This window comes from Ruegeria sp. ABV3_008 (assembly GCF_056161185.1).
Genome location: NZ_JBSWYP010000006.1, coordinates 1 through 111,504, shown reverse-complemented (window position 1 = coordinate 111,504; position 111,504 = coordinate 1). Strand labels below are relative to the sequence as shown.

Genomic DNA, 111,504 nt, shown 5'->3' with positions numbered 1-111,504 from the left:
TACGCCCTGCCGGGATTTTGGTGCCTGAGGTGACTGGACAAGGGCGTTTTATCGCGGCTTTTGGTCAGATTTCTGCCAGCGTACTAAAGCCGGGTATGCTGGTGGAAATTACCTGCGCGTCTAAACCGTTGACCATAGTCCCGATGGTTGTGGATGACGTGCAGGGGGCGATTGCTGCGGGACAGTTCCGACCGGGTGATGCGCTTCTGGATCAGCAGGATCGAGCGCGACCCGGTACAGTTACAGCGTTCCTAGCACCTATTTTTCCAGAGCATCTTGATAGCATCCCGCCCGGAAGTGCGTGCGTGGGCGTTGCGTATACGAGCCGAGCAAAGGAAATAGACGCTGGTGAGATCACGGGCCTGCCGGCCTTCGTTGCAAGGATTGTGGATGGTATGGGTATAGCAAATGCAATTGTCTTGCGTGCTCAGGCCATTCTGCTTCCTGTTAAGACATTGGTATTCAACTAGGCCCCCAAATGGCAGTGAGGTAGAGTTTCGCTATGGGTTGCGACGCCAGCTACATTTGCACGTTTCTATCAGTTTTCCTTTGGGACCTGATCTACCTGTCACCGATACTTCTTTTCCTGTCGGTTTTGGTTTGCATGCTGGGGGTATCAATTGGTCGGATCGAAGGCTGGTCGACCGGGGTGAGCCTTTACCATGCTTTCATAAACGCAACTACGGTTGGCTACGGAGACATTAAGCCGGAGAAACCCGCGAGCCGGGCTTTGGCGGTTATTAACGCATTTGTTGGGCTTATCTTTGCAGGCATTGTCGTAGGTATAGGTGTACATGCAGTCGAGGCTGCGATGGTTGCCGAGTTCTAGTTGTCTCTCTCACTCGTTTGCAGCTGTGCTGTGGGTCTACCAGTTTATGCTTTGTTGTGTACTCAGGATGTGTCACGGTACAGAGTTTGGAGCGGTCTAAACGCGATAGTATCGCCTATCCTGACTAGCAGATGAATTCGCTCCGTTGTAAACCTTTGCACGTAGGCAGTGTATTGCCTTAGCCGTATGAAGAAGTTTAGTCTTTTGCGCGTGCCCGTTATGTCGCTTGAGCAGTGTTAGTGAGACAACAATACCAAACTAAACCGTTAAACTTATGATGATCTACCCATTGGGAGAACTCTCGCTATCGAATACGATAGATACTGGCTCGGTAAAGTTCGCCAAAGTTTCTAGGTAAATTCGGTCAGCACAGCGGACATTGACGCGATATGAAGCGAATGACCCTCCTGAGCCCGAAACGGTCAGTTCCCAAGAGCATTGGTTTCAACGGAGTCGCTTCAAATAAAAATTTTTAATCGCGATGAAGCGCGAGCCAGATCAAAAAACCAATGTATAAAAAAACAGATATGTTCAAAACCGTATCGACGATCGAACCTGTCATTTGGCGACCTCTTTTGAAAGCGACTTGAGGAGACAGACCACAAGAATTGGTACGATGAATACAAACGCAATGGCCGAGAGTGCGATAATAGATCTGACAAGTGAAACATCGTTTACGAGGATCATGGCTAGCCCTAATGCGCCGAGCACCCCCCCCCAGACGGTTCGAACGCTCGGCGAGGGGTTTTCGTCTCCGCCTGTTCCAATCATTGCAAGTGTGAAGCCTGCGCTCACGACGCTCGTTACAACAAAGAGGAAAGCGGCAGTTATCGTCGCTATCTGCGTGATAAACTTTAAAGGAAACTGTTGCAGGAGCGCGAATGTCGTCGCATCAAGACTCTTTTCGTTGACCTCAAGAAGTTGACCGCTGCCATCCAAAACATCAAAGAAACCTACACCGCCGAGCACTCCAAACCAGAAGATCGAAAAAAGAGTGGGAGCAATTATGACCCCGGCCAGAAACTCGCGTATTGTGCGACCCCGCGAAATGCGTGCAATGAAAATGCCGACAAATGGAGACCATGCAAGCCACCAGATCATGTAATTAAGCGTCCAGTCCTGAAACCAGGTGGAAATGCTCTGATCAAAAAATTCTGTTGTCGAAAAACCGGCAGGTATGACGTTGTAAACATAACGTCCAAAACCCGAGACGATCGAATTCATCACAAAAGACGTGGGACCGGCAACAAGCAAAAAAACCAAAAGACCGATCGCAATCGCCATGGCCAAATTTGACAGTTTTGACATTCCTTCTCCTAGATCACGTCTCAGAGGAATAAGGAAAGCAACGCACATGGCGGCAAAAATAATTGCTGTCAGATAAGGAGAATTTGGTATTCCAAGAACCCCTGCCAGCCCTGTTTGAATTTGAAACACACCCATGGCCAACGAACCCGCTAGGCCGACGGCTATGGCGACGACAGATAAGAAATCGAACAACCAAGCCAATCCGCGGGTCCATGTTTTCTCGCCGTACACGTCCAGCAAAGGAGCGCTTAGCAGCAATGAGCGCTCACGTCGAAACGCAAAATAGGCAACTATGAGTGCAACGACGCCATAGATGGCCCAGGCGTGGAACCCCCAGTTCAAATAGGTGACGAACATGGCGAGCCTTGCGGCTTCTGGATCGGAAGAAAAATCGCGTATTACCGAAAAGTGAGTAAGTGGCTCTGATACGCCAAAAAACAGCAGGCCCACTCCCATACCAGCCGCGAAAAGCATTGCAATCCAAGCTGTAGTCGAAAACTCGGGCTCTGAACCTTCCGGTCCAATTCGGATAGAGCCGTACTTGGAAACTGCGAGATAAATTGCCAGTAACAAAAGTGCGCTGGCTTCCAGCATAATGAACCAGCCTCGGCTTTCGAACTGGATTGTGACAATTCTTGAGGAGACAGAACCCAAGCCGTGCGGGTCGACAACACCCCATAATGCAATACAGCTGCTGACGAAGAGAGCCGAAATCAAAAGCGCATTAACTTTCATAAACTACCCAATCGAAGAAGAATGGCTTCGCTCAATCGTATCAGCGATTATCCAGCTCTAATAGCTGGAAACTTTTCTTTCCGGATTGGAACAGATAGTCGTTTTGTCCCGCCTTACAGTCGTTCGATTCGTATAGACCAGCCAATTCCATCAGATGCCTAGTTTGAGCTCAAGGGCAACACAGGCATAGATGTTGATCGCCGCGCTCGTCGCTCAGGGCGAAATCTAACTTTCGCTGCAATCGCAAATATGCGTTTTGATTTTGACTGGTTTCGGGTTTCGAGCGGAATTGGAAACAGCTTACAGGGCTATGGGGAGCTTAAGGGTAATGCTCGCGCCTCTTTCGACTTGGTTTATTTCGACCATTCCTCCGTGGCGCTGCGCCACTGCCGAGACGATTGACAACCCCAATCCGCTGCCCTCGGAATACTCTATCTGGGAAAACCTGCCGAATGCTGCTTCGCTTTGGTCGGGCGACAGGCCAGCACCATCATCGGCCACCGTTAGCTTGACGTATTTGCCGTCACTCCGCAGCACAACTGAGATTTGGCTCAACTTTGAGCCACCGTGTTTGACTGCGTTGTCCAACAGGTTCTTTAGAGCCTCAATCAGAAAGATACGGTCGCCGAATACCGTGACTGCTGTCTCATGCATTGTGACATCAAACTCGATACCCTTTGCGAGGATGTGAACGCCCATCTCCGCGCAGGCCTCTTCCACGACCGAGCGGAAGTCAATTTTATCCATTTGGTCTTGGTGCGTCGGCTGCCTAAGCCTCTCAAGTGACAACAGCTGTTCAGCAACTGTTGCCGAGTTTTTTGCTGCCGCAACAAGTTCTGAGATGCGTTTTTCTCGGTCGTCATCCGTTTTTGCGTCCTGCAGCGCTTCGGCCATCGATTGCACGGCGGCCGCTGGATTCCGCAGCTGATGTGCAGCTTCGGAAATAAACACTTGATGGGCGTTGATACTGTTTTGCACCTGTCCAAAAAGCCGGTTCAAGGTTCTGACAACACCTTGCACTTCGATCGGGACGGGGCGCTTGATCTCACTGAGGTCATCTGGAGAACGCAAGTCAATAGCGTCCTGCAAATCCAACAAGGGCCTCAGACCACGCGCGACTCCGAACCATACCACAATTGCGAGAGTGGCCAGCAGAATTCCCATAAGAATTCCTGCGCGGATTGACAGTTCATTCGCGAAAGCGTTGCGATCCGCCGTACGTTGCCAAACCGTAACTGTCGCATCTCCGATTAGATTTTCTATGGTCACGCGTTCCGTCATCTTGAGAACGCGAACTGGTTCTTGGCGGTAGAGCGCTTCGAAAAACTGCGGCTTGTACACCTCTTGAGCAGACGGGTTGGTGGCTGCCGGCGGATAGGCATAACCAGTCACATAGATGCCGCCGGGGCCCGTTACGTGGTAAAAAATCTCTCCGCCCGACGCGTCCCGGATCATGCTGCGTGTCGTTGGTGACAGCGCGTCACCCCCCGAAATGGCAACATCTCGCGATATTGCGAGGCCAGCAGATAACAGGCTGTCGTCGAACAATTCCTGAGCCGTTTTCTGCGCAATCATAAAACGCCAAAGACCAAGCAGAGCGGCAATTAGCACCAAGGGGGTTAGGATAAGAATGAAAAGTCTTAACCTGAGCGAGCCGTGATTGATCACTTCTGCACCTCAAGCAGATATCCCAGACCACGAGCTGTCTTAATTCTAATACCGAGATCTTGAAGACGTTTTCTCAGCCGAGACACATGAGGCTCAACGGCCGAGGCCTCGACATCGGCACCCACGCCATAGACGTAATCTGTAAGTTGGCTTTTGGGAACAATTCTACCCCTGCGCTCTAACAGGCATTCAAGCACCGCGATTTCCCGCCGCGGAATATCCATAACTTCGCCCTGCACACTCACCTGACGGGCAGCGCGGTCGAATTCCATACCACCAATGCTCTCCTTTGCGCCGTAGTCGAGATCTTTGCGTCGAGAAAGCGCCCGGATGCGTGCTTCCAACTCGTCCATCTCGAACGGCTTAACCAGGTAATCATCGGCGCCCATATCCAACCCCGAAACCCGGTCGCTTGTTTCGGCACGTGCCGTAAGCAAGATCACTGGTACGCCGTCACCACGATTGCGAAGAGATTTCAGGATCTCCAGTCCTGACTGCCCGGGCAAATTGATATCCAGAACAACCAAGTCGGCACCCTCTTGCGCAAGATACAAGTTAGCCTCGTCGCCATCCGTAAGCACTTCTGCCGCATGACCGCGGTCACGCAGACGATAAGCAACAGCGTTGGCGAGGGTCTCGTTGTCTTCTACGATGACGATCCGCATCGAGTCTCCTGCAAGTTTCGCGCAAGGTTGGCGCTCCATGATTGCCAGATGGGAGGGGGAATCAACCCCACAGTTCTATTTGCGATCACGGTGGCGCAGAGGGCGCTAGCGTGGTTGTCTGGTCAACAGGGAGGAACCAATGACCATTTCCAACTTCACCCGTCGCGCCGTCGTGGGGCTGATCGCCGCCGCCGGTATCGCCGCACCTGCCGCTGCCGAGGTTGATTTCTCGGGCAAGACAGTTGAATGGGTTATCCCGTTCTCGGAAACAGGCGGGTCTGCCAAATGGGCCAACTTCTTTGCGCCGCTTCTTTCCGAAGCACTGCCAGGTCAGCCGACTGTTGTTGTGAAATTCATGCCCGGTGCCGGATCGACCAAAGGCGCAAACTGGTTCCAAGAGCAGAGCCATGATGACGGAACGCTGCTGTTTGGCACCTCCGGTTCAACTCAATTCCCCTATCTGCTGAGCGATCCACGCGTGCGCTATGAATACAACGACTGGATCCCGGTTATGGCGTCGGGCACTGGTGGTGTTGCCTATCTGAACGCCGAGGATGGCGCCAAGTTTGATGGCTCCGCTAATGCGCTGAAAGACACCAACTTCATCTACGGTTCGCAGGGCGCGACACGTCTTGACCTTGTGCCGCTGCTGGCATGGCAAATGCTGGGTATGAATGTCGAGCCTGTCTTTGGCATCAAAGGCCGTGGCGATGGTCGTCTGATGTTCGAGCGCGGCGAAGCCAACATCGATTATCAGACCTCGTCCGGTTACCTGGGTGGTTCGGCCCCGCTGGTTGAATCCGGTCAGGCTGTGCCGATGATGACCTGGGGTGCTCTGGATGCAGATGGCAATATCGTCCGTGACCCGACCTTCCCGGACATCCCGACATTCAAGGAAGTATGCGAAGCCACCGATGGCTGTGAAACCAGCGGTGAAGCGTGGGATGCGTGGAAAGCGTTCTTTGTAGCCGGTTTCCCGGTGCAGAAGCTAGCCTTCCTGCCGGGTGATACACCTCAGGAAGTGGTTGACGCATACACCGCCGCATTCCAGGCAGTAACCGAGCGCGGCGACTTTGCCGAAATCTCCTCGAAGCGCGTGGGCAAGTATCCGGTGTTCGTAGGTGACGGTTCCAAGTCGGCGCTGCAAACCGCGACAAATGTCGACGACAACGCCAAAGCCTACGTTTTGAACTGGCTCAAAGAAGCCTATGGTGTCGAGCTGAACTAAGCCAAACACCACCGCGCGTGCCCCAATGTCTGGCGCGCGCTTTTCCAAACACAAGACAATTTATGAAAGGCGGCCGCTATGGAGGTTTTCGCCACCGCTCTTCCTGCGCTCAATGACGCGTGGGGTCTGATCCTGCAACCTATTGTTCTGGGATATCTTATTCTCGGTGTCGTTATGGGACTGGCCGTAGGCGTCTTTCCTGGGCTTGGCGGTATCGCTGGTCTGTCTTTGTTGCTGCCTTTCATGTTCGGCATGGACCCCATCCTTGGGTTGGCGCTGATGATCGGGATGGTTGCTGTTGTTCCTACCTCTGACACATTCGCGTCAGTTCTTATGGGCATTCCCGGCAGTTCCGCCTCGCAGGCAACTGTGTTGGATGGCTTCCCGATGGCGAAAAAGGGCGAGGCCGCGCGTGCATTGTCAGCAGCCTTTGCGTCATCACTGTTTGGCGGTTTGGTCGGCGCAACTTTTCTGACCATGTTCATCCTGATCGCGCGGCCGATCGTTCTGGCATTCGGCTTGCCCGAGATGCTGATGATCACCATTCTTGGCTTGTCGATGGTCGCCATTCTCGCCGGGCGTATCCCGCTAAAAGGCGTTGCCGCCGCTGGGCTGGGCCTGATGGTCGGCACGATTGGCGAAGCGGACGCGGGTGGCTCACTTCGTATGGCCACTTATGACATTCCTTACCTGACCGACGGTCTGAAATTGGTCATCGTTGGCTTGGGTATCTTTGCGGTGCCGGAAATCGTCTCGCTGCTGCGTCAAGACCGATCCATTGCCAAGGGCGCTTCGCTCGGAGCTGGTTGGTTTGATGGCGTCAAAGACTGGGCTGCGAACATTTGGTTGTCGGTCCGCTGTTCGATCATTGGTGTAGTTGTCGGTGTCATTCCCGGCCTTGGTGGTTCGGTCGTTGACTGGATCGCTTATGGCCACTCTGTTCAATCGACCAAAGACAAAAGCAACTTCGGCAAGGGTGAAGTGCGTGGTGTCATCGGGCCGGAAAGCTCGAACAACGCCAAAGAGGGCGGAGGGCTGGTCCCGACGCTTCTGTTTGGCATCCCCGGTTCGGGTTCGATGGCGATCTTTATCGGCGCAGTTGCACTGTTGGGATCCGGCGATATCGAGGTCGGCCCGAGCATGCTCAAGGACAATCTCGACATCACCTATTCGATTGTCTGGCTGCTGGCTCTCGCCAACGTGGTAGGCACCATCCTGTGTATCGCCGCCTCGGGTGGCATCGCCAAACTAACGACGATCCGCTTCACCTATCTGGCGCCGTTTCTGTTCATGCTGATCAGCTTTGCGGCATTCCAATCCGGTCAGAATTTCGAAGACCTTCTGGCCCTTTTCGTCATCGGCCTGATCGGCATCTTCCTGCGCCGTTTCGACTGGTCGCGCCCGGCCTTCCTGATTGGATTCGTGTTGTCCAACCCGGTTGAGAAGTTCACCAACCAGGCGTTCCAGATCGCGTCTTTCCGCTTCCGCAAAAGCTTTGGCGAGGGGATGGAGTATGTCTTCAGCCCGATCGTTATCGTCCTGATCGTGGTCACCGTGGTTTCGGTTATTCTTGGCATTCGTCAAGCCAAGATGATCATGGCCGAAGGTGAGGTCAAATCCGGTAGCAAGCGCGCGCCTCTGATCTTCCTGCTGGTGATCATGGCCTATCTGATCGTGGCGTTGATTAATGCCAACATGATCCCTGACTACAACATGACCGACAAGATCATCCCGCTGGTGATCGGCAGCGTGTCGCTGTTCTGCTGCATCATTCTTTTGATCCAGATGATGCGGCGACCCGAAGGGGATGCGATCTTTGCTGACAAGGAACTCGCCGGTGAGGATGCGAACGCGCCGCATGGGCTTTGGTCAACGCTTGCGTGGTTTGCATGTCTGATCGCGGCCACTTGGGTTGTGGGGTTCATCCTGGCGTTGATCGGGTTCCTGATCGCATTCTTCCGCATTCGCGCCGGGTCCAGCTGGCAGATGACGCTGCTCCTTACGGCATGCGGCATCGGTTTCATGTGCTTCATGGCTGGCGCTCTGAACCGGGATTTCCCGCCAGGTCTGCTGCAAGACATGGTGAACCTGCCATGGCCGCTCAAGTAGGCGCTCCATGTTTGTCCGGCCTGCCAATCTGGCGGCCGGGCAGCACAGAAATCAGAAATTTCAACGGTTTGTAAAGGAGGGTTCGCAATGACCCAGACAGCAATCCCATATGTTTTCATGCGCGGCGGCACATCCCGAGGGCCTTATTTTCGACGCTCTGATCTGCCTGAAGATAGGGATAAGTTGGCTGATGTTCTGGTCGCTGCCCTCGGGGCTGGACAAGCGCTCAATATCGACGGGATCGGTGGCGGTAACGCGGTGACGACCAAAGTGGCGATGCTGTCTGTCAGCGAGGACGACTGGGCCGATATCGACTATTTCTTCGCGCAAGTTTCTGTTGAAGAAAAGCTGGTCGATTTCAAACCCACCTGCGGAAACATCCTCTCAGGAGTTGGTCCCGCTGCGATCGAAATGGGATTGTTTCAGCCCAATGGCGATGAGACCGAAATCCGCATTCGCGCCGTCAATACAGGCGCCCGCGTCGTTGCCAAAGTGCAGACCCCGGGCGGCGAGTTGGTCTATGAGGGTGACGCGGAAATCGCCGGAGTTCCCGGCCATTCTGCACCGGTGAAACTGAGTTTCATGGGCGTTGTGGGCTCAGCAACAGGTGCATTTCTGCCCACTGGAAATTTGCGCGATACTGTGCAGGGGATCGAGCTGACGTGCATGGATGTCGCTATGCCGATGTCTATAGCCCGAGCGGAGGATTTCGGACTAACGGGATATGAAAGCGCCGAAGAGCTGGATGCCAATCGTGCTTTCTTTGATCGTATGGAGGCCGTGCGGATCGAAGCCGGGGAACTGATGGGCATGGGGGACGTATCGAAATCGGTAACTCCCAAATTCGGCCTGATGGCGCCCGCCAGAGAGGGTGGAACCCTTGCGGTTCGGTATTTCATGCCATGGAAAACCCACCCAAGTATGGCCGTTACGGGAGCGCAATGCATGGCGTCTTGCGCTTTGACGCCCGGAACCGTCGTAGACGGGTTGCTTGATCGCCCGGATTCAAGCCCGGCTGAAGTTGTGTTGGAACATGCTTCAGGCAAGATCGACGTGCTGGTGGACTTCTCGAACGGCCAGGAATTCAACGTGAATGCCGCCGGTCTGGTGAGAACAGCGCGCAAATTGGCGGATGGGCACGTTTATGTACCGGAATCTGTGTGGAACAACAGTTGAAAAGGCGGATCTCAAAAGGTATACTATGGTATACATAAAGAGGATGTTCCGATGGATGACTATTCTGAATGCCTTGGTATCGCGCGTCAGGAACTCAGACTGGCGCAGTCGGCTCTGCGGAGGGACATTGCGGACTACCCGACACCGATTGCCGGGTGTGATGAGCAATTCAACCATTTGCTGGATCAGCGCGAACGTGTTCGCAACGCGCTAGAAGCGCTCGACACACGTCATTTTGTGCCGACGCCAAGAAAACTGAGCACCGAGTAGGGTATAGAGAGTCGATGAAAGTTCACATTCTGGATGATTGGTTTGATACTCTGCAGGGCCTGCCCTGTTTTGAGAAGCTATCTCTCCATGACGTGAAGGTCTGGACAGACCATGTCGAAGATACCAGCGAATTGGCTGAACGCTTGCAGGAGGCTGAGGCGCTGGTGTTGTTTCGCGAGCGCACCAAGATCACCCGCGATTTGGTTGAAAAACTCCCAAACCTGAAATTGATCAGTCAGCGCAGCGTGTATCCGCATGTTGATGTGCAGTCATGCTCGGATAACGGTGTGCTGCTTTGTTCGAACATGCATGGCGGAACGCCCTCATATGCAGCAGCTGAACTTACATGGGCGCTGATCATGGCCGGGATGCGCGATTTGCCAGCGCAGATGGCCTCGGTCAAAGCTGGGCGTTGGCAGGCCGGAGTTGGCAAGACCCTGAGGGGGCGGCAACTGGGACTGTATGGATATGGTCGCATCGCCCGCGCTGTTGCTGGCTACGCCGAGGCATTTGGGATGAATGTGGTCTGGTGGTCCTCGGATGAAGGCCGGGCACGCGCGCAAGCAGATGGTGTTCAGGTCGCTGCAAGCCGCGAAGCGTTCTTTGCCGATAGCGATGTTGTCTCGGTGCATGTTCGCCTGAAGCCAAACACACACGCCATCATCACAGCGTCGGATTTCTCGCAGATGCACCCGGGAGCGTTGTTTGTGAACACTTCCCGGGCCGGGCTAATCGCTGCGGGTGCTTTGTTGGACGCGTTGAACGCCGTTCGCCCGGGCAAGGCCGCAATTGATGTCTTTGATACCGAGCCGCTCACCGACCCGAATGACCCTTTGCTATCGCACCCAAACCTGATCGCGACCCCGCATATCGGCTTTGTGACCGAGGACGAATTCGACCTGCAATTCGCAGATATTTTCGATCAGGTGAACGCCTATGCTGAGGGCGCTCCCATTCACATGATCAACCCCGAGGTTTGGACCAGCGCAGGATAAGATTGGCCGCTATTGGCGCGCCGATGATTACCAGCACGATCCTTGTCAGATGGTGGGTGATTACAAAGCCCAGATCCGCGCCCGAAACGATAGCTAGCACTGTCATCTCAGCCTGCCCGCCGGGGGCAAAGGCCAAGAAAGCCTCGACCGGTTGGCCGAAGCCCAATGTGGTGACAACGGCGGTGAAAGCGGCGGCAAGGATGGCAAGGACGATGACATAGGCGAAGCCCGCTGCAACCACCCGGCGGAGTTCGACCCAAGTGACGCCCACGAACTTCACGCCGATCCCGCAACCGATAAAGAACTGCGCTGCAAGGATGGCCTCGCGCGGTGGTCGGGTATGAATGAAATCCCCCAGTGACAGGGCTGCTGTCAGGATCATCGGGCCGAGGATGGATGCTCCGAACAGGCCGATCCGCTCACCGCCTTTCCAGCCTATAAGGGCGGCCAGCACCATCAGCGCCAACTCATGTATTGGCAGGTCGCGCGCAGGCTCTCCGATCGGATTGGTGAGTTGGGCATCGTAGAACACTGTCAGAAACAGCGGGGCCAGCGTCACGATGATCAGCACGCGCGTACCGTGGATCAGGGATAGCGTTCGCGGGTTGGCGCCTGCTTCGGCTCCAAAGATGATCATGTCCTGCAATCCGCCCGGCATGGCGGCGTAGAAGGCGGTCGTGGAGTCAAACCCCCAGATCTTGCGAAAGAAGGGCACGCCGACCAGTGCGATCAGCAGGATGAAGAACGGGACTAGTGCAATAGACGCGGCCATCTTCGGCAGCTCTGCGAACATGGCAGGGGTAATCGAAGCCCCAACCGCAACGCCAAGTATCGTGCGCGCTGCAACCGAGACCTGACCAAAACCTTCCATAGGGGCATGCGCCAGGGCAGCGATCAGACACGCGCTCATCGGGCCGAAAAGAAAGGGCAGCGGCAGGTTCAACGACCAAAATACTCCGGTGCCCAGTAGTGCAAGGACCAGTGTTACGGCCCGCTTTGTCAGGAGAGAAGGTGTTTTGTTTTGGGCGGGCAAGGCGCGGCTTCCGACAATATTGACTCGCTATGTATCCAAATGTATACAACTGGACGCAAGAAGACAAGAGAGCGTTCGATGACCATTCAAGACGACCCCTTACAGCCTGGTCCACAAGGCAATTCAGCGTATCAACGCCTGCTGGATGAGGTTCGGGATGGCACACTTCTGCCTGGCGAACGCCTGCGCGAGATTGAGTTGTCGGAACGACTAGGCGTCAGCCGTACTCCCGTGCGCGAGGCTATCCGGCAGTTAGAGGCCGACGGGCTAGTCACTCATGTGCCAAGGCAGGGCGCAACTGTACGCAGCCTTGATTACGCCGAAGTAATGGAGCTCTATGAGATGCGCGCGGTGCTCGAGGGAACTGCGGCCCGTTTAGCCGCGCGTGCTGCGTCGGATGTCGAGTTGGACGAGCTGGGCGTCTTGAATGATCGCTTGGCTGAGGCTGGCACCGGTTCGGAAACGGCTCGGATCAACCGGATTTTCCACGCCACACTTTTGGACGCAGCAAAGAACCGGTTTCTTGCCAAGTCTATGTTGTCTTTGCAAAAAGCGCTGTTGATCCTTGGGCCGTCGCAATTGCTGGACGGTGATCGGGCCGAGACAGCAGTGGCAGAGCATAAGCGCGTCATGGCTGCCTTAAAGGCCCGCGATGGCGCAGCGGCTGAAACAGAAATGCGTGCGCATATTCAGGCCGCACAACGGATGCGTATTCGGGCGTTGCAAGAGCGCGACCGGACAACCGACGAAAATCAATAGGTAGACAGGATATGGCCACCCAAAAGGAAGCTTATGATATCGCTGTGATCGGCGGTGGGAACGCAGCCCTCTGCGCCGCGATGACCGCTGCCGAGGCAGGCGCCCGTGTTCTGATCCTTGAGACGGCACCAAAACCCTATCGTGGTGGAAACTCCCGCCATACGCGCAATTTTCGTTGTATGCATGGCGCTCCTCTGGGCCCGCTGGTCGAAGAATACAGTGAGGATGAGTATCTTGAAGATCTGCTCAAGGTCACTGGCGGCAAAACCGACGAACATCTTGCTCGCCTCGCGATCCGAACCTCCGAGGAATGCCTGCCGTGGATGGAAGAACACGGGGTGCGGTTCCAACCCTCTCTGTCCGGGACATTGTCACTGGCGCGGACCAACGCCTTCTTCATGGGGGGCGGGAAGTCTTTGGTAAACGCATATTACCGAACTGCTACTGGTTTGGGTGTCGATGTTCTGTACGAAGCTGCTGTCACGCATCTGGAGTTGAAAGGTGATCGGATCGAGTGGGTCGACTACACCTATGAGGGCCAGTCTCATCGCATCACGCCCAAGGCAGTCATCGTTGCCTCGGGTGGGTTTCAGGCCGACACCGATTGGCTGACCCGTGCATGGGGTGAACCTGCCAAGAATTTCTTGATCCGGGGCACACCCTATAACCGTGGCGTGGTTCTGTCCGATCTGTTGGATCAAGGTGTCGACAGCGTCGGCGATCCGACCCAGTGCCACGCCGTCGCCATTGACGGGCGCGCGCCGAAGTTTGACGGCGGTATCGTCACCCGCCTGGACTGCGTGCCGTTTTCAATTGTCGTGAATAAGAATGCAGAGCGGTTTTATGACGAGGGCGAAGAAGTATGGCCCAAGCGCTATGCGATTTGGGGGCGTCTTGTCGCGGCCCAGCCGGATCAAGTTGGCTATGTGATCATCGATGCGAAGTCGCTGAACCTGTTTATGCCCTCGGTCTTTCCACCGCTGAAGGCGGACACCTTGGAAGAACTGGCCGGAATGATGGATCTGCCCGCCGACAAGCTGAAGGCGACCGTTGCTGAATTCAACGAAGCATGCGGTGATACCAGTGGGTTTCATCCGACCGAGTTGGACGGGGTCACGACCTCGGGTCTGACACCGCCCAAGACGAACTGGGCGCGTCCGATCACCGAGCCGCCCTTTTATGGCTACTCACTGCGCACCGGCGTGACCTTCACCTATCTGGGTCTGAAGGTCGACGATACCGCCCAATGTTCGACCGCCAACGGCAAGATCAAGAACCTTTGGGCCGCCGGCGAGACGATGGCCGGGTCAATCTTGGGGCAAGGCTACTTGGCCGGGTTCGGCATGACCATCGGAACCGTTTTTGGACGCATCGCAGGACGTGAGGCTGCAGCCTATGCAAACTGAACTTATTCAAGAAGCCCGGCGTCAGGCCGAGATTTGCAACGCCTGTCGGTATTGCGAGGGCTACTGCTCAGTCTTTCCATCCCTGCATGCGGAACGTGCGTTTTCCGATGGAGATATCACGCAACTCGCCAACCTCTGCCACAACTGCCGAGGTTGCTACTACGCCTGTCAGTACACAGCTCCGCACGAGTTTGACCTGAATCTACCGAAAGCTCTGGCCGAAGTGCGGCGGGACAGCTGGGAAAGCTTCGCCTGGCCGCAGCCTCTGGCGCGCCGGTTTCACACTCACGGCGGGGCTATTGCCTTGGCACTGGCAATTGGATTTGCCCTGTTGTTCTGGGCAATTCGCGCCATTGGATCAAGCGGAGGAGAGGGGTTCTATGCCGTCCTGTCCCACAATGCGATGGTGGCAATCTTTGCGCCGGCATTCTTGTTGCCGCTCGTTAGCGTGGCTATCAGCCTAAGGCGCTATTGGGCGGAAGTCGGTGGCAAACCCCTCCAATTGTCCGATTTAATGTCCGCCTTCAAACGCGCTGGCAAGATGCAGGACCTGGCTGCCGGGCATGGTGAGGGATGTAACTTTGAAGATGAAGATCGGTTCAGCCAGGGGCGCCGTCACATTCACCACGCTATCATGTACGGCTTCTTGCTGTGTTTCGCGTCGACTTCGGTGGCAACGGTTATGCACTACGGGTTCGGGTTGCACGCGCCTTACGGGTTCTGGTCCCTGCCAAAACTCTTCGGCGTTTCCGGAGGTATCCTGCTGACAGTGGGATGCGGAGCTATGGTTCTGCTCAAGCAAAAATCTGATCGAAAGCTTGGCGACCCGTCTGCTTGGGGAGGTGACATCGGTTTCATCCTGCTGCTCGGTTTTGTCGGCCTGAGCGGGCTGGTCCTTTACGCCCTTGGTTCCACGTCTCTGATGCCTGCGCTGCTTGCTATCCACCTTGGATCAGTTCTGACCTTCTTCCTGCTAATGCCCTACACCAAGATGGCTCATGGCTTCTATCGGCTCGCGGCTTTGATCAGAGACGCGCAGCGGAAGAGAGAAATGTCAGTTGGTTCCTGGTAAATAACCAAAGCTAGGCGCGTTTCTTCATCTTCCTTCAGCCGGAAGTTGTAGTATGCGGCATTGATTTGTTGATCTGATCTGAGGTCAGTTCAGTTCAAGCTTCCTGTCCTTGGGCTTTGAGCAAACATAGGTGGCGTCATATTGTTGGTCGACCTCAACGGCAGCGAAACGGACCTTCCGAATAGCATCGGCGTTTTCCTTCGTCCTCAAAGAGAACGTTTCTTCGGTCTTCGGGTAGGTCGCCGCGATGTCTGCAGAGACGTTTGCGCGGTGATAGTAGAAGTCGCCATGTCGATAGAGTCGGGGGTGTCGAGGCATCTTCTCAAGCGTCCTCACTGTAACACCTCACTTCAACAGAATCGTTTTTAAACTCTTGTAAATAAGTGGGATAAACTCAAATCAACAGCATATGAAGATTTGGTGGAGCCTAGGGGAGTCGAACCCCTGACCTCTTGCATGCCATGCAAGCGCTCTCCCAACTGAGCTAAGGCCCCTTCCAGGTACTGCCGAAGCAGTGGGCGGACGTTTATGAGACAGCGCGCACGAGTGCAAGAGCAAAATTCGAAATCTGCGAAAAACTCTGTGCGGTTTTGCACAACGAAAAAGGGCGGCCACTGGCCGCCCCCGTATCGGATCAGTTTTCGTCTTCCGACGACATGTCCTTGATGTCGTCGAGCGAAACATCATCATTGCCGTCGTCATCATCGTCCAGCAGATCGTCATCCAGATCGACGTCGACATTGTCGTCATCATCCAGAACCAGATCATCCTCGGATGCGTTTTCGCGCGCTTTCTTGGTTGCCGCATCTTCGGCATCGGCGGCGATCATCCGGCTCTTGCCGGTTTCAAGTTCCACGATCTCGCCCGTGTAGGGGCTGACGATCGGGTCTTTGTTCAGGTCATAAAACCGCTTACCGGTGGTCGGACAAACGCGCTTTACGCCCCATTCTTCCTTGGGCATGTCAAATCCCCTTGATATCAGGTGAGTCGTCTAAAAGATTCAGTTCACCTGCCACAGGCGGCGGGTGCTGTCAAAGCCTTTGCGCGGAAGAGGACGGGATATGGGGGAACACGCTTTGCCGGGCAGGCCGCCAGTGCCGCTGACGCTGCGCAAATCCGCGCGGGCGCGGCGGATCAGTCTGCGGATTTCCCAATTGGACGGGCGGGTTACCCTGACATATCCAAACGGCGTGCCCGAGGTCGAGGCGTTGAACTTCGCGCGCAGCAAGGAAGATTGGATCCGTAAGAATCTGGCGGGTCAGCCCGAGAGGGAGGACGTTCGCGTCGGCGGCCTGATCCCTGTCGAAGGCGTCGAACGCCGAATCGTCTCGGCAACTGGTCGGCGCGTTCAGTTGGGCGCGGACACGGTGGCCGTCCCGGCAGGGGTTGAGGGGCGTCGATTGGCCCGTTTTCTCAAGGAACTTGCTCGGGATCGTCTGAGCGAGGCCTGTGATGACTACGCCGCCATTCTGGGCCGGTCCTACACGACCCTGTCGCTGCGGGACACGCGGTCGCGTTGGGGGTCGTGCAGTTCCCACGGCGGGTTGATGTTCTCATGGCGATTGATTCTCGCCCCGCCCGAGGTTCTGCACTATGTCGCTGCGCATGAGGTGGCGCATCTGGCGGAGATGAACCACTCGCCGGCTTTCTGGGCGCAGGTGGAGCGCATATTCGGCCCCTACGATGCCCCGCGTCGCTGGCTGAGAGACAACGGAGCCGTGTTGCATCGTTTCCGATTTGATTCACCAGCGAGTTGACGTCACCGAATTTTGTGATCACATGAGGGCATGATAACGACAAGGCCCACGGACTCGAGAATCGCAACGCATGATCGGGTCTATCGCACCCTGAGATCGCGCATCCTGCACGGAGAGATTGCGCCGGGCGAGGCTTTGACCCTCAGGGGAATCGGCAAGGAATTCGGCGTCTCGATGACGCCGGCGCGCGAAGCGGTGCGCCGACTGGCGGCTGAAGGGGCTTTATTTTTGTCGTCATCGGGGCGCGTCTCGACGCCCGAGCTGACAAATGACCGGATAGAAGAGCTGGCAGCCCTAAGGGCGCTGCTGGAGGTTGAGTTGGCCAGCCGTGCTTTGCCTCGCGCGCATATGGCGCTGATCGACCGGTTGCAGAGCATAAATATGAATGTCGCTGAGATGGTGACCAAGCGCGATGCGGTGGGCTATATCCGAACGAACCTGGAATTTCATCGAACGCTGTACCTGCGTGCGCAGGCGCCTGCGATGCTGGCCATGGCGGAAACTGTTTGGCTGCAGCTTGGCCCGACCATGCGCGCGCTTTATGGTCGTTTGCGGCGAACAGAACCGCCCCACTACCATAAGCTGATCATTGCTGCGCTGAAGGCGGGGGACGAGCCTGGCCTGCGCCTTGCGGTCCGGTCGGATGTGACGCAGGGCTTGCGGTTGCTGGTCAGTTAGATCGCTTTGCGTTGATTTGAATCGAAATACGTTGCGTCGCCCTAGGGTCGACGCGCATTTCGATGGTCCTCCCCAAAGTGAAACGCAAAATGCTTTAGGCGGCCAATTGCCGACTTGCCCAGTCGGCTACCGAAGGGGTCAGTCGTTCTGGTTTGCGGGCGCGGACTACGCTACGCTGGGGCAAATCACAAACCAGAGCAGATTTCAGTCATGATCAATAGACGCAGTTTTTCACTCGGCCTCGGTGCGGCGTTTTTGGCGGCGTGCAGTGATGCGACCATTCCGGCGCGCGCGCCTGCATCCCGAATGCAGCCTGTTTCCAATGCGGGTTACGATGCCTGGGTGGCGGGTTTCAAATCCCGCGCTTCCTCACAGGGCATCTCACAATCCACGCTGAACCGCGCTTTTCAGGGGGCAGGCTATCTGCCCGGCGTGATCGAACGGGACCGCAATCAGGTCGAGTTCAAACGCTCGCTTGAGGACTATTTGGCCATCGCTGCCTCGGATGAGCGGATCAGTACCGGTAAAAAGATGCTGCAACGCCATAACGGTGTTCTGTCGCAGATCGAGGCGCAATATGGCGTCGACAAAGAGGTCGTCGTGGCCGTATGGGGGCTGGAAAGCCGCTATGGCGCGCGCCGCGGTGATGTGCCGGTGATCTCGGCAACCTCGACCTTGGCCTATGACGGGCGGCGCGGTGCGTTTTTCGAAAAGCAATTGATCGCGGCCTTACAGATTATTCAGGCGGGCGACACCTCGGCGGACAACATGACCGGCAGCTGGGCGGGCGCGATGGGGCATACGCAGTTCATTCCGACCTCGTATCTGGCTTATGCGGTCGATTTCACCGGTGATGGGCGACGCGATATCTGGTCCGAGGATCCGTCGGACTCACTGGCTTCAACCGCTGCCTATCTGGCCCGCGCGGGTTGGGTGCGTGGTCAGCCCTGGGGCGGAGAGGTCGGCACCGTTTCCGGCACGCCCGTCGCGGTCTTGCAGCCGCAGGTTCCCGGCCCAAAGATCGCCGTGTTCCGCAATTTCAACGTGATCAAACGCTATAACAACTCGGACAGCTATGCGATCGGTGTGGGCCATCTTTCCGACAGAATCGCCGGAGGTGGCCCGTTCAAGGCGTCGTTCGGACCGGATGAAACAGGGCTCACGCTGGAAGACCGCAAAGAGCTGCAACGCCGCCTGACCTCGGCCGGGTTCGATACCGAAGGCGCGGACGGGGTGATTGGCAAGAAATCCGAAGCCGCGATCAGCGGCTATCAGCGCGCCAATGGTCTGCCGGTCACCGGCAAGCCTTCGGTTGAACTGTTTCGCCGGTTGGGCGGCTGACGGTTTACGCCGCCAGCCCTTTTGAACCTATATCCAGGAACTTCTGACGGCGGTCCTTGATCAGGGCTGCAGCATCCTTACCGTCCAATTCTTTCAACATGGCGGCGATGGCGGCGCGGACCGATTCAATCGCGGCAGGGCGATCCCGATGGGCCCCGCCTTTGGGCTCGGTGATGATGCGGTCGCAGACACCCAGCTTGTAAAGGTCCTGCGCGGTCAGGCGCAGCGCCTCGGCAGCCTCGCGCATCTTTTCGGCGTCCTTCCAAAGGATCGAGGCGCAGCCTTCGGGTGAAATCACCGAATAGACCGAATGCTCCAGCATCGCGACGCGGTTCGCGGTGGCAAAGGCCACAGCCCCGCCAGAGCCACCTTCGCCGATGATGACCGAAACCAGAGGCACTCCGATTTTCAGGCACATCTCGGTCGAACGTGCAATCGCCTCGGACTGGCCACGCTCTTCCGCGCCCTTGCCGGGATAGGCCCCTGCGGTGTCGATCAGGGTCACGACCGGCAGACCAAAGCGCCCGGCCATCTCCATCAGGCGGACGGCTTTGCGGTAGCCTTCAGGGCGGGCCATGCCGAAATTCCGCTCGATCCGCGACTTGGTATCCGAACCTTTTTCATGGCCGATCACCATCACCGGCTGGTCGTAGAACCGGGCCAGCCCGCCGATCACAGCCAGATCGTCGGCAAAGTTACGATCCCCGGCCAGTGGAGTGAATTCGGTAAAAAGCTCTTTGACATAATCCTGACAATGAGGCCGCTCGGGGTGACGTGCGACCTGACATTTCCGCCAGGGGGTCAGATCGGCATACAGCTCATCCAGCAGCTTGGCGGCTTTGGCGTCCAGAGCTGAGGCTTCCTCGGCCACATCCATCTCTTCATTTGCGCGGGCCAGGGCGCGCAGCTCTTCTGCTTTGCCTTCGATCTCGGCCAGCGGTTTTTCGAAATCCAGATACTGGGTCATGACGCCTCTCAACGCGGAAGTTCCCTGCTATATGACGCGTGGTCGCTTGGGATGCAACTCAGCAAGATTTGTGAGAGCCGATTATGCGACCACGATTGGGCAGAGAGAAGGAAGGGATGCCACATGGCAACCAGTTACGAGGACCGCATCCTGCGGGTGCTGACCTATATCCACGAACACCCCGATGGGGATTTGTCACTGGATGCGCTGGCTGATGTCGCCGCGATGTCGCGGTTCCACTGGCATCGCGTATTCCGCGCGTTGACAGGCGAGACCTGCGCCCAGGCGGTGCGTCGGATACGGCTTCACCGTGCTGCGGTCCAGCTGGTCCGGTCAGACAGCTCGGTTTCGCAGGTTGCGCATTCCGTTGGCTACCCCAACCCGAACTCTTTCATCCGGGCCTTTACCGAGGCCTATGGCAGCAGCCCTGCCGCTTTTCGCAAAGCCGGTCAGTTTCTGCCAGCCCATCCAAACTTCAAAACCGGAGGATATCCGATGCATCCCGTGACCACCCGAACCGAACCCGCCCGCCGCGTGATCGCCCTTCCGCACAAAGGCGCATATTCCGAAATTGGCAAAAGCTTTGAAGCGTTCGGCGCGCTGTGCGAATCCCGTCAGCTTTGGCCGCAAGTTGGCCCTGTCGTGGGTATCTACTTTGACAGCCCAGATGAGGTGTCAGAGGATCAGTTGCGCAGCTATGCCGGGGCCGAATTCCGTGGGAAAGGTACTCCCGATGGGATGGAGGACGTGCAGATCGCCGGGGGAAAGACAGCGGTGCTAACCTACAAAGGGCCCTATTCTGGCCTAGAGGCTGCCTACCACAGTCTGTTCGGGAATTGGTTGCCTGAGTCAGGGGAAGAGCCAGCAGATCAACCCTGTTACGAGATCTACCTCAACGATCCGCGCGATACTGCGCCAGAAGATCTAGTAACCGAGATCTGCCTGCCGCTGAAGTGATCAGCTCGGCCACAACACCGGATAGAGCGAGGCCACAAGCAGGGCTGCCATTGTCCAGTTGAACACCACCAACCGGCGCGGATTCGTCAGGACCCGCGCCATTTGCTGCCCCAGAACCGTCCAGGTGCTGACTGAGGGTAAGTTGACCGCTCCGAACACAAGCGCAACGATGATGATGACATTGAAGGTCTGCCCTGGCGCATAGGCCGTCGTCGCGGTCAGCGCCATCGCCCAGGCCTTTGGGTTGACCCATTGAAAGGCGGCGGCCTGTAAAAAGCTCATCGGCGTGCCCACCTCAGCGCCTTTCTCGGCCGGAGCGGCATGCGCGATTTTCCACGCCAGATACAACAGATACGCGACCGAGGCTGCCTTCAGCACCGTGTAGCTGACCGGGTATTGGTTGAACACCTGCACCAGACCCGCGCCCACCAGAAGCACCATGAAGGTAAAACCAAGCCCGATTCCCAGCATATGAGGAATCGTGCGCCGAAAGCCGAAATTGGCGCCAGATGCCATCAGCATCAAGTTGTTCGGTCCCGGCGTAATGGACGAGACGAAGGCAAACGCGATCAGGGCCAGAAGGATGTCGTAGGTCATGCGAGGGATGTTTACCGCAAATGGCACAAATGAAATTGCGTTATTGTGCGTAAATGACCTAGTTTGGCAACTAATGACTAAGATGGATCGTATAAACCGCGAAATATTGCGCGAACTCTCGACGGACGGGCGCATCAGCAATCTTGAGCTGGCAGATCGTGTCGGGCTATCTCCCTCGGCCTGTTTGCGTCGCGTGCAAGAGTTGGAGAAGGCCGGAGTCATCACCGGTTACCGCGCTATTCTGGACCCGACCGCGCTTGGCAAGGGGTTTGTCGCCTATATCGGCGTTGGTCTGGGAGAGCATACAAAAGCCGCTCAGGAAGGGTTTGAACGGGCCTTGCAGCGCGCGCCCGAAGTGGTTGAATGCCACAATATCACCGGCACGATCGAATACCTTTTGCGCGTGGAATGCGCGGACCTTCCGTCGTACAAGATTTTTCACACCGATGTGCTGGGAACACTTCCCCATGTCACTTCGATCACGTCATATGTGGTCATGGGTTCGCCGAAGGATTTGAGAGCGTAGCTTGCCTTTCGCGCTGGCATCACACCCTTGCGAGGTAAAAGCTCAGGTCTTAGGGTCTTTGGCAAAGACGCCCAAGGCAAAATGGGCGCGTATACTGGGAGACCACTATGAACCATCTTCAAATTGGGTTGATCGCGTCCGCGCTAACCATTCTTGCTGGACACGTCGGGGCGGCGCCGCTCAAGCTGGAACCGGCTAACCCGCAACCTGGCAATGTGCAATCCGGCCTCAATGTGAAATATGCATGGAACGGAACGCAGCGCAAAATTCGCGATCTGAGCCACGCCAAGTCCTTACTGCCTAATGCCGAAGTCGGCACACCTCTGCTTGGATTAGACTACCGAGACACTAACAAGGGTGACCCTGTTCTGACTTTCGGGGAATCCGTCAACGTCGTGGCTGATATCAACGGCTACATTCGCTTTGATTCCCCTGGCATTTATGAGCTTGAAACATGGTCCAATGATGGGCTCGAGGCATTTGTCGGAGGGCAACAAATCGGGTTTGTTAGGGGCATTCAGGGTTGCGAGGCCAACCAAAGAACCGAAGTCGAGGTTCCGAAAGCCGGATGGTACCCACTTCACATCGTCTACTTTCAGAAGCTCGGCACTTCTTGTTTGATGATGAAATGGGGCAAGCAGGGCGAAGACTTTACTTGGACACCTGACAGCGCGTTCGGCCGCTGAAAGCAGTACCTGCAGTAGGAAGAGCGCCAAATTGGCGCTCTTTCATTTTTAGTTTAACCGTTCGCTGCGATCAGCTCGGATTGCGCCACGATGACCTCGGCCTGTTTTATCGACGCGATGTCGACCAGACGGCCTTTGTAGACAGTGGCCCCTTCACCGTTGGCCTTGGCCTGTTCCATCGCGGCCAGGATTTCGCGGGCCTCGGAGACCGCCTCGTCCGACGGGGTGAAGACCTGATTGGCCAGTGCTATCTGCTTGGGGTGGATCGCCCATTTGCCGACCATACCCAAAGTGGCCGAGCGTTTGGCCTGTGCGATATAGCCATCATCGTCGCTGAAATCACCAAAGGGTCCGTCGACCGGTAGAACGCCATGGGTGCGGCACGCGGCGACGATGGCTGCCTGTGCCCAATGCCATGGGTCTGACCAATGCTTTTCACCTTCGCGAAGCATGTAGTAGTTCTCTTGCGTGCCACCGATCCCTGTGGTCTGCATGCCCATGGAAGCGGCGAAATCCGCAGCACCCAAGCTCATCGCCTGCATCCGGGGCGATGAGGCTGCAATTTCCTCGACATGGGCAATGCCGGCCGCGGATTCGATGATCACCTCGAACGAGATCGGCTTGCTCCGACCCTTGGCGCGCTCAATTGCGGTGACCAGAGCGTCGACGGCGTAGACATCCGCCGCGCAGCCGACCTTGGGGATCATGATCTGGTCAAGGCGGTCTCCGGCCTGTTCCAGAACGTCCACCACATCGCGGTACCAATAGGGCGTATCCAGCCCGTTGATCCGCACGGACATGTATTTGTTGCCCCAATCGACGGAGTTCAGCGCTTCGATGACATTGGCGCGGGCGACGTCCTTGTCAGAGGGTGCAACCGAATCCTCAAGATCCAGGTTGATCACATCCGCAGCAGAGGCCGCCATCTTCGGGAACAGCTTGGTGTTCGAGCCGGGGCCGAACAACTGGCAACGGTTTGGCCGCGCCGGAGCGGCGGGTTGGATGCGGAAACTCATCGGGACCTCGCAAGAGTAATGAAGTTACGTTTTGGTTCTCGTTCGGGATATTAAATTGCGCAATGCGGCGCAAGGGTCATTGTGCAGATGCGGCAATGCGCGCGCAGCATTTCTTGCGCAAGGCGCAGTTCGCGGGCGCTTAAAGTTTGTTCAGTTTAAAAACTTCGAAGAATTTTGCGACCAGACGTCAAAGCGCGCGAAAAAATATTGGTAAGGGGACGTATGTGGTGAAAATTCGCGAAACGCTCGTTCACGTGGTTCTTTAGTTTGGCGCGGAATCAAAGGAGTGCGATGCAATGATCGAGACACCGTATCTGTTGTTTTTGGGCGATGCGCCCGACCAGTTGGCCGCCAAAGTTGCCATCGGCATCCGTGACTGGCGTCCGGAAAACGCCGTAGGCCAGTACCGTATGGAGGGCTGCAAGGCCGATCTGGGTATGACCGACATGACTTTGGCCGAGGCGAAAGAGGCCGGCGCGAAGACGTTGGTGATCGGTGTTGCCAACCGCGGCGGCGTGATCAGCGAGGCCTGGAAAACCGTTCTGATCGAGGCGTTGGAAATGGGCTACGACATCGCGTCGGGCCTGCACAACCTGTTGCGGGACGAAGGCGATCTGGTTGCGGCCGCTCAGACCCACGGCTGCACCCTGCACGATGTGCGCGTGCCGACCGTTGGATACCCAATCGCAAACGGCAAGAAACGCAGCGGCAAGCGTTGCCTGGCTGTTGGCACCGATTGCTCGGCGGGCAAGATGTATACGGCGATGTCGATGGATGCCGAGATGCGCAAGCGCGGCTTGAAGTCCACTTTCCGCGCCACCGGTCAGACCGGTATTCTGATCACCGGCCAAGGTGTTCCGCTCGACGCGGTTGTTGCGGATTTCATGGCGGGTGCGGTCGAGTACTTGACGCCTGACAATGACGATGATCACTGGGATCACATTGAGGGGCAGGGCTCTTTGTATCACGTGTCCTATTCGGGCGTCACCATGGCGCTGGTCCATGGCGGTCAGCCTGATGCGTTGATCCTGTGCCATGAGCCGACCCGGACCCATATGCGCGGCCTGCCCGAGTATTCGCTGCCGACGCTGCAGCAGCTGCGCGACACCGCACTACCACTGGCGCGGGTTGGCAATCCAGCTTGCCAAGTTGCTGGCATCTCGGTCAACACTCAGCACCTTAGCGAGGACGAGGCCAAGGCCTATCTGGCCAAGGTCGAGGAAGAGATGGGCCTGCCCACCACCGACCCTTACCGCTTTGGTGCGGGAAAACTGGTGGATGCTCTGTCCGCTCTGTGATCAAAGAAACCCGCCGGAGGATCGCCTCCGGCGGGGATATTTTTGAAAAGATGAAGGAGCAGGCGCGTGCAGGTTGAGGTCGCTCGTGATGTGTTTCGGCTGGCGCAGGTGTTTACCATCTCGCGCGGGTCGCGGACCGAAGCAAAGGTTCTGACGGTTCGAATTTCGGACGGAACCCATCAGGGCTGGGGCGAATGCGTGCCTTATGCGCGCTATGACGAAACGCTCGAGTCGGTCGAAGCTGAAATCGTGGCGCTGCCTGCCGAGTTCACGCGGCAATCGCTGACGGACCTGCTGCCCGCCGGGGCCGCGCGGAACGCTGTGGACTGCGCTCTTTGGGATCTGGAGTGCAAGCGTGCGGGCAAGCGCGCTTGGGACTTGGCCGGTCTGCCAGCTCCGGGTCCTGAAATCACGGCCTATACCCTGTCTCTGGCGACGCCCGAGGCGATGCAAAAGCAGGCAGCAGAAAACGCGCATCGGCCGCTTTTGAAGATCAAGCTGGGCACACCGGACGATATGCCCCGGTTGGAGGCCGTGCGTGCGGGTGCGCCGAAATCCAAGATCATTGTTGATGCCAACGAAGGTTGGTCGGCTGAGGTTTATGCGGATCTGGCACCTCATCTAGTTCGGCTGGGCGTGGAATTGGTCGAACAACCGCTGCCCGCAGGCGAGGATGACGCGCTGGTCGGAATGGAACGTCCGGTGCCTGTCTGTGCTGACGAATCCTGCCATGACCGGACCAGCCTGCCCAAACTAAAGGGCAAGTATGATGTGGTGAACATCAAGCTCGACAAGACCGGTGGTCTGACTGAGGCCTTGCTGCTGCGTGAGGCGGCGTTGGCTGAGGGCTACAAGGTTATGGTCGGATGCATGGTGGGCAGCTCTCTGGCCATGGCCCCTGCGACATTGCTGGCGCAGGGTGCGATGGTGACAGACCTTGACGGCCCGCTTCTGTTGGCCGAAGACCGCACCAACCCGCTGATTTTTGACGACGCCGGAGTGCATCCGCCTAGCGTGGACCTCTGGGGCTGAGGAGAGTGACATGACCCGCACCGTTTACGTGAATGGCGAATACCTGCCCGAAACCGAGGCCAAGGTCTCCATTTTTGACCGTGGTTTCCTGATGGCAGATGCCGTCTATGAGGTGACCAGCGTTCTGGATGGCAAGCTGATCGACTTTGAGGGCCACGCGGTGCGCCTGAAACGTTCTTTGGACGAGCTGCAGATGGCCGAGCCCTGTACCAAGGATGAACTGCTGGAGATCCACCGCAAGCTAGTCGAGTTGAACGAGATTGACGAAGGTCTGGTCTATCTGCAGGTCTCACGCGGCAGCGATGGTGACCGGGATTTTGTGTTCCCCTCCGCCGACACCAAACCGACGCTGGTTCTGTTCACGCAAAACAAGCCGGGTCTGGCGGATAGCCCTGCAGCGCAAAAGGGCGCCAAGATCATCTCGATCGAGGATATCCGTTGGGGACGTCGTGACATCAAAACCGTGCAGCTGCTCTACCCGTCGATGGGCAAGATGATGGCCAAGGCGGCCGGGTGTGATGATGCGTGGATGATCGAAGACGGTCATGTCACCGAGGGCACCAGCAACAACGCCTATTTTGTGAAGAACGGCAAGATCGTCACCCGTCCGCTGTCGAATGACATCCTGCACGGTATCACTCGCAAGGCCGTTCTGCGCATGGCTGCCGAAGCGCAGATGGAGGTCGAGGAACGCCTATTCACTATCGACGAAGCAAAAGAGGCGGACGAGGCCTTCACCACCTCGGCCAGCGCCTTTGTCATGCCGGTGGTTGAGATTGATGGCGTGGCGCTGGGCAATGGCACCCCGGGCCCTATCGCCAAACGCCTGCGCGAGATCTATCTGGACGAAAGCCGCAAAGCGGCGGTTTAAACTCGCTGGATCAGGGCCTTTTGTGTAAGGCTCTGAATAATACACATTGGTTGGCCGCAAGCAGGGCCAACCAATCCGTGCAAGAACTTTAATTGCTCTGAGTTCTGACCCGATCCGCGATTTCCCTGCATTCTGCGGTTGTCCTGCGCGCATGAAGTGCCCAGCGGTCATGTAAGCCTGCGCGAATTGCATGGTCAGCAAGGTCGGCTGGTCATTGCAGGGGTTTTTCGCCGATCGCCTTCCAATCAGTGTCGGATATGTCCGCCTTGCATAGCGGCTAGACCGTAACTGGCGTTGTTGGCCGCGCGACCTCTTCCTATCTGCTCGCTGTATCCAAAAGGAACACAAAATTTGCCGGGGAATACGCCTCGGTCTGAAAGGAAAGAAAATGGCACATACTGCAACACTCACCCCCTCGACCTTCAATTTCGGCGCACGCGTTTCCGCACTTATTGAACGCATCAAAGTCGCGCGGGCTCGGGCTGCCGAATACCAGCGGACCTACTCCGAACTGCAGCGGCTCAGCAATCGCGAGCTGGACGATATCGGAGTCCGTCGCTGCGATATCGCTGATATTGCGCACAAGCACGCTTACTGCGCCTGACCTACCCCACCACTCACACGCGAAGAGGCGTCCTTCTGGGCGTCTCTTTTGCGTTTGGCGGGCCACGCATCCACGCGCCACTTGCAACGCGGGCCACAAAGCTGTAGAGCGCCCCGGTGGCATTGCGTCCACGAGAATCAAAACCAAGAAACGCCGTGTTTGGCCCATCACGCTTCGGGGTCACTTCCGGCTTAGGAGAAGCGATATGAAACTGAACGAATTGCGCGATAACCCAGGCGCCGCACCGAAACGGACCCGCGTTGGCCGTGGTCCGGGCTCCGGCAAGGGTAAAATGGGTGGCCGTGGTATCAAAGGTCAGAAATCCCGTTCGGGTGTGGCCATCAACGGCTACGAAGGCGGCCAGATGCCGCTGTACCAGCGTCTTCCCAAGCGTGGCTTCAACAAGCCGAACCGCAAGGAATTCGCCGTTATCAACTTGGGCCTGATCCAGAAATTCGTCGACGCCGGGAAGCTGGACACATCGGCTGCGATCACCGAGGACGCTCTGGTTGCCTCGGGTCTGGTTCGTCGCAAGCTGGACGGTATCCGCGTTCTGGCGAAAGGCGAAGTTAGCGCCAAGCTGAACCTCGAAGTGACAGGTGCTTCGAAAGCTGCCGTTGAGGCAGTTGAAAAAGCGGGCGGCTCACTGACGGTCACAAAAGCTGCTGCGGCAGAGTAAGCGCTTGTGAGCGGGCGAAGACCCGCTTACATAGAGCACTAAGTTTTCCCAGACGCCGCCCGAGCCGGAAAACGGTTCTGGGCGGTGTTTTCATAAGAGAGACCGATTTATGGTATCAGCAGCAGAACAAATGGCAGCCAACACAAGCTGGTCTGCCCTTGGCAAAGCCACCGATCTGCGCAACCGCATCCTGTTCACACTGGGTTTGTTGATCGTTTATCGCCTTGGCACTTTCATTCCGGTGCCGGGCATTGACGGACAAGCGCTGCGTGAATTCATGGAGCAAGCGGGGCAAGGCATCGGCGGTATGGTTTCGATGTTCACCGGCGGGGCGCTGGGTCGAATGGGTATCTTTGCCCTCGGCATCATGCCCTATATCTCGGCCTCGATCATCGTGCAGCTGCTGACTTCTATGGTTCCCGCGCTCGAGCAACTCAAGAAAGAGGGAGAGCAGGGGCGCAAAAAGATCAACCAATACACCCGTTTCGGTACTGTGGCGCTGGCCACCGTGCAGGCCTATGGTCTGGCCGTTTCGCTGGAATCGGGCGACCTGGCGACCGATCCGGGCTTGTTCTTCCGCATGTCGACCATGATCACTCTGGTCGGCGGTACCATGTTCCTGATGTGGCTGGGTGAGCAGATCACTGCGCGCGGCATCGGCAATGGGATCTCTCTGATCATCTTCGTCGGTATCATCGCCGAGGTTCCGGCCGCTCTGGCTCAGTTCTTTGCCTCGGGTCGTTCGGGCGCAATCAGCCCGGCCGTGATCGTTGGTGTGATCCTGATGGTCATCGTCGTGATCACCTTTGTGGTGTTCATGGAACGGGCCTTGCGCAAGATCCACATTCAATACCCGCGCCGTCAGGCCGGTATGAAGGTTTACGAAGGCGGCTCGAGCCACCTGCCGGTCAAGGTCAACCCGTCGGGCGTTATCCCCGCGATCTTTGCCAGCTCGCTGCTGTTGCTGCCGGTTACGATCTCGACCTTCTCGTCGGGTGCGGCCAACGGTCCGGTCATGTCGTGGCTGCTGGCGAACTTTGGTCCGGGACAGCCGCTCTATCTGCTGTTCTTCGCGTCGATGATCGTGTTCTTCGCGTATTTCTATACGTTCAACGTCTCTTTCAAACCGGATGACGTGGCCGACAACCTTAAAAAGCAGAACGGTTTTGTGCCCGGCATCCGCCCCGGCAAGAAAACCGCCGAGTATCTCGAATACGTGGTCAATCGCGTTCTGGTGCTGGGTTCTGCCTACCTCGCGCTGGTCTGTCTGCTACCAGAAATCGTTCGGAACCAGTTTGCCATCCCGTTCTACTTCGGTGGCACCTCGGTTCTGATTATCGTCTCTGTAACCATGGACACGATCCAACAGGTTCAGAGCCACCTGTTGGCGCACCAATATGAAGGGCTTATCGAAAAGTCCCAACTGCGCGGCAAAGGCAAGAAACGCGGCAGAAAGGGAGCTGCTCGTCGATGAATATCATTCTGCTTGGCCCCCCGGGTGCCGGTAAAGGTACCCAGGCGCGTCATCTGGTCGAAACACGCGGCATGGTGCAGCTCAGCACTGGTGATATGCTTCGCGAGGCCAAGGATAGCGGCACCGAGATGGGCAACCGTGTGGCCGAGGTTATGGCCAAAGGGCAGCTTGTGACCGACGAGATCGTGATCGGCCTGATCCGTGAAAAGCTGGACGCAGGCGCAGAGGGCGGTTTCATCTTTGACGGCTTCCCGCGCACACTGGCACAGGCCGACGCGCTGGGTGAGTTGCTGGACAGCACCAGCAATAGCCTGGATGCCGTGATCGAGATGGAAGTCGACGACGCCGCTCTGGTCGAACGGATCACCGCGCGCTCGACATGTGGTGGCTGTGGCGAGGTCTACAACGACATCACAAAGCCGATTCCTGCGGACGGCAAATGCTCCAATTGCGGCAAAGAGAATGACTTCAAGCGCCGCGCGGATGACAATGAGGAAAGCCTCAAGACCCGCTTGATGGAGTACTACAAGAAAACCTCACCGCTGATCGGCTACTATTATGCCAAGGGTCAACTGACCAAGATCAACGGTCTGGGCGAAATCGAAGAGGTTCAAGGCGCGATCGAAGCTGCCCTGAGGTAACATATCTTGACAATTGAATGCGTGCGTTTGACGAGGTATCACTTCGGCCAACGCGCGCATTTTTCGTTGGGAGATAGCTATGAGCCTATCGCTTAAAACGCTTGCGGCGACGTCCGCTCTGACTATGGCAGCAATCGGTGCTTGTGCAGAATCGACGCCGGTGACCATCGACAACTTTGTCCGTGCGGCGACAGATATCGAATTTCGGAAGTACCTAGCGCAGTCGGGCGGCGTCAACACGCTGTTTCATGTGCGCGAGCCTACACCGCTGGATATGCAGCCGACGATCCGCATGAACCGGGATACGCTCTATAGCATGGCCGTCGTCGATATCTCGGATGGCGCTGTGCTGACCGTGCCGGAGACCTGGGATCGCTATGTCTCGGTGCAGGTGGTCAATCAGGATCACTACGTCAATGATGTGTTTCTGGGCGGTGGCACTTATGAGCTGACGGTCGACAAGTTCGATACGCCCTACGTGGCGCTGTTGTTTCGATACCTCGTCGACTCGGAGGACCCCGCAGATGTAGCCGAAGTGACCGCGTTGCAGGACGGGGTCACGCTGCAGGCCAATTCCGCGCGTCTTTTCGACGAAGCGCATTACGACAAGGATGCGTTTGAAGAGGTGTTGAGCGCCGCGTTGGAGCTTGCCCGTTTCTCGCCAGACAGTACTGGCACATTCGGTTCGAAAGAGACGGTTGACCCTGTGCGCCACCTTCTGGGAACAGCGTTCGGCTGGGGTGGCTTGCCAGAGGCGCAGGCCTTCTATCTGAACGTCGAACCTGGACTGGAGCTGGGAGCGTACAAGCTTGAAGTTCCCGCAAAGGTGCCGGTTGGCGCGTTCTGGTCGGTCAGCCTGTATAACGCGGCGGGGTTCTTTGAAGAGAACGGTCTGGGTGTCTACGTGATCAACTCGGTGATGGGCGACAGTAACCCGGATGCGTCGATGACGGTTCATTTCGGTGGTTGCGACGACGGCCGTGTGAATTGCCTACCGATCATGGAGGGATGGAACTATACCGTGCGTCTCTACCAACCCGCGCCCGAAGTGATCGACGGGAGCTGGACCTTCCCTGAAATCGAGCTTGCGGAGTAAATCAGGATCAATATGCGATCTGCGCTTGACGCGCGGGTCGCGCGACACTAATTGACGCTATCTCGGAAGAGAATCGAATTGTGCGCGGGTATTCCGTTCACATGATCATATCATAAAATGCTGAGCCCTCTGGCGACACTGCCACGGTTAGGCGTTGTGAAAAAAGGTTCTGGAGTTACGGAACCGCAACGAAAAGGAAAGTGACACGTGGCACGTATTGCCGGCGTAAACATCCCGACTGCAAAGCGGGTACCAATCGCCCTCACATATATCACCGGAATCGGCAACACCTCGGCCAAAGCGATCTGCGAAGCCGTGGGCATTGAAGCGACCCGTCGCGTCAACGAACTGTCCGACGCCGAAGTTCTGAAAATCCGCGAATTCATCGACGAAAACTTCACCGTCGAAGGTGACCTGCGTCGTGAAGTTCAAATGAACGTCAAGCGCCTGATGGATCTGGGCTGCTACCGCGGTCTGCGTCACCGCCGCAACCTGCCGGTTCGCGGTCAGCGCACCCACACCAACGCTCGTACCCGCAAAGGCCCCGCAAAGGCCATCGCTGGTAAGAAGAAATAAGGGAGGGTCTGACTTATGGCACGTGATAAGACTCGCGTTAAGCGCAAAGAGCGTAAGAACATCGCATCGGGCGTCGCCCATGTGAACTCGACCTTCAACAACACCAAGATCCTGATCTCGGACGTACAGGGCAACGCCATTTCGTGGTCGTCTGCTGGTACAATGGGCTTCAAAGGGTCTCGGAAATCGACACCCTACGCCGCTCAGATGGCTGCAGAAGATGCAGGAAAGAAGGCGCAGGAACATGGCGTCAAGACGCTAGAAGTCGAAGTTCAGGGCCCCGGATCGGGTCGTGAATCGGCTCTGCGTGCACTGGCTGCCGTGGGCTTCAACATCACGTCGATCCGCGACGTGACTCCGATCGCTCACAACGGCTGCCGCCCGCCGAAGCGCCGCCGCGTCTAAGCGATTTTGAATTCAGCTGGGGCTGCGTTTTTGCGCGGCCCCAGCATGTCATTTTGAACCTCGGGCGTCTGCACCTTGTTGGTCATGGGGCGCGGACAGGAATGGAGGGATTACATGATCCACAAGAATTGGGCAGAATTGATCAAGCCGACCCAGCTGGACGGCAAGCCGGGCAACGACCCTGCGCGTCAGGCAACCCTGGTTGCTGAACCGCTGGAGCGTGGCTTTGGTCTGACACTGGGCAACGCGCTGCGCCGCGTTCTGATGAGCTCGCTGCAAGGTGCGGCCATCACCAGCGTTCAAATCGACAACGTCCTGCACGAGTTCTCCTCGGTTGCGGGCGTACGTGAAGACGTCACCGACATCATCCTGAACCTCAAAGGCGTATCGCTGCGCATGGAAGTCGAAGGCCCCAAGCGCCTGTCGATCAATGCCAAAGGCCCCGCAGTTGTCACCGCTGGTGACATTAGCGAAAGCGCGGGCATCGAGGTTCTGAACCGTGATCACGTCATCTGCCACCTGGATGATGGCGCCGACCTGTTCATGGAACTGACCGTAAACACCGGCAAGGGCTACGTCTCGGCTGAGAAGAACAAGCCTGAAGATGCACCCATCGGCCTGATCCCGATCGACGCGATCTACTCGCCGGTCAAGAAGGTTGCCTATGACGTTCAGCCGACCCGTGAAGGTCAGGTTCTGGACTATGACAAGCTGACCCTGAAGATCGAAACTGATGGCTCGATCACTCCGGAAGATGCACTGGCCTATGCGGCTCGTATCCTGCAGGATCAGCTATCGATTTTCGTCAACTTCGACGAGCCGGAATCGGCTGGCCGCCAGGACGAAGACGATGGTCTGGAGTTCAACCCGCTGCTGCTGAAAAAAGTCGACGAGCTGGAGCTGTCGGTCCGTTCGGCAAACTGCCTGAAGAACGACAACATCGTTTACATCGGCGACCTGATCCAGAAGACCGAAGCCGAGATGCTCCGCACTCCGAACTTCGGCCGAAAGTCGCTGAACGAGATCAAAGAAGTGCTGTCCGGCATGGGTCTGCACCTCGGCATGGATGTCGAGGATTGGCCGCCCGACAACATCGAAGATCTGGCGAAGAAATTCGAAGACGCGTTTTAAGCGCGTCTTCCCAAATGCCCGGGATTTCCGGGGACAATACGGGCACTTCCGCCCCAAGGAGAGCCGGTGACACGCATCGCCGGCCAGACAAAGCAAAACGCAAGATAGGAACTGAAAAATGCGTCACGCACGTGGTTACCGCCGCCTGAACCGTACTCATGAGCACCGCAAAGCTCTGTTTGCAAACATGGCAGGCTCGCTCATTGAGCATGAGCAAATCAAAACAACTCTGCCCAAGGCAAAAGAACTGCGCCCGATCATCGAAAAGCTGGTCACTCTGGGCAAGCGCGGCGACCTGCACGCTCGTCGTCAGGCCGCAGCACAGCTGAAAGAAGACAAAGACGTCGCAAAGCTGTTCGAAGTTCTGGGCCCCCGTTACGCGGAGCGTCAGGGCGGTTATGTCCGCATCCTGAAAGCTGGCTTCCGCTATGGCGACATGGCCCCGATGGCGATCATCGAATTCGTTGATCGTGACGTCGACGCCAAAGGCGCGGCTGACAAAGCCCGCGTTGCAGCCGAAGAGGCCGCAGAAGAATAAGAAAGCCTACAGCTTTCAAAAAAGAACTCCGTGTCCTCGACGCGGGGTTTTTTTGTTTTGCGCATTTGCAAACTGCTTGCATCGGCGCGACCAAAATAGGCTTTCTCATACAGCGACCAGCTTGCCGTCTCGCAATTCCAGTCTGTCCGGGGCAAGCGCATCGCGAAATGCAGGAGAATGGCTGACCAGTAGGATAGCTTGAGGCAGAGATTGCAGGATTTCGAGCAACCGCGCCTCGTTTTTAGTGTCCAGCGCATTGGTCGGCTCATCCAGCAGCAGGGCCTGTGGCTCCATCGCCAGAACCGTTGCCAGCGTGATCAGACGCTTTTCCCCGCCTGACAGTTTATGCGTGGTTCGTTCCTTCAGATGCATGAGGTCGAGATCGCGGAGAACGCGATCCACGATTGCCAAGGCCTCGTCGCGCGTCTTGCCGAGGTTCAGTGGACCAAAGGCAATGTCCTCGGCCACAGTGGGACAGAACAACTGGTCGTCGGGGTCCTGAAAGACAAGGCCGATATGGCGGCGCACGTCATGGAAATCGGCCTCGGCCTGCCTTGGTTTGCCAAAGACGGTCACCATACCCGAGGACGGTCGCTGCAGACCAAGTGTGATACGTAGAAGCGTGGATTTCCCGGCCCCGTTCGGGCCGGTCAGTGACAGGCGTTGTCCGGGCTCCAGCCGCAGGTTTGCGCCGTTCAGAACCGGTGCTTGTCCGGGATAGGCAAAGCAGATGTCGTCCAGCGCGATGAGTGTCATGCGAATTCCACTAGGATCAGGGCGAGGCAGAGGCCTCCAAACCCGGCAGCAAAGACAATATCCCGGCGGGTCAGGCTATAGTCTTGCAGCAACAGCATCTTGCCTGAAAACCCCCGACATTTCATCGCGCCGAGGATGCGCTCGGACCGTTCGATTGCCCGGACCAGCATCATCCCGACCAGGTAGCCGAAGCTACGGTAGGTGTGCCAGTTGGTGCCGGGGCGGAAGCCTCGGACTTTCATCGCGGCGCGGAGGCGTTGATATTCCTCATGTAGGACATCGATGTAGCGGATGGTGAACATCAAAAGATGCACGAGTGTTTCCGGGCAGCGCAGCCGGTGCAGGGCGTGGCCCAGAGTGACAGGCTCCATTGTGCCGACCAGAACCATTACGGTCAGGATCACGGCGTTGGCGGTCAGCGCGATTTCCACGGCTTTCCAGAGCCCCTGCCAGCTGGCTGGAAACCCCCAGATGGTAAACATCGGGTCGCCGGGCATCGTGAAGGGCAGGAGGACCAGCATGAAGATGATGAAACTGTCCATCATCGCCATCCGCTTGAGCATTTTGTGCCAAGGCAGTCGGGATAGCACCAGTAGAGCCAGCGCGATCATCAACGCCGCCGCAAGCGCGGGCAGGGCGGATAGGGAGACCACAACGACCGCAAACAAAACAGACATGACGATGCGCACGCGCGGATCAAGCGAGGTAATCAACCCTCGTTGACCGATCGTGCCAGCCTCGGCCAGCGTCCGTTCCTGTAGTTCCAGTACGTGTGCCATCAGCCTGCGAGTTTCCTCCGCGCCGCGAGGTAGAAGCCCAGCCCGAAGAGGCCAAAGATGTATCCGATGCCGCCCAGAATGGTCTGGAGGTCGTTATGTTCGCGATAGGCGGCGATTTCCCGGCGCAGGGGGCGTATTTCGTCACGCACGGCGGCCGCAATGGCCTGACGTTCCTCATCGCTGAGGGAGGCCACTTTGACACCACCCGAGGCAGGCGCTGGCGACGCTGACGGCGTGTTCTGGACGGCGACGCCCATGATCTTGGCGACGTCCTCGACGGGCATGGTGACCTCGGCCACGTGACCGGCGCCAAGGTCGGCAAAGAAGGTATGGGCGACGGGTGCGGTGGGTGTGTAGATGAAGAACCCGTCGGCGTCGGTCGTGGCTCGACCCAGCTCGACCCCGTTTGGATCGGTCACGACGACCTCGGTATCGGTCGCCATGGTGCCGTTGGAGAAGCCGATTTCCCCTTCGATCGCATCGCCGGACGCAAAGACTCCGGCAATCACCTTATGGGCCAGCGCGGGCAGAGGGGCCGCGCATAGGGCCAGGATGAGCGCAATCTTTCTCATGTGGCGGGCCTTGTCAGGAACAGTTCAGGTTTGACTTTTCGCGCGAGAAGAACGGCAAATCCGGTCAGGACGGCCTCGACTATCATAACCGGGATGTGGGCAAAGAAGACCAGCTTGGCGGCAGGGAGGAATTCGTCCCCTGAAAGGGCCAATGAAATGCCCACCATGACGGTCGTGGCTGCAATGGCAAAGGCACCACCTATGCCACCCCAAATCGCTCCATGGACCGGCGAACCGCGCCCGATCAGGGGGCGGAACAGCAGCCCCGCCAGAACGGCCGGAAAGGCGATGTTAAGCGTATTGATCCCCAGCACCGTAAGCCCGCCGAAGCCGAAAAAGACTGCCTGCAGGAGCAGACCCACAAACAGGGCCGGGAAGGCGGCCCAGCCAAGCAAAAGCCCGGCCAGACCGTTGAGGATCAGATGCACCGACGACGGCCCAATCGGCACGTGGATCAGAGAGGCCACGAAGAAACTGGCCGCTAGCACCCCTGCTGTGGGGATGCGGTCCAGATCCAGCGACCTGAGGCCCATTGCGACCCCACCAGCGGCGGCAACGGCTCCGCCGATGACCACCGGGTTGGACAGGGCTCCGTCGACGATGTGCATCTGTGGTTACTCCATGTCCCAGGCGCGGATCCAGATCACCGCGTCCTGGCTCAGCTCTTTGCCTTCATGTTCGGTTTCAGGACCAGCGCCCAGGGCGGCAAAGCCCCAGTAACCAGCTTTCGGGACACCGAAGGAGAAATAGCCATTCGCGTCGGAAAGGGCGACAACAGCACCACCCGGCATCGGCGAAACAGTGGGATCGGACGAGGCTTGGCTGTCGAAACTGGGTTTGGCGGCCATATATTCGATCTCGATCTCAGCGCCGGCAACCGGTTCGCCATTTGCCAGAACCTGACCGGTGAAGGTCGAGCCTGCGATGATGTTGTAGGGCTTGTTCAGCGGTACGATCTCAGTCGCCAGACCTGCAGGGTTCATCCAATCGGTCGGCAGTTCGTTGCGGTTCAGGAACGCCTTGGTGATCTGCTGGATATAAATATCCTCGGCCTCTTCGTAGTAGGGCTGAGGCACAGTGACCATTACGTAGTCGCCCGAACGCTTGACCGGAACAGATCCCTGGAAGGCCGCACCTTCGTTCTCTGGGCTCGAAAAGCGGATGGGTTCCAGCGTGTCCAGCAGGTCGGTCTTTTCGCCGTTGTGGATCACATAGAATTCCTGCGGCTTTTCCAGATCCATGACATGGCCGTTTTCAAACGGGTGCCAGAAGATCAACTTGACCGGCACGTCGCCCGGTGCCTCGATCAGCGTGTCCGTGGTGTATTCCAGCAGAAAATGTGCGTGCGCCATCGCTGGAATCGCCAGCGCAGCAGCAGCCGTGCAAAACAGTTTCTTCACAAGGTCTTTCCTTCGTCCTTCGTGCCAACCCCGGCACGTTTCTTGCTTGATATCGAGGTGAACGAGACCATTTGCCCGAAAAGAGGGCATTGGCCCAATGCACACCCCGGCATCGGTGACACACCCCTTCCGAGGGTGTATATCCGGCAGGTCTCCTGACTTGCGGGTCAAAGCATGGGGCTGGCCTTCCCGGGTGGAACCCAGTGGCGTGTCAGCCCTGCTCACCGCCTACAGTTGCGGGGGCAGTTGCGGCATTGGGTGGATCAGAATTCCCCGCACCGCATTCCCTTTTCTCCGGCGAACCCGGAACCGGACATAAGGATGCTGATGACAGAGATTCCCATTACCGGTCAATCTCTATTTCAACCCTTAGCGATAACATCCTGTCGATAGGATCGGGTGTTCTTGTTCTGCCAACCGGGTATCGTTTTTAGCGAAGACGTGCTTGCAAGCGACGACCAGAGAATGCGCGCGTTTACAACGCAATCTGGACATCAGAATCAGATGGATGCATCCTGCGCGGCGTCAGACTCCGGCGTAGCGCGCTTGTGTTCGGCGCCCTATTCCCCACAAGCCCCGGAGGCCCAATGTCTGAGATCAAACAAGGCGACACAGTTCGCATCCACTATACCGGCACGCTGCTGGACGACACCGTCTTTGACAGCTCGGACGGGCGCGATCCGCTGGAATTCGTTGTCGGTTCGGGCCAGATCATTCCCGGCCTCGACAGTGCCATGCCAGGACTGGCGGTTGGCGACAAGAAACGGGTCGAGATTGCCTGTGTCGACGCTTATGGCCCGATCAACCCGGCGATGCGGCAGGACATCCCGCGTGAGGGTATTCCGGATGACATCCCGCTAGAGCCTGGAACCCAGTTGCAGATGCAGACCCCCGACGGTCAGGCGCTGCCTGTTACGGTTGTCGAAGCGAACGAGGCCACGGTGACGCTGGACGCCAATCACCCGCTGGCTGGTCAGGACCTGATTTTCGATATCGAGGTTGTCTCAGTGAACTGAAGGGTTGGGGGATTAGCCCCAAAGCCCGTCAAGCGCTGCGCGGACCTGCGGTTGCGTGAGGAACACGAACAAGACCAGCAATGTGGTCAGCGTCAAAAGCAGAACACGGGCGCGGGGGCTCAGGAACCCCGTTTTCCGTTTGGTCTGGGTGCCACGCGTATTGCTGGCAAGGATCTGGTCGGTTTTGCTCATGCCCATATCCCTGACGCCGAAAGATGGTCAAATCTTGGCGGCGTCTGGGAAAGATATGGTCACATGAAATCCGGCTGTGGCATTCCAAGCACGTGGAAACCGCCATCCACCCGGATGATCTCACCCGAGGTGCAAGCCCCCGCGTCCGAGGTCAGGTAAACCGCTGTGCCGCCGACGGCCTCCAGCGTAGCGTTCGAGCGCATCGGTGCATTCTGGTCGCAGAACTTGTACGTCTTGCGCGCGCCGCCGATTGCAGCCCCAGCCAGGGTCTTCATCGGACCGGGCGAAATCGCGTTCACGCGGATGCCCTCTGGGCCGAGATCGTTGGCAAGATAGCGTGTCGCCGATTCCAGCGCGGCCTTGGCAACGCCCATCACGTTGTAGTTCGGAACCACACGATTCGAGCCCTGATAGGTCAGTGTCAGCAGCGAGCCGCCATTGTCCTTCATCAGCGGATAGGCGCGGCGGGCGACCTCGATGAACGAGTAGGCCGACACATCCATCGAGTGCTTGAAATTGGCCCTTGTGGTGTTCAGAAACCGGCCTGTCAGCTCGTTCTTGTCCGAATAGGCAATCGCGTGGACGACAAAGTCGATGGTGGGCCAGCGTTCGCCCAACTCGCCAAAAGCGCGATCCAGCGAGGCGTCATCGGTGACATCCGCATCCACCATGAAGTCGCTGCCGAGGCTTTCCGCTAATGGCTGCAGACGCTTCCCGAACGCGTCGCCCTGATAGGTGAAAGCCAGCTCAGCCCCTGCTTCATGCATCGCTTTCGAGATACCCCAGGCAATCGACCGGTCATTGGCGACACCCATGATCAGGCCGCGTTTCCCTTTTAGAACTTCCGACATCTCGTTCACCCGTTATACTTTGACAGGATCATGGATCCGTTCGTGCCACCAAAGCCGAAGCTGTTGGTCATGACCGAATCCAAACCTGCATTTTCAACCACTTGAGTTGCAATTTCACCGGGCTGGATGCCTTCGGCTAGTGTGTCGACATTGATCGACGGAGTTATGAAATCATTGTCCAGCATGAGCAGGCAGAAGATCGCCTCAAGCGCGCCAGCCGCGCCCTGTGCGTGCCCGGTCATCGACTTGGTGGATGAGATCGGAGGTACCTGACCTTCGCCGAAGATGCGACGCACGGCTTCAACCTCGCCCACGTCCCCAACCGGGGTCGAGGTGCCGTGCGCGTTGATGTAGCCAACCTTGCGGCCTTCGGGCAGGGTCGACAGCGCTAGGCGCATCGCGCGCTCACCGCCTTCGCCGGATGGGGCCACCATGTCATGACCGTCCGAGGTTGCGGCGTAGCCGGTCACCTCGGCGTAGATCTTGGCACCGCGCGCCAGCGCATGGTCCAGATCCTCAAGCACGACAATGCCGCCGCCACCCGAAATCACGAAGCCGTCGCGGTCCTGATCGAACGCACGCGAGGCTTTCTGCGGAGTGTCGTTATACTTCGACGACATCGCGCCCATTGCGTCGAACAGGCAGGACAGGGTCCAGTCCAGCTCCTCGCCGCCACCCGCGAACATCACGTCCTGCTTGCCCAGCATGATCTGTTCCGCCGCGTTGCCGATGCAATGCAGCGAAGTCGAGCACGCCGAGGTGATCGAGTAGTTGATACCCTTGATCTTGTAGGCAGTGGCAAGGTTCGCGGAAATCGTGGAACACATGCATTTCGGCACGGCAAAAGGCCCGATCCGCTTGGTGGCGCCGTTCTTCAGCACCGTCTGATGCGCGGTCAGCATCGCGCTGGTGGACGGTCCGCCGGACCCGGCAACCAGTCCGGTGCGCGGATTGATGACCTGTTCCTCGGACAGCCCGGAATCGGCAATCGCCTGTCCCATCGCGATGTGTGCGTAGGCCGCACCCGGCCCCATGAAGCGCAGGGTGCGTTTATCAACGTGTTCGGACACGTCGATCTTGAGCGACCCGGCGATCTGGCTGCGAAAGCCATGTTCGACCATCTGCTCATTGGCCTCGATGCCGGATTTACCTGCTTTAAGCGAGGCGAGAACCTCTTCGGCATTGTTCCCGATCGAGGAGACGATCCCCAAACCGGTGACGACGACGCGACGCATATGCGTTCTCCTGTGTTCCGTTCTTGTTGGCGTAATGTCCGCTGGCGTCAGCTTTCGGACAGTGCAACCTTCATATCTTTGACTTGGTAAATCACTTCACCATCCGCTTCGACACGGCCATCCGCGACGCCCATGGTCAGACGGCGTGTTTGTACGGCTTTGGTAAAATCAACATAATAGGTCAGCATCTTACGGTCCGGGCGGACCATGCCGGTAAGTTTGACTTCGCCCACGCCCAACGCATAGCCACGCCCCTGCCAGCCACGCCAGCCCATGTTGAATCCCGTCAGCTGCCATAGGCCATCCAGACCCAAGCAGCCCGGCATGATAGGGTTGCCGGGGAAATGGCAGTCAAAGAACCAAAGATCAGGCGTGATGTCGAATTCTGCGACAACATGGCCTTTGCCATGTGCGCCTCCGTCACCCGAAACATCGGTGATCCGGTCCATCATCAGCATCGGAGGGGCAGGCAATTGCGCATTGCCGGGGCCAAAAAGTTCGCCTCGCGCGCATTTCAGCAGATCCTCTTTGTCAAAACTGCTTGGGAATTGGGCCATTCTTGCCGCCTCTTCTGCCTTGGGTCCGTTCATTACATTTGGCCTCACCTAGCACCCGTATGCAAGGTCCTGCAAGAGCAGTGGCCGGATGATGTTGCGACCTAGCGGTCTTTGCGAATGAATTTCATTTGAAATTGGCATCCCTGCGCCCCTATATATATAAGCAGCAAAAATGAGTATCGGATTCATGACACCTCAGAGCCGTAAGATAGCTACAGACTGGTTGGAGAGCGCCGGATTGCGCCCGACGCGACAGCGTGTTGCGCTGGCCGAGTTGCTTGTGGGCGATGGTCGTCACCGGCATGTCACGGCGGAAAGCCTGTTTGACTCTGCCAAGACAAAGGGCGACGCCGTGTCGCTTGCGACCGTCTACAATACGCTGCGCGCTTTCTGCGATGCGGGCGTGCTGCAAGAGATCACGGTGGATGGGTCGAAAAGCTACTTTGACACCAACACCCATGATCACCCGCATTTCTATTGGGAAGACGAAAGTCGGCTGAGCGATGCTCCCTCCGAAGAGTTGGTGATCCAGCGCCTCCCGCAGGCGCCGGAAGGGGTCGAGATCGCCTCGGTCGACGTGGTTATCCGTCTTCGCAAGAAACCTCAGGTCTAGTTTCGGACAGCGCATCAAACAGGACACGTTCCGCTGAGGCCAATGTGGTTTCGACGGGGCCGGTTCCGTGGCGCGCCAAGACGACAGGTTCGGCAGCATCCTTGTCTAAGATTGGCAGGCGGGTTAGCGTTCGATTGTCGTAACTCATCGAATTGTTTGGGCTGGCATAGCTGATCGCAATTCCCTCCCCATGCGCCGCGATGCTGCGCTGAATCTCAAGCGTAGCGGCTCTATGGGCGACCGTTGGGTTCAGGCCCTTGCGCCGAAATAGGTTCAGGACGTGCTGCGCGGACAGCCCCTCTTTTGACAGGATCAGGGGTTCCTGTTCCAGAGTGGCCAAAGTCACACTGTGGGCAGAAGCAAGCGTGTGATCCGGTGGGAGCAAGGCGTGCGGGACACTGTCGAACAGCTCTTGCCGGGTAAACCCTGCATCCATCCCAAGTTCATACGTGATCGCGATATCCGTCTGACCGTTGATCAGACCGTCCAGCAAGCCCTCGAAACTGTCTACCTGATAAGTGACGGTCACATTGGGCAGGGCTGTTTGCAAACTGCGCAAGGCAGAGGCCAGATGAAACGGCGCCAGGTCAATGAAACAGCCCAACCGCAGGTGCGAAGACCCGTGCGGTGCGTCTGTCGGATTTTCGATCTGCGCGGCAGAGTGCAACAGCTTTTCTGCCTGTTCGATGAAAAGGCGCCCCTGTGGGGTCGTGGTCATCGCCGCCCCTCGTCGACGCATGAACAGCGGATATCCCAGAAGCGACTCAACCCGCGTCAGGGCTGTCGATAAGGCAGGTTGCGATACGTTCAGCGCGTGGGCTGCGGCAGACAAGCTGCCATGGCGGCCGATGGCGCAGACATATTCGTATTGGCGCAGCGAGATATATAACATCACGTTAATTATTACTTCGAAAGATATGATTTGAACAGATGGCTTTGTTGCCCTTTAAACGAGTCAAGCACAAGGAGAACGCCATGCCACACCCTCTTGTTTCTCAGGACATGATCGACACCTACCAGGAAGACGGGGTTGTCCTGATCAAAGGGCTTTTTGCCGATCACGTGGACGCGTTGCGCGACGGGGTTGCCGCCAATATGACCGAGCCGGGACCCTATGCCTCGGACAACAAGAAAGAGGGGCAGACCGGGCTGTTCTTTGATGATTACTGCAACTGGACCCGTATCCCGCAGTTCCGCGAGGTGATCGAGACCTCTCCGGCAGCTGAGGTCGCGGCGGACCTGATGCAGTCGAAAACCGTGCAGATGTTTCACGACCATGTACTGGTGAAAGAGCCGGGCACCTCGATGGCGACGCCCTGGCATCAGGACGGGCCATATTACTTTGTCGAAGGGCAGCAGACCATCAGCTTCTGGTCGCCCTTGGATCCGGTGAAGCAAGCCACCCTGCGCTGTGTTGCGGGATCACACAGGTGGGGGAAAGAGGTGCTGCCGACCCGCTGGGTCAGCGAAGAGGGGTTCTTTGCTGATGAAGGCCAATACATTCCGGTCCCCGATCCGGATGCGGAAGGGATGAAAGTGGTCGAGTTCGAAATGGAGCCCGGCGATGCGGTTGCGTTCAACTACCGCACCCTGCATGGGGCGCGGGGGAATCACTCGGACAGTCGTCGCCGGGCGTTTTCATTACGGCTGGTTGGGGATGATGCGCGCTATGTCGAGCGTCCGGGCCGCACGTCGCCTCCGTTTCCGGGGCATGACATGACGCCCGGTCAGCGTTTGCGGGAAGACTGGTTCCCGATGCTGCTGCAGCGATAGGGGGCTCTGCCCCCGCCGCCTGCGGCGCCTCCCCCGGGATATTTTCAGCCAGATGAAGAGCGGATCAGAACCACTGGCCGGGCTCGATCAATCCCAGATCGAGCAATTGGCGCGATGTCCATTCGAACGAGACGGAATTGTGCCAGCTGAAGCTCGAGATGTCGAAGGCTGAACCGGCGTTGCTTTTCAGAGCTTTTGCCGCCCGGAATGAGCAGATCGCAGCCGTCAGATTGTGGTGCCATGGGCAGGCATAGGTGTTGTATTCGGCCTCGCTGAACGTGTGGTCGGGCTGCAGGATTAGGTCTTTACGGGTCTTGAACAAAGCGATTCTGTCAATACGGCGGCGTTCATAGGGGATGTGATCTTCGAACCGCCAGCGCAGGCCGCCGGACATGTCCAATTGGCGCTCGATAGGGCGGCCCGTTGGATCGTGGCGGGTGTGGGCATAGTAACCGGTGCTGTCCAGCATGGCCTGGTCAGGGGCTACGCCGTTCGGGAACTGGGTCAAATCACCGGCATAGAGGTCGATCACGTGGCACAGCATTGCGTTGCGGCGTTCCTCGGTGTGGAAGGCCAGCAATTCCCCTACGCTGCGCGTTTCACAGAAAGGGTAGAACAGGTATTCAGCGTTGTAGCAGTAGTACATCCAGACGCTGGGTGCGGCTTTCGTGATGCGGTTGATCGCGTCGAACACCACGGTCCGGGGCGCGCATTTGAACGTCACGCGATGTATCCGCGCGGACAGGTCCTCGCTAAGGGTGAACTCAACGGGCATGAAGGCCACAACGGACTTGAAGCCGAGGCCTAGATGGTGGTGCAGCGTGCTTTCGACCTCGGTCTCGTCTTCGGCGAAAATCAGGGCTACGGGGCCTTTGGACAGGGCGGATTGGCCTGAATTCAGAAAGCTGTCGAGGGATTCGTACTGCATCGCCGTTTTCATTCGCGTCTTGCTGGAAAGTTTCGCCAAATTCGGGTAATTGCGCCGGCATTGCAAGCGGCGTTCGAAGCATATAGATGACGCCGATCCAGCGACTGCAAAGGCCCGATCCATGTCTGAACCCAAAAAGCTTTTTATCAAGACCTATGGCTGTCAGATGAATGTCTATGACAGCGAGCGTATGGCGGAGGCCTTGGGCGGGCAGGGGTATGTCGAGACCAAGTCGCCGGACGATGCAGACATGATCCTGCTGAACACCTGCCATATTCGAGAAAAGGCCGCCGAAAAGGTTTATTCCGAACTTGGCCGGTTTAAGGGTTTGAAGGCGGAAAAGCCCGACCTCAAGATCGGGGTGGCGGGCTGTGTTGCGCAGGCCGAGGGTGAAGAGATCATGCGCCGTCAGCCTCTGGTCGATCTGGTGGTCGGACCACAAAGCTATCACCGTTTGCCGGAGATGGAGGCCAAGACTCGTGAAGGTGCCAAAGCTCTGGACACGGATTTCCCCGAAGAGGACAAGTTCGAAAAGCTTAAGAACCGCCCCAAAGCCAAACGCGGCCCAACGGCGTTTTTGACGGTACAGGAGGGTTGCGACAAGTTCTGCGCTTTCTGCGTTGTGCCATATACCCGCGGGGCCGAGGTCAGCCGCCCGGCCGACCGCATCATTCGTGAAGCGCAGGATCTGGTCGAACGCGGCGTGCGCGAGATCACTCTGCTGGGCCAGAACGTCAACGCCTATCACGGTGCCGGCCCCAATGGAGACATGACGCTGGCTGGGCTTATCTGGGAATTGAACAAGGTCGACGGGCTGGAGCGTATCCGCTTTACCACCTCGCATCCCAATGACATGGCAGATGATCTGATCGAAGCGCATGGCACCTGTGAAAAACTGATGCCCTACCTCCACTTGCCGGTGCAGGCGGGATCGGACAGGATTCTCAAGCGGATGAACCGAAGCCACACGGCGGACAGCTATTTGCGCCTGATCGAACGTATCCGCGCTGCCCGGCCGGATATCGTGATGTCGGGGGATTTCATTGTCGGTTTCCCGGAAGAAACCGAAGAGGATTTCCAGGCGACTTTGGATTTGGTTGAGCAGGTCAAATACGGCTATGCCTACTCGTTCAAGTACTCGACTCGTCCGGGGACTCCGGCGGCGGAACGCGCCCAGGTTGATCCGGCGGCGGCGGATGACCGCTTACAACGCTTGCAAGCTCTGATCACCAAGCATCAACGCGAAATTCAGGATTCCATGGTCGGTCGCACTGTCGGCGTTCTGTTCGAGAAACCCGGGCGGCTCGAAGGGCAAATGGTTGGAAAATCAGACTATCTGCACTCGGTGCACGTGGTTGGGTCTGACCTGAACGTGGGAGACCTGCGGAAAGTGCGTATCGTGAAGTCTGGCGCGAACTCTTTGGCCGGGGAACTGTTGCAATAAGGTGGTTCTTTGCGGGCACGTCGTGTGAGTACGAATATATCTAAAATTTACCCTTGATTTATGAATTGGAACTATGCTCCGAGAGGAGCCAAGTTTTCTGATGGGCCTCGACCGCGTGCGGAAGGTTTGTTTTTTCCGATCACGAAAGTGGCGTCGATGGAGGGTATTGAGTGGTAGTTCTGAAGTGCAGAGGTCTCTGGTCTGTGTCGGTCGCAACTTTGGTGGCTTTTGGGGCCAGCGCGACGTGGGCGAGTGATCAAACAGGGGACATATCTGATCCCGAGGTGATCAGTAACAAGCGCTTCAGCGACGATGTCAGTGCTTTTTATCTTGGTTTGACGGCTGGGTATGGCGGTGGGGGCGATGACCGGTTCGGCCTGACCACGCCAACCGATACTTTTGCAATCGGGGATCAGGACATCAGCGGAACCTATGGCGGCGTGCGTGGCGGCTGGCGCGGTGTCCTGCCGGCTCGGGGCGGTCGTGACTATGTATATGGGTTTGAGCTGGGATATGATTTCGGATCGCTGGACGACAGTGTATCCACCGTAGTCGGCACTGAGACGGTTCAGGGCGGGTCAGAAGTCTCGGATATTGTCACCTTGCGGTTTCGGAATGGCCTAACCAACCGCAGCGGGCGAATCCTTTATTTCGTCAGTGTCGGTTACCTTTGGGGTGACGTAGAGACCACAAACAGTATTTCGTCCACCACTGGCACACAGTCATTTGAAACTTCGGATCGCCGCAACGGGTTCTCGCTCAGCATTGGTGCGGAACATTATCTGACGGAAGACTGGTCGATCACAGGTGAGTTTGAATATGTCCAGTTCGATTCCAAGGATATTGAATTCTCTTCGGGTTTTTCGACAAAATCCACACCGAACTATCGCGGTCTGAGGTTCGGTTTGAACTACAAGTTCTAAACCGGGGCAAAGCGCCCGATCGGCGCTTTTGTCATCGCCGAGCGAATTTTTGAAACTGTGGCTTGCACCTGGTCCGAGTTCTTGTCTACGCTCAAGGTGAAACGCCAAGACAGGAGAACGGATTGGCCATCGGTGCCCTTACCCCACCGCAAGATGAGATGCCCCAGCGCGAGGCATTTGTAGAATTCCCCGACAACCGCTTGTTGATTGATTTATGTGGCGAATATGACCGCAACCTGACCGAGATCGAACAGAAGCTCTCGGTCCAGATTGTGCGCCGCGGCAATCAGTTGGTGGTGATGGGCGAAGAGGATTCGCAAAAAAACGCCATCGAGGTTTTGCAGGCCCTCTACACCCGTCTGGAAGGCGGGCGCGATGTTGAAGCCGCCGATGTGGATCGAGAGTTGCGCATGGGAGGCTCGGAACAGGGGACTGGCAGTCGGGACGGCGACCAGCTTGAGATGTTCAAGGGCGGCACCGTTGAGATCAAGACCCGCAAAAAGCTGGTCGAACCTCGTACAGACGCGCAAAAAGCCTACGTGCAGTCGTTGTTCCAGAATGAGCTGGCCTTTGGAATCGGCCCGGCGGGTACGGGCAAGACGTATCTTGCCGTTGCTGTTGGCGTGTCGATGTTCATCGGCGGCCATGTGGACCGCATCATACTCAGCCGTCCCGCGGTCGAGGCCGGGGAAAAGCTGGGCTATCTGCCCGGCGATATGAAGGACAAGGTCGATCCGTACATGCAGCCACTTTATGACGCGCTGAACGACTTTTTGCCCGGAAAACAGCTCGCCAAACTGATCGAGGAAAAGCGAATCGAGATCGCTCCGCTGGCGTTCATGCGAGGGCGGACGTTGGCCAATGCTTTTGTGGTTTTGGACGAGGCGCAGAACGCGACGACCATGCAAATGAAGATGTTCCTGACCCGTCTGGGCGAGGGCAGCCGCATGGTCATCACGGGCGATCGGTCTCAGGTCGATTTGCCGCGTGGGGTTCAATCCGGACTGGCGGATGCTGAACGCCTGCTGAAAACGATCCCGAATATCAGCTTCAACTACTTTACTTCGAAAGATGTGGTGCGGCACCCGCTTGTCGCCGCAATCATCGAAGCGTATGAGGCCGATTCAGGGCGCGAGACAGGATAACTCAAGGCCTAACATCAGGCTTTGAGGCGACAGGATGAATCTTGAACTCACCGTGGAAGACGACCGCTGGCAGGGGCTGGAGCCTCTGTCTTCGCGCGCGGTTGAAGCGGTTCTGCACCATTGCGGGCTGGATCCGGATTTGTGTGAGGTCAGCCTGCTGGCCTGCGATGACACCAGAATTGCCGAACTGAACGCAGAGTTCCGGGAAAAGCCGACACCGACGAACGTTCTGAGCTGGCCCGCCGAAGACCTCGCAGCGGAAGTTGCGGGTGAAACGCCCGAACTGCCGGAACCCGATTTCACAGGCGAAATCGCGCTTGGGGATATCGCGATCTCATACGACACCTGCGCGCGCGAGGCTGCTGAGGCGGGCAAATCCATGTCTGATCACGTGACTCATCTGATCGTTCACGGAACGTTGCATTTGCTGGGGTATGATCACATTCGTGACCCCGATGCGACCTTGATGGAAGGGATTGAGGTCAAGATACTTGGCAAACTGGGTATCAATGACCCATATAATAGGTGAAGCGGGTTATTTCACCCGATCAATTGGAAGAGGACAATGGGCGATACAGACGGCAGTTCTAGGGCGGCGCAAAGCGCGCAGTCTGAGAATTTGGACATTGAAGAGAAAAGCGGTTTCTTTTCGCGGATTATGGATGCCATCTCAGGGGCCGAAGAGGAGCAAAGCGCTCCGGTCAACGGGCATGAAATAGCCGACAATCAACATCGCGGCATGGTTAACCTGCGTCGCAAGCGGGTTGAGGATGTCGCCATTCCGACCGTTGAAATCGTCTCGGTTCCCTCAACGATTTCCAAGGATGAACTGGCTCAGGTCTTTCGCGAAAGCGGCCTGTCGCGGATACCCGTGTATGAAGGTACGCTGGATACGCCGCTGGGTTTTGTCCACCTCAAGGATTTTGCTCTAACCCATGGGTTCAATGGTGGCGGAGCCGAGTTCGACCTGACCTCGATGCTGCGCACGCTGCTGTTTGTGCCGCCCTCGATGCCTATCGGTGTTTTGCTGACCAAGATGCAGACCGAACGCCGTCACATGGCGTTGGTGATCGATGAATATGGCGGCGTTGACGGATTGTTAACCATCGAAGACCTGATTGAGCAGGTCGTCGGCGAAATCGCCGATGAGCATGACGCGCATGAAGATCAGCTTTGGCTGCAGGAAAAGCCGGGTTGTTACGTCGTTCAGGCCCGCGTTCCGCTTGAGGATTTTGAGGCCGAGATCGGACGTTCTCTGACCAGCCACGAGGATGTGGACGAGGAAGAGATCGAAACTCTGGGCGGTCTAGTCTTCATGCTGTCGGGTCGTGTTCCGGCGCGGGGTGAGGTTGTACTGCATCCCGAAGGCCCGGAGTTCGAGGTGATCGATGCCGACCCGCGCCGCATCAAGCGTCTGCGCGTCATGTTGCCGGACGTCGCTGCATGATCCCTGTCCGGGGTTGGCCTTTCTGGCTTAGACTTGGTGCCGCAGCTGCCTTGGGGGCGCTGGGCGCTTATGGCTTGTCGCCGTTTGGCTACTGGCCGCTGACGCTGATTGCGCTGACCCTAATTCCCGCGTTCTTTCTCGCCTGTGAAACCCGCGCGCGGGCCGCGTGGTTGGGCTGGGCCTTTGCCACCGGCTACTTCGCCCATGCGCTGAGTTGGATCATCGAGCCTTTCCAAGTGGACGCCGAGCGCCATGCGTGGATGGCTCCGTTTGCGCTGGCCTTCATGGCTGGCGGCTTGGCTTTGTTCTGGGCGGCGGCATTCTGGGCGGCGCGGCGGGTTGATGCTCCGGCTGTACGACAGGCTGTGTTGCTGGCCCTTACAATGTCGCTGGCTGAGTTTGGGCGTGGCTATCTTCTGACCGGCTTCCCCTGGGCCGGGGTTGCGCAGGTCTGGGTCGACACACCGGTTGCGCAACTTTTGTCTTTGGTTGGTCCGTATGGGCTGGCTGCGCTGACCTTCGCAGTGACGTTTCCGCTTGGGGTGGCGATGTCGCAACCTGTGGCTCTCCGCTCGCTTTTGGTTCCGGTCGTTGGGTTCGCCGGTGCCGCCGCTCTTGCCATGGTCTACGCCTCCAGCAGGCCGACCATAGAGTATGGTGAAAACACTGTCCGACTGATCCAGCCGAATGCGCCTCAGCATCAGAAATGGGATCCTGCATATGCGCCCCTTTTCTTCGCTCGGCAGATCGAATTCACCGCGGCACAGCCACGTCCCGACCTGATCGTCTGGCCCGAGACTGCAATTCCGGCGTGGCTCAGCAGCGCCGATCCTTATCTTGAGGCCGCCACGGACGCGGCTCAGGGCGTTCCGGTTATTCTGGGCATTCAGCGAGGGGACGGCCCGCGCATCTACAACTCCATGATCTATCTCGATGAGAACGGGCAGCAGACGGGCCTTTATGACAAGCACCATCTGGCCCCGTTTGGCGAATATGTACCGTTCGGAAACCTGATGGCCCGGTTCGGTATTCACGGCATGGCCACAACGGCTGGTCATGGGTTCAGTTCTGGGCCAGGGCCTGCGGTGATGCAGGCGGGCAAGCTGGGTAAAGCCCTGCCGCTGATCTGTTACGAGGCCGTCTTTCCCCAAGACGTCAACGGCGCGCCGGAACGGGCCGATTTCATCTTGCAGATTACCAATGATGCATGGTTCGGAACCCGTTCCGGCCCTTACCAGCATCTTGCCCAGGCCCAGATGCGGGCGATTGAGCAGGGGCTGCCACTTATGCGGTCCGCCAACACCGGCATTTCGGGGATGATCGATCCTTTGGGTCGGATTACCGCATCGCTTCCTTTGGGGCAGGCGGGGTTCGTAGACGCTGATCTGCCGCTGCCTCTTGCGCCAACCGTCTATTCCCGCATTGGGGACCTGCCCGTGTTCTTGGTCTCGCTCTTGTTGGCCGTGTTGTTGTGGCGCATGCCGCGGCCGCGCAGCACCTAGTTTCCGATTGACGCCATTTCGCAAGGCGCGTATGCCCTTGGTGCCTGTCACAACGGCTTCCTGGCGTGGCAGAGGAACTTCAATGGAGCACATTTATGTCCCGACAGAACTACACCTTTACTTCGGAATCGGTTTCCGAAGGGCACCCGGATAAAGTCTGTGACCGGATTTCGGACGCCGTACTCGACGCATTTCTGAATGAAGAACCCGAAGCGCGCGTGGCGTGCGAAACCTTTGCTACGACCGATCGGGTCGTCATCGGTGGCGAAGTAGGTCTGTCTGATCAGGAAAAGCTGCACGACTATATGGGCCGCATCGACGAGATCGCGCGCGCCTGTATCAAGGATATCGGCTACGAGCAGGACAAGTTTCACCACGAAACAGTCGAAGTGACGAACCTGCTGCATGAACAGTCCGCTCATATCGCTCAAGGCGTTGATGCCTCGGGTGATAAGGATGAGGGTGCGGGCGATCAAGGCATAATGTTTGGCTATGCCACCACGGAAACACCTGCGCTGATGCCAGCCCCGATCCAGTATTCGCACGCGATCCTGCGTCGTCTGGCCGAAGTGCGTAAAAACGGCACCGAGCCTGCTTTGGGCCCGGACGCGAAATCGCAGCTGTCCGTTGTTTACCGCGATGGCAAGCCGGTTGGTGTCAGCTCGATCGTTCTGTCCACGCAGCACCTGGATGAGGCGCTGACCTCAGACGACATTCGCGCGATCGTCGAGCCTTACATCACTGAGACCCTGCCCGAAGGGTGGTTGAGCGCCGATACCGAATGGCACGTGAATCCGACCGGCAAGTTTGTGATCGGCGGCCCGGACGGGGACGCAGGCCTGACCGGTCGCAAGATCATCGTCGACACCTATGGCGGCGCAGCCCCTCATGGTGGTGGGGCGTTCTCGGGCAAAGACCCGACCAAGGTGGATCGCTCGGCGGCCTATGCCGCGCGCTATCTGGCCAAGAACGTGGTTGCTGCCGGTATGGCAGAACGCTGCACCATCCAGTTGAGCTATGCGATTGGCGTTTCCAAACCGCTGTCGATCTATGCCGATACCCATGGAACCGGTCAGATCGCAGACGCGGTGATCGAAAAAGCCGTTGGTCAGGTCATGGATCTGACCCCGCGCGGCATTCGTGAGCATCTGCAACTGAACAAGCCGATCTACCAGCGCACCGCAGCTTACGGTCATTTCGGCCGTGAACCCGCAGCCGATGGCGGTTTCAGTTGGGAACGCACTGATCTCATCGAAGCCCTGAAAGCGGCAGTCTGATCCAAGACAAAAGGGGCGCGTCTCGCAGGATGCGCCCTTTCTCTTTTTCGAGATACTCCTGTGGTCAGCCCCTTGCCACACAGCGCGCGCCACAGTAATGGCACCGCCATGAGCAACCAGACACCCCAACGCCCCCGCAGAAACTTCTATGGTCGCTTCAAAGGCAAAACCCTGAAGCAAAGCCAGAAGACGTATCTGAACGAAGACCTCGATGCCCTATCGCCTGGCGCTGTTGATTGGGAGACGAACCCCGAACGCCACCCGCTGGACCTCGACGCGTTGTTTGGCGGGAAGGATGTCTGGCTTGAGGTTGGCTTTGGCGGTGGTGAACATCTGGTGCATCAGGCCGCAAACAACCCCGATATCGGAATCATCGGGGCCGAGCCATACATCAACGGTGTCGCCATGCTGCTCGGCAAGATCCGTCAGGCAGGGGTCGAAAACCTCGCGGTGCATCCCGGTGATGCGCGCGACCTGTTCGATGTGCTACCCGAGGCCAGCATTTCACGCGCCTTCCTGCTCTACCCAGATCCGTGGCCCAAAACGCGCCACCACCGCCGCCGCTTCGTGACGCCCGAACATCTGGAGCCTCTGGCGCGTGTCCTGAAGCCCGGCTCGATCTTCCGTGTTGCCACCGACATTCCTGACTACGTGCGCCAGACGCTTGAGGAAGTACCCCGCGCTGGTTTCGAGTGGTTGGCTGAACGCCCTGTCGATTGGCGCGAGCCTTGGGACGACTGGATCTCGACCCGCTATGAGCAAAAGGCCCTGCGGGAAGGGCGGACACCGCACTATCTGACCTTCCGCCGGACAGACGCCTGATCCGTTTCAAATTTCTGTAATCCTGCACGCTATGCTAGTCTGTGCGCGTTACGCGTTTTCAGCATAGCTTATTTCAAGGATTACCATGTCTGATTTTCGGATTACCAACTGCCACACGCATCTGTTTCATTCGCGCCACGTGCCCGAGGACTATCCCTATCCGGCGCTCAAACCGTTCAAGAAGATGCCGTGGTTGATCAAGGCTCTGGCTTTTGGTGCCCGACTGATCGGCCAGCCCGGTGTCGCAGATAAACTGGATCGGCTCTATCGCTTTCAGCAGGAAACGGAAGAGGGTAGCCAGCGCGAGATTCTGGACAACCTGCGGCGACACTACCCCAGCAATACCCGCTTTGTCGTTTTGCCGATGGATCTTTCGGCCTTTGGCTTCGGCGCGCCCGAGGTTCTGCTGCGCGACCAGCACGACGAACTGGCGCAGCTCTCCACTGACCCTGAGGTTGGCCCCTCGGTGGTTCCCTTCGCAACGATCGACCCGCGGGCCGATCCCAATGCCACCGAGCTGTGGCGCGCCATTGACGATCTGAGGTTTCGCGGGGTCAAGCTCTATCCCCGTTTAGGCTTTGCGCCGAATGACCCGGTCCTGATGCAGCATGTCTATCCGCGCTTGCAGGACAAGAACCTGCCGGTAATGTCGCATTGTTCGCGAGGCGGTGTTCAGGGGCGGCATCTTTCCGACTATTGGGCCGACCGCTATACGGAACCAGAGGCGTTTATCCCGGTGATGCGCGCCTTTCCCAACCTCCGGATCTGTCTGGCACATTTTGGTGGGCAGCGAGATTGGCATGCCTACGTCAATCCCGATCACAGCGACCCTTTGGACGATGCATTCAACCGGAATTGGCTGAGATCCATTCGCGACTTGATCGGCAGCGGAGACTACGAAGGCCTGTGGACGGATATCTCCTACACCCTTTTCCAGTTCGAAGACTATGCTCCATTCCTGCGTTTATTTTTGATGGGTGAGGATGAGGAAAGCGAACGCCTGCGGTCGCGTGTTTTGTTCGGCTCAGACTATTACATAACCCGGCAACAGGCATTGTCGGAAAAGGCGGTCTGTATCCGGTTGCGCAACGTTCTGGGCGAAGAGATCTTTCGCCAAATCGCCGAGGAAAACCCGGCAAAATGGCTGGGAGAGACCTGAGAGGCACCCATCCCCTTATTGCCGCTGGACCAACTGGTCCCAATTCGCTAATCGGCATGGACTGATAGCGAAAACAGGAGCCCCCATGTCCGGACACGGCACGCCCATCCCGATGACCTCGCATCCCTGCGGCCCGTTGAACGGAACGGCTGAGGTGCCCGGCGACAAGTCGATCTCGCACCGGTCACTGATCCTTGGCGCGATGGCGGTTGGGGAAACCAAGATCTCGGGCCTGCTTGAGGGCGAGGATGTTCTGGACACCGCCAAGGCCATGCGTGCCTTCGGGGCCGAGGTGACCGACCATGGCGGCGGTGAATGGACCGTGCATGGTGTCGGTGTCGGTGGCTTTGCCGAACCCGATCAGGTGATCGATTGTGGCAACTCGGGCACCGGCGTGCGGCTGATCATGGGCGCGATGGCAACCTCTCCGATCACGGCGACCTTCACGGGTGATGCCAGCCTGAACAAACGTCCGATGGCGCGGGTTACCGATCCGCTTGCGCTGTTTGGCGCGCAGTCGGTTGGCCGCTCGGGCGGGCGCCTGCCGATGACCATCGTGGGCGCAGCAGATCCGACCCCGGTTCGCTATGAGGTTCCGGTTCCTTCGGCGCAGGTGAAATCTGCTGTACTGCTGGCTGGCCTGAACGCACCCGGCAAGACCGTTGTGATCGAGAAAGAAGCTACTCGTGACCACTCGGAACGGATGCTGGTCGGTTTCGGTGCAGAGATCACTGTTGAAGATACAGATGAGGGCCGCGTGATCACGCTGACCGGTCGGCCCGAGCTGAAACCTCAGGTTATTGCCGTCCCGCGTGACCCGTCGAGCGCGGCTTTCCCGGTTTGCGCGGCGCTGATCACCCCCGGTTCGGACGTGTTGGTGCCTGGCATCGGCCTGAACCCGACCCGTGCGGGCCTCTTCTCCACTCTGCGCGAGATGGGCGCGGACCTGACCTATGAAAACGAACGCGAAGAGGGCGGTGAGCCAGTTGCCGATCTGCGTGCCAAATACTCGCCCGACATGAAGGGGATCGATGTCCCGGCCGAGCGCGCCGCCTCGATGATCGACGAATACCCGGTTCTGTCTGTGGTGGCCGCCAATGCGACCGGCACCACGATTATGGGCGGCGTGAAAGAGCTGCGAGTCAAGGAAAGCGACCGGATCGACGCGATGGCGCGCGGGTTGCGGGCCAATGGCGTGACCGTGAATGAAGGTGACGATTGGTGGACGGTCGAAGGGCTGGGCATCGGCAACGTTCCCGGTGGTGGCACCTGCGAGAGCTTTCTGGACCACCGGATCGCGATGTCCTTCATGGTGATGGGCATGGGCGCGAAAACGCCCGTTTCGGTCGATGATGGCGGCCCGATCGCGACCTCTTTCCCGATCTTCGAGCCGCTGATGGCCTCGTTGGGTGCCAAGGTCGAACGGGTATGAGCTTTACCGTCGCCATTGATGGCCCAGCGGCGGCGGGCAAGGGGACGATCTCGAAAGGCGTCGCGTCGCATTTCGGGTTTGCTCATCTGGATACGGGGCTGTTGTATCGAGCGGTAGGACGGCGCGTGCTGGATGGGGTTGATCCCGTCGCTGCGACCCAAGCTCTGACCGCAGAGGAACTGGAGCAAGGCGATCTGCGTACGGCTGAGATCGCGCAGGCGGCGTCAAAAGTTGCTGTTATCTCCGAGGTCCGGGCGGCTCTGGTCGATTTCCAACGTGCCTTTGCCCGGCGCGCGGGCGGGGCAGTACTGGATGGGCGTGATATCGGGACGGTGATCTGCCCCGAGGCTGAGGTAAAGTTGTTCGTCACCGCCAGCGCGGAGGTGCGGGCTGAACGCCGGTTTTTGGAACTTAGCGCCAAAGGGTCTGATGTATCGCGTGATCAGGTCCTGGCCGATGTGCGCGAACGGGATGCACGCGATGCGGAGCGTAGCACCGCCCCCATGAAACCCGCCGAAGATGCCGTTCTGCTGGACACGTCCGAACTGAGCATCGACGACGCTCTGGCAAAGGCTGTCGAAATCATCACACAGAAAAGACCCGCAGCGTAGCTGCGGGCCGTTGTTTTTGGGAGATCAGAGTTCGCCGACGGCGATGCTCTTGATGTTTGCCCACTGGTCGTTGGCAGTTTTGGCCGTGCCATCCACGTCTTTTAGGAAGGCTGCGCGGGTTTCGGCGTTCAGGAACAGGAACAATTTGCCGTCCGCGATCAGGTACTGATCCGGGTCACCGTCGAACTTCTTGCCAACCGAGACACCAAACGAGCAGAAGCCGCCGTGCTGGGGCAGGTAGGCCGCCGGGTTGGCCTCGAACGCCTCGCGGTTTTCGGTGGTGGTGAAGTAGTAGGACGCGCCATTATAGGTGGCCGAGTGGGTTGCAAAACCCTCGACCGGGTTGCCGCTGTTGACCAGCTCGACCAGATCCACCCCATGCGCAGCAAGCGGCGCGCCAGCCGCCGAGATGCCTTTGGAGACGTTGATTTCATCCACAGCAAAGGCCGGGGCCGACAGGGCAAGCGCAGCAACAAAAGCAGTGAAGACGAGCGATTTCATTTGGGTCATCCTTTCATTTTCAGATCAGGGCTGAGGTATCCCCTCGGCCGATGTGACAAAGTTAGGACAGGAGTTTTGTACGTGTAATCGCAGAAAAGCCGCGAAACTGTGCAGATCGTTCAAATATCTGGATTGCACGCAAAAACACTTCACACAGCTTTGTTTGGCCAGTGACCCGGTTGCTTTCTAAGGTAGGGGGGTAACTATGGGAGCGGCCTCATGATCCGACTAGCTGTGATTTTGTTCCTCATCGCCGGCAGCGTGAGCGCGCAACAGGCCGAACCGCCCGTGCCTGAGGGCGAACCTCCGATGACATATGAGCGGTTGGGCAGGATTCTCTTTGCGCTTGACCCGGAAACGCAGCCCAGCGGGCCAGGGTTCCAGATCACCATTGCGGATGTGCCGGTTCTGGTGATCACCGATGTAGTGGCCGATCGAATGCGCGCTATGGTGCCCATCAGCAGCACGGCAGATCTGTCTGTGGAGGATCTGCAACGGATGATGCAGGCCAATTTCGACAGCACGCTGGACGCGCGCTATGCGATTGCCAACGGAACCCTGTGGGCCGTGTTCATCCACCCGCTGTCGCCGCTGAAAAAGGATCAGCTGATCTCGGGCCTGGCGCAGACGGTGAACATCGCAAACACTTATGGCACTCTGTATTCGGGCGGAGCGGCTGAGTTCGGAGGGGGTGACAGCGGCGATCTGCAGCGTGCGCTGATCGATGAGCTTTTGAAAGAGGGCGAAGAGATCTGAACCTGGAACGTGGTCGAGTTTCAATTTGACACACCTCGCCGTTACCGGATTTTTATCGCCATCAAATTGGGGCTAAAAGATCAAGTGAAACCTAGTAAGCATCTGCGCAAGAAGGGTAAAATAGCCACATCGACAGGACCCTAGCCAGATGTAACAAAACTGTTATGCTCCCCTCACAAGCAATAAAGGGAAGGCCGCCGTAAACCTCCAAAAAAGGGGGAAGTAGCCACAAAATTCCCTAAGCCAACAGGGACAGACAAACATGACCAAACGTTTGCGCAAAATCACCATCGTGGGTGGTGGGACCGCGGGCTGGATGACCGCGTTGATTTTAGAGATGGTGCTGTCGCGCACCTCCGCGCCCAAGGATCGCCCACGTATCTGCCTGATCGAAAGCCCCAATATCTCGACCGTCGGTGTGGGTGAGGCAACGGTTCCGAGAATGCCGGTCACACTCAGGCAAGCAGGTATTTCCGAGCGGGACTTTTTTCGCGAAACCAATGCCTCATTCAAGCTGGGCGTGAAGTTCTGCAATTGGAACAAGGACGCCAAGGGCAATCGCATCGACTATGTGAACCCGTTTGCCCATGGTCAGATGCTGGAGGGGTTGGAGACGGCCGAGTATTTCCTGCGTTTTGGCAACGGAGATCGGGATTTCACGCAGTCCATCTCACCGCATGATGATCTGGGACGGATGTGCAAAGGCGCGCGGCCCTTGGGGGCACCGGAATTCGAGCAGCGCTTTGGGTACGCCTATCACCTGGACGCCGTGAAGTTCGCGGGCATGCTGACCAAGGTGTGTACCAAGCGCGGTGTTGAGCATATTCAGGATGAGGTGCAATCGGTCGAGCTGGATGAGCAGGGCAATGTCAGTCACCTGATGCTGGAGCGGAAAGGCCGTCACGACATCGAAATGGTCATTGACTGCACAGGGTTCCGTGGGTTGATCATCAACCAGGCTCTGGGTGAACCCTTCATGGATTACTCGGACTATCTGCCGAATGACCGGGCCATGGCGTTGCAGATTGAACATCCGGATCCGGAAAAGATCGAAAGCCTGACACGCTCAACCGCGCTTGGGGCAGGGTGGACATGGCGCGTGCCGCTCTTCAACCGAGTGGGCACGGGCTATGTGTTCTCATCGGCGCACCGGACGGATGATCAGGCAGCAGATGAATATCTTGAGTGGCTGGGCGACAGCGGCAAGGGTTTGACGCCGCGCGTGATCCCGATGCGCGTTGGGCGCGTGCGTAACGCATGGGTCAAGAACTGCGTGGCAATCGGCCTGTCTGGCGGGTTCATTGAGCCTTTGGAAAGCACCGCGATTCACATGATCGACCATGCCGTGCGCTGGTTCGCCGAGCATCTGCCGACGCAGGACATCGAACCAGCTTTGCGGACGCGTTACAACCGGCAGATGGACAAGCTCTATAACGAGGTTTTGGAGTTCATCTGTCTGCACTACCGCCTTGGTAACCGCACCGATGACCAATACTGGATCGATGCGCGGACCGAAATGAAACTGCCTGACCGGTTGGCCGAGAACCTTGAACTCTGGCAGCATCGCTTGCCGATGGAGCATGATATCGAGTTCGTATCCCTGTTCGATCATCGCGTCTACCAGACGGTTCTGTTGGGCAAACAGGTCTATGATACTGGCTATGGAGAAGGCATCCGCGACCGTCTGCGCCCATTGAAGAAACCGATCTGGTTCCATTGGTGGAAGGGCGCGCGCATGCACCTCAATGAGATTCTGCAAACAATGCCGGATCACAAAACGCTTCTGCGCGATATTCGGGGTGAACTGAAGAAGCCAGCTTTTGGCAAGTCGGCTGCAGTGAAACCCACTGTGGCCATGCCGGGCGCAAAGCCGGCTCCGGTTGTGGTTCAGAACATGCCGAACCTGGCCGAAATCCAAAGCGGTGCGAAGGACCTGCAATTGTTCTAGGGCGCTTGGGCATGGGCAGAGTAATCTTCGACACCCGCTGCGGTGCCGAGATTTCGGCTTTGCCCTTGCGTATCTGGCTGAAACAGCCTATACGCGCGCTGTCTGAACAAGGGCGGTCAACGTCCGGATGACGTATCTGAGCAGGGCCGGGTTACCTCGGCCCTTTGTGTTTGTGTAGTCAGATGCGCACTGGGTCACGCCTGCAGACACCATGAAACAAGACCGGCGGAAACAACCGCTCGGCCAGCAAAAACGTATGTAAAGGAAAACAACGCCACATGGCTAACGCATCCATGGAGGAATTCGAAGCCCTCCTGAATGAAAGCTTCGAAATGGACACACCCGAAGAGGGTTCTGTTGTCAAAGGTAAGGTTCTGGCGATCGAAGCCGGCCAAGCCATCATCGACGTAGGCTATAAGATGGAAGGCCGCGTTGATCTGAAAGAATTCGCAAATCCCGGCGAAGCCCCTGAAATCGCTGTAGGAGACGAGGTCGAAGTTTACCTACGCGCCGCAGAAAACGCCCGTGGCGAAGCTGTCATCTCGCGTGAGATGGCCCGCCGTGAAGAGGCATGGGACCGTCTGGAAAAAGCATATGCCGACGACCAGCGCGTCGAAGGCGCAATCTTTGGTCGCGTCAAAGGTGGCTTCACCGTTGATCTGGGTGGAGCAGTTGCGTTCTTGCCCGGCTCTCAGGTTGACGTTCGCCCCGTGCGCGACGCTGGCCCGCTGATGGGTCTGAAGCAGCCGTTCCAGATTCTGAAAATGGACCGCCGCCGTGGCAACATCGTTGTGTCGCGTCGCGCAATCCTGGAAGAATCGCGTGCCGAACAGCGCGCCGAAGTTATCGGCAACCTGTCCGAAGGTCAGACCGTCGAGGGTGTTGTCAAGAACATCACCGAATACGGTGCGTTTGTTGACCTGGGCGGCGTTGACGGCCTGCTGCACGTCACCGACATGGCATGGCGCCGTGTAAACCACCCGTCCGAGATCCTGACGATCGGCGAAACCATCAAGGTTCAGGTCATCAAGATCAACAAAGAGACCCATCGCATCAGCCTGGGCATGAAGCAGTTGCAGGAAGATCCGTGGGATCTGGTTGCTGCCAAGTACCCGCTGGGCTCGGTCCATCAGGGTCGCGTCACCAACATCACCGACTACGGCGCGTTCGTCGAGCTGGAAGCCGGTGTCGAAGGTCTGGTCCACGTCTCCGAGATGTCCTGGACCAAGAAAAACGTCCACCCCGGCAAGATCGTTTCGACCAGCCAGGAAGTCGACGTCATGGTTCTGGAAATCGACGGCGCCAAGCGCCGCGTGTCTCTGGGCCTGAAGCAGACTCAGCGCAACCCATGGGAAGTGTTTGCAGAAACACACCCCGAAGGCACCGAGGTTGAAGGCGAAGTCAAGAACATCACCGAATTCGGTCTGTTCATTGGCCTCGAAGGCGACATCGACGGCATGGTTCACCTGTCCGACCTGTCCTGGGACGAGCGTGGCGAGGATGCGATCCAGAACTACCGCAAAGGCGACATGGTTTCGGCCGTCGTTTCGGAAGTTGACGTTGAAAAAGAGCGTATCTCGCTGTCGATCAAAGCCCTGGGCGGTGACAAGTTCGCCGAAGCCGTGGGCGGCGTGAAGCGTGGCTCGGTCATCACTGTTGAAGTCACTGCGATCGAAGATGGTGGCATCGAGGTCGAGTACGAAGGCATGAAGTCGTTCATCCGTCGTTCGGACCTGTCGCGTGATCGTGCAGAGCAGCGTCCTGAGCGCTTCAACACCGGCGACAAAGTCGACGTCCGCGTCACCAATGTCGACAGCAAGACTCGCCGTCTGGGCCTGTCGATCAAGGCACGCGAGATCGCCGAAGAGAAAGAGGCCGTGGAACAGTACGGTTCCTCCGACTCGGGCGCATCGCTGGGCGATATCCTGGGTGCAGCGCTGAAATCCGGCGACTAAACCCGGTCTCTGACCCGATACAATTCAACGGCCCCGTACATATGTGCGGGGCCGTTTTTGTTGCGAATCAACAAGTTCCCGAATTGGGCGATTAAATGTACATACTATGTGCATGAACGGGATTTTGGGTGTTCAAGCCAAAAATCATGCGAGTTTGCCCGAAATAGCAGCTTCTACACACAGAGTTTACGTTCCCCCGAACAGGGTTTTTTTCTATACTGTCCAGAACACTAGAGATGGTAAACCGGTCGCCTGGGAGGGTAGCGCGCATGATCCGTTCTGAATTGATTCAAAAAATTGCTGATGAAAACCCGCATTTGTATCAACGCGATGTCGAGCGGATTGTGAATACAGTTTTCGAGGAAGTCACCGATGCGATGTCGCGTGGCGACCGGGTCGAGCTGCGCGGATTTGGCGCGTTCTCGGTAAAAAAGCGCGACGCGCGGGTGGGTCGCAATCCGCGCACCGGCGAAACTGTGCAGGTCGAAGAAAAATGCGTGCCGTTTTTCAAGACGGGTAAGTTGCTTAGGGACCGATTGAACGGTAAAGCCTGACCTTATGATGCGCTACATTCGATATGCTTTTCTGGGGGCACTGGGGATCATCTTGGTCTCGGTCTCCCTTGCCAACGTAGAATCCGTTGAACTCAAGCTTATGCCCGACCCTCTGGCCGAGCTGCTGGGTTTCAACCTGTCTACCTCGCTACCGCTGTTTCTGGTGGTGCTGGGCGGCGTTGTGGCCGGTCTGGTCATCGGGTTCCTGTGGGAATGGATGCGCGAACATAAGCATCGTCGCGATGCGACCGTCAAAAAAGGCGAAGTGCGCAAGCTTGAGCGCGAGGTCAAGAAGCTCAAGAAAAAGCAGAATGAAGGCAAGGACGAGGTTCTCGCCATTCTGGATGAGGCAAGCTGAGCCAAAGCAATGCCTGATGTGTCTGTCAAAATCTGCGGTTTGACCGCACCTGATCACGTGCGCGCTGCTGTTGATGCAGGCGCGCGGTATCTGGGGTTCAACTTCTTCGCCAAATCCCCCCGCTATGTCTCGTCCCAGCAGGCCGCCGAGTTGGCGACCCATGTGCCGGCGGGCGTGGCCAAGGTGGCCTTGGTGGTGAATGCCTCGGATGAGGTACTGGACGACATCACGCAGAACGCTCCGTTCGATATCCTGCAGCTGCATGGGGGCGAGTCGATCGAGCGCGTGCAGCAGATCAAGGACCGGTATGGCTTGCCGTTGATGAAGGTGATCGGTGTGGCCGATGAGGCAGACCTGACCGCCATTGATGCGTTCAGCGACGTGGCGGATCAGCTATTGATCGACGCCAAGCCGCCAAAGAATGCTGTTCTGCCTGGCGGCAATGGGTTGGCTTTTGACTGGCGTCTGCTGGCGGGGCGCAAATACTGGCGCAAGCCGTGGATGCTGGCCGGTGGCTTGACTCCTGACAATGTGGCCGAGGCGATCCGCATGACTGGCGCGCGTCAGGTTGATGTCGCATCCGGCGTCGAAAGCGCGCCGGGGGTGAAAGATGCCGCCCTGATGAAGGCATTTATTGACGCGACGCGGTGATCTGATCTCGCATGCGCGCCGTATCTCTCGACGGAGGGGTACAAACATGCTGGCGGCAATAGGCGGCGTTTCTCTGAAACACTGGTACAACGCGCCAGAGTTTTTCTGGCGAGCAGGGCAGGCTTTGCGTCAGGCGCGGGGTGATCCGCTATGCTTGCACGCGGCGACTTTCCGTCAAGACGGTCTCTATTTCTCGCTCAGCGTCTGGCACGATATCGAAGCGATGCTGACCTTCGCCCAATCAGGCCCACACCGTCGCCTGATGCTGGAGGCGAACCGATTGGCGGATGTGAACCAGTTCCACCATTTCCCTTGCATAGGGGTCCCAACGACTGAGCAAGCGCTTGAGCTTTGGCGGCATCATACCCTGGCTGCCGAATGAGGCGTTTTGCCCATGGCAAAACCTGCCGCTACCTCCTATGAACAACGGATACGACGCGGGAGACTTCCATGGCCAACGATCTTTTCAATTCCTTCATGTCCGGCCCTGACGAACAGGGACGTTTTGGCATTTTCGGAGGGCGTTTTGTCAGCGAGACGCTGATGCCGCTGATCCTGTCGCTGGAAGAAGAATATGACAAAGCCAAGGATGATCCGACGTTTTGGGCCGAGATGGACGACCTCTGGGCAAACTATGTGGGCCGCCCGTCGCCTCTGTACTACGCAGAGCGCCTGACCGAGCATCTGGGCGGGGCGAAGATTTACCTCAAACGTGATGAGCTGAATCACACCGGCGCGCATAAGATCAATAACGTGTTGGGCCAGATCATTCTGGCGCGCCGCATGGGCAAGACCCGGATCATCGCGGAAACCGGGGCAGGGCAGCACGGCGTGGCCACAGCCACTGTCTGTGCCAAGTTCGGCTTGAAATGTATCGTCTATATGGGCGCCCATGACGTGCAGCGCCAGGCGCCGAACGTGTTCCGCATGCGTCTGCTAGGTGCCGAGGTGATTCCGGTGACCTCGGGCCGTGGGACGCTGAAGGACGCGATGAACGACGCGCTGCGCGACTGGGTGACCAATGTGCGCGACACGTTCTACTGCATCGGCACCGTGGCCGGTCCGCACCCGTACCCGGCTATGGTTCGCGATTTCCAGTCGATCATCGGCAAGGAAGCCAAAGAGCAGATGATGAAGGCCGAGGGCCGTCTGCCCGACACGATCATCGCTGCCATCGGTGGCGGCTCGAACGCGATGGGCCTGTTCTACCCCTTCCTCGACGACAAAGATGTCAACATCATCGGCGTCGAAGCCGGTGGCAAAGGCGTGAACGAGAAGATGGAGCATTGCGCCTCATTGACCGGTGGTCGTCCTGGTGTGCTGCATGGCAACCGGACCTATTTGCTGCAAGACGATGACGGGCAGATTCTCGAAGGCTATTCGATCTCGGCCGGTCTGGATTATCCGGGCATCGGGCCTGAGCATTCATGGCTGAACGATATTGGCCGCGCGAACTATGTCGCCATCACCGACAAAGAGGCGCTTGAGGCGTTCCAGCTCTGCTGTGCCACCGAAGGCATCATCCCGGCGCTGGAGCCTAGCCACGCACTGGCCCATGTGATGAAGATTGCACCCGATCTGCCGAATGATCACCTGATCTGCATGAATATGTGCGGACGCGGCGACAAGGACGTTCAGACCGTCGCCAAATACCTGAACTTCGACATGTCTGACACCGAAGGCCGCACGGCGGATTGATCTCGGACAGACCGGAACAGGCAGAACCGGCCCCAAGAGCGGGGCCGGTTTTTCTTTGTCGTTCGTGCAGACCAGTTTCGAACCGCTCGACGTACCGCGGTCTCCTCCGTTCGGATTATGTCTTCCTGTTACCCGCCCGCCGTCAATTGGCGCGCGCTGCGTGTTGGCGCAGGATGTCCAGCGGCACGATCTCAAGCGCGCGCTGATGCGTGGCTTCAAGATGGACCTTGGGTGCGCAGCCTTCGTCATGCGCCTGAAGGAAGCGACCAGCGCAAAGACACCAGCTGTCCCCGGGGTTGAGGCCCGGAAAGTTGAACTCGGGTCGAGGGGTGCTGAGGTCGTTGCCAACGTATTTCGAATAGGCCAGAAATTCGGCCGTCATGACGGCGCAGACAGTGTGGCTGCCCTGATCCTCGATGCAGGTGTTGCAGGCCCCGTCGCGGAAGAACCCGGTCAACGGGTCTTTCGAGCAATCGGCCAGAACGCCGCCGAGAACATTGATGCTGTCTTCTTTCTGCATAAGGCTCACCTTACAGGCTTTGCGCGATGCTGCGGAACATTTCGACATTCTGTTCGTTGACGCCCGGTTCACGGAATTTGCGATCCGCACCGGTTGTCATGATCAGAACGCCACGAGGCTGGTCGAAATACATATATTGCCCATAGACCCCGCGGGCCAGAAATTCTCCTTCATGCGCGCCAATAGGGATCCACCACTGATAGCCGTAGCCGATCTTTCCCGGCTCGGTCGGGGCGCTGGGCCAGGTCGATTCCTTGATCCATTCCGCGGGCACCAGTTGCTCGCCGTCATGCTCTCCTCCCTGTAGGATCACCTGGCCGAAGCGCGCAAAGTCGCGCGTGGTGAAGTTCAGACCACCCAGCACAAAAGCCACGCCAGCCCCGTCGGTGACATAATAGCCGTCACGTTCCAGCCCCAGGGGCTGCACGATCTTCTCGGTCATCAACTCCGTGACGCTGCGCCCGGTGGCGCCCCGGATCACCATGCCGATGACATGCGTGTCGATCGACACATATTGCCAGCTCTCCCCAGGTTCGATGAAGCTGTCCTGTAGCGCGATGGTGAAATCATCCAACTCACCGCCAAGGGCCAGTACGCGACCCATTCGGTTGATGTCAGAGTTCGGGTCAAAATAGTCCTCGTCAAAGACCACCCCGCTGGCCATGTTCAGCACATTGCGGATGGAGGCGGTCTCATAGGCGCTGCCGGTCAGGTTGGGCGCGTATTTCACCACCGGATCATCAAGCGATGTGATCGCGCCTTCGTCCAGCAGAATCCCCAGAAGCGCCGAAAGATAGCTTTTGGCCACCGACCAGGAGATGCGACGATCGTCGGGACCTGTCCCCAGATAATATTCCTCGAACCGGATCTGACCGTCCTGCATCACCAGAAGTGAGGTGACCGCGCGATCCCCAATCCAGTCATCGGTCCCTTCGGGCAAGTCAAAGCCGGGGCCGTAAGGCAGCTCCCACGTTGGGCCGTTGCCTCGGGGCAGATCGGCGGTCAGGAAAGCCTCATCCATGTGAGAGAAATTTTGGACGATCTTCTCTTCGGAAAACAAAGAGTTCACGGCCAATAGACGTTGAATTTCTTCGCGTTTCCAGACGCCGACAACCACTGCGGCCAGGACCAATGCCAGAGTGATCCGCAACACCCATTTGAACAGAGCTTTCATGAAATGCCTCCCTCTCGGTTGGTATAGGAGCGCGAGACGCCGCATTCCGCAATCAAGACCTTACGGCACCAAGCGCGCAGGCTATTTGAACTTGTCCAACAGCTTTTGCATGGCCGAGCGGTTGTCTTTTTCGGGCACAGGCTTCGCCTCAGGTTTTGGGGCCGATTTTTCGGGCTTTGGCGAGGTGGAAGAGCGGGGCGGCGCAGTACGCAAAGCCACCGCATTCATGAACTTGCCGCCGTCACCATCCGCAAGATGGCCCGCGCCGTCTGCAACGCCGCGCAGTACGTCTTCCAGCCAGTCCCCATCGGCTTTGGCAAAGTCACCCAGAACATAGGGCGAGACCATCTCTTTCCGTCCGGGATGCCCGATGCCCAAACGCACCCGATCATAGGCCGGACTGATATGCTCATGAATGGATCGCAGCCCATTATGCCCTGCATGACCACCGCCCGCCTTGACCCGTACTTTGCCAGGCGCAAGGTCCAGCTCGTCGTGGAAAACGGTCACGTCGGTTGAGTCGAGCTTGTAGAACCGCATCGCCTCGCCCACGGATTGACCCGAGCGATTCATGAAGGTCTGCGGCTTGATCAGAAGCACCTTTTCGTGCCCAAGACGCCCCTCGGCAATCTCGGCCTGAAACTTGGATTTCCATGGGCCAATACCATGATCATCGGCAATCCGGTCCAGCGCCATGAAGCCGATATTGTGCCGGTTGTGGGCATATTTCGATCCCGGGTTCCCCAATCCGACAAATAGCTTCATGCCACAATCCTCTTTCGCATGCCTTCAGCGCAGAGGGGTGATGGCATGAAATGGCATCCGTTTTCCAGTCCGATGGCAAAAGAAAACGGGGCCCGATGTTGGGCCCCGTTTCACAATCCGACAATTCGAATTCGGATTTATTCTTCAGCTTCTTCCTGGCCGACGACTTCTACTTCGTCCGCGGCCACTTCTTCGCCGTCTTCGTCGTCGCTGGTCGACAGACCGGTCGGTGCCGAAACGTTGGCGATCACAAAGTCACGGTCGATGGTCGGCTTGGTGCCTGCGGGCAGGTCAACCGACGAGATGGTGACAACGTCGTTGATCTCCATGCCTGTCAGATCAACGGTGATCTTCTCAGGAATGTCGCCAGCGGTGCACATCAGTTCGACTTCCGGGCGAACAACGGTCAGAACGCCGCCCTTCTTGATGCCGGGGGCTGCTTCTTCGTTGACGAATTCAACCGGGATGAACAGCGCGATCTTGGTGGTCCGACGCAGGCGCATCAGATCCAGGTGGGTCGGCAGGTCTTTGACGACGTCACGCTGTACGTCGCGGCAGATGACGCGTACGTCTTCGTGGCCTTCAACCTTCAGGTTCCACAGGGTCGACTTGAACCGGCCTGCTTTCAGGCGCTTGAACAGTTCGTTGAACGGGATCTTGATTGCCAGCGGATCTTTGTCGCCACCAAATACAACACCCGGAACCATGCCTTCGCGGCGGGTCTGACGAGCGGCGCCCTTGCCTGTCCCCGTCCGTTCCAGAGCTACGAGATCAGGAATCTCTCCAGCCATGATATATTCTCCAATGTTAGGGCGGGCATCCTCCAAGGCTGTATGCCCGCGTGAAGCCGCGTCCTTAGCTTGTTTCTTGTGGTTTGGAAAGCAGTATTTTGCGAGGCTCTGCCTCGCGCTCCGAGGTATTTCCAAACAGAAGAAGATCCGAAGCGCCCGTTGCTTCTTCTGTTCAAAAATACCTCGGGGGAATCGCGCCTTCAGGTGCGGCGGGGGCAGCGCCCCCTGGGACGGTTCAGCTTTGCCAGCGCCCGCCGAAATCTTCTGGCACAAGCAAGTTGTGACGGCCCAGATCTGCGACATTGCGCTCGCCGCACAGGGCCATTGTAGTATCAAGCTCCTTCTGGATGACGTCCAAGGCGGTCGTCACGCCGGATTGACCCATCGCGCCTAGCCCGTAGACGAAAGCGCGGCCGATATAGGTGCCCTTTGCCCCCAGTGCCAAAGCCTTGAGGACGTCCTGACCCGAGCGGATGCCGCTGTCCAGATGCACTTCGACATCGCCGCCGACAGCGTCCATGATCTCGGGCAGAATGCGAATTGAACTCAGCGCACCGTCCAGTTGGCGGCCCCCGTGATTCGACACAATAATAGCGTCCGCTCCGAGTTTGGTGGCCATCTTGGCATCTTCGGCGTCGAGTATGCCTTTCAGAATCACTTTGCCGCCCCATTGCTCCATCAGCTTTTCGACCTTTGTCCAGTCGAGGCTGGGGTCGAATTGCTCAGCCGTCCACGCGCCCAGCGATGAGGCGTCAGAGATACCTTCGACATGGCCAACGATGTTGCCAAACTCACGCCGCTTGGCTTGCAGCATTTCGATTCCCCACGACCATTTCGTCATCAGGTTGGCGATGGTTTTGGGTGTGAGTTTCGGCGGGGCAGAAAGGCCGTTCTTCAGGTCTTTGTGGCGTTGACCCAGAATCTGCAGATCCAGCGTAATCACGAGTGCAGAGCATTTGGCATCCTTGGCCCGCTGTATCAGACGCCTGACATAGTCTTCGTCCTTCATGGTGTAGAGCTGGAACCAAAACGGCTTGCCGGTGTATTCAGCCACATCCTCGATCGAGTTGATCGACATTGTGGAAAGAGTGAAGGGCACGCCGAATTCCTCGGCAGCTTTGGCAGCCTTCATTTCCCCGTCCGCGTGTTGCATGCCGGTCAGCCCGACCGGGGCAAGCGCAACGGGAAGCGACACGTCCTCTCCAATCATCTGCGACGCAGTCGACCGACCCGCCATATCCACAGCCACCCTTTGACGCAGGCGAATTTTCTCGAAGTCCGAGCTGTTTTCGCGAAAGGTCTGTTCGGTCCAGCTGCCGCTTTCGGCGTAGTCGTAGAACATGCGCGGCACACGGCGTTCGTAGATCCGGCGCAGGTCTTCAATCGTCGTAATCACGGGCATGTTCGGGAACCTTCCTTGAATTGTCCCGAACTGTGTAACCGGCAATAGGGCAGTTTCGCAACGCTATCGCGAGATCAAAAAATCGCGGCTGTCCCATGTCAACCGCGCCTCAAAAGCAACCTGATCGTCAGGGCTTATGCGGAATGGGCACCATCCGCGAGGGACTTCACGAAATCCAGCACCTCGGCCACTGGCTTGCCCGCGCCGATCTGGCTGACGATGGCCGACCCAACAACAGCCCCATCCGCGACCGAGGCGATGGCTTGCGATTTCTCGGGCGTGTTGATGCCAAAGCCAACAATGACCGGAAGGTCGGTGGCGGATTTGATCCGGGCGACCTCGGGGCCGACATTGGTGGTCTGCGCCTCCGCCGCTCCGGTGATTCCGGTGATCGAGACGTAGTAAACAAAGCCCGAGGTGTTCTGCAGCACGCGGGGCAAGCGTTTGTCGTCGGTGGTTGGCGTCGCGAGGCGGATGAAGTTCAGACCCGCGGCTTGGGCGGGCAGGCAAAGCTCCTCGTCTTCTTCGGGCGGCAGGTCGACGACGATTAAGCCGTCGATGCCCGCAGCTTTGGCCTCTTCCAGAAACGCATCGACGCCACGGTTGTAGATCGGATTGTAGTAGCCCATCAGAACAATCGGGGTCGTGTCATCGGTTTCCCGAAACGCGCGCGCCAGATCCAGCGTGCGTTGCAGGGTCATGCCGCCATCCAAGGCACGCTGACCTGCAAGTTGGATCGTCGGCCCATCCGCCATCGGGTCGGTAAAGGGCAGGCCAAGCTCGATCACATCCACCCCCGCGCCGGGCAGCCCTTTGACGACCTCAAGCGAGGTCTCATAGTCTGGGTCGCCTGCCATCACATAGGCGACAAAGGCCTTTTTCCCCTCGGCTTTCAGAGCGGCAAACTTGGCGTCGATACGGGTCATGGCATGTCCTTGCAGTCAGGTTCGGACCTGATGTGCAGAAAGTTTTGCCGAAAATCAATCCCGCCTGAGCTGCAAAGCCTCAGAACGCGAAGTGATAGCGGAAAAGCAGGGCGTTGACGCCCGGATTATCCTCTTGCGTGCTGGCGTTGGATTTGTGGGTGATCGTCAGCGACACCTTGTTGCCATTGTCCAGTGTGTAACCCACCCCAAGAAGACTGCGGATCTGAAAGCTGCCACCCAGATCGTTCAGCTCGTCGGCTTCGGAAAAGTAGCCTGGCAAAACGCTGCCTTCCAGAAACCAGCGGTCGTTCAGAGAATAGAGGCCAACCAGACCCGCGCCGATATGGGTATCGCCCGCTTCGTCGATCGACAGGGCTGCGCCCCACCCAACGCTGAACCGGGTGGCCTGATGAAATGGGCGGTGCTGATACTCCAACGCAATAAGCGCATGATCATCCGAGTCGCTGTCCGAGAAATCTGCGAAACCAGCCCCTAGAATAATGGACTGGGCATGCGCCATGCCGGCGCTTAAGGCCAGAACAGCCGATAAGGCGAGGATTTTCTTCATAGGAACATTTCCGTTTGGTCTTCGATGTTCCTTTTGACGTGCTTATTCCAACGGCCTCTTTTCAATGCGCCCAAGAACACAACAGTGGAACAAAACCGTGAGACCAGCGTGAGGGTGAAGGGCGCGCATCACCCACATTGGCTTGCGCATTCACCCCGACCCGCCTAGAAGCAGCCGCGAAAAGCATCAGGAGACCGTCATGGGCTTTAAAATGGGAATCGTGGGTTTGCCGAATGTGGGCAAGTCGACCCTCTTCAACGCGCTGACCAAAACCGCAGCCGCTCAGGCCGCGAATTTCCCGTTCTGCACCATTGAACCCAATGTGGGCGACGTGGCTGTGCCTGATGACCGGTTGGACAAGCTGGCGGCGATTGCGGCCTCGAAGCAGATCATCCCGACGCGGATGACCTTTGTGGATATCGCCGGTCTGGTGAAGGGGGCGTCGAAAGGCGAAGGGCTGGGCAACCAGTTTCTGGCCAATATCCGTGAGACCGACGCTATCGCCCATGTGCTGCGCTGTTTCGAAGACGGCGATGTGACCCATGTGGAAGGCCGGGTCGATCCGGTGGCCGACGCTGACACGATCGAGACCGAACTGATGCTGGCCGATCTGGAAAGCATCGAAAAGCGCCGCGCCAATCTGGTGCGCAAGCTGAAAGGCAATGACAAAGAGGCGCAGCAACAGGACCGTCTGCTGGCTGAGGCGCAGGAGATGCTGGAAAACGGCAAGCCCGCGCGTCTGGTTGAGGTCTCGGACGAAGATGCCAAGGCCTGGAAGATGCTACAGCTTCTGACGACAAAGCCTGTGCTTTACGTCTGCAACGTGTCCGAGGAAGAAGCCGCCGAGGGCAACGAATACTCGTCCAAGGTAGCCGAAATGGCCGCCGCGCAAGGCAACGCGCACGTCATCATCAGCGCCAAGATCGAAGAAGAGATCAGCCTGCTGGAAGAGGACGAAGCCGAGATGTTCTTGGGCGAGATGGGTCTGGAAGAGCCCGGCCTCGACCGTCTGATCCGCGCCGGTTACGATCTGCTCAAGTTGGAAACCTATTTCACCGTCGGCCCGAAAGAGGCCCGCGCTTGGACTATCCGCACCGGCACCGCAGCGCCGCAGGCAGCGGGCGTCATACACGGTGACTTCGAGAAAGGCTTCATCCGCGCCGAGACCATCGCCTATGACGACTACATCGCCGCCAACGGCGAACAGGGTGCGAAAGAGGCAGGCAAGATGCGGGCTGAGGGTAAGGGCTACATCGTCAAGGACGGCGATGTGATGCACTTTTTGTTCAATACTTGAGCATCAGCACCTTCACTACTCGAATGCTTGAGTGCCATTGAACGAGCATCTGAGCCACTACCGCTTTTAGCCCTAAGCGGTCCTTCTGTTCGGCTTCCATCGCTCAAACCTATTGTACCTTACAACTCACCAGCATGAGGCGATGTATCCAAATACCCTAAGACTGCGGAGTGGTCATGCCAGGATGTTTACCGATACGGAGTTATGTCAATCTTTGTCGCTGGGTTCAAATCATCGTTCGGGTCCGTAAAGAAGCCTTCTGGAAAGGACACTGAGATGGGCCGATCTGTCGTGTCCATGCAAAGCATGTGATTATTGTCCCCGTCACCCAGGTTGGCCAGCGCGAGCGGCTTCACTTCACGACGGGTCCCATCGGGTGCCTCGACGGTGATGGTATATAGATCGCGTTCTGCCTCACCTGTTTCGCTGCCATCTTTAAGCGTCACACCACCCTCCCACGTCACACGGACCGCCTGAACGACGCCTTCCGTCGGGCAGAGGCTGCCCCTGACGCGACGCGGGCCCAAAGTGCCGACAAGTGTCCAGTCCTCCACAACTTCGGCCAAAACAATCGATGGTCCGTCTTCTAAGGGTATCACCGATATACTAGCTCCCTGAAAATCAAGCATGCCGCCGATCGTCTGCAAATGCCCGATAACATCAACCCTAACCGGTGGGTCGGTTTCGGCGGGTCCCAATTGGCCTATCAAAAGAACCGTGCGCAACTCCCCTGGGTCTGTAGCTGGGAGAACAGACGCGCAGTGCATTTTCCCCAGGGCGCCTGACCGGGTAGTGACTTTAAAATCTCCGGCCTGCATAGTCGCGATGTCTATCTCAGTAGAAAAGATCACTGGCATTCCGGTGTTGCCCTCAGACCCCCTGCAAATCACATTTGAGACGCGTGGAAGTGCATCAAGCCCGTGGAAGGCCGAGAGGAGATTGGCGGATTGGCCGTTCACTTCTCTAGGCAGGCCAGCATCTGGCGTCGTGTCAATAAGGTCGCGATTGGATATGTTGTCAGTCCAAGACCCCGGTCCATACATTATGAACCAAACAACTCCGACGCTGATTGCCGCCGTCACACCTAGCAAGCCGGCGATGATGGTCCGCTTCGGACTGTCTTTGATCACACAAGTTACCTTTGCAAGCTGTGGGTCGCGGATTCAATTCTTACCGTAAGCTTCATGTCCAAAGAAGAAGAGTCTGGTAAGAAACCGCAAGAGTAGCGAGGCAAGCTCAATGGGTAGCGAGAATTTACTCGTCTAAGCTTCAGTTGGGCAGAACCATCGTCAATAGCGTCGACCGTATCTACACAACTGAACGGCCTGAAAATGGCAGCTTCGTCCGCGCTATTGATTTTCAATACAAGCCCGGCGCAGGGCAGGTTCGTGCCACCGAACGGAGTTGCCAAGTGTATCAATTATCCTGCCAAGTTGGCGAACTACTGGAACACCGAGACTCCGGGCGTGAATTTGCCTTTTCGGATCATGTTGACCAGTTCAATCCCACTAAAAGCGGATGCCGCAATGGTAAATAACTGGAGACCCAATGTTGGTTTTCTATTTCCAGAGAGAAGAGCAAACAGCCAAACCGAGGGATCAAACACATTTCCCTCCATTCTTGTCTCACGCATCTGCCTGTATCAAATCACTAGCCTTCTCTCCGATCATGATGGCGGGCGCATTGGTGTTACCACTGACGATTTCCGGCATGATCGAGCAGTCGGCCACACGCAGGTTTGCTATACCATGTACTTTTAGTTTTGCATCTACGACCGATGCTTCGGTGCTTCCCATCGCGCAAGTGCCGGTTGGATGATAAATGGATGCGGTGTTTGATCTTACCCAGTCCAGCGTGCCTTCATAGTCGTCGCAACTCAGCTGAGCCGTAGGTCGAAATTCCTCTGAAATCTTCGAGGCCAAAGGATTATGCTTGGCTATTCTGCGCGCGATGTTCACCCCGTCAACAATGGTTCGGCAATCCGTTTCAGTGGACAGATAGTTCGGTATAATTTTGACATATTTAGATGGATCCGGGCCGTTCAAGCGTAGCTCCCCCCGGCTTTCAGGGCGCAGTTGGCAGACCGACATGGTGAAGGCTGAGAACGGATGAACACCCTCGCCAGGGCTGTCGGCGGACCAAGGCTGAACGTGGAATTGAATGTCGGGCGTCTCTACATCCTCGCGGGTTTTCATGAACCCGGTGGCAAGACTGGCGGCCATGGTCATAGGACCAGCACGGAACAGTGCGTATTTCAGGGCGATACGCGCCTGATTGAACAGGCTGCGGACTTCATCATTCAGTGTCGGTTCATTGCATTTGAACACTAATCGAGCCTGCAAGTGGTCCTGCAGTCCTTTGCCAACACCAGGCAAGGCGTGCAGGGGTTCGATACCGTTTTCCTTCAGGTGGTCTGGGTCTCCGATCCCTGAAAGCATCAGGATTTGCGGCGAGTTTATCGCTCCGCCGGACAGAATGATTTCGCGCCGGACGGTCAGAGTTTTCTCTGTTCCAGAGCGATCCCGGTACACCAGGCCGGTTGCTTTCTTTCCCTCCAGAACCACGCGCGTTACGAGCGCATTTGTAATGATGTTTAGGTTTTGTCGATCCCGAATGGGTTTCAGATAGGCAACGGCTGCACTGCACCGGCGGCCATTGCGGGTGGTTAGTTGGAAATACCCCACCCCCTCTTGTTCCGCGCCGTTGTAATCGGGGTTGAACGGATAGCCCGCCGCCTGCGCTGCGGCCACCCACGCGTCACAGATCGGGCGTTGAATACGCATGTTGGATACGGACAAGGGCCCACCAACGCCGTGGAATTCATCTTCACCTCGCTCCTGGTCTTCGCAGCGCTTGAACAGGGGCAGGACATCGTCCCAGCCCCAGCCCTCATTGCCCATTTGCCGCCAGCGATCGTAGTCCTCTTTCTGCCCACGCACGTAGAGCAAACCGTTCAATGAGGATGACCCGCCCAGTACCTTGCCGCGTGGCCAGTCGATGGATCGACCGTTCAGCCCAGGATCAGGTTCGGTGCGATAACACCAATCGACCGATGGGTTGTGCATGGTTTTGAAGTAGCCAACGGGGATATGAATCCATGGGTTGGTATCGCGGCCACCTGCCTCTAGCAGTGCAACGGTCGTGTTAGGATTAGCGCTCAGCCGGTTGGCAATGACGCAGCCCGAAGACCCGGCGCCCACAACCGCATAATCCACTTCCATGACTGCCTCCTCCTCACGCCGTCGAAAAAACTCTATGCAAGATGCAAGAAATATACTAGCCTTTTTTGATACAAAACGTCTCAATAATTGCGATCAGGGAGGTAAGCAATGGAGATCGGTAAGAAACTAAGTGGTATTTCGCGGCGGGATTTCTTCCGTGTAGCTGGCCGTTACGGTATGAGTTCGACTCTGCTGGCAGCGGGTGGGTTTGGTGGAGCGATGAGCTTGGCCAACCTGGCTCAAGCGGCTGAATCCACGTACGAAAAACGGTTCTCAAAAGAGCCTAAGCACACGCTGAAGTTTGGCGCTTCAGGCTTCAACACTCGCAACCTTCTGATCGAACGCGCCGGGGCTATCGAGTTCGCGCGTGATCTGGAAGAACGCACAGATGGTGAGATTCGGATCGAGTTCATCGGCGACAATCAGATCTGCGGACAACTTAGCTGTGTTGAAAAAACCCAGCAGGGAATCGTTGATATCTACGCCGCTTCGACCCAGAACTCGGCTGGTGGCGCGCCCTATCTGAACGTGTTGGACTACGCCTATATGTTCCCGAGCCGCGCGGCGCAGTACCACTTCTTCTACAGCCCTGCGAGCCAGCGCATTCTCCGCGACCCCCTGGAGAAACGGCATGGGTTGAAGTTCCTGTTTACCCATTGCGAACTGCGCGGACTGCAAATGGGCTCGACCTTTGCTGACAAGCCCACAGTAACCAAATTGGAAGAGTTGTTCGGCACCAAGAACCGTGTGACCGGCACGCAGTTGGGCCGGATTGCAATGCAGTTGCTGAACCTGAACCCGGTTCCGGTGGCTTGGGAAGAGACACTGGACGCTCTGAAAACAGGTCTGATTGACGGGGCTGAAACTTGGGCCTCTGCTGTGGCTTACGCCAATATGGCGCCGGTGGTTTCGCAGTCGGTGAACCTGAAGTTCTTCTGTGGCACCGAGCACACCTCGATGTCCGCCAAGGTCTTCGATAGCCTCGGAGGCGAGTTGCAAGACGCAGTGATGGAGTCTTCCTACTTCACTCAGGCGTTGATCCAAGGTGCGAATGAGGCTGCGTTGTTGAACACAGTTGGCTTCTCGGAGCCGCAGCTTCCAAACACGATCTTTGCCGAAAACGGTGTCCGCCCGGCCTTCCTGCCGGACGATCAGATCAAACTGGCCGAAGAGATGTGCGCCCCGAACTATAACCCTGAGCCTTGGGCACAGTGGCGTGAACGCCTGAATAAATGGGCTGGCGGCATCGATACGTATCAGGAAATCTACGACATCGCGCGTGAAATTCCCGCCGATACCCTGCCGGAAAATGTCGAGCCGCGCCGTTGGTGGATGGGCCAAGCCTGATAAGCTGATGTGAACCGGCCCCAAACGGGCCGGTTCCAAAAAAAAACACCGACTGGGAGGACGGGGTACATGTCGTTATGGGCAGACATAGGCGCGATCTTCAGCGCCTTTCTCAGCCAGGATTCGTTCGAGATTCAATCCGCTCTGGAATCTGACGCTGCTTGGGTTCTGGGTGCAGTGGCCTCCGCACTTGGCGGGCTTCTGGTCATGCTGATCTATCGAAAGGTGCCCTTCATTGAACGCCATCTGGAACGATCAGTGATGGTTTATTCGTATCTTGCCATTGCACTGATCATCTTCTGGGGTGTGATCGACCGCTTCGTGTTTAACGACCAAGAGCCATGGTCAACGACCATTCCACCACTGCTATTTATGGTCATGGCGTGGTTCGGGGCGTCTTACAACGTACGCCTTCGCACGCATCTGAGTTTCAGTGAATTCCGCACCGCGATGCCGAGGGCAGGGCAACTCACTTGCCTCATCCTTGATGCGGTTCTGTGGTTTATTTTCGCGGTGATCGTCATTGTCACTACAACCCGACTGGTCGCCCTGTCCGCGTCAAATTTCCAGATCGTATTGGGTACCGACAACATCATGCAGTGGTGGTTTCTTCTGGCTGCTCCTCTGTCTTTCTTTTTGATGGTCGGGCGCGTGTTTCAGAACCTCGCGGATGATCTGCACAATTGGAAAACAGGCGAGCCGCTCATCAAGCAGGCCGTGATCGGAGCAGACTAATGACAGACGGAACCATGGTCACACTGATCTCGCTTGGGGTCACTTTTCTATTCATGCTGGGCGTACCGGTTCTGCTGGTCATCGGCTACTGGGTTATCGGTTGTTCGTTTGTCCTTGGCTTGACGCTCGACAATATGGGCGCCGAGCTTTTGAACGTCTTCAACAAGGGTTTTGCCCTACTGGCGATGCCGCTGTTCATCCTGACCGGAGACCTAATCAACAAATCCGGCATCGCGCGACGGCTCAGCGACTTCGCCTATGCCTGTCTGGGCTGGATACGCGGCGGATTGGCAATGGCCTCTCTGGGGGCGTGCGGGTTGTTCGCCGCTATTTCGGGCTCGAACTCGGCCACGACCGCCACCATTGGTTCCATGTTGCACCCGGAGATGGTCAAAGGCGGCTATGACGAACGGTTCAGCGCGGCCACTGCGGCTGCGGGCGGCACCGTGGGGATCATCATTCCGCCGTCGATTATTTTCATTGTCTATGGGTTCCTGATGAACCTACCGATTTCGGAGCTGTTCGTCGCGGGTATTCTGCCAGGTGCGTTGATGGTTTTTGGTATGCAGTTTGCCTGCTGGATCATCTGCCGAATGAACGGCTGGGGCCACTTGATCCCGCTGCAACTGAACCGGGTGCTGAAAACCGCGTTCGGCGCATGGTTGGGTTTCTTCGCCATCGGGCTGGTTCTGTGGGGCATCTACACAGGTAAGTTCTCACCCACCGAAGCGGCGGGTGTGACCGTTGGTTTCTGTGTGATCGCCGGGTTGGTCAGCTATCCGATCAACCGGATCATGGGCGCACGGAACGATATTCCGCCGACCGAAAAAAGCTACGCCGAGATGTTCGTGGTCGAAGGCTTTACGATCCCCGAGATCCCCTCAATTGTCATCCGGTCAGCCCAGATAACAGGCATTCTTGCACCACTAATCGCAATTTCAGTGGTGATGCAGCAAATCCTGTCGCTGCTGGGGGCGCAAGAAACCATTGGGAACTTTGTAACCTCAATGGGCGGCTACCACGCGGTTCTATTTACCTCGATGGTGATCGTCTTCTTTTCCGGTATGGTGCTGGAAAGTTTGCCAGTGACGATCATCCTTGCGCCGATACTCGCGCCAATTGCGGCCTCGGTTGGGATAGATCCGATCCATTTCTCGGTAATCTTCCTGGTGGGCGCGTCTATCGGCTTTATCACTCCGCCCTACGGTTTGAACCTCTATGTGGCATCGGGAGTGACCGGCGTACCCTATTTCCGGCTTTTGCGATACACGGTGCCCTATCTGGTGGCTTTGCTGTCGGTATGGATCTTGGTGTCGCTTGTGCCAGATCTGGCCTTGATCCTGCTGCCAAATAACTAGAATGTTGCGGGATGGCCGAGACGGAAACACAAGACAAAGAAACTCAGATCCCGACCAACCTGCGCCTACTTCTCATCCTTGAAGAGGTGGCGCGGCGCGGGGTCGCCGTCAAACCATCGGACCTAATCGAGACATTGGGACTGGCGAAGCCCACAATCCACCGTCTGCTGCAAACCGCAGAGGCCGAGGGTTTTCTGCAACGAGATCTGGATGGCCGCTCGTTTGGTCCTGGGCGCCGGCTACGGTCGCTTTCGGTCAATACCATGTCTGCCGAACACTTGCGCACTGCGCGTCTGGCAATCTTGCGCAGTGTCGCCGAAAACGTGGGTGAGACTTGCAACTTAGCCATCCCAGACCGGGAAGGGATGATCTACCTCGACCGGGTCGAAACGAAATGGCCGCTGCGCATCCAATTGCCAATCGGTACTCAGGTGCCCTTCCATTGCACTGCTAGCGGCAAAATGTACCTGTCTACCCTGCGTCAGAAGACGTTGGATGGGTTTCTCTCTGCAGGCAATTTACAACCGCGGACCGAACAATCCCTAACGAACCCCAAAGCACTGCGCGAGGAAATCTGCAGAATCGCTGAAAACGGTTACGCGACAGATGATGAGGAATTCATGGCCGGAATGACGGCCATCGCTGTGCCCATTCGAGACGGGCAAGGCAGACTAGTAGGCACACTTTCGGTACATGCTCCAACCCAACGTCACGACGTCAACAGCCTGCTGTCCTTTATGAACATCCTGCAAAAAGGAGCAGGTGAGCTATCGGAAATGCTAGCTAACTGATTTCTGCTCGAGACCATGGTCAAAGCTTTCGTCAAACCAGACAAAAATGATCGTTTTGGGTTGGCTGAAATTGCGAGCGTGTTTGACGCTCTCCCAAGGGATCGTGCGATCTCTGCGAAGGGTTGGTTGAATCGGAAGCGGATGTCTGTGCATCGGGGAATGCTCGCTCGCGACGCAGATGGCAAGCCGTCATAGCCAGTGTCACGTCCCAATTTGCTTGGCACGGCTAGGACGAAGAGTTGGTCTCGAAATCCGAAAACGGTAGATCAAGTACAAAGCGGGAAGGTCGGCAAAGTCCGTTTCTCTGACATTCAGGTACCATCTCGGGGAGTTTGCCTGCTAGTACTTTGCCTTGCATAGTCGCGCTACGCTGAGATTTCGGTCGGATTACGCGTTTCTGCGCATTGAAAACCCCGCTAGTTTAAAATGTATCCTGCCGTTCGAGAAACCCTTCCATGATCGAAATCCGAGACCTCCAACTCCTCAGCGCCCTCGCACGGCATCGACATTTTGCCAAAGCGGCTGAGGAATGCGGGATTTCTCAGCCCGCCTTCTCGATGCGCATCCGCAATCTTGAAGACCGGTTAGGCGTTTCGATTGTTCGGCGCGCCAACCGGTTTCAGGGTCTGACCGAAGAGGGTGAGATGATCGTCCTCCGGGCGCGGCGCATTCTCGATGATGCCAAGGCGCTGGAGCAGCAGGTGCAGGCCGCAAAGGGTGAGATCACCGGAACGTTGATGCTGGGCGTGATCCCTACCGCCATCGCCTTTACCGGACGACTGACGAAACATTTGCGTAAGGCGCATCCGCGGATCGTGACCCGGATTGAGACCATGTCGGCCTCGGCCATTCAGCATCGGTTGGACGAAGGCAGCCTGGATGCGGGAGTGACCTATGGCGACAGTATCGGCACCGATTTGCGGCAGGTGCAGCCTCTCTATGAGGAAACTTATGTCCTCCTGGCCCCCGCGCATATGGTCGAGGATACCCGCCCGATCCCTTGGGCCAAGGTTGCTGATTTCCCCCTCAGCCTGCTGGTGCCGCAAATGCAGAACCGGCGTATTCTGGATCGGATCTTTCTGGATCAGGGGCTGCACCCGGATGTGGTGGCCGAAACCAGTGGCTTTACTGCTTCGATGGTGATGGCACGCGAGGGGTTGGCGGCCACTGTGGTTCCGCGTGTTCTGCTGCGGTCTCTGGGTGATTTGAAGGGGACTAAAGTGCTGCCGCTGATCGACCCCGTAGTCAGTAAACCGATTTGTTTAGCGACCCTGACTCGAGATCCGGAATTGCCAACGGTCGAGGCCTTGAGGGCGGTTGTGACGTCTTTGCGGTGATAAGGAGTCGTTATCGTGCGATTGTATAAGACGATTTGACGATATCCTCCACTGATGAGACACGGAGCCTCAATCGGAGGGCATCATGGCACCATTAGATACCAAGCCATCAGGCGCACCCAAGGGCGTTTGGAAGTCAGGTAAAGGCAAAGGGCGGCATACGCCCAAAGGCCGTCAGTTTACAGATGAGGCACAGGCGGAGATTGCGCGCCTGTTGGGGGATCGCCCTCGTCGCCGCGATCTGCTGATCGAATTTCTACATTTGATACAGGACGCGCACGGCCATATCAGTGCCGACCACATCGCCGCCTTGGCGATTGAAATGCGCATCGGTCAGGCCGAGATCTATGAAACCGCGACCTTCTATGCCCATTTCGATGTGGTGAAAGAGGGTGAGACGCCTCCTCCGGCGTTGACGATCCGCGTTTGTGATTCCCTGTCCTGCGAAATGGCCGGTGCCCAGCAGATGCAAAAAGCGCTTGAGGACGGTCTGGATCCGTCCGAGGTTCGTGTTGTCCGCGCGCCGTGCATGGGCCGCTGTGATACTGCTCCGGTGCTCGAGATCGGTCACAACCATATCGACCATGCGACCCCCGAAAAGGTACAGGCAGCGATAGCAGCTTGTGACACCCATGCGCATCTGCCTGACTACGAAACCTTCGCGGCCTATGAGGCCGAAGGCGGTTACGCCAAGCTGAAAGAGCTGCGCGACAGTGGCGATTGGGAGAAGGTGCAGGAAGACGTTCTGTCCTCGGGCCTGCGTGGTCTGGGCGGTGCTGGCTTCCCGTCGGGCAAGAAATGGGGCTTTGTTCGCATGAATGAAGGCCCGCGCTATCTGGCCGTGAACGGCGATGAGGGCGAGCCCGGCACATTCAAAGACCGCTACTATCTTGAGCGCACGCCGCATGTCTTCCTGGAAGGCATGCTTATCGCCGCATGGGCGGTCGAGGCTGAGACCTGCTTCATCTACATGCGCGACGAATATCCGGCCGTGCTGGAAATCTTGCGCCGTGAAATCGCCGCGTTGGAGCAGGCAGGGATTGTCGAAGAAGGCTACATCGACCTGCGCCGGGGTGCTGGCGCCTACATCTGCGGTGAAGAGTCCGCGATGATCGAGTCGATCGAAGGCAAAAAGGGCCTGCCGCGTCACCGTCCTCCGTTCGTGGCGCAGGTTGGCGTGTTCAACCGCCCGACTTTGGTGCACAACGTTGAGACGCTGTATTGGGTCTCGAAAATCTGCCGCGAAGGGCCGGAGATCCTGAGTTCGGTTGAAAAGAATGGACGCAAGGGACTGCGCAGCTACTCGATCTCGGGTCGTGTGGCGAAGCCGGGCGTGTACCTGCTCCCCGCTGGCTCGACCATTTTGGATGTGATTGAAGCTGCCGGTGGCATGGCCGAAGGTCAGACCTTCAAGGCGTATCAGCCGGGCGGTCCGTCCTCGGGCCTGCTGCCTGCGTCGATGGATGATATCCCGCTGGATTTCGACACGCTGCAACCGCATGGCACCTTTATCGGCTCGGCCGCCGTGGTGGTTCTTTCCGATCAGGACACCGCTCGCGACGCGGCGCTGAACATGCTGCGGTTCTTCGAAGATGAAAGCTGCGGCCAGTGTACGCCCTGTCGTGCCGGCTGCGAAAAGGCGGTGAAACTGATGCAGGCCGACAAGTGGGACACCGATCTACTGGAAGATCTGTGCCAGGTCATGGGCGACGCTTCGATCTGCGGTCTGGGGCAGGCCGCTCCGAACCCGATCCGCCTTGTCATGAAACATTTCGCTGACGAAATCTGAGGGGAGACAGAGCCATGCTAGACGCAAGCCCAACCAAGACCGTCACCTTCAACCTGAACGGCGAAGATGTCACCGTGCCCGAGGGCTGGACCATCTGGGAAGCCGCCAAAGGCCAGGGGTTCACCATCCCGCATCTGTGCCACAAGCCGCAGCCGGGTTATCGCCCGGACGGCAACTGCCGCGCCTGTATGGTCGAGGTGGAAGGCGAGCGCACGCTGGTCGCCTCGTGCATCCGCCCTGCGGCTGACGGTATGGTCGTTAAGACCGACAGCGACCGGGCCGAGAAATCGCGCGCCATGGTCATGGAACTGCTGGTCGCCGATCAGCCGGAAGAGGCGCACGACACTTCCAGCCATTTCTGGGACATGGCCAAGCTGAACGATGTCAGCGACAGCCGGTTTCCGGCGAAAGAGGCCGAAAAGATCCCGCTGCTGGATGACAGCCACGTTGCGATGCGTGTCAATCTGGACGCGTGTATCAACTGCAACCTCTGCGTCCGTGCCTGCCGTGAAGTGCAGGTGAATGACGTGATTGGCATGGCCGGTCGCGGCCATACGGCTCAGGTGGTGTTCGACCAGAACGACCCGATGGGCGATTCAACCTGTGTGGCCTGTGGTGAGTGCGTTCAGGCTTGCCCCACCGGCGCGCTGATGCCCGCCACCGTGCTGGACGACCAGCAGCAGGGTGACAGCAAGGATTACGACTCAGAAACCGAAAGCGTTTGCCCGTTCTGCGGTGTGGGCTGCAAGGTCTCGCTGAAGGTCAAGGACGGTAAGGTCAAATATGTCGAGGGCATCAACGGTCCCGCAAACGAAGGCCGTTTGTGTGTCAAAGGCCGCTTTGGCTTCGACTATATCCATCACCCGCACCGCCTGACCACGCCGTTGATCCGCCGTGAGGACGCGCCCGAAAAGGGTCTGAACGTCGATCCGGGCAACCTGTCGACCCATTTCCGCGAAGCGACCTGGGAAGAGGCGATGGATCTGGCCGCCACCAAGCTGATGGCCCTGCGCGAAGAAGACCCGCGCAGCGTTGCGGGCTTTGGCTCGGCCAAATGCACCAATGAAGAAGCCTATCTGTTCCAGAAGTTCATCCGTCAGGGCTTCCGCCACAACAACGTCGATCATTGCACCCGTCTGTGCCACGCCTCGTCGGTTGCGGCTCTGATCGAGAACGTGGGCTCGGGCGCTGTGACCGCGACCTTCAACGAGATCGAAAACGCGGATGTGGCGATCATCATCGGCTCGAACCCGATCGAGAACCACCCTGTTGCGGCGACCTACTTCAAGCAGTTCGCCAAACGCGGCGGCAAGCTGATCGTGATGGACCCGCGCGGCGTCGGTATGCGCAAATTCGCCGACGAAATGCTGCAGTTCCGTCCAGGCGCCGATGTCTCGATGCTCAACGCGATCATGAACGTGATCGTCGAGGAAGAGCTGTATGACAGCCAGTATATCCACCGCTGGACCGAGAACTGGGAAGCCGAGAAAGAGCATCTGCGCCAGTTCACGCCCGAGGCGATGTCGCCGATCTGTGGCATCGAACCCGAGCAGCTACGCCGCGTCGCGCGCACCTTTGCGCAGGCCAAGGCCGGCCTGATCTTCTGGGGTATGGGCGTCAGCCAGCACATTCACGGGACCGACAACTCTCGTTGCCTGATCAGCCTTGCGTTGATGACCGGCAATGTGGGCAAACCCGGCGCGGGTCTGCACCCTCTGCGGGGTCAGAACAACGTGCAAGGGGCCTCAGACGCCGGTCTGATCCCGATGTTCCTGCCGGACTATCAGTCGGTCATGGACGATGACATCCGAGCCAAGTTCAACACTGTTTGGAATGACGAGCGTGACTTCTCGAACGAGAAGGGCCTGACCGTCACCGAGATCATTGATCAGGCCTATGCGGGCAACATCAAGGGGATGTATATCCAGGGCGAAAACCCGGCCATGTCCGACCCCGATGTTGGTCATGCCCGCGACGCTTTGGCCAAGTTGGAGCTGATGATCGTGCAGGATATCTTCCTGACGGAAACGGCGAACTACGCCGATATCATCCTGCCTGCCTCGGCGCTCTATGAGAAGAACGGCACCGTGTCGAACACCAACCGTCAGGTCCAGCGTGTACGTCCGGCCGTGACCCCTCCGGGTGAGGCGCGTGAGGATTGGAAGATCACCGTCGAGCTTGGGCAGCGCATCGGGCTGAACTGGGACTACACTGATGTGTCGCAGGTGTTCAACGAGATGAAGTTGACGATGAACTCGCTCAACAACATCACGTGGGAGCGTCTTGAGACCGAGACCATCACCTATCCGTCCCTGTCCGAGACAGACCCGGGTCAGGCGATTGTGTTCGGTGACGGCTTCCCACGTGCGGACGGCAAGGCCCGGTTCACTCCGGCCAGCGTCATCCCGCCGGATGAAGCCCCAGATGACGAATACCCGATGATAGCCACCACCGGCCGCCAGCTGGAGCATTGGCACACTGGGTCGATGACTCGTCGCGCCAGGGTTCTGGACGCGGTTGAGCCAGAGGCGAACTGCTCAATGAACCCGCGGACTCTGAAGCTGATGGGGATTGAGCCGGGTGAGATGATCCGCCTGACCACGCGTCGTGGCTCGATCGAGATCATGGTTCGTGCCGACCGTGCGATCGCCGAAGATATGGTGTTCATCCCGTTTGCCTATGTCGAGGCAGCGGCGAATATCCTGACCAACTCGGCCATCGACCCCTATGGCAAAATCCCCGAGTTCAAGTTCTCGGCAATCCGGGTCGAAAAGATCGAAGACGCCATCGCGGCAGAGTAAACTCCATTCCAGACGCTCGGAAAAGGCGGCCCATTGGGTCGTCTTTTTCACGTCTTGACAGCGGCTTACACGCGGCCAACCCTGTCACCGTCATTCATGATGGAGTTGCCGATGCCCCGCCGTTTCGTCGATTTGTCCGTTCCGCTGGAAACCGGGATCGTGTCAGACCCGCCGATCATGCTGCCTGAGATCGAGTACATGACCCATGATCAAACGGCCGAGCAGGTCATGTCGTTCTTTCCCGGCCTGCAAAAGGATGACCTACCTGACGGAGAGGGTTGGGCTATCGAGCGATTGCAAATCGCGACCCATAACGGGACCCATCTGGACGCGCCCTATCATCATCATTCCACAATGGACAAAGGTGAGCGGGCGATCACCATCGATGAGGTGCCGCTGGAGTGGTGCATGAATCCCGGCGTTAAACTGGATTTTCGCGATTTCGAGGATGGGTATGTGGTCACAGCAGCGGATGTCGAAGCTGAGCTGAAACGGATCGGTCATACGCTGAAACCGTTGGATATCGTGGTCGTCAACACCTCTGCCGGGACGCAATATGGCCAGCCCGACTATCCGATGAAGGGCTGCGGTATGGGGCGCGAAGCAACCCTATATCTGACAGAACGCGGCGTGCGCGTCACAGGCACGGATGCCTGGAGTTGGGACGCGCCCTTCCCGTTGACCGCACAGGAATATGCGGAAACCAAAGATGCCTCGATCATCTGGGAGGGGCACCGCGCCTCGATGGAGATCGGCTATTGCCACATGGAGAAGCTAACCAATCTCGAAACACTGCCCGCAACGGGGTTTGAGATTTCTTGTTTTCCCTTCAAGATCAAAGGAGCGTCAGCCGGGTTCATCCGCGCCGTCGCGATCTTTGAGGACCCCGAGGAGTGAAAATCACCAACATGTCGCAAGATACACAACCTCTTGGCGGCCATGATGGCCCGTATGATGCACCGATCGAAATCCACGGCTTTGCCTTGCATCCGGACTGGATCGACTACAACGGGCATATGAATGTGGGCTATTATGGCGTGGCGTTCGACATCGCGTTCGAGCGTTTGCTGGTCGATCATCTCGGTCTGGGTGAGCCGCAGGTCGCCGCGATGGGGCAGGGGCCTTATGTGCTGCAGTCGCATATGCAGTTCCTGCGTGAGGTCACTTCGGACATGACGATCCACTTTCGGTTTCGGCTGCTGGATGCAGATCTGAAACGTGGGCACTATTTCGGGCAGATGGTCTCAATGCCGGATGAAACGGTGTGTGCCACGCAAGAGGTGCTGTTCATGAATGTCAGCCACTCGACGGGGCGGTCTGCGCCTTATCCGGACTGGGCGGTCAGGCGGCTGGCGCGGATGGTCGCCGATCACAAGGCGCTTCCCGCGGCACCACAAATCGGCCAGCCGATTGGTATTCGCCGAAAGTAGTCTGGTTAGTAGTCGCGCTCGAAAAATAGCCCGATCCCGGTTTCTCCGCGCCCGTCAACAGTGCCTCGGACAGTGAAGCTGTCCGTGACGTCCAGGTTCAGGTTCACCTCGGTATCGCCGTCTGTGTTGACGGTGAAGTCCGTGTACAGATTGTCCCCAAGATATGCTCCTGCGCCAAAGCGGCCCGCGCCGCCTTCGGTCGCACCGATATCCACCGTGTCAACACCTGTCGAGTCCCGCAGGCCCTTGGTCGCATCACCTCCGGCCCCGCTTAGTTGTGCCAGCGAGGCCGCCATCTGTGCGATGACAAAAGGTGAGAGTTCCGAGAACCGGTTGCCAAACAACAGCATGGCCAGCGCCTCTTCGGTCGGGCGTTCGGGGTCTGAGAAAACATTGACTTCGGGTGAATCCAGAGGTCCGGCTATCTCGATCGTGGCGGTTCCGTCTGATGTGCTGCTCGATGATTCGAACTCGATATAGGGCGTCAGGTCCCCTTGCAGTGTGACGATCCCTTTGGTCAGAGTCAGCCTGCGTCCCAGAATATCCAGATTGCCGCGCAGCAGTTCGATCTGGCCCGAAGGGACAACGGATGTCGTGGTGCCACCGATTGAGATATTCCCACCCAGTTCCGCATTCACGCCGCGCCCCCTTACAAAAACGGCTTTGGGGGCCAGCAGACTGATATCCAGCGCAATGCGCGAGTTGCTTTTGCTTTTCTCTTCCTTGGGGATCAGTTGCGCCCGTTCACGGGTGACATAGCCCAGGCGGCTTTCATTGATATGCTGTATTTCGGGGATCGGTGCTGCGCCGACTGCACCCGATGCGGCGGCGAGGTTAATGTTGGTTTCACCAAATGTGATCTGCCCCGCCAGGCTGCTATTGCCCGTCAGAGCGCCCGCCAGCACGATCTGACCGTTCAGTGTGGTCTCGTAGAGCAACTGGTCGGTCAGCACGAGGTTGTTCAACGTCGTTGTGATCTGAGCATTGAATGGCGGGGTCAGGTCGACGGGTCCGCTGACGGTGAACCCGCCACCTGCACGCATGGCCCCGTTCATAGATATCGTAGCGCGGCCTTGGGCCAGATCGACCGACCCGCCAATTCCAGTGATCGTTTGCCCAGCAGTCGGTATCGCAAAGGACGTGCCCGAGGTTGTGATCGTCCCCGACAGTGCCTCCAGCCCGGGTTGGCCCTTGAGCGCCAGATTGTAACGGGCCGAGCCTTCGATCTTGTTGGGCGTGATGAACGCATTGGCGATACCCAGATTGATCCCACCTTGGGCGGTTACATCTGCCAGGCCTGTGCCTTCATCGAACGTGCCAGACAGCTCTGTGCTGAGATCCGCGGGCCCTGTCGCGTTTGAGGAAATCGTCCAGACTCCATTGTCGCGTTTCGCAGTACCTTCGGCCGTCACTGTGCCGGGGAAGTCCGGCACAAAGCGTTCGATCCGGTTGAACTTGGCCTCATAGTCAAGATCTGCCGAGCCATCCGTCTCAACCGTTCCGACAACGTTTACATACGAGCTGTCAGGCCCTTGCAGGCGCGCGGTGCCTTCGAGCCCCGACTGAGTAGGCGCGACATTGCCATCCAGTTTCAAAGGGCCGGACAACGTAGTGGAAAGGCGGCTGAGGTCATCCAGCATCGCCGAAAAGTTCAGCCCGCCTGATTCACGATCAAGCTGGCCCGAGGCATTTGCCGTCAGCGCCGTCCCGTTTAGCCGGAACGTGCGGATGTTCATGCCTGCGTCGGTGTTTTCAGCATCCACATTCAGAGTTGTGCGACCCGAGATCAGTGCATCCAATTGGTCGATACCGGTGCGGATGTCATTGGCCTCGGCCGTGCCCTGCACGTCGAACAGCTTGCTGCCCATCGCGCCTTTGCCTTGCATATCGGCCTTCACAGACCCAGCCAGATCCCGCCCCGCAAGGCCCGAGAACAGCGACAGGTCGGGCACGTTCGCCTTGGCTTGTCCGTCGACGGCCAAATCGCCGGTGGGATCTGTGATCGTCGCAGCGGCTTCGGCCGTCAGAGCGCGCCCGTTGATCGTGGCCTGACGAATCTCGATTTGCTCTTGCGACAAGGCTCCGTCGAATTCGATTGAGGTCTGCCCGGCCAGAAGCGGATCCAGATCATCCATCCCGGTCTTAATATCCCGCGCGGTCACACTGGCCGTGCCGTCAAACTCCAGCGTTTGAACTGTACCTTTGCCGTCCAGACGGGCCTGTACCGAACCACCCAGATCTCGCTTGGCGAGGCCCGAGAAAACCGACAAATCTCGGGCGCTGACCGTGGCTTGCCCGTCAATGGACAGGTTCCCATCGGGCGTGGTCACGGTTCCTGCAGCCTGAGCCCGGGCGGCATCTGCGATCAATGTGAAGTCCCGGATTGTCACACCGTCCGAGCCGCGCTTTGCGTCCAGCGTGATCGTGGTCTCGCCCGTGATCACCGGATCGATGTCGTCTCGACCCGTGGAAAGATCGCTGCCTTTGACGGTGACTTTCCCGTCAAAACTGCGCTCTAGTGGCGACCCGCTGCCTTCGACGGTGGCCGAGACCTCTCCGCCGAGGTCAAGCTTGGCCAGATTCGAGAACCGCGAAAGGTCGGAGGCGTCAAGCTTCGCCGAACCGTCGATGTTCAGGCCGCTGGTCAGCCCGCTGATCAGCGCGTCGAGATCAAGCGTGTAGTCCGCCCCGATCAACTCGAACCCGGATAGGTTCAGCGTCTCGTCGCTGCCATATTCAAACACGCCGTCCAGCGTGATCCGGTCGCCAATCGCGGTGTTCAGGGCCGGATCAGACAGATCCAGACCGTCAAGCGCGGCTTGCAGGTCTCCATCGAGGCTGAGGGTATCCCCTTGTTCCAAGCTCCCCTGCGCCGCAATTTGCGCGCGCCGAAGGCTGATCTGGTCTGTGGTAAGCCCATTGGCTGTCAGGCTCAGATCCCACAGATTGCCGTTCTGCTGGTCGAACAGGGCCGAGATTTGCGCCGCCTCAATCGAAGTCCCTCCACCCGAGACAGGCAGGACCACTTTGTCGCCCTCAGGTGGGGTGATGCGGCCCTGCAGAGCGGCCAGTTGCAACGTGCCGCCCGAGGCCAGTTCCAACTGACCTTCCAGTTTCAGCGCCTGAGACGTGAATTCCAGATCACTGATGTTCAGCGCGCCTTCCGGCTGGGTCTGGCCATCGACAAACAGTCGCGTGTCGGTGCCAAAGAATACATCCATATCGCTTGCGACAAAGGGCGTCAGGTCACCACCCAGATCGGCGGTGAACGCGATCCCATCCGCCGCGCCGCTTTCGGCCGCACGCAGGCGCACCTGACCTGAAACGCGCGGCTGGCTGTCACTGCTCAAGCTGATATCTGCGGTGAAGTCCGTCAACTGGCCAGAGCCTTTGGCCGTCAAACCAATGGGAGGGCTGTCGGGGATTTTCAGCGCGGTTGAGATGAGGCCGCCTGAGGCCTCGACCACGCTCAGGTCCAGATCAATTTGGCTACTGGAATTCTGGAAGCCGGCTTTGAGGGTGATTTCGTCTCCGGCGCGGTCAAGGCGGGTGATGTCTAGGCTGGTATCTAAGGTTCCATCAGCCAGCGACAGGTTGCCGGTGACGTTCAAGTCAGCGGCAACGCCGATCAAGGGCTCGCCCAAAGCCAGCTCATCAATCCGAAGCTCTCCGATTTCAATCGCGACGGGCAGTTCGGGCAGTTGGAACGGCGTAGTCTCGGCCGAAGGGGGGGGAGCCTCCTTGGTTGTGGTGCCGGGCGCGCGGGAAATGTCGATTTCCTGAGCGGTCAACGCGTTGACCGAGAAGCGCCCCCGGATCAGCGCTAGACGGTTCCAGTCAAGCTCGGCGTCTTTGATAGTCAGCCAGACGCCTTCATCATCGGCGACGGTGATCTCGGCGATGGTTGCACGGGAACTCAGCGCGCCTTGTAGGCCCGTGACGGTGACGTTCTGGTCATCACCCGACAGCGTATCCTGCAGGAACCGCTCAATCATGCTACCGCCTTCGTCCTCTTGGGCGTGCAGGGCTGGGGGCACACAGATCAGCGTGCCGATCAGCAGCGGATATGCGAGGTAGCGTTTCAAAATGCCTGTCCAATCCCGATATAGAATTGCAGCCCGTTGCCTGTATCGCCCTGAACCGGGTAGGCCAGATCAAAGCGTAGTGGTCCGAATCCGCCCAGATCATAGCGCACACCCAGACCGGCACCGGCGTGATTTTCGGCATCGCTGCCGATGAACGAAGATGTATCCACGGTACCGTAGTCGTAGAACCCGACCAGCGACAGGCTTTCGGTGATTTTGCCGCGTACCTCGCCGGAAAAGCCCAGAAACGATTTGCCACCTGCGATGCCGGTGCCTACCGGAATACCGAGGCTTTCAAACGGTTGCCCGCGAACAGTTCCCGCACCGCCCGAGAAGAACAGGAAGTCCGGCGTTACCCCATCCGCTGACGGGCCGATGACTGACCCGATTTGAACGCGCCCGGCCAAGACCAGTTTTCCGCCAGTACCCAGACTGGTGTAGGCCCGTCCGTCTCCGAAGAGGCGAATGCCACTTTCGGTTCCGGAGAGCCCGGCGAAGGGAGTGGCCTGCGCGTCTAGGTAAAACCCGCGTGTCGCGCTGATCTTGCTATCGCGCTCGTCCCATTCTGACCGAAAGGGGATTATGAAGTATCGGAATTTTCGCCCATCTCCGTAGGCGTCATCGGCATCGGACCACTGAAAACCGACAGACGCTTCGGCATAGAGCCTGTCTGAAAACGTGCGCCGCGCACCATAGGCCAGTGAGGCGACGGTGACGTTGTAGTTTTCCGTGTTGCGTCGTTCTAGCAGAGCGTTCCAGAACGTGTTGTCATCGGGTCCTAGTCGGTCGGGTTGGTCCAGTCTTAGACCGATCCGCCCGTCCAAATCCTCGGCCCCACCTATGTTGCGCAGAGCGGCTTCAAATCGTAGCCGCTCAGCCCGGCGAAAGACGTTACGGTGGGTCCATGTGGCCGTCACATCCAACCCATCGCGCGAGGCCAGTTCGACCCCGAAGGTCAGGCGGCGTTTGGGCAGGTCTTCGAAGGTGGCATCGAAATCCAGCGTTCCATCGGGGTTGGGGGTCTCGCGCTCTGTTATCGAGACGACGCTGAACGTACCAGTCCGGCGCAAACGCGTGCCGACTTTCTGGATTTTGGCCGGAGAGTACACCTCACCACTTGGGAAGCCCGCGATATCTTCGATAGAACGGTGTTTGACGTCAGTGTCGCCCTTGATGAACATTCTGCCGAAAGTCAGGCGACGCCCCGGGTCCAGATCAATCTGTGCGTCCAGTTGGGCCTGCGCATGGCGGGCGATGATGGTTTGGTTCGCAAGTTCGGCCTTTGCGTGACCAGCGTCTCTCCACCCCTGCAACCCGGCCGAGGTTGCCTGTTGGATTGTCCCTGTAGTGGCCAGTTTGCCCGGCGCGAACTCTTCCGGCAGCACCGTGTCCGGTGCAACGGGCTGTACGATTGCTTTGCCGAACCGGAAGCTTGGGCCAGTTTCGACGGTGATCACGGCGCGGTTGATTTGCGCGGGAACGCTCAGGGTGCTGAGGTCTGCGGCCTCTTTGCCGTCCAGTTTGATACTGACCACCGGGCTGAAATAGCCCTCGTCGTACAGAATCTGAACAATGGTGCGATAATCGGACAGGGCGGCCGAGAGGATTTCGAGAGGTGTGTCCAGACCACGGGAGTCAGCGGTCGTGACGGACGAGGTTTCCTCGATGCGTTCTCTTAACTCTTTTGAGGCCTCTGGAGCGACGAGACTGGTTTCGAGGGCCAACAGGCCGGTTGGGGCCAAAGCTGTCATTGCGGCCAAAAGCCAACCTGTCAGACGGCGTTGCGGTCTGCTGCCCTGCATCAAATGGCTCCAACTGCCTCAACTCGAATACTATTCGACCGCGCTGTCGGATCGCGGTCGATTAAATTCATGTTAGAGCATTTGAGGCCGTTCAGGAAAAGGCTTTTGATGTGTGGCTAGTGAATAAGGTCCGCAGTTGTGTTGCGTCGGGGTCGACGGCTTGGGGCGGCTCCCGCCCGGTTTGGTCGCATCGTAGATGCACCCAACCCGGTTGGGCCAGGCAGCGCGCGGGGCGCGCTGCGGTTGCGACGGGTCAGGCGGCGGTCATAAGGCGGGCGACGTCCAGCATACGTGCGGAGAAACCCCATTCATTGTCGTACCAGCCAAAGACGCGGACCTGGTTCGCCCCGACCATGCGGGTCTCTGGTCCAGCGATGACCAGCGACTCGGGACGGGCGCGCAGATCGGAGGAGACCAACGGCATATCGGTCCATCCTAGAACCGGCGACGCGCTGACCTGATCGCGCATAGCTGTGTCGAAGGCCTCTGCGTCAAGGCTGCGGTCCAGCGTGACGATCAGGTCGATGGCCGAAACACTGGCCGTTGGCACCCGTACCGCCGCGCCTGAGATGCGACCCGACAGATGGGGCAGCACGACGTCGATTAGGTGGATCGCGCTTGAAGTGGTTGGGACCATCGACAGCGCGCCTGCGCGCGAGCGGGCAAGATCGCCTCGTGGGGCATCCACCATCGGTTGGCTGTTTGTGTAGCAATGGATGGTCGTCATGTGCCCCGTGGTGATCCCGCCGATGTCATCCAGAACCCGGACAAGAGGCGCCAGCCCGTTGGTGGTGCAGGACGCGTTCGAGACGACATGAGCGCCGCCCAGTTGATCCTCATTGGCGCCAAGGACCACGGTCACCTCGGCGGCAGGAGAGGGGCCGGAGATCAGCACTTTGCCCGCCCCAGCGGCCAATCCACGCTGTGCCACGTCGGATGTCCGCGCGATACCGGTGCAATCCAGCAGGACATCGACGCCCGACAGGTCGATATTCGCCAGATCAGAGCTGTGGGTCATGGGGATGGACTGCCCATCCACGACCAGTGCGCTGTTTCCCTCCGAGACGTCCCCGGCATAGGGGCCGAAGGTGCTGTCGTATTTGAACAGGTAAGCACAGGTTGCCAGCGGTGCGATGTCGTTGATCAGCACCAACTCAATATCCGATCCTTGCGGCATGGCCAGAACCTGCCGCAGGATCGTGCGGCCAATTCGGCCGAATCCATTGATCGCGAGTTTCATGCGCAAGCTATGGCAGGCGTCTCAGGCGACCTCAATGAAAGTATTGTACCAATTTCAGTTGCAGCTAACCTGCGAGAAAAACTGGCCCGAGATGTTCTGATACATGCTGGCCACGATGGGTCTGCAGCCAGTGGCCTGCTGAATTGCAGCAATGGCCTGCAGGGTCCGCAGGCGCGGTGGCGGGCCGAACGGGTTGAGGTTGTTGTTGTCCCGCGTGGCGCGATAGATCACCGGCTCTTCGGCGACTTGGGTCACCGCCCATGTGCGGCTGAGAACCACGACCGACTTGGTCTCTTCCTTGGCGACGGCGGGGGCGCTTGGCGCGACGGTCAAAGTGGCAGCCGCGGCGAGGGCCAGAAGGGGCAGGCGCAGGGTCATAATGCAAACTCCTACATTCAAATGAGAATTTCCCTGATTTCACCAGATTTAGTCGCTGCTGTGAACCCTTTTGGGTCAAATTCGCAGAACCTTTACGCGTTTCAGACGCTAAATTTGGATTTTCTGAAGGTGCAACCGCTCGGGGCTTGGCCCGGCCCGCGCTGGGGTATATCCTTGAGGACAAATTCATTTCAGTCATGTGAGGCACAGATGAAAGCCCGGATTTCTTTGGTTTTGGCAGCTGTAGTTCTGACGGTTGGGGCGGTTCAGGCCAAGCCTCTGTCGCGGATTATTGCGGAAATGGGCCTCAGCCCGCAGGATTTCGAAGTGCTGAGCGCGGCCTCGACCGCGTTGTTGACCAGCGGCGCTCCGTCCGTTGGGCAAGAGCGCGCATGGACCAATGATGCAACTGGTTCGAAAGGCACCGTGCGTATCGCTGCGGTACAGGGGAATTGTGTCTCGTTGCAGCATTCCGTTGAACCGGGTGGTGATGAGCAGAACCGGCAGATTCGAACGCGCAGGTGCAAGGACGCCAGTGGGAACTGGTTGCTGACGCCCTGATTCGCTTCAATAGCCTCTGCCTCGGTCGATCTCGTGCAGCAGCGGCTGGCCCGAGGTCAGCCGCTCGAAATTCCTGGCCACGTCTGCAAGCGCATCCCCCAGATGCCAGCCCGAGACATGCGGCGTAATCGTCACGCCGGGATGCTGCCAAAGAGGACTGTCCTGCGGTAAAGGCTCCTGAGAGGTGACATCCAGAATGGCATGGCCGGGTGTGCCTGCGTCCAATGCGTCGATCAAAGCGGTCTCGTCAATCAGATCGCCGCGCCCTGCGTTCAGCAGATGGCTGCCGGGCTTCATCGCGGCTAATATATCTGCGCCAAACAGCCCGACGGTTTGCGGGGTCGACGGTAGGATGGCGCAGACGTAGTCGCACTGACCAAGCAGCTCGGGCAGGGCATCCTGACCGTGCAGGCAGGTCACGCCGTCAATTTGCTTGGGTGACCGGCTCCATCCCATGACCTGAAAGCCAAGGCCCTTCAGCATGAGCGCAGTGCGCGCACCAATAGTGCCAAGACCCAGTACACCGACCTTTGTCTCTGACGTGATACGCGGCGCTTTGGGAGACCATTCGGACTTGCGCTGAGCGGCTTCGTAGTCTCCCAAATGGCGCTGGGCGCGCAGGATATGGGCCAGAAACCACTCGGCGATTTCTTGTGCCGGGGCGTCCGGCCTCAGGCGTGCGACGCGGATATGATCGGGCAATTTGGGGTTGCCTACGATGGTTTCCACGCCAGCGCCCAGTTTCTGTACTAGTTTGAGGTTGGGCAGGCGCTCAAGATGCGCATCCTGTAGCGTGCTGACCGCGACCATGGTGATTTCAGTCGGATTCCCGATCATGTCCGGGGTGCGGACATCAGCGTCGGGCGACTGATGCAGGACCTCTTTGGCCAAATCCGCATCGCTGATCCAGTTGGACAGGCCGGTTTCGATCAAAAGTGCCATGGGTGCCTCATGTATTGGAAATAGATGGAGGTGACGTCCCGTCACGGAACTGGACAGGGTCAGGGCAGCTAAGCCATTCTTCAGGCGAAGGTAAAGCCCGAACCGATGGGCAACGGAGGAGCGTTCATGAACATGTCATTCGGTCTGCGCGAGGAAAACCGCGCCCTTTTGCAGTGTGTCGCAGATATGATCCGCGATGAGATCATGCCGCTGGAAGAGGATTATCAGGCCGAAATCGGCAAGGGAGACCGTTGGCAGTACACCGACCGTCAGGCGGAAATTCTTGAGGGTTTGAAAGCCAAGGCCAAAGCGGCCGGGCTATGGAACTTTTGGCTTACCGACAGCGAAAAAGGGTTTGGCCTAACAACGGTTGAATACGCCTATTTCGCTGAAGAGATGGGCAAGACGCCTCTTGGGGCCGAGGTATTCAACTGCTCGGCCCCCGACACCGGAAACATGGAGGTGTTCGAGCGTTACGGCACCGAGAAGATGAAAGAGCAGTGGCTGACGCCTCTGCTCGAAGGTCAGATTCGCTCAGCCTATTTGATGACCGAGCCGGACGTGGCCTCATCTGACGCGACAAATGTGTCGATGTCCTGTGTGCGGGACGGGGATGACTATGTTCTGAACGGTGAGAAATGGTGGTCTTCGGGCGCGGGTGACCCGCGCTGCAAGGTTTACATCGTGATGGTCAAAACGGGTGGTGAGGATCAGCCGAAGCATCAGCGCCAGTCCATGGTTGTGGTGCCGGCTGACGCGCCGGGGATCGAGATTCTGCGCCCCATGGAGGTCTATGGCCACGACGATGCACCCCACGGGCATATGCACATCCGGTTCACCAATGTCCGTGTCCCCGCTGAAAACATCTTGCTGGGTGAAGGGCGTGGATTCGAAATCGCGCAAGGCCGGTTGGGGCCGGGCCGCATTCACCACTGCATGCGTGCCATCGGGCAGGCCGAAAGCGCGCTTGAGCAGATGTGCAAACGGTCGCTGCAGCGTGAGGCGTTCGGCAAGAAGCTGGCGCAGCTTGGGGCCAATTACGACATCATCGCCGAATGCCGGATGGAGATTGAAATGGCCCGCCTGCTGTGCCTGAAAGCAGCGTGGTACATGGATCAGGGTGACGCGCGGGCGGCGGCGCCATGGATCAGCCAGATCAAGGTGATCGCGCCTCAAGTCGCGCTGAAAGTGATTGACGAAGCGGTACAGATGTTCGGGGCGCAGGGGATCAGTCAGGATACCCCGCTGGCCAATGCCTGGACCCATGTCCGCACATTGCGCCTCGCCGATGGGCCGGACGCGGTTCATCGCCGTCAGGTCGCGCGTGCGGAGCTTAGGAAATACACTCAGGAGAAGGTCTGACGCCCAGGATGGCTACCTATGATTTCGAAGATCTCTCCTATTTTCATCAGCGAGAGGACGGGGCTTTTGTCGGCAATGATCCGGCGCGCGGTCCCTGGTCGGCGGAGCATTGTCACGCAGGGCCGGTGAGCGGCCTGATCGTACGCGCGGCTGAAACCGAGATCGGGCCCGAGAAGATGCTGACTCGCTTGACCGTTGATCTGCTGCGCCCTTTGCCCCTTGCCGGGCTGCGCGTGGCGGCTGAGACCACGCGCCATACCAGAACGCTCGGGACCACACGAGTGACGGTGCATGATCTGGACGACACCCTGTGCGCAACCGCAACCACGATGCATGTGGTGCGCCGGGACTTGGGCGATGTGCCCAATGTCGAAACGCGGCCATTGCGGTTCGAAGATGCGGTCGAAGGCCCTTTCCCGATCGGAGAGGTGCGCCATGACCTGCCCGGTTTCGCACATTTTAGCGATATCAGATACGGGGCGGGGGACAAGCAGGGAGTGGGGCCGAAAACCGTGTGGATGCGGACCCCGAACCTGTTGGAGGGTGAGGTGCAGTCTCCGATCCAATCGATCTGTGCCTTGGGGGATTGCGGCAATGGAATCTCATGGAATGCCCCAACGGCTGAGATGGGGTTCATGAACACCGATCTGACCATCAACATCCACCGAGAGCCCACCTCGGACTGGTTGGCCTCTCAATCCATTTCGCATTGGCAGCCCTCGGGGATCGGGATGTCTCAGTCGGTGCTGCATGACAGCCAGGGGCCTGTCGGAACGGCCCTACAAACGATTGTTCTGTTCCCACCCAAGTGATCGGTCGGCCAGTTTCTGCATCGAGACTGGAAATCGCATTGCCGATGCGTACTTCGACGCCTATCTTGCCCTTATGCGATGGTTGTTCCCATTTCTGACCTGCTGCCTGCCGATCCCGGCCTTGGCCCACCCGCATGTCTTCATTGACACGGGGTTGGAGTTCATCGTGGACGAGGCCGGACAGCTGACCCATGTCCGCGTGACCTGGGCCTATGATGAGCTGTTCTCGCTGCTACAGTTGGAGGACATGAGGTTGGATCAGGATGGCGACGGCGCGCTGACCGATAGTGAGCAGCAGTTCCTGACAGGTTTTGATGCGCAATGGATGGAAGGCTATAACGGTGATCTGGTTGTGACCGCCAGCGGTGCCCCGGTTGCCTTGTCTGGCCCGTTGGAACCGCATGCCACGACCGAAGATGGTCGCATCGTCACCACCCATCTGCGCGCTGTCGAAGGCGGATCTGTCCCGGCCGAAGCGATTTCGGCAAAAGCCTTCGATGAAACCTATTACACCGCCTACGACGTCACCCGTCCGGTCACCGTGTCCGGCCCGGCGACTTGTCTGCTCGAACGGATTGATCCGGATATCGACGGCCAATTGGCGCAGATGCAGGCCTTTCTCCTGACCCTGGATGCAGAATACGACCTTGAGGAAAACGATATCCCGCTTGTCGGCGAAAGCTTTGCGACCGAGATTTTGATTTCATGTCCAAATACCTGATTGTTCCCGTCGCTATCGCCTGTGGCCTGCTTTTGTGGTTCTGGGGCAGCGGCGGGTTTGACAGCCTAGCTGCTTGGGCGGCTGGCGAACAACGCGAATTCCAGAACCAGATCGCGCGTGCCCTTCGGGCGGCCCGCGCCGAACAACCTCAGGCGGTGGCAACACTGCTAACCGTTTGTTTCGCCTACGGGTTCTTTCATGCCATCGGCCCAGGGCACGGTAAGGTCCTGATCGGAGGCTACGGTCTGGGCCGTCAGGTCGCCTTCTGGCGCTTGTCGGCGATCAGCGTGCTGTCGAGCCTCGGGCAGGCCGTAACAGCAGTTGTTCTGGTCTATGCCGGGGTTCTGATATTCCAGTTGTCACGTGAGACACTGGTGGGCACGACAGAGCAGGTTATGGCGCCAATCAGCTATGCGGCCATCGCGGCCATTGGTTTGTGGCTGGTTTTTCGCGGGATGCGCAGTTTCGCGCGACGGTCCCGCAGCGATGCCGCGCATGGGCATTCTCACGACCATGAGCATCACCACGACCGCCACCATGAGGAACACGAGCACCACCATCATCATCACCATGATGAGGTCTGCTCGGATTGCGGCCATCGCCATGGCCCCAGCGCGGAAGAGGTCGCCAATGTCGGGTCACTGCGTGAGGCGCTCGTGCTGATCGCGGGCATCGCTGCGCGCCCCTGTACCGGGGCATTGTTCGTGCTGATCCTGACCTGGCAGATGGGAATTGCCATGGTCGGAATTGCCGGAGCTTTCGCGATGGCGCTGGGCACCGCGACTGTCACAACGCTGGTCGGCTGGACGTCCTTTGGCCTGCGCGGCGGGTTGCTTGCCTCGGCCTCGGCCACGCGATTTGCGTCGATACTGGCCCCGACCATCGAGCTGGTGGCAGGGCTAGTGATTGTCGTGATTGCCAGCGGCCTGTTGTTGCGCGCGATTTAAAGCGATCTAGAAAACCGGATCAGGGTAACTGACCCGTGCCAGATACAGCCCTTGCGGCGGGCAAACCGGCCCGCAGGCGGCGCGATCTTCGGCCTCTAGCGCGTCGCGCACATCCTCGGGTGACCACGACCCCGCGCCAACACGTTCAAGCGTTCCCACAAAGCTGCGCACCTGATTGTGCAGGAATGACCGCGCCCGAACGTGAAAATGCACCTCGGGGCCAGAGAAGCCCTGCACCTTTTCTACCCGCAACTCATCCAGAGTTTTCACCGGGCTGGCCGCCTGACAGATCGAGGATCGGAAAGTGGTGAAATCATGCCGCCCCATCAACATATCCGCACCCGCCTGCATGGCCTCGACATCCAGCTGATGATTGATCTGCCAAACCTGCCCTTTGTCATGGGTCGCAGGAGCGCGGCGCATCAGGATGCGGAACAGGTATTGACGTTCAACCGCCGTAAAGCGCGCGTGCCAGTCATCAGCGACCCGCGCAGCCTGAACAATCGCCACCGGCTGCGGCTTGAGGTGATAGTTCAACGCCTCGGACAGGCGGAACGGATCCCACTCCTTGACCAGATCGCAATGCGCCACTTGCCCCAGCGCATGCACACCCGCATCGGTGCGCCCTGCGGCAGCAATGGTGTGATCGCCCGGCTGGATGCGGGATAGGGCGTGCTCAATGGCCCCTTGCACCGAGGGCAGCTCTTTCTGGCGTTGCCATCCGGCAAACGGCTCCCCTTGGTATTCGACTTTCAAAGCATATCTGGGCATGGGCCGCTGGTAGCGCGCGACGCGCAAACGGGCAAGGGGGCGAAAGCGCTGGCATGTCCGGCAGCGGCTACCTATCTTGGGCGAAACGATTATTGCGGGGCGACAATTTGGTCATCTCATCCCTGGCAGACAGTCTTGTGCGCGGCGTCGAATCCATCGGCGACAGCGTGTCCGAGACGTTTTTCGAGCCTGTCATCCGTCTGGGCGTCACCGGTCTGGCGCGCTCCGGCAAGACGGTTTTCATCACGTCGCTGGTGGCAAACCTGCTGGACCGGGGCCGCATGAGCGGCCTGGTTGCGCAGCAAGAGGGGCGCATCAACGCGGCCTACCTGCAACCGCAGCCAGACGACACGGTCCCGCGGTTCGACTACGAATCTCACCTCTCCGACCTCACAGGCCCACAACCGCACTGGCCCGAAAGCACCCGCGCCGTGTCCGAGCTGCGCCTGTCGTTCAAGGCGCGACCGGCCGGATTGCTGGCAGGGCTTCAGGGATCGCGCACCGTACATCTGGACATCGTGGACTATCCCGGCGAGTGGCTTCTGGACCTCGCGTTGCTGGACAAATCCTACGCGGACTGGTCGCTGGAGACGCTGTCGCGCATCGAAAACCGCCCCGAGGCAGCCGAGTTTCTGGCGCAGGCCCGTGGCACTGATCTGACAGCGACGCATGATGAGCCTACGGTGCAGGCTCTGGCTGCTGCGTTCACGACCTATCTGAACACGGCGCGGGATGCTGGTTTCTACGATTGCACGCCGGGTCGTTTTCTGTTGCCTGGCGATCTGGCAGGTTCTCCGGTTCTGACCTTTGCGCCTTTGCCGGTGACCGACTCTTCGCGCCGTCGCACCCTGCAGCGCGAGATGGAGCGGCGCTACGAGGCTTATAAATCCCAAGTGGTGAAGCCGTTTTTCCGCGATCATTTCTCACGCATCGACCGTCAGGTTGTGCTGGTCGATGCATTGGGCGCAATCCACAAAGGCCCGCAAGCGGTCGAGGATATGCGCCGCGCCATGGGCGATATCCTCTCGGCCTTCCGTCCGGGGCGTAACGCGTGGCTCAGCCAGTTGTTGCTGGGCAAACGGGTTGAACGCATTCTGTTTGCGGCCACCAAAGCCGACCACCTGCACCACACGCAACACCCGCGCCTGACCGCGATCATGGAGGCTCTGACCCGTGAGGCGCGGGACCGGGCGAGTTTCGCCGGTGCTGAAACGGCAGCCCTGTCACTGGCCTCGCTGCGTGCCACGACCGAAGAAATGCGCAGCCACAACGGAACCGAACTTCCTTGCGTCCGGGGAACCTTGTTGGACAGTGGTAAACAAGCCGCGTTCTACCCCGGAGAGCTTCCGGATGATCCATCCCATCTGCTCGGCCCAGCGCGGAACGGGGCCGAGGCGTGGCTTGGTGATGACTATGGTTTCATGTCCTTCGCTCCGGCCCAGTTGACGCTGCGCCCGGGCGACGGCCCGCCGCATATCCGGTTAGACCGGGCCGCGCAGTTTTTGATCGGAGACCGGCTTTGACCGTTACCCTCCGCTCCGCCCGCAGCACCGATGCCGGTGCGACCGGGGAAATCCTGCATGGGTTTTCGCGCGAGAATGACTGGATGCCCGACCTCCACAGCTGCGCTGAAACCATCGCCTTTTGTGGCCGTATGATTGATCAAGGCTGGGTTACGGTCGTTGAGGTCTCGGACACAGTGGTTGGATTTTTGGCCCTGAAGGGAACGGATGTACATTCGCTGTATTTGACGCCTGCTGCGCGCGGGCAGGGGATTGGCAAGCGGTTGCTTGATCATGCGAAGGCGCAGCACTCGCGGCTGACGCTGTTTGCATTTCAGGCCAACACCGGAGCGTGCAGGTTCTATGAACGCAACGGCTTTGCCGAGGTCGCTCGAAGCGACGGGGCGGATAACGATGAAAACCTGCCGGACATCAAATATGTCTGGCGTAGTGAAGGGGCAGAGAATGGCTAAAGGCCCGGTCCTGATCGACCTCGAAGCAGACGAACCCGCCGCTGACGTGGCCAAGGCCCCTCCGGTGCCCGATCTGGCGGTACCTCAAGGGCGGGCCATGCAAAGCGCGGCGCGATTTGCCGCCCGCAAACCCTCGGCCTTGGCGCGTTGGTTCTGGGGGTTGGCGCTGGCGGTAGTCGGGGCTGCGATTTCGGTCGCCGCATGGGATTTCGCGACCTCGCTGATCGTACGCGCGCCCATTCTGGGCTGGGTTGTCACCGGTTTGATCGCAGCTTTGGTCCTTGTTGCGCTGATCATCGCCGTCCGGGAACTGGCTGCAATTGGCCGCCTGTCCCGCGTTGACGGATTGCGCCGCGCAGCGGATGAGGCGTTGGCGGATGCCGATCTGACCAAAGCGCGGGCGGTCACAACCCGCTTGATTGCATTCTACAAGGGCCGGGATGAGACCAAATGGGGCCGTGATCGGCTGTCCGAACGTATGTCAGAACAATTCGACGCCTCTGGCCTGCTGACCTTGGCCGAGGATGAACTGCTGGCCCCCTTGGACGCCGCCGCCAGTCGCGAGGTTGAGGCAGCAGCCCGGCAGGTGGCTACGGTCACGGCCTTGGTGCCCCTGGCCCTTGCGGATGTGGTCACGGCCCTTGCAACCTCGTTGCGAATGATCCGGCGGGTGGCCGAGATTTATGGTGGGCGGGCCGGGTTTCTGGGAAGCTGGCGCCTGACGCGCGCCGTTTTCGTGCATCTGGTGGCGACCGGTGCGGTGGCCGTCGGCGACGACTTGTTGGAGCCTGTTCTGGGTGGATCGGTCCTCAGTAAATTGTCGCGCCGGTTTGGTGAAGGGTTGGTGAATGGCGCCCTCAGCGCCCGAGTCGGAGTGGCCGCGATGGAAGTGTGTCGACCCTTGCCCTTCTCGGATCGTCACAAACCGTCGGTCCGCACAACGATCAAAAGGGCGTTGCAGGGGCTATTCAGTAAGACTTGATCTGACGCAAAGCGGCATGGCACGCCATTCGTCACAGTGAATTTGACAGAAAGCGAGCCATGACAGATCACGGTCACAGCCAGCATGAAATTGAACAGAGAATTAGCGACCCACCCGGGCGGGGCGTTTTGCGTGACATCGTGTATGGGGGCATAGACGGGTCGGTCACCACATTTGCGATCGTTGCGGGCGTTGCAGGTGCAGGGCTGTCGTCGTTCGTAATTGTCGCTCTGGGCTTGGCCAATGTGCTGGCCGACGGGTTTTCGATGGCCGTTGGCAACTATTCTGGCACCAAGGCTGAATTGGACAATATCAAACGCATTCGAGCCATCGAAAAGCGTCACATCGCGCTCTACCCGGATGGCGAGCGCGATGAGGTGCGCGAGATCCTTGCGCAGAAGGGTTTGTCCGGACAGGTGTTGGAGGATGCGACAGAGGCTATCACCGCGGACCGCGAAAACTGGATCAACCTGATGATCGAGGGCGAATACGGGCTTGGCAGCGTCGATCCGCATCCGGTGAAGGCTGCGATGGCCACGTTTCTGGCCTTTCTGGTGGCCGGGATGGTTCCTCTGCTGCCGTTTCTGCTGGCTCTGGACAACGCTTTCACTCTCTCTGTCTGCATGACCATGGGGGTGTTTTTTGCCATCGGAGCGCTGAAAAGCCGGTGGTCGCTGACTCCGTGGTGGCGCTCGGGGCTGGAGACGTTTGCCATCGGCGGTGCAGCGGCCATGATTGCCTATTTCGTGGGGTCGTTGTTTCACCCTTAGCCCGATGATGTAGCGCCATTCGTCGCATCGGGCGGAGCCTCTGGACCATCGGGCATGGGCGGCTTATAAGCGCCCCCATGCATGACCAGATGGCCATCATTATTCGAATTATATCCCCGGCGCTCTGACCCTTTGAGACGCCGGGCAAAGGTGTTTGAGACTTCGCACCGACCGCTTCGATCCTAGTACGACCAGATCATCCAAAGGACGCCCCCAATGTGCGCCGACACGATCCAGACACCCGACTACAAAGACACGCTGAACCTACCCAAGACCGAATTCCCCATGCGCGCTGGATTGCCCAAGCGCGAACCCGCATGGCTGGAGCGTTGGGAAAAGATCGGCGTCTACGACCGCCTGCGCGAGAAAGAAGGCCGTAAGCCTTTCACCCTGCATGACGGCCCACCCTACGCGAACGGTCACCTCCATATCGGCCACGCGCTGAACAAGACGATCAAGGACATGATCGTGCGATCGCATCAGATGATGGGTTTCGACGCGCGCTATGTGCCCGGTTGGGACTGTCACGGTCTGCCCATCGAATGGAAGATCGAGGAACAGTACCGCAAGAAGGGCAAGAACAAGGACGAGGTGAACATCGTCGACTTCCGTCAGGAGTGCCGCAAGTTCGCAGAAGGCTGGATCGACATCCAGCGCGAAGAGTTCAAGCGCCTGGGCATCACTGGCAACTGGCCCGATCCCTACATCACGATGGACTACCATGCCGAGGCGGTGATCGCCGACGAGTTTATGAAGTTCCTGATGAACGGCACGCTCTATCAGGGTTCGAAGCCGGTTATGTGGTCGCCCATCGAAAAGACCGCTCTGGCCGAGGCCGAGGTTGAGTATCACGACAAGGAAAGCTTCACCATCTGGGTGAAGTTCAAGGTCGTGAATGCCGGTGATTTGAATGACGCATTTGTTGTGATCTGGACCACGACCCCTTGGACCATGCCGTCGAACAAGGCGGTCGTGTATGGCAAGGACATCTCTTACGGCCTCTACGAAGTCATCGGCGCGCCCGAGGAATGCTGGGCCGCCGTTGGTGACAAGTTCCTGCTGGCTGACAATCTGGCCGCGGATGTGCTGGGCCGCGCGCGTCTGAACGACGACCAGTGGACCCGCGTCCGTGACGTGACCAGCGATGAGCTGGCAGGCGTGCAACTGACCCACCCGCTGGCCGGGGCCGAGGGCGGCAACGGCGAATGGGACGACATCCGCGACTTCCGCGCAGCTGAGTTCGTGACCGATACCGAAGGCACCGGCTTTGTCCACTGTGCGCCGTCGCACGGGATGGAGGAATTCGAACTCTATCGCGATCTGGGCATGCTTGAGCAGGTCATTACTTACAATGTGATGGACGACGGCTCGTTCCGCGCTGATCTGCCGTTCTTTGGCGGCAAATACATCCTGTCCCGCAAGGGTGGTGAAGGTGACGCGAACAAAGCGGTCATCGACAAGCTGGTCGAGGTTGGCGGGTTGCTGGCGCGTGGTAAGATCAAGCACAGCTATCCGCATTCGTGGCGCTCGAAAGCTCCGATCATCTATCGCAACACGCCGCAGTGGTTTGCATCCGTAGACCGCAAGCTGGACGACGGCATGGGCGAGATGGGCGACACCATCCGCGAACGCGCCCTGCGGTCCATCGACGAGCTGGTGAAATGGACGCCGCAGACAGGCCGTAACCGTCTGTATTCGATGATCGAGGCGCGCCCGGACTGGGTTCTGTCGCGTCAGCGCGCCTGGGGTGTGCCGCTGACCTGCTTCACCAAGAAAGGTGCTTTGCCAACCGACGCGGATTACCTGCTGCGCAATGCCGATCTGAACGCGCGCATCAAGGCGGCGTTCGAGAAAGACGGCGCGGATATCTGGTACACCGACGGGTTCAAAGAGAAGATCCTCGACGGCATCGCCAATCCGGATGACTACGATCAGGTCTTCGACGTGTTGGACGTGTGGTTCGACTCTGGGTCCACCCATGCCTTCGTTCTGCGCGACCGTGAGGACGGCACCGAAGACGGCATTGCGGACGTCTACATGGAAGGCACCGACCAGCACCGCGGTTGGTTCCATTCGTCGATGCTGCAGGCCTGCGGCACCAAAGGCCGTGCGCCCTACCGCAACGTGGTGACCCATGGTTTCACGCTGGATGCCAAGGGCAACAAGATGTCCAAATCTCTGGGCAACACCATCGTGCCGGAGGAGGTCGTCAAGCAATATGGCGCCGATATCCTGCGTCTGTGGGTGGCTCAGACCGACTATACCGCCGACCAGCGGATCGGGCCGGAAATCCTGAAGGGCACCGCCGACAGCTATCGCCGTCTGCGCAACACCATGCGGTTCCTGCTGGGATCATTGGCCGATTTCACCGAGGCCGACCGCGTTGCGCCCGAGGATATGCCGCGTCTGGAACGCTGGGTTCTCAGCCGTTTGGCCGATCTGGATGAACAGGTGAGAAAGGGCTATGCAGAGTTCGATTTCCAAGGCGTTTTCAGCGCGGTCTTCACCTTTGCCACGGTTGATTTGTCGTCCTTCTACTTCGACGTCCGCAAGGACGCGCTGTATTGCGACGGCGATAGCCTGCGCCGCCGTGCGGCCCGTACCGTGCTGGATATCCTGTTCCACCGCCTGACCACATGGCTGGCGCCGGTTCTGGTCTTCACCATGGAAGAGGTCTGGCTGGAGCGGTTCCCCGGCGACGACAGCTCGGTCCATCTGGTGGACTTCCCGGAGACACCGGCCGATTGGCGTGATGCCGCGTTGGAAGAGGCCGTTGCCAAGGTCCGTCGTGTACGCCGCGCGGTGACCGCCGCGCTGGAGGTTCAGCGTCAGGACAAGGTGATCGGATCGAGCCTCGAGGCTGCTCCGATCGTGCATGTCGAAGATCAGGACACTGTTGCGCTGTTGGCGACTTTTGATGTGGACGATCTGTGCATCACCTCGGGACTGACTGTCTCCAAGGACCCGGCCCCGGCCGAAGCCTTCCGCGTGCCCGAGATTGAGGGCGTTGGTGTGGTATTCGAAAAGGCGGAAGGCGACAAATGCCAACGCTGCTGGAAGATTCTGCCCGACGTTGGACGGCATAGTCATGCGGGCGTCTGTGGGCGCTGTGATGAAGCGCTGAGCTAAAGCACTTCTTGAGTGTTGTAAGCGGAGTCTTTTGCGAGGCTCTGCCTCGCGCTCCGAGGTATTTTTGAACAGAAGAAGAGGCGAGCGCGGCGCGTTATGGGTTGCGCTTTGCCTGCAAAGACTGGCAGCCTTCGGTCATGCCGATGATTGCTGTACAGACCCAGTTCGGGTGTCTTGGGGTTGAGGAACAGGACGGGGCGATCACGCGTCTTGTCTGGGATGGCGTGAGCGACGGACCCGAGACGCCTTTGTTGCGTGAAGCAGCGGCACAGCTGACGGCCTATGACGAAGGGCGGCTTGAGCGGTTTGATCTACCTTATCATGTTTCAGGGTCCGAGTTTCAGCGGCAGGTCTGTGATTTGATGTACGCGATTCCGCTTGGCGAAACTCGCACCTATGGGGATATCGCCAAGGAGCTGGGTCAACCGCCTCAGCCGGTGGGGCAGGCCTGTGGGGCGAACCCGATCCCTGTCATCATTCCGTGCCATCGTGTTCTGGCGGCCAATGGGTTGGGCGGGTTCTCAGGCGATGGCGGGGTTGAGACCAAAGTGGCCCTGTTGCTGCACGAAAAGGCGGCGGGTCTGTTGATCTGATCGGTGAAAACCTGTTGCATTCCAACGTCTCGAGCCTCACCTTGTTTCAAAAGGAGAGTTCGAAGGATCCCATTGAATGACCGACCAAGCAGAACGCGCCGCAGAAAAGAAAGCCATCATTGACCGCCTGATGTCGCTGGAGGCGCAGGAACTGGCCACGGCCCAGGCACATTACGACGCCTTTTTGAAAGATGCCCAACTGGATGACCGGGAAGGGCATGACAAGGATGATATAGCAGCCTCGCGCGAGAATGCGGACCTTGCTGCGGCGTTCGACGCGCCGGTACACGCGCATCATGCCAAGATAGACGTGATCGAGAACACTAATTTCGGTATCACTGATACGGTTCAGCCCGGCGCGGTCATCAAGTTCAACAATCGCCGTTTTGTTGTCTGCGTCTCGACCACTCGGTTCGACGTGGACGGCAAGACCTATATGGGTATCTCAACCCAGAGCCCAATTTATCTCGCCATGATTGGCCTGCAGGCAGGCGATGTCTTCACCCATAACGGGACCGAGTTTGAGGTTCAGGACGTTTTGTAATCGGCGCTTTTGCGTTGCGGAATGATCTGCTGCGCAATGCCTGCGAAGACAAGATACAGGCTGGTCACAACCAGCCCCCAATGCGCCCAGCTTTCCGGGTGGAAATCTACCCAGGCCGCCCAACCGGCAAAGAAGGTCCAGGCCAGTGCCATGGGCAGGGTCACGCTGCGCCAGCGCTCGGTGCGGACGGGGTGAACGAATTTCAAGGGCAGGAACATGGCGACGGCCAGAAGGGTTACTATAACGAGGCTGACCCAGAAGTTTGGCTCGAGCGCGAAGATCACGATGACAAACATGTTCCAGCATCCGGGGAAGCCAGAGAACGAGTTGTCCTTGGTCTTCATCCGCGTGTCGGCAAAGTACATGGCGCTGGCGAATGTGATGACGATGATCGCAAACCACCCTGTCCAGCCATCCATCAAGCCGGATTTAAACAGCGCATAGGCCGGTATGAACACATAGGTCAGGTAATCGATGATGAGATCCAACAGGACACCATCAAACTCGGGCGCATTTTTCTTGACGTGATAATGGCGGGCCAAGGGGCCGTCGATGCCGTCGACGATGAAGGAAACCACAAGCCACAGATACATCAGGCTCCATTTTTCATCCACGGCCGCCAGCATGGCGAGCATTGCGAAAACGGCTCCGGTTGCGGTGAAAAGATGAACGGCAAGCGCTTTGAATCTAAGTGTCATGCCCGTGTCATGAAGGATGTGAGGGGCAGATGCAAAGCAAAAAGACAGTTTGGTTGCAAGGACATTGAGGATGCCGTGCTTTTGGACCTCAGGCCTTTGGGTGGGCGCGGTTGTAGACCTCCATCAGGCGGGCGGTATCGACGGCCGTATAGGTCTGGGTGGTGGATAGCGAGGCGTGGCCAAGAAGCTCTTGAATAGCGCGCAGGTCCCCACCGGCTGAGAGCAGATGCGTGGCAAAACTGTGCCGCATGGCATGGGGCGTCGCGGTCGCTGGCAGGCCGAGCTGCATGCGGGCCTTGGACATGACCTCTTGTATCGCGCGGGGATTCAGCGCTCCGCCCCGGACACCGCGAAACAGGGCAAGGTTGTCTGATTTCGGATGCGGGCAGAGTTGGAGATAGTGATCCACCGCTTCGCGGGCGGCAGGAAGGACAGGGACGATCCTCTCTTTGTCGCCTTTGCCTGTAATGCGCAGGGTTGCCGGCAGGGGGGCATCTGCACCGGTCAGAGACAGCGCCTCAGAAATGCGCAACCCGCAGCCGTAGAGCAGCGTGACAACAGCAACGTCACGGGCCGAGACCCAGTTATTGCTGGATTGTAGCTCAACCGTTTCGATCATGGCGCGGGCTGCGTCCTCGGCCAGAGGGCGGGGGAGCTTTTTGGTGAATTTCGGCGCGCGGGTTGAAAGGACGGCAGTTGGCTCGAACCCTTCGCGCTCGGCCAGCCAGCGGTAAAAGCTTTTGACGGCTGACAGCTTTCGGGCCAGAGAGCGCGCACCCACGCCGCTTTGGCGCTGATCGGCCATCCAGGCACGCATGTCCGAAACTGTGATGCGTTCGAGCGCGGCGATGCCCTGGCGGTCTCCATGGTGGAGGGTTATGAAGGAGAGAAAATCAGTGACATCCCCGCGATATGCGGTTTGGGTGTTCTGAGACCGTCCCGCCAGCGCGCCCAAGCTCTCCAGCCAGTGTTGGAGGGCGTCTCGGCAGGCTGGCGAAATGAGGCTCACGACAGCCAGTGGCGCATCGAGCGTTCAAACACGCCAGCAAAGAAGGACAGCAGATCGGTGCCAAGTTGCGGCGTGAAGTGCCTCGGGTCCGAGGCCCCCATGACAATCAGACCGGGCAGGCGACCGGGGCCAAGATCCAGCTTGAGGCATGCTTCGGACCTGAGTTGAGCGGCAAGAGTGCCAAATACCCGTTGGTTGGGTCTATCGATTTCGCGCAAGATGACATCGCGCGCAGGGCCGCCGCGATCATAGGTGAGGTATTGGTCGACAAAGCCCGGTTCGACGACGGTCAACGTGCCGTCCAGCTTGTCGACGGCTGGGTCGTCCATAAGGGCGGTGGTTTCCAGCACCAGTGTGATGCGCTGGACCCGCAGGATTTCGGCGATATCCTGGCCAAGCACGCGCAGGAAGTCTTCGAAATCGACCGGTTCCAGAAGACGCAGAATGGCGCGGTGGACCTGATTGGTCCCGGCCAGGTTTTCATAGGCTGCGGCGATGACGGACCGGTGCGTGTCTTCCAATCGGTCCAGTCTGGCTTCGAGCCGTTGCATGGCGATGCCGCGCAGGTCGATGACGTTGTCGCCTCGGGCCTGTTCATTGGCGTCTACCAGTGCCTGCATCAGATCTTTATCATCCAGCAAAGCATCAGGCTTGGCCAGAATCGCGGCTCTGAGGTTGTCCTCGAGTTTTGGGTTGCTGCTCATGTCCCGTCCGGTCGTTTTTTGTTTTGGCGGCTTATAGCACGGCCAACCGGAATTACCTTGGGAAAAATGCACGTCTGGGTGGATTTCGTTTTGAGCTGTGTCCGGAGCGCTCCCGCCTGTTTGGCGCTGATCAGAGATCAGCCCCGCACAGTTGGGCCGCGGGGGGGGGGGGGGGGGGGGGGGGGGGGGGGGGGGGGGGGGGGGGGGGGGGGGGGGGGGGGGGGGGGGGGGGGGGGGGGGGGGGGGGGG

111 protein-coding genes, 1 tRNA gene and 2 riboswitches (1 of these 114 only partly in view) are annotated in these 111,504 nt (G+C 58.2%); of the genes, 72 read left to right on the top strand and 40 right to left on the bottom strand.

Annotated elements, in window-relative coordinates; all coding sequences use genetic code 11:
- Together ACXAH8_RS12140 and ACXAH8_RS12135 are read left to right on the top strand one after the other, a co-directional pair.
- Positions 1-470, top strand: the end of a protein-coding gene (locus ACXAH8_RS12140; RefSeq protein ID WP_475218739.1) for an HlyD family secretion protein. It extends 757 nt beyond the left edge of the window; the window shows 470 of its 1,227 coding nt (coding positions 758-1,227); the start codon falls outside the window, past its left edge; it ends in the stop codon at positions 468-470.
- A 32-nt stretch (positions 471-502) separates the two neighbouring features.
- Entirely contained in the window at positions 503-829 is a 327-nt protein-coding gene (locus tag ACXAH8_RS12135) for a potassium channel family protein (RefSeq protein ID WP_475218736.1), read from the top strand.
- A gap of 558 nt (positions 830-1,387) precedes the next feature.
- Here the strand turns inward: ACXAH8_RS12135 and ACXAH8_RS12130 are convergent.
- From ACXAH8_RS12130 to ACXAH8_RS12120, 3 genes are all read right to left on the bottom strand, one after another.
- A complete protein-coding gene (locus ACXAH8_RS12130) occupies positions 1,388-2,872 on the bottom strand; it encodes a BCCT family transporter (protein ID WP_475218734.1) in 1,485 nt (494 codons plus the stop codon).
- 300 nt (positions 2,873-3,172) lie between these two features.
- Positions 3,173-4,540: a sensor histidine kinase gene (locus tag ACXAH8_RS12125; protein ID WP_475218732.1), complete on the bottom strand. Its 1,368-nt coding sequence runs from the start codon at positions 4,538-4,540 to the stop codon at positions 3,173-3,175.
- Complete coding sequence (locus tag ACXAH8_RS12120) at positions 4,537-5,205, bottom strand: response regulator transcription factor (protein ID WP_170377045.1); 669 nt, start codon at positions 5,203-5,205, stop codon at positions 4,537-4,539. Before ACXAH8_RS12120 ends, ACXAH8_RS12125 begins: the two co-directional genes overlap by 4 nt.
- Positions 5,206-5,344: 139 nt before the next feature.
- On the opposite strand from ACXAH8_RS12120, the gene ACXAH8_RS12115 reads away from it, so the two are divergent.
- From ACXAH8_RS12115 to ACXAH8_RS12095, 5 genes are all read left to right on the top strand, one after another.
- Positions 5,345-6,433 carry a tricarboxylate transporter gene (locus ACXAH8_RS12115; protein WP_475218730.1) on the top strand — a complete coding sequence of 363 codons (1,089 nt, stop codon included), beginning with the start codon at positions 5,345-5,347 and terminating at the stop codon, positions 6,431-6,433.
- Positions 6,434-6,511: 78 nt separating this feature from the next.
- Positions 6,512-8,542: a tripartite tricarboxylate transporter permease gene (locus tag ACXAH8_RS12110; RefSeq protein ID WP_475218728.1), complete on the top strand. Its 2,031-nt coding sequence runs from the start codon at positions 6,512-6,514 to the stop codon at positions 8,540-8,542.
- Positions 8,543-8,629: 87 nt separating this feature from the next.
- Positions 8,630-9,718, top strand: coding sequence for a 4-oxalomesaconate tautomerase (locus tag ACXAH8_RS12105; RefSeq protein WP_475218726.1), 1,089 nt, complete (start codon positions 8,630-8,632; stop codon positions 9,716-9,718).
- A 51-nt stretch (positions 9,719-9,769) separates the two neighbouring features.
- Positions 9,770-9,988 carry a hypothetical protein gene (locus tag ACXAH8_RS12100; RefSeq protein ID WP_170659842.1) on the top strand — a complete coding sequence of 73 codons (219 nt, stop codon included), beginning with the start codon at positions 9,770-9,772 and terminating at the stop codon, positions 9,986-9,988.
- A 14-nt stretch (positions 9,989-10,002) separates the two neighbouring features.
- On the top strand, positions 10,003-10,983 hold the full coding sequence (locus tag ACXAH8_RS12095; RefSeq protein ID WP_475218723.1) for a D-2-hydroxyacid dehydrogenase family protein: 981 nt from the start codon (positions 10,003-10,005) through the stop codon (positions 10,981-10,983).
- Here ACXAH8_RS12095 and ACXAH8_RS12090 read toward each other — a convergent pair.
- Positions 10,952-12,016 (bottom strand): AbrB family transcriptional regulator, encoded by a 1,065-nt coding sequence (locus ACXAH8_RS12090; protein WP_475218721.1) that lies wholly within the window; start codon positions 12,014-12,016, stop codon positions 10,952-10,954. The genes ACXAH8_RS12095 and ACXAH8_RS12090 overlap by 32 nt on opposite strands.
- A gap of 78 nt (positions 12,017-12,094) precedes the next feature.
- Here ACXAH8_RS12090 and ACXAH8_RS12085 point away from each other — a divergent pair, with 78 nt between their 5' ends.
- The 3 genes from ACXAH8_RS12085 to tcuB are packed head-to-tail and all read left to right on the top strand — an operon-like array spanning position 12,095 to position 15,253.
- Positions 12,095-12,775, top strand: a complete 681-nt coding sequence (locus ACXAH8_RS12085) for a GntR family transcriptional regulator (RefSeq protein WP_475218719.1) — start codon at positions 12,095-12,097, stop codon at positions 12,773-12,775.
- A gap of 11 nt (positions 12,776-12,786) precedes the next feature.
- Positions 12,787-14,181: an FAD-dependent tricarballylate dehydrogenase TcuA gene (gene tcuA, locus ACXAH8_RS12080; RefSeq protein WP_475218717.1), complete on the top strand. Its 1,395-nt coding sequence runs from the start codon at positions 12,787-12,789 to the stop codon at positions 14,179-14,181.
- Entirely contained in the window at positions 14,171-15,253 is a 1,083-nt protein-coding gene (gene tcuB / locus ACXAH8_RS12075) for a tricarballylate utilization 4Fe-4S protein TcuB (protein WP_475218715.1), read from the top strand. Before tcuA ends, tcuB begins: the two co-directional genes overlap by 11 nt.
- An 84-nt stretch (positions 15,254-15,337) precedes the next feature.
- Here tcuB and ACXAH8_RS12070 read toward each other — a convergent pair whose 3' ends face one another.
- The 3 genes from ACXAH8_RS12070 to ACXAH8_RS12060 form a co-directional block, all read right to left on the bottom strand.
- Positions 15,338-15,571 (bottom strand): DUF6538 domain-containing protein, encoded by a 234-nt coding sequence (locus ACXAH8_RS12070; protein ID WP_475218713.1) that lies wholly within the window; start codon positions 15,569-15,571, stop codon positions 15,338-15,340.
- Positions 15,572-15,671: 100 nt separating this feature from the next.
- Positions 15,672-15,747 (bottom strand) — tRNA-Ala (locus tag ACXAH8_RS12065).
- A 140-nt stretch (positions 15,748-15,887) separates the two neighbouring features.
- On the bottom strand, positions 15,888-16,214 hold the full coding sequence (locus tag ACXAH8_RS12060) for a TIGR02300 family protein (RefSeq protein WP_170377607.1): 327 nt from the start codon (positions 16,212-16,214) through the stop codon (positions 15,888-15,890).
- Positions 16,215-16,314: 100 nt separating this feature from the next.
- Between ACXAH8_RS12060 and ACXAH8_RS12055 the strand changes: the two genes are divergently transcribed.
- The 3 genes from ACXAH8_RS12055 (at position 16,315) to ACXAH8_RS12045 (ending at position 19,029) form a co-directional block, all read left to right on the top strand.
- Positions 16,315-17,010, top strand: coding sequence for a M48 family metallopeptidase (locus ACXAH8_RS12055; protein ID WP_475218711.1), 696 nt, complete (start codon positions 16,315-16,317; stop codon positions 17,008-17,010).
- Between the two features lie 30 nt (positions 17,011-17,040).
- Positions 17,041-17,688, top strand: coding sequence for a GntR family transcriptional regulator (locus ACXAH8_RS12050; protein WP_475218709.1), 648 nt, complete (start codon positions 17,041-17,043; stop codon positions 17,686-17,688).
- A gap of 210 nt (positions 17,689-17,898) precedes the next feature.
- Positions 17,899-19,029, top strand: a complete 1,131-nt coding sequence (locus ACXAH8_RS12045; RefSeq protein ID WP_475218707.1) for a lytic murein transglycosylase — start codon at positions 17,899-17,901, stop codon at positions 19,027-19,029.
- A 4-nt stretch (positions 19,030-19,033) separates the two neighbouring features.
- Here ACXAH8_RS12045 and ACXAH8_RS12040 read toward each other — a convergent pair whose 3' ends face one another.
- Positions 19,034-19,996 (bottom strand): acetyl-CoA carboxylase carboxyltransferase subunit alpha, encoded by a 963-nt coding sequence (locus tag ACXAH8_RS12040; protein ID WP_475218705.1) that lies wholly within the window; start codon positions 19,994-19,996, stop codon positions 19,034-19,036.
- A 123-nt stretch (positions 19,997-20,119) separates the two neighbouring features.
- Here ACXAH8_RS12040 and ACXAH8_RS12035 point away from each other — a divergent pair, with 123 nt between their 5' ends.
- Entirely contained in the window at positions 20,120-20,953 is an 834-nt protein-coding gene (locus ACXAH8_RS12035) for an AraC family transcriptional regulator (protein WP_475218703.1), read from the top strand.
- Here the strand turns inward: ACXAH8_RS12035 and ACXAH8_RS12030 are convergent, their stop codons facing one another.
- On the bottom strand, positions 20,954-21,550 hold the full coding sequence (locus ACXAH8_RS12030) for a LysE family translocator (protein ID WP_170472147.1): 597 nt from the start codon (positions 21,548-21,550) through the stop codon (positions 20,954-20,956).
- Positions 21,551-21,623: 73 nt separating this feature from the next.
- Between ACXAH8_RS12030 and ACXAH8_RS12025 the strand changes: the two genes are divergently transcribed.
- On the top strand, positions 21,624-22,076 hold the full coding sequence (locus ACXAH8_RS12025) for an Lrp/AsnC family transcriptional regulator (RefSeq protein WP_475218700.1): 453 nt from the start codon (positions 21,624-21,626) through the stop codon (positions 22,074-22,076).
- Between the two features lie 107 nt (positions 22,077-22,183).
- Positions 22,184-22,762 (top strand): PA14 domain-containing protein, encoded by a 579-nt coding sequence (locus ACXAH8_RS12020; RefSeq protein ID WP_170377622.1) that lies wholly within the window; start codon positions 22,184-22,186, stop codon positions 22,760-22,762.
- A 53-nt stretch (positions 22,763-22,815) separates the two neighbouring features.
- Here ACXAH8_RS12020 and ACXAH8_RS12015 read toward each other — a convergent pair whose 3' ends face one another.
- Positions 22,816-23,778, bottom strand: a complete 963-nt coding sequence (locus ACXAH8_RS12015) for an L-malyl-CoA/beta-methylmalyl-CoA lyase (protein ID WP_475218698.1) — start codon at positions 23,776-23,778, stop codon at positions 22,816-22,818.
- A gap of 296 nt (positions 23,779-24,074) precedes the next feature.
- Between ACXAH8_RS12015 and dgcN the strand changes: the two genes are divergently transcribed.
- The 12 genes from dgcN (at position 24,075) to rplQ (ending at position 34,123) form a co-directional block, all read left to right on the top strand.
- The gene (dgcN, locus tag ACXAH8_RS12010; RefSeq protein WP_209254338.1) at positions 24,075-25,076 is read left to right on the top strand and encodes an N-acetyltransferase DgcN; all 1,002 of its coding nucleotides are present in this window, start codon (positions 24,075-24,077) and stop codon (positions 25,074-25,076) included.
- A gap of 66 nt (positions 25,077-25,142) precedes the next feature.
- Positions 25,143-26,108 (top strand): N-acetyl-D-Glu racemase DgcA, encoded by a 966-nt coding sequence (dgcA, locus tag ACXAH8_RS12005; protein ID WP_475218695.1) that lies wholly within the window; start codon positions 25,143-25,145, stop codon positions 26,106-26,108.
- 10 nt (positions 26,109-26,118) lie between these two features.
- Positions 26,119-26,979 (top strand): D-amino-acid transaminase, encoded by an 861-nt coding sequence (locus tag ACXAH8_RS12000; protein WP_475218693.1) that lies wholly within the window; start codon positions 26,119-26,121, stop codon positions 26,977-26,979.
- Positions 26,980-27,367: 388 nt separating this feature from the next.
- The gene (locus tag ACXAH8_RS11995) at positions 27,368-27,583 is read left to right on the top strand and encodes a DUF1127 domain-containing protein (protein ID WP_170472137.1); all 216 of its coding nucleotides are present in this window, start codon (positions 27,368-27,370) and stop codon (positions 27,581-27,583) included.
- 205 nt (positions 27,584-27,788) lie between these two features.
- Positions 27,789-28,262, top strand: coding sequence for a 50S ribosomal protein L15 (gene rplO / locus ACXAH8_RS11990; protein WP_475218690.1), 474 nt, complete (start codon positions 27,789-27,791; stop codon positions 28,260-28,262).
- A gap of 109 nt (positions 28,263-28,371) precedes the next feature.
- A complete protein-coding gene (secY, locus tag ACXAH8_RS11985; RefSeq protein WP_170555668.1) occupies positions 28,372-29,736 on the top strand; it encodes a preprotein translocase subunit SecY in 1,365 nt (454 codons plus the stop codon).
- Positions 29,733-30,377, top strand: a complete 645-nt coding sequence (locus tag ACXAH8_RS11980) for an adenylate kinase (protein ID WP_475218688.1) — start codon at positions 29,733-29,735, stop codon at positions 30,375-30,377. The genes secY and ACXAH8_RS11980 overlap by 4 nt, the downstream gene beginning before the upstream one ends.
- Positions 30,378-30,456: 79 nt before the next feature.
- Positions 30,457-31,473 (top strand): DUF1254 domain-containing protein, encoded by a 1,017-nt coding sequence (locus ACXAH8_RS11975; protein ID WP_475218686.1) that lies wholly within the window; start codon positions 30,457-30,459, stop codon positions 31,471-31,473.
- Between the two features lie 207 nt (positions 31,474-31,680).
- Positions 31,681-32,049, top strand: coding sequence for a 30S ribosomal protein S13 (gene rpsM / locus ACXAH8_RS11970; RefSeq protein WP_170377641.1), 369 nt, complete (start codon positions 31,681-31,683; stop codon positions 32,047-32,049).
- A 15-nt stretch (positions 32,050-32,064) separates the two neighbouring features.
- Complete coding sequence (rpsK, locus tag ACXAH8_RS11965; protein ID WP_008757289.1) at positions 32,065-32,454, top strand: 30S ribosomal protein S11; 390 nt, start codon at positions 32,065-32,067, stop codon at positions 32,452-32,454.
- Between the two features lie 114 nt (positions 32,455-32,568).
- A complete protein-coding gene (locus ACXAH8_RS11960) occupies positions 32,569-33,585 on the top strand; it encodes a DNA-directed RNA polymerase subunit alpha (RefSeq protein WP_170377644.1) in 1,017 nt (338 codons plus the stop codon).
- 118 nt (positions 33,586-33,703) lie between these two features.
- Complete coding sequence (gene rplQ / locus ACXAH8_RS11955) at positions 33,704-34,123, top strand: 50S ribosomal protein L17 (protein WP_170334079.1); 420 nt, start codon at positions 33,704-33,706, stop codon at positions 34,121-34,123.
- 105 nt (positions 34,124-34,228) lie between these two features.
- On the opposite strand, the gene ACXAH8_RS11950 is transcribed toward rplQ, so the two are convergent.
- Genes ACXAH8_RS11950 through ACXAH8_RS11930 form a run of 5 tightly spaced genes read right to left on the bottom strand, consistent with a single transcriptional unit; the run spans position 34,229 to position 37,630 of the window.
- Complete coding sequence (locus tag ACXAH8_RS11950; protein ID WP_475218683.1) at positions 34,229-34,879, bottom strand: energy-coupling factor ABC transporter ATP-binding protein; 651 nt, start codon at positions 34,877-34,879, stop codon at positions 34,229-34,231.
- Positions 34,876-35,658 (bottom strand): cobalt ECF transporter T component CbiQ, encoded by a 783-nt coding sequence (gene cbiQ / locus ACXAH8_RS11945; protein WP_475218681.1) that lies wholly within the window; start codon positions 35,656-35,658, stop codon positions 34,876-34,878. The genes ACXAH8_RS11950 and cbiQ overlap by 4 nt, the downstream gene beginning before the upstream one ends.
- On the bottom strand, positions 35,658-36,230 hold the full coding sequence (locus ACXAH8_RS11940; protein ID WP_475218679.1) for an Ig-like domain-containing protein: 573 nt from the start codon (positions 36,228-36,230) through the stop codon (positions 35,658-35,660). The genes cbiQ and ACXAH8_RS11940 overlap by 1 nt, the downstream gene beginning before the upstream one ends.
- Entirely contained in the window at positions 36,227-36,838 is a 612-nt protein-coding gene (gene cbiM / locus ACXAH8_RS11935; RefSeq protein WP_170659879.1) for a cobalt transporter CbiM, read from the bottom strand. The genes ACXAH8_RS11940 and cbiM overlap by 4 nt, the downstream gene beginning before the upstream one ends.
- Positions 36,839-36,844: 6 nt before the next feature.
- Entirely contained in the window at positions 36,845-37,630 is a 786-nt protein-coding gene (locus ACXAH8_RS11930) for a DUF4198 domain-containing protein (RefSeq protein WP_475218675.1), read from the bottom strand.
- A gap of 128 nt (positions 37,631-37,758) precedes the next feature.
- A riboswitch (cobalamin riboswitch) is annotated at positions 37,759-37,959 on the bottom strand.
- A 258-nt stretch (positions 37,960-38,217) separates the two neighbouring features.
- Between ACXAH8_RS11930 and ACXAH8_RS11925 the strand changes: the two genes are divergently transcribed.
- Positions 38,218-38,646, top strand: a complete 429-nt coding sequence (locus tag ACXAH8_RS11925) for an FKBP-type peptidyl-prolyl cis-trans isomerase (protein WP_475218673.1) — start codon at positions 38,218-38,220, stop codon at positions 38,644-38,646.
- A 12-nt stretch (positions 38,647-38,658) separates the two neighbouring features.
- Here ACXAH8_RS11925 and ACXAH8_RS11920 read toward each other — a convergent pair whose 3' ends face one another.
- The 4 genes from ACXAH8_RS11920 to fabA are packed head-to-tail and all read right to left on the bottom strand — an operon-like array spanning position 38,659 to position 41,481.
- Positions 38,659-38,838: a hypothetical protein gene (locus tag ACXAH8_RS11920; RefSeq protein WP_475218671.1), complete on the bottom strand. Its 180-nt coding sequence runs from the start codon at positions 38,836-38,838 to the stop codon at positions 38,659-38,661.
- 59 nt (positions 38,839-38,897) lie between these two features.
- A complete protein-coding gene (locus tag ACXAH8_RS11915) occupies positions 38,898-39,689 on the bottom strand; it encodes an enoyl-ACP reductase FabI (RefSeq protein ID WP_170377661.1) in 792 nt (263 codons plus the stop codon).
- Between the two features lie 5 nt (positions 39,690-39,694).
- Positions 39,695-40,924, bottom strand: coding sequence for a beta-ketoacyl-ACP synthase I (gene fabB, locus ACXAH8_RS11910; protein ID WP_475218669.1), 1,230 nt, complete (start codon positions 40,922-40,924; stop codon positions 39,695-39,697).
- Positions 40,925-40,971: 47 nt separating this feature from the next.
- The gene (gene fabA, locus ACXAH8_RS11905) at positions 40,972-41,481 is read right to left on the bottom strand and encodes a bifunctional 3-hydroxydecanoyl-ACP dehydratase/trans-2-decenoyl-ACP isomerase (protein ID WP_475218667.1); all 510 of its coding nucleotides are present in this window, start codon (positions 41,479-41,481) and stop codon (positions 40,972-40,974) included.
- 187 nt (positions 41,482-41,668) lie between these two features.
- Between fabA and irrA the strand changes: the two genes are divergently transcribed.
- Positions 41,669-42,094, top strand: a complete 426-nt coding sequence (irrA, locus tag ACXAH8_RS11900; RefSeq protein WP_170378119.1) for an iron response transcriptional regulator IrrA — start codon at positions 41,669-41,671, stop codon at positions 42,092-42,094.
- Here the strand turns inward: irrA and ACXAH8_RS11895 are convergent.
- Positions 42,063-42,986 carry a LysR family transcriptional regulator gene (locus ACXAH8_RS11895; RefSeq protein WP_475218664.1) on the bottom strand — a complete coding sequence of 308 codons (924 nt, stop codon included), beginning with the start codon at positions 42,984-42,986 and terminating at the stop codon, positions 42,063-42,065. The genes irrA and ACXAH8_RS11895 overlap by 32 nt on opposite strands.
- An 83-nt stretch (positions 42,987-43,069) precedes the next feature.
- On the opposite strand from ACXAH8_RS11895, the gene ACXAH8_RS11890 reads away from it, so the two are divergent.
- Positions 43,070-43,867, top strand: coding sequence for a phytanoyl-CoA dioxygenase family protein (locus ACXAH8_RS11890; protein WP_475218661.1), 798 nt, complete (start codon positions 43,070-43,072; stop codon positions 43,865-43,867).
- A gap of 64 nt (positions 43,868-43,931) precedes the next feature.
- Here the strand turns inward: ACXAH8_RS11890 and ACXAH8_RS11885 are convergent, their stop codons facing one another.
- The gene (locus tag ACXAH8_RS11885; RefSeq protein ID WP_475218659.1) at positions 43,932-44,795 is read right to left on the bottom strand and encodes a hypothetical protein; all 864 of its coding nucleotides are present in this window, start codon (positions 44,793-44,795) and stop codon (positions 43,932-43,934) included.
- A gap of 121 nt (positions 44,796-44,916) precedes the next feature.
- Between ACXAH8_RS11885 and miaB the strand changes: the two genes are divergently transcribed.
- From miaB to cmk, 11 genes are all read left to right on the top strand, one after another.
- A complete protein-coding gene (miaB, locus tag ACXAH8_RS11880) occupies positions 44,917-46,239 on the top strand; it encodes a tRNA (N6-isopentenyl adenosine(37)-C2)-methylthiotransferase MiaB (RefSeq protein ID WP_170472116.1) in 1,323 nt (440 codons plus the stop codon).
- A gap of 170 nt (positions 46,240-46,409) precedes the next feature.
- Positions 46,410-47,162 carry an outer membrane protein gene (locus ACXAH8_RS11875; RefSeq protein ID WP_475218655.1) on the top strand — a complete coding sequence of 251 codons (753 nt, stop codon included), beginning with the start codon at positions 46,410-46,412 and terminating at the stop codon, positions 47,160-47,162.
- 122 nt (positions 47,163-47,284) lie between these two features.
- Complete coding sequence (locus ACXAH8_RS11870) at positions 47,285-48,307, top strand: PhoH family protein (RefSeq protein WP_170472113.1); 1,023 nt, start codon at positions 47,285-47,287, stop codon at positions 48,305-48,307.
- A gap of 34 nt (positions 48,308-48,341) precedes the next feature.
- On the top strand, positions 48,342-48,836 hold the full coding sequence (gene ybeY, locus ACXAH8_RS11865) for an rRNA maturation RNase YbeY (protein ID WP_475218651.1): 495 nt from the start codon (positions 48,342-48,344) through the stop codon (positions 48,834-48,836).
- Positions 48,837-48,872: 36 nt separating this feature from the next.
- Positions 48,873-49,754: a hemolysin family protein gene (locus ACXAH8_RS11860; protein ID WP_170640489.1), complete on the top strand. Its 882-nt coding sequence runs from the start codon at positions 48,873-48,875 to the stop codon at positions 49,752-49,754.
- On the top strand, positions 49,751-51,256 hold the full coding sequence (gene lnt / locus ACXAH8_RS11855) for an apolipoprotein N-acyltransferase (RefSeq protein ID WP_475218648.1): 1,506 nt from the start codon (positions 49,751-49,753) through the stop codon (positions 51,254-51,256). Before ACXAH8_RS11860 ends, lnt begins: the two co-directional genes overlap by 4 nt.
- Before the next feature lie 41 nt (positions 51,257-51,297).
- Positions 51,298-51,346, top strand: a riboswitch (SAM-SAH riboswitch).
- A 5-nt stretch (positions 51,347-51,351) separates the two neighbouring features.
- Positions 51,352-52,533: a methionine adenosyltransferase gene (metK, locus tag ACXAH8_RS11850; protein WP_475218646.1), complete on the top strand. Its 1,182-nt coding sequence runs from the start codon at positions 51,352-51,354 to the stop codon at positions 52,531-52,533.
- 108 nt (positions 52,534-52,641) lie between these two features.
- Positions 52,642-53,355, top strand: a complete 714-nt coding sequence (gene trmB / locus ACXAH8_RS11845; RefSeq protein WP_170377694.1) for a tRNA (guanine(46)-N(7))-methyltransferase TrmB — start codon at positions 52,642-52,644, stop codon at positions 53,353-53,355.
- Positions 53,356-53,440: 85 nt separating this feature from the next.
- Complete coding sequence (locus tag ACXAH8_RS11840) at positions 53,441-54,514, top strand: amidohydrolase family protein (RefSeq protein ID WP_475218644.1); 1,074 nt, start codon at positions 53,441-53,443, stop codon at positions 54,512-54,514.
- 85 nt (positions 54,515-54,599) lie between these two features.
- Positions 54,600-55,946 (top strand): 3-phosphoshikimate 1-carboxyvinyltransferase, encoded by a 1,347-nt coding sequence (gene aroA, locus ACXAH8_RS11835; protein ID WP_475218642.1) that lies wholly within the window; start codon positions 54,600-54,602, stop codon positions 55,944-55,946.
- Positions 55,943-56,557, top strand: coding sequence for a (d)CMP kinase (cmk, locus tag ACXAH8_RS11830; protein WP_475218637.1), 615 nt, complete (start codon positions 55,943-55,945; stop codon positions 56,555-56,557). The genes aroA and cmk overlap by 4 nt, the downstream gene beginning before the upstream one ends.
- Before the next feature lie 24 nt (positions 56,558-56,581).
- Here the strand turns inward: cmk and ACXAH8_RS11825 are convergent, their stop codons facing one another.
- Positions 56,582-57,058 (bottom strand): YHS domain-containing (seleno)protein, encoded by a 477-nt coding sequence (locus tag ACXAH8_RS11825; RefSeq protein WP_475218635.1) that lies wholly within the window; start codon positions 57,056-57,058, stop codon positions 56,582-56,584.
- 219 nt (positions 57,059-57,277) lie between these two features.
- Here ACXAH8_RS11825 and ACXAH8_RS11820 point away from each other — a divergent pair, with 219 nt between their 5' ends.
- The 8 genes from ACXAH8_RS11820 to trpB all read left to right on the top strand — a co-directional run bounded on the left by ACXAH8_RS11820 (position 57,278) and on the right by trpB (position 64,978).
- Complete coding sequence (locus ACXAH8_RS11820) at positions 57,278-57,814, top strand: hypothetical protein (protein WP_475218633.1); 537 nt, start codon at positions 57,278-57,280, stop codon at positions 57,812-57,814.
- A gap of 262 nt (positions 57,815-58,076) precedes the next feature.
- Positions 58,077-59,762, top strand: a complete 1,686-nt coding sequence (locus ACXAH8_RS11815; RefSeq protein WP_475218631.1) for a tryptophan halogenase family protein — start codon at positions 58,077-58,079, stop codon at positions 59,760-59,762.
- Positions 59,763-60,040: 278 nt separating this feature from the next.
- A complete protein-coding gene (gene rpsA / locus ACXAH8_RS11810) occupies positions 60,041-61,717 on the top strand; it encodes a 30S ribosomal protein S1 (protein WP_170377709.1) in 1,677 nt (558 codons plus the stop codon).
- Between the two features lie 269 nt (positions 61,718-61,986).
- The gene (gene ihfB, locus ACXAH8_RS11805; protein WP_008758048.1) at positions 61,987-62,271 is read left to right on the top strand and encodes an integration host factor subunit beta; all 285 of its coding nucleotides are present in this window, start codon (positions 61,987-61,989) and stop codon (positions 62,269-62,271) included.
- A 7-nt stretch (positions 62,272-62,278) separates the two neighbouring features.
- A complete protein-coding gene (locus ACXAH8_RS11800; RefSeq protein ID WP_170378121.1) occupies positions 62,279-62,629 on the top strand; it encodes a lipopolysaccharide assembly protein LapA domain-containing protein in 351 nt (116 codons plus the stop codon).
- Between the two features lie 9 nt (positions 62,630-62,638).
- Positions 62,639-63,280, top strand: a complete 642-nt coding sequence (locus ACXAH8_RS11795) for a phosphoribosylanthranilate isomerase (protein WP_475218627.1) — start codon at positions 62,639-62,641, stop codon at positions 63,278-63,280.
- 46 nt (positions 63,281-63,326) lie between these two features.
- Positions 63,327-63,662: a hypothetical protein gene (locus tag ACXAH8_RS11790; protein WP_170472088.1), complete on the top strand. Its 336-nt coding sequence runs from the start codon at positions 63,327-63,329 to the stop codon at positions 63,660-63,662.
- Positions 63,663-63,730: 68 nt separating this feature from the next.
- Positions 63,731-64,978 (top strand): tryptophan synthase subunit beta, encoded by a 1,248-nt coding sequence (trpB, locus tag ACXAH8_RS11785; RefSeq protein WP_475218624.1) that lies wholly within the window; start codon positions 63,731-63,733, stop codon positions 64,976-64,978.
- Positions 64,979-65,120: 142 nt separating this feature from the next.
- Here the strand turns inward: trpB and ACXAH8_RS11780 are convergent, their stop codons facing one another.
- The 7 genes from ACXAH8_RS11780 to ACXAH8_RS11750 all read right to left on the bottom strand — a co-directional run bounded on the left by ACXAH8_RS11780 (position 65,121) and on the right by ACXAH8_RS11750 (position 71,124).
- Entirely contained in the window at positions 65,121-65,498 is a 378-nt protein-coding gene (locus tag ACXAH8_RS11780; protein ID WP_170377719.1) for a DUF2237 domain-containing protein, read from the bottom strand.
- Positions 65,499-65,508: 10 nt separating this feature from the next.
- Positions 65,509-66,672 carry a serine hydrolase domain-containing protein gene (locus tag ACXAH8_RS11775; RefSeq protein ID WP_475218622.1) on the bottom strand — a complete coding sequence of 388 codons (1,164 nt, stop codon included), beginning with the start codon at positions 66,670-66,672 and terminating at the stop codon, positions 65,509-65,511.
- Positions 66,673-66,753: 81 nt separating this feature from the next.
- Positions 66,754-67,437 carry an aminoacyl-tRNA hydrolase gene (gene pth / locus ACXAH8_RS11770; RefSeq protein WP_475218619.1) on the bottom strand — a complete coding sequence of 228 codons (684 nt, stop codon included), beginning with the start codon at positions 67,435-67,437 and terminating at the stop codon, positions 66,754-66,756.
- 137 nt (positions 67,438-67,574) lie between these two features.
- Positions 67,575-68,228 (bottom strand): 50S ribosomal protein L25/general stress protein Ctc, encoded by a 654-nt coding sequence (locus tag ACXAH8_RS11765; protein ID WP_170377725.1) that lies wholly within the window; start codon positions 68,226-68,228, stop codon positions 67,575-67,577.
- 235 nt (positions 68,229-68,463) lie between these two features.
- Complete coding sequence (locus tag ACXAH8_RS11760; protein WP_475218616.1) at positions 68,464-69,630, bottom strand: alpha-hydroxy acid oxidase; 1,167 nt, start codon at positions 69,628-69,630, stop codon at positions 68,464-68,466.
- A gap of 134 nt (positions 69,631-69,764) precedes the next feature.
- Entirely contained in the window at positions 69,765-70,556 is a 792-nt protein-coding gene (gene trpA / locus ACXAH8_RS11755; protein WP_475218614.1) for a tryptophan synthase subunit alpha, read from the bottom strand.
- Positions 70,557-70,635: 79 nt separating this feature from the next.
- Positions 70,636-71,124, bottom strand: a complete 489-nt coding sequence (locus ACXAH8_RS11750; protein WP_475218613.1) for an acyloxyacyl hydrolase — start codon at positions 71,122-71,124, stop codon at positions 70,636-70,638.
- Positions 71,125-71,323: 199 nt separating this feature from the next.
- Here ACXAH8_RS11750 and ychF point away from each other — a divergent pair, with 199 nt between their 5' ends.
- Complete coding sequence (ychF, locus tag ACXAH8_RS11745; RefSeq protein ID WP_475218611.1) at positions 71,324-72,421, top strand: redox-regulated ATPase YchF; 1,098 nt, start codon at positions 71,324-71,326, stop codon at positions 72,419-72,421.
- A 188-nt stretch (positions 72,422-72,609) separates the two neighbouring features.
- Here the strand turns inward: ychF and ACXAH8_RS11740 are convergent, their stop codons facing one another.
- Together ACXAH8_RS11740 and ACXAH8_RS11735 are read right to left on the bottom strand one after the other, a co-directional pair.
- The gene (locus ACXAH8_RS11740) at positions 72,610-73,551 is read right to left on the bottom strand and encodes a hypothetical protein (RefSeq protein WP_475218610.1); all 942 of its coding nucleotides are present in this window, start codon (positions 73,549-73,551) and stop codon (positions 72,610-72,612) included.
- A 495-nt stretch (positions 73,552-74,046) separates the two neighbouring features.
- A complete protein-coding gene (locus ACXAH8_RS11735) occupies positions 74,047-75,642 on the bottom strand; it encodes a GMC family oxidoreductase (protein ID WP_475218608.1) in 1,596 nt (531 codons plus the stop codon).
- Positions 75,643-75,750: 108 nt separating this feature from the next.
- Between ACXAH8_RS11735 and ACXAH8_RS11730 the strand changes: the two genes are divergently transcribed.
- From ACXAH8_RS11730 to ACXAH8_RS11690, 9 genes are all read left to right on the top strand, one after another.
- Entirely contained in the window at positions 75,751-76,989 is a 1,239-nt protein-coding gene (locus ACXAH8_RS11730) for a TRAP transporter substrate-binding protein (protein ID WP_170380876.1), read from the top strand.
- A 69-nt stretch (positions 76,990-77,058) separates the two neighbouring features.
- Entirely contained in the window at positions 77,059-77,724 is a 666-nt protein-coding gene (locus tag ACXAH8_RS11725) for a TRAP transporter small permease (protein WP_475218603.1), read from the top strand.
- A complete protein-coding gene (locus ACXAH8_RS11720; protein WP_170380872.1) occupies positions 77,724-79,082 on the top strand; it encodes a TRAP transporter large permease in 1,359 nt (452 codons plus the stop codon). Before ACXAH8_RS11725 ends, ACXAH8_RS11720 begins: the two co-directional genes overlap by 1 nt.
- Positions 79,083-79,093: 11 nt before the next feature.
- A complete protein-coding gene (locus ACXAH8_RS11715) occupies positions 79,094-79,873 on the top strand; it encodes an IclR family transcriptional regulator (protein WP_475218601.1) in 780 nt (259 codons plus the stop codon).
- Positions 79,874-80,328: 455 nt separating this feature from the next.
- Positions 80,329-81,210: a LysR family transcriptional regulator gene (locus ACXAH8_RS11710; RefSeq protein ID WP_475218598.1), complete on the top strand. Its 882-nt coding sequence runs from the start codon at positions 80,329-80,331 to the stop codon at positions 81,208-81,210.
- Positions 81,211-81,295: 85 nt separating this feature from the next.
- Positions 81,296-82,999: an NAD(P)H-dependent oxidoreductase subunit E gene (locus ACXAH8_RS11705; RefSeq protein WP_475218595.1), complete on the top strand. Its 1,704-nt coding sequence runs from the start codon at positions 81,296-81,298 to the stop codon at positions 82,997-82,999.
- Between the two features lie 14 nt (positions 83,000-83,013).
- The gene (fdhF, locus tag ACXAH8_RS11700) at positions 83,014-85,800 is read left to right on the top strand and encodes a formate dehydrogenase subunit alpha (RefSeq protein ID WP_475218592.1); all 2,787 of its coding nucleotides are present in this window, start codon (positions 83,014-83,016) and stop codon (positions 85,798-85,800) included.
- Positions 85,801-85,911: 111 nt separating this feature from the next.
- Positions 85,912-86,697, top strand: coding sequence for a cyclase family protein (locus ACXAH8_RS11695; protein ID WP_475218590.1), 786 nt, complete (start codon positions 85,912-85,914; stop codon positions 86,695-86,697).
- A complete protein-coding gene (locus ACXAH8_RS11690) occupies positions 86,694-87,230 on the top strand; it encodes a thioesterase family protein (protein WP_475218588.1) in 537 nt (178 codons plus the stop codon). Before ACXAH8_RS11695 ends, ACXAH8_RS11690 begins: the two co-directional genes overlap by 4 nt.
- A 5-nt stretch (positions 87,231-87,235) precedes the next feature.
- On the opposite strand, the gene ACXAH8_RS11685 is transcribed toward ACXAH8_RS11690, so the two are convergent.
- The 4 genes from ACXAH8_RS11685 to ACXAH8_RS11670 form a co-directional block, all read right to left on the bottom strand.
- Complete coding sequence (locus tag ACXAH8_RS11685) at positions 87,236-91,315, bottom strand: translocation/assembly module TamB domain-containing protein (RefSeq protein ID WP_475218586.1); 4,080 nt, start codon at positions 91,313-91,315, stop codon at positions 87,236-87,238.
- On the bottom strand, positions 91,312-93,117 hold the full coding sequence (locus ACXAH8_RS11680) for an autotransporter assembly complex protein TamA (protein ID WP_475218584.1): 1,806 nt from the start codon (positions 93,115-93,117) through the stop codon (positions 91,312-91,314). The genes ACXAH8_RS11685 and ACXAH8_RS11680 overlap by 4 nt, the downstream gene beginning before the upstream one ends.
- A gap of 253 nt (positions 93,118-93,370) precedes the next feature.
- Positions 93,371-94,357, bottom strand: coding sequence for a type I glyceraldehyde-3-phosphate dehydrogenase (locus ACXAH8_RS11675; protein ID WP_475218580.1), 987 nt, complete (start codon positions 94,355-94,357; stop codon positions 93,371-93,373).
- Positions 94,358-94,411: 54 nt separating this feature from the next.
- Positions 94,412-94,735: a hypothetical protein gene (locus ACXAH8_RS11670; protein WP_170554748.1), complete on the bottom strand. Its 324-nt coding sequence runs from the start codon at positions 94,733-94,735 to the stop codon at positions 94,412-94,414.
- 210 nt (positions 94,736-94,945) lie between these two features.
- Here ACXAH8_RS11670 and ACXAH8_RS11665 point away from each other — a divergent pair, with 210 nt between their 5' ends.
- Complete coding sequence (locus tag ACXAH8_RS11665) at positions 94,946-95,296, top strand: hypothetical protein (protein WP_170377750.1); 351 nt, start codon at positions 94,946-94,948, stop codon at positions 95,294-95,296.
- 6 nt (positions 95,297-95,302) lie between these two features.
- On the opposite strand, the gene ACXAH8_RS11660 is transcribed toward ACXAH8_RS11665, so the two are convergent.
- The gene (locus ACXAH8_RS11660; protein WP_475218578.1) at positions 95,303-96,238 is read right to left on the bottom strand and encodes a 2-hydroxyacid dehydrogenase; all 936 of its coding nucleotides are present in this window, start codon (positions 96,236-96,238) and stop codon (positions 95,303-95,305) included.
- Between the two features lie 126 nt (positions 96,239-96,364).
- On the opposite strand from ACXAH8_RS11660, the gene ACXAH8_RS11655 reads away from it, so the two are divergent.
- From ACXAH8_RS11655 to ACXAH8_RS11640, 4 genes are all read left to right on the top strand, one after another.
- Entirely contained in the window at positions 96,365-97,600 is a 1,236-nt protein-coding gene (locus tag ACXAH8_RS11655) for an acyl-CoA dehydrogenase family protein (protein WP_475218575.1), read from the top strand.
- Positions 97,601-97,608: 8 nt separating this feature from the next.
- Complete coding sequence (locus tag ACXAH8_RS11650) at positions 97,609-98,412, top strand: thioesterase family protein (RefSeq protein WP_475218573.1); 804 nt, start codon at positions 97,609-97,611, stop codon at positions 98,410-98,412.
- 73 nt (positions 98,413-98,485) lie between these two features.
- Entirely contained in the window at positions 98,486-99,133 is a 648-nt protein-coding gene (locus ACXAH8_RS11645; RefSeq protein WP_170640439.1) for a DUF1007 family protein, read from the top strand.
- The gene (locus ACXAH8_RS11640; RefSeq protein ID WP_475218571.1) at positions 99,118-100,080 is read left to right on the top strand and encodes a nickel/cobalt transporter; all 963 of its coding nucleotides are present in this window, start codon (positions 99,118-99,120) and stop codon (positions 100,078-100,080) included. Before ACXAH8_RS11645 ends, ACXAH8_RS11640 begins: the two co-directional genes overlap by 16 nt.
- A 6-nt stretch (positions 100,081-100,086) precedes the next feature.
- Here the strand turns inward: ACXAH8_RS11640 and truA are convergent, their stop codons facing one another.
- On the bottom strand, positions 100,087-100,851 hold the full coding sequence (gene truA / locus ACXAH8_RS11635; protein WP_475218568.1) for a tRNA pseudouridine(38-40) synthase TruA: 765 nt from the start codon (positions 100,849-100,851) through the stop codon (positions 100,087-100,089).
- 107 nt (positions 100,852-100,958) lie between these two features.
- On the opposite strand from truA, the gene ACXAH8_RS11630 reads away from it, so the two are divergent.
- The 7 genes from ACXAH8_RS11630 (at position 100,959) to ACXAH8_RS11600 (ending at position 108,844) form a co-directional block, all read left to right on the top strand.
- Positions 100,959-102,374, top strand: a complete 1,416-nt coding sequence (locus ACXAH8_RS11630; protein ID WP_475218566.1) for a YcjX family GTP-binding protein — start codon at positions 100,959-100,961, stop codon at positions 102,372-102,374.
- Positions 102,371-102,826 carry an N-acetyltransferase family protein gene (locus ACXAH8_RS11625; RefSeq protein WP_475218564.1) on the top strand — a complete coding sequence of 152 codons (456 nt, stop codon included), beginning with the start codon at positions 102,371-102,373 and terminating at the stop codon, positions 102,824-102,826. Before ACXAH8_RS11630 ends, ACXAH8_RS11625 begins: the two co-directional genes overlap by 4 nt.
- A complete protein-coding gene (locus tag ACXAH8_RS11620; protein ID WP_475218562.1) occupies positions 102,819-103,808 on the top strand; it encodes a YcjF family protein in 990 nt (329 codons plus the stop codon). Before ACXAH8_RS11625 ends, ACXAH8_RS11620 begins: the two co-directional genes overlap by 8 nt.
- A gap of 59 nt (positions 103,809-103,867) precedes the next feature.
- Positions 103,868-104,578: a VIT1/CCC1 transporter family protein gene (locus ACXAH8_RS11615; RefSeq protein WP_475218560.1), complete on the top strand. Its 711-nt coding sequence runs from the start codon at positions 103,868-103,870 to the stop codon at positions 104,576-104,578.
- Between the two features lie 216 nt (positions 104,579-104,794).
- Positions 104,795-107,707 (top strand): isoleucine--tRNA ligase, encoded by a 2,913-nt coding sequence (ileS, locus tag ACXAH8_RS11610; RefSeq protein WP_475218558.1) that lies wholly within the window; start codon positions 104,795-104,797, stop codon positions 107,705-107,707.
- 137 nt (positions 107,708-107,844) lie between these two features.
- Positions 107,845-108,300 (top strand): methylated-DNA--[protein]-cysteine S-methyltransferase, encoded by a 456-nt coding sequence (locus ACXAH8_RS11605; RefSeq protein WP_170691111.1) that lies wholly within the window; start codon positions 107,845-107,847, stop codon positions 108,298-108,300.
- A 76-nt stretch (positions 108,301-108,376) separates the two neighbouring features.
- Entirely contained in the window at positions 108,377-108,844 is a 468-nt protein-coding gene (locus tag ACXAH8_RS11600) for a hypothetical protein (protein ID WP_170377775.1), read from the top strand.
- Here ACXAH8_RS11600 and ACXAH8_RS11595 read toward each other — a convergent pair.
- The 3 genes from ACXAH8_RS11595 to ACXAH8_RS11585 all read right to left on the bottom strand — a co-directional run bounded on the left by ACXAH8_RS11595 (position 108,829) and on the right by ACXAH8_RS11585 (position 111,255).
- Positions 108,829-109,542: a CDP-alcohol phosphatidyltransferase family protein gene (locus ACXAH8_RS11595; RefSeq protein ID WP_475218555.1), complete on the bottom strand. Its 714-nt coding sequence runs from the start codon at positions 109,540-109,542 to the stop codon at positions 108,829-108,831. The genes ACXAH8_RS11600 and ACXAH8_RS11595 overlap by 16 nt on opposite strands.
- Positions 109,543-109,630: 88 nt before the next feature.
- Positions 109,631-110,551, bottom strand: a complete 921-nt coding sequence (locus tag ACXAH8_RS11590; protein ID WP_475218553.1) for a tyrosine recombinase XerC — start codon at positions 110,549-110,551, stop codon at positions 109,631-109,633.
- Complete coding sequence (locus tag ACXAH8_RS11585) at positions 110,548-111,255, bottom strand: DUF484 family protein (protein ID WP_475218551.1); 708 nt, start codon at positions 111,253-111,255, stop codon at positions 110,548-110,550. Before ACXAH8_RS11585 ends, ACXAH8_RS11590 begins: the two co-directional genes overlap by 4 nt.
- Positions 111,256-111,504 lie beyond the last annotated feature (249 nt).

Excerpts from the sequence above, each read along its gene's own strand:
- ACXAH8_RS12135 (WP_475218736.1), top strand. The coding sequence starts at position 503 with ATGGGTTGCGACGCCAGCTACATTTGCACGTTTCTATCAGTTTTCCTT.
- ACXAH8_RS12130 (WP_475218734.1), bottom strand. The coding sequence starts at position 2,872 with ATGAAAGTTAATGCGCTTTTGATTTCGGCTCTCTTCGTCAGCAGCTGT.
- ACXAH8_RS12120 (WP_170377045.1), bottom strand. The coding sequence starts at position 5,205 with ATGCGGATCGTCATCGTAGAAGACAACGAGACCCTCGCCAACGCTGTT.
- ACXAH8_RS12115 (WP_475218730.1), top strand. The coding sequence starts at position 5,345 with ATGACCATTTCCAACTTCACCCGTCGCGCCGTCGTGGGGCTGATCGCC.
- ACXAH8_RS12110 (WP_475218728.1), top strand. The coding sequence starts at position 6,512 with ATGGAGGTTTTCGCCACCGCTCTTCCTGCGCTCAATGACGCGTGGGGT.
- ACXAH8_RS12105 (WP_475218726.1), top strand. The coding sequence starts at position 8,630 with ATGACCCAGACAGCAATCCCATATGTTTTCATGCGCGGCGGCACATCC.
- ACXAH8_RS12100 (WP_170659842.1), top strand. The coding sequence starts at position 9,770 with ATGGATGACTATTCTGAATGCCTTGGTATCGCGCGTCAGGAACTCAGA.
- ACXAH8_RS12095 (WP_475218723.1), top strand. The coding sequence starts at position 10,003 with ATGAAAGTTCACATTCTGGATGATTGGTTTGATACTCTGCAGGGCCTG.
- ACXAH8_RS12085 (WP_475218719.1), top strand. The coding sequence starts at position 12,095 with ATGACCATTCAAGACGACCCCTTACAGCCTGGTCCACAAGGCAATTCA.
- tcuA (WP_475218717.1), top strand. The coding sequence starts at position 12,787 with ATGGCCACCCAAAAGGAAGCTTATGATATCGCTGTGATCGGCGGTGGG.
- tcuB (WP_475218715.1), top strand. The coding sequence starts at position 14,171 with ATGCAAACTGAACTTATTCAAGAAGCCCGGCGTCAGGCCGAGATTTGC.
- ACXAH8_RS12070 (WP_475218713.1), bottom strand. The coding sequence starts at position 15,571 with ATGCCTCGACACCCCCGACTCTATCGACATGGCGACTTCTACTATCAC.
- ACXAH8_RS12060 (WP_170377607.1), bottom strand. The coding sequence starts at position 16,214 with ATGCCCAAGGAAGAATGGGGCGTAAAGCGCGTTTGTCCGACCACCGGT.
- ACXAH8_RS12055 (WP_475218711.1), top strand. The coding sequence starts at position 16,315 with ATGGGGGAACACGCTTTGCCGGGCAGGCCGCCAGTGCCGCTGACGCTG.
- ACXAH8_RS12050 (WP_475218709.1), top strand. The coding sequence starts at position 17,041 with ATGATAACGACAAGGCCCACGGACTCGAGAATCGCAACGCATGATCGG.
- ACXAH8_RS12045 (WP_475218707.1), top strand. The coding sequence starts at position 17,899 with ATGATCAATAGACGCAGTTTTTCACTCGGCCTCGGTGCGGCGTTTTTG.
- ACXAH8_RS12040 (WP_475218705.1), bottom strand. The coding sequence starts at position 19,996 with ATGACCCAGTATCTGGATTTCGAAAAACCGCTGGCCGAGATCGAAGGC.
- ACXAH8_RS12035 (WP_475218703.1), top strand. The coding sequence starts at position 20,120 with ATGGCAACCAGTTACGAGGACCGCATCCTGCGGGTGCTGACCTATATC.
- ACXAH8_RS12030 (WP_170472147.1), bottom strand. The coding sequence starts at position 21,550 with ATGACCTACGACATCCTTCTGGCCCTGATCGCGTTTGCCTTCGTCTCG.
- ACXAH8_RS12025 (WP_475218700.1), top strand. The coding sequence starts at position 21,624 with ATGACTAAGATGGATCGTATAAACCGCGAAATATTGCGCGAACTCTCG.
- ACXAH8_RS12020 (WP_170377622.1), top strand. The coding sequence starts at position 22,184 with ATGAACCATCTTCAAATTGGGTTGATCGCGTCCGCGCTAACCATTCTT.
- ACXAH8_RS12015 (WP_475218698.1), bottom strand. The coding sequence starts at position 23,778 with ATGAGTTTCCGCATCCAACCCGCCGCTCCGGCGCGGCCAAACCGTTGC.
- dgcN (WP_209254338.1), top strand. The coding sequence starts at position 24,075 with ATGATCGAGACACCGTATCTGTTGTTTTTGGGCGATGCGCCCGACCAG.
- ACXAH8_RS12000 (WP_475218693.1), top strand. The coding sequence starts at position 26,119 with ATGACCCGCACCGTTTACGTGAATGGCGAATACCTGCCCGAAACCGAG.
- ACXAH8_RS11995 (WP_170472137.1), top strand. The coding sequence starts at position 27,368 with ATGGCACATACTGCAACACTCACCCCCTCGACCTTCAATTTCGGCGCA.
- rplO (WP_475218690.1), top strand. The coding sequence starts at position 27,789 with ATGAAACTGAACGAATTGCGCGATAACCCAGGCGCCGCACCGAAACGG.
- secY (WP_170555668.1), top strand. The coding sequence starts at position 28,372 with ATGGTATCAGCAGCAGAACAAATGGCAGCCAACACAAGCTGGTCTGCC.
- ACXAH8_RS11980 (WP_475218688.1), top strand. The coding sequence starts at position 29,733 with ATGAATATCATTCTGCTTGGCCCCCCGGGTGCCGGTAAAGGTACCCAG.
- ACXAH8_RS11975 (WP_475218686.1), top strand. The coding sequence starts at position 30,457 with ATGAGCCTATCGCTTAAAACGCTTGCGGCGACGTCCGCTCTGACTATG.
- rpsK (WP_008757289.1), top strand. The coding sequence starts at position 32,065 with ATGGCACGTGATAAGACTCGCGTTAAGCGCAAAGAGCGTAAGAACATC.
- ACXAH8_RS11960 (WP_170377644.1), top strand. The coding sequence starts at position 32,569 with ATGATCCACAAGAATTGGGCAGAATTGATCAAGCCGACCCAGCTGGAC.
- rplQ (WP_170334079.1), top strand. The coding sequence starts at position 33,704 with ATGCGTCACGCACGTGGTTACCGCCGCCTGAACCGTACTCATGAGCAC.
- ACXAH8_RS11950 (WP_475218683.1), bottom strand. The coding sequence starts at position 34,879 with ATGACACTCATCGCGCTGGACGACATCTGCTTTGCCTATCCCGGACAA.
- cbiQ (WP_475218681.1), bottom strand. The coding sequence starts at position 35,658 with ATGGCACACGTACTGGAACTACAGGAACGGACGCTGGCCGAGGCTGGC.
- ACXAH8_RS11940 (WP_475218679.1), bottom strand. The coding sequence starts at position 36,230 with ATGAGAAAGATTGCGCTCATCCTGGCCCTATGCGCGGCCCCTCTGCCC.
- cbiM (WP_170659879.1), bottom strand. The coding sequence starts at position 36,838 with ATGCACATCGTCGACGGAGCCCTGTCCAACCCGGTGGTCATCGGCGGA.
- ACXAH8_RS11925 (WP_475218673.1), top strand. The coding sequence starts at position 38,218 with ATGTCTGAGATCAAACAAGGCGACACAGTTCGCATCCACTATACCGGC.
- ACXAH8_RS11920 (WP_475218671.1), bottom strand. The coding sequence starts at position 38,838 with ATGAGCAAAACCGACCAGATCCTTGCCAGCAATACGCGTGGCACCCAG.
- ACXAH8_RS11915 (WP_170377661.1), bottom strand. The coding sequence starts at position 39,689 with ATGTCGGAAGTTCTAAAAGGGAAACGCGGCCTGATCATGGGTGTCGCC.
- fabB (WP_475218669.1), bottom strand. The coding sequence starts at position 40,924 with ATGCGTCGCGTCGTCGTCACCGGTTTGGGGATCGTCTCCTCGATCGGG.
- fabA (WP_475218667.1), bottom strand. The coding sequence starts at position 41,481 with ATGGCCCAATTCCCAAGCAGTTTTGACAAAGAGGATCTGCTGAAATGC.
- irrA (WP_170378119.1), top strand. The coding sequence starts at position 41,669 with ATGACACCTCAGAGCCGTAAGATAGCTACAGACTGGTTGGAGAGCGCC.
- ACXAH8_RS11895 (WP_475218664.1), bottom strand. The coding sequence starts at position 42,986 with ATGTTATATATCTCGCTGCGCCAATACGAATATGTCTGCGCCATCGGC.
- ACXAH8_RS11890 (WP_475218661.1), top strand. The coding sequence starts at position 43,070 with ATGCCACACCCTCTTGTTTCTCAGGACATGATCGACACCTACCAGGAA.
- ACXAH8_RS11885 (WP_475218659.1), bottom strand. The coding sequence starts at position 44,795 with ATGCAGTACGAATCCCTCGACAGCTTTCTGAATTCAGGCCAATCCGCC.
- miaB (WP_170472116.1), top strand. The coding sequence starts at position 44,917 with ATGTCTGAACCCAAAAAGCTTTTTATCAAGACCTATGGCTGTCAGATG.
- ybeY (WP_475218651.1), top strand. The coding sequence starts at position 48,342 with ATGAATCTTGAACTCACCGTGGAAGACGACCGCTGGCAGGGGCTGGAG.
- ACXAH8_RS11860 (WP_170640489.1), top strand. The coding sequence starts at position 48,873 with ATGGGCGATACAGACGGCAGTTCTAGGGCGGCGCAAAGCGCGCAGTCT.
- lnt (WP_475218648.1), top strand. The coding sequence starts at position 49,751 with ATGATCCCTGTCCGGGGTTGGCCTTTCTGGCTTAGACTTGGTGCCGCA.
- metK (WP_475218646.1), top strand. The coding sequence starts at position 51,352 with ATGTCCCGACAGAACTACACCTTTACTTCGGAATCGGTTTCCGAAGGG.
- trmB (WP_170377694.1), top strand. The coding sequence starts at position 52,642 with ATGAGCAACCAGACACCCCAACGCCCCCGCAGAAACTTCTATGGTCGC.
- ACXAH8_RS11840 (WP_475218644.1), top strand. The coding sequence starts at position 53,441 with ATGTCTGATTTTCGGATTACCAACTGCCACACGCATCTGTTTCATTCG.
- aroA (WP_475218642.1), top strand. The coding sequence starts at position 54,600 with ATGTCCGGACACGGCACGCCCATCCCGATGACCTCGCATCCCTGCGGC.
- cmk (WP_475218637.1), top strand. The coding sequence starts at position 55,943 with ATGAGCTTTACCGTCGCCATTGATGGCCCAGCGGCGGCGGGCAAGGGG.
- ACXAH8_RS11825 (WP_475218635.1), bottom strand. The coding sequence starts at position 57,058 with ATGAAATCGCTCGTCTTCACTGCTTTTGTTGCTGCGCTTGCCCTGTCG.
- ACXAH8_RS11820 (WP_475218633.1), top strand. The coding sequence starts at position 57,278 with ATGATCCGACTAGCTGTGATTTTGTTCCTCATCGCCGGCAGCGTGAGC.
- ACXAH8_RS11815 (WP_475218631.1), top strand. The coding sequence starts at position 58,077 with ATGACCAAACGTTTGCGCAAAATCACCATCGTGGGTGGTGGGACCGCG.
- rpsA (WP_170377709.1), top strand. The coding sequence starts at position 60,041 with ATGGCTAACGCATCCATGGAGGAATTCGAAGCCCTCCTGAATGAAAGC.
- ihfB (WP_008758048.1), top strand. The coding sequence starts at position 61,987 with ATGATCCGTTCTGAATTGATTCAAAAAATTGCTGATGAAAACCCGCAT.
- ACXAH8_RS11800 (WP_170378121.1), top strand. The coding sequence starts at position 62,279 with ATGCGCTACATTCGATATGCTTTTCTGGGGGCACTGGGGATCATCTTG.
- ACXAH8_RS11795 (WP_475218627.1), top strand. The coding sequence starts at position 62,639 with ATGCCTGATGTGTCTGTCAAAATCTGCGGTTTGACCGCACCTGATCAC.
- ACXAH8_RS11790 (WP_170472088.1), top strand. The coding sequence starts at position 63,327 with ATGCTGGCGGCAATAGGCGGCGTTTCTCTGAAACACTGGTACAACGCG.
- trpB (WP_475218624.1), top strand. The coding sequence starts at position 63,731 with ATGGCCAACGATCTTTTCAATTCCTTCATGTCCGGCCCTGACGAACAG.
- ACXAH8_RS11780 (WP_170377719.1), bottom strand. The coding sequence starts at position 65,498 with ATGCAGAAAGAAGACAGCATCAATGTTCTCGGCGGCGTTCTGGCCGAT.
- ACXAH8_RS11775 (WP_475218622.1), bottom strand. The coding sequence starts at position 66,672 with ATGAAAGCTCTGTTCAAATGGGTGTTGCGGATCACTCTGGCATTGGTC.
- pth (WP_475218619.1), bottom strand. The coding sequence starts at position 67,437 with ATGAAGCTATTTGTCGGATTGGGGAACCCGGGATCGAAATATGCCCAC.
- ACXAH8_RS11765 (WP_170377725.1), bottom strand. The coding sequence starts at position 68,228 with ATGGCTGGAGAGATTCCTGATCTCGTAGCTCTGGAACGGACGGGGACA.
- ACXAH8_RS11760 (WP_475218616.1), bottom strand. The coding sequence starts at position 69,630 with ATGCCCGTGATTACGACGATTGAAGACCTGCGCCGGATCTACGAACGC.
- trpA (WP_475218614.1), bottom strand. The coding sequence starts at position 70,556 with ATGACCCGTATCGACGCCAAGTTTGCCGCTCTGAAAGCCGAGGGGAAA.
- ACXAH8_RS11750 (WP_475218613.1), bottom strand. The coding sequence starts at position 71,124 with ATGAAGAAAATCCTCGCCTTATCGGCTGTTCTGGCCTTAAGCGCCGGC.
- ychF (WP_475218611.1), top strand. The coding sequence starts at position 71,324 with ATGGGCTTTAAAATGGGAATCGTGGGTTTGCCGAATGTGGGCAAGTCG.
- ACXAH8_RS11735 (WP_475218608.1), bottom strand. The coding sequence starts at position 75,642 with ATGGAAGTGGATTATGCGGTTGTGGGCGCCGGGTCTTCGGGCTGCGTC.
- ACXAH8_RS11730 (WP_170380876.1), top strand. The coding sequence starts at position 75,751 with ATGGAGATCGGTAAGAAACTAAGTGGTATTTCGCGGCGGGATTTCTTC.
- ACXAH8_RS11725 (WP_475218603.1), top strand. The coding sequence starts at position 77,059 with ATGTCGTTATGGGCAGACATAGGCGCGATCTTCAGCGCCTTTCTCAGC.
- ACXAH8_RS11720 (WP_170380872.1), top strand. The coding sequence starts at position 77,724 with ATGACAGACGGAACCATGGTCACACTGATCTCGCTTGGGGTCACTTTT.
- ACXAH8_RS11715 (WP_475218601.1), top strand. The coding sequence starts at position 79,094 with ATGGCCGAGACGGAAACACAAGACAAAGAAACTCAGATCCCGACCAAC.
- ACXAH8_RS11710 (WP_475218598.1), top strand. The coding sequence starts at position 80,329 with ATGATCGAAATCCGAGACCTCCAACTCCTCAGCGCCCTCGCACGGCAT.
- ACXAH8_RS11705 (WP_475218595.1), top strand. The coding sequence starts at position 81,296 with ATGGCACCATTAGATACCAAGCCATCAGGCGCACCCAAGGGCGTTTGG.
- fdhF (WP_475218592.1), top strand. The coding sequence starts at position 83,014 with ATGCTAGACGCAAGCCCAACCAAGACCGTCACCTTCAACCTGAACGGC.
- ACXAH8_RS11695 (WP_475218590.1), top strand. The coding sequence starts at position 85,912 with ATGCCCCGCCGTTTCGTCGATTTGTCCGTTCCGCTGGAAACCGGGATC.
- ACXAH8_RS11680 (WP_475218584.1), bottom strand. The coding sequence starts at position 93,117 with ATGCAGGGCAGCAGACCGCAACGCCGTCTGACAGGTTGGCTTTTGGCC.
- ACXAH8_RS11675 (WP_475218580.1), bottom strand. The coding sequence starts at position 94,357 with ATGAAACTCGCGATCAATGGATTCGGCCGAATTGGCCGCACGATCCTG.
- ACXAH8_RS11670 (WP_170554748.1), bottom strand. The coding sequence starts at position 94,735 with ATGACCCTGCGCCTGCCCCTTCTGGCCCTCGCCGCGGCTGCCACTTTG.
- ACXAH8_RS11665 (WP_170377750.1), top strand. The coding sequence starts at position 94,946 with ATGAAAGCCCGGATTTCTTTGGTTTTGGCAGCTGTAGTTCTGACGGTT.
- ACXAH8_RS11660 (WP_475218578.1), bottom strand. The coding sequence starts at position 96,238 with ATGGCACTTTTGATCGAAACCGGCCTGTCCAACTGGATCAGCGATGCG.
- ACXAH8_RS11655 (WP_475218575.1), top strand. The coding sequence starts at position 96,365 with ATGAACATGTCATTCGGTCTGCGCGAGGAAAACCGCGCCCTTTTGCAG.
- ACXAH8_RS11650 (WP_475218573.1), top strand. The coding sequence starts at position 97,609 with ATGGCTACCTATGATTTCGAAGATCTCTCCTATTTTCATCAGCGAGAG.
- ACXAH8_RS11645 (WP_170640439.1), top strand. The coding sequence starts at position 98,486 with ATGCGATGGTTGTTCCCATTTCTGACCTGCTGCCTGCCGATCCCGGCC.
- ACXAH8_RS11640 (WP_475218571.1), top strand. The coding sequence starts at position 99,118 with ATGTCCAAATACCTGATTGTTCCCGTCGCTATCGCCTGTGGCCTGCTT.
- truA (WP_475218568.1), bottom strand. The coding sequence starts at position 100,851 with ATGCCCAGATATGCTTTGAAAGTCGAATACCAAGGGGAGCCGTTTGCC.
- ACXAH8_RS11620 (WP_475218562.1), top strand. The coding sequence starts at position 102,819 with ATGGCTAAAGGCCCGGTCCTGATCGACCTCGAAGCAGACGAACCCGCC.
- ACXAH8_RS11615 (WP_475218560.1), top strand. The coding sequence starts at position 103,868 with ATGACAGATCACGGTCACAGCCAGCATGAAATTGAACAGAGAATTAGC.
- ileS (WP_475218558.1), top strand. The coding sequence starts at position 104,795 with ATGTGCGCCGACACGATCCAGACACCCGACTACAAAGACACGCTGAAC.
- ACXAH8_RS11605 (WP_170691111.1), top strand. The coding sequence starts at position 107,845 with ATGCCGATGATTGCTGTACAGACCCAGTTCGGGTGTCTTGGGGTTGAG.
- ACXAH8_RS11600 (WP_170377775.1), top strand. The coding sequence starts at position 108,377 with ATGACCGACCAAGCAGAACGCGCCGCAGAAAAGAAAGCCATCATTGAC.
- ACXAH8_RS11595 (WP_475218555.1), bottom strand. The coding sequence starts at position 109,542 with ATGACACTTAGATTCAAAGCGCTTGCCGTTCATCTTTTCACCGCAACC.
- ACXAH8_RS11585 (WP_475218551.1), bottom strand. The coding sequence starts at position 111,255 with ATGAGCAGCAACCCAAAACTCGAGGACAACCTCAGAGCCGCGATTCTG.